Raw genomic sequence first — 86486 nt, 5'->3', positions numbered from 1 at the left:
ACACCACAGTTCTCGCCCGCACGGCCTTCGTCTAGAAGTTTACGGAACATTTCTACGCCAGTAACTGTAGTTACTTGAGTATCACGGATACCAACGATTTCAACTGATTCGCCTACTTTCACAATACCAGTTTCTACACGGCCAGTTACTACTGTACCACGACCAGAAATAGAGAATACGTCTTCGATTGGCATTAAGAATGCTTGGTCGATTGCACGTACTGGCTCTGGAATGTAAGTGTCAAGTGCGTCAACAAGAGCAACAACTGCTTCTTCGCCATACTGACCAGCGTCACCGTTAAGTGCAAGAAGAGCTGAACCACGGATAACTGGAGTGTCATCACCTGGGAAGTCATAAGTAGAAAGAAGTTCACGAACTTCCATTTCTACTAATTCAAGAAGTTCTTCATCATCAACAAGGTCACACTTGTTAAGGAATACAAGAATGTAAGGTACACCAACCTGACGAGAAAGAAGGATGTGTTCACGAGTCTGTGGCATTGGACCATCAGTCGCAGCACATACAAGGATCGCGCCGTCCATCTGAGCAGCACCAGTAATCATGTTTTTAACATAATCGGCGTGGCCCGGGCAGTCTACGTGTGCGTAGTGACGAGTTGGAGAATCGTATTCTACGTGTGAAGTATTAATTGTAATACCACGTGCTTTTTCTTCTGGTGCAGAGTCAATTGCAGCGTAGTCTTTCGCTTCGCCACCGAATTTCTTCGCACATACAGTTGCAATTGCAGCTGTTAAAGTTGTTTTACCATGGTCAACGTGACCGATTGTGCCCACGTTAACGTGTGGCTTATTACGTTCAAACTTAGCCTTAGCCATGTTCATCTTCCTCGTTTACGTCGAACACAGGTATAAACAACTCAGTATCGACACATCGCCTAAAAAATCAAACACCAAATACTTGAAAAGCAGACTAATAAGCCTGCTTCTTTAAAAATTTGTAGAAATTCTACTAAACTGTAATCTGGAGCTCTTATCGAGATTTGAACTCGAGACCTCTCCCTTACCAAGGGAGTGCTCTACCACTGAGCTATAAGAGCAAATATAAAACTTCAAATGGAGCGGGAGACGAGGGTCGAACTCGCGACATGTAGCTTGGAAGGCTACCGCTCTACCAACTGAGCTACTCCCGCACGATGTTGGTACAAAGACCACTTTCTTGAAGTCTTAAAATTGGTGGTGAGGGAAGGATTCGAACCTTCGAAACTTTCGTAGCGGAGTTACAGTCCGCCCCCTTTGACCGCTCGGGAACCTCACCATTTACACTTACTTCAGTGTCGTTCTTTACTTAACTTACTCAACTCTCTAAGATGGTGCCGGCACACGGATTCGAACTGTGGACCTACTGATTACAAGTCAGTTGCTCTACCAACTGAGCTATGCCGGCGTTTCTTAGTGTTTCGTACGTTTCGTATCGGAACGGTGTGCAGTTTAGCAAAACTCAAAATCCTTGCAAGTGTTTTTTTCAAAAAAAACGTCAAAAACTCACAAAATCAATCCGTTTGATGATAATTCAACCGCTTTGATCACTGCGCGAGCTTTTATTTGGGTTTCATTCCACTCAGATTCAGGATTTGAGTCGTAAACAAGCCCCGCTCCTGCCTGAACATAGACCTTATTTTCACGAATAACGCAGGTACGAATCGCAATCGACATGTCCATTTCGCCATGCCAGCCTAAATAACCAACAGCACCACCAAAAATCCCACGTTTTACGGGCTCAACTTGGTCAATAATTTCCATCGCACGAATTTTTGGTGCACCTGAAAGTGTGCCTGCGGGAAAAGTTGCTTTAAAAACATCCAATGCATCCACATCATCACGAACTTCGCCTTGCACATTGGAAACAATATGCATGACATGTGAATAACGTTCGATCACCATTTGATCAGTCACTTGCACTTTGCCAATTTTCGAGACGCGACTGACATCATTTCGACCCAAGTCAATCAGCATTAAATGTTCAGCAATCTCTTTTTCATCCGACAGCAAGTCTTGTTCAAGTGCTAAATCTTCTTCTTTGGTTTTACCACGTGGACGTGTTCCTGCCAGCGGACGTACGGTTGCAATCCCATTTTCAAGGCGAGATAAAATTTCAGGGGAAGAACCGACAATATGAAAAGGTTGATTATTTTCCAAAGTTTGCCCTTGCACCAAGAACAAATAAGGCGATGGGTTCAAATGACGTAACGCACGATAAACTTGTAAAGGCTCACCATCGAAGTCAGAGACCATACGATGCCCTGGTACCACCTGCATCACATCGCCTGCACGGATGTACTCTTTCACCGTTGCAATCGATTCTAAAAATTTTGCTTTGCCCGTGAGTGACTCAAAATGCGGTGCAGTATGCGGCGTGGCTTTTAGACTAATTGGCGTTGCAAGCAAATCTTCCAATGCATCCAGTTGCTGCTGGGCTTGGCTATACGCATCCGCGTCAACCACATCGGCATGCACGATCAGGAATAGTGTATCTTTTAAGTTATCAAACACAATCACTGTTTTAGACAACATCATCCAAATATCAGGCAAACCCACTGGATCTGCTTCTGGCGCGTTGTTTAAACGCGGTTCAATATAACGTACAGCATCATAACCAAAGTAGCCCACCAAACCACCGGTAAAACTTGGCAAAGCAGGCAAATCAGCTTGAGTAGGTACTTTATATTTCGATTGAAAATCTCGGATGAATTGAAACGGATCTGTACAGGGTTGCTTTTCTATGGTGCCGTTGGCTTGTTGAATGGTTAGCTCACCCGCGTTGCATGAGAAAACGGTAGATTCACCTAAACCAATAATGGAATAGCGTGCCCAGTTCTCTCCACCTTCCACAGATTCAAACAAATAGGCTTGCTTATGCTCTTTCAGGCGCGCAAAGACCGACAATGGTGTCTCGGTATCGGCTAAGCGCTGACGATAGACTGGAATCAGGTTATAACCTGCTATTTTGAGTTGATCGAATTGAGTTTGCGTTGTCATGAGTGTTCTCTATTTTTTCAATATGGCGTGATCAGTTTTTAAAATTAGTGGTTTGAGTTTCGCCATCGAAAAGTCATATGTTTACTCATGTTCATTCCTTCGTTTGCAAAGTTACCCGATCAGTTCACACAGATTATCCACCACTTGCTGTGGCTGACAGTCTAAAATATTTTCACCATGATTATAGCCATAGCTGACCACAACACAATCAATACCCGCACGACGTGCAGCCTCAACATCATTAGATGAGTCCCCAATCATTAAGACCTGATCTTTGCTTTGCGCATATTGCTCAACACAGTGTAACAATTGACGCGGATGTGGCTTACGCTCTTCGAAACGATCGCCGCCGATGACATCAGCAAAATAATGGGTCATGCCTAAATGATCGACAATAGCACGTGCAGGCGCTTCAGGTTTATTGGTCACGCAAATCATGGTTTTCTTTTGTGCCAAGCCCCATTCTAAAAACTCAAGAATGCCATCGAAAGGCTGAGTTTCCACACATGGGTCGGCATTATAAATTTTTAAAAACGTATCCAACAATTGTTGTTGCTGGGCAGGATCAACTTTACCTGTTAAATGTTGCAAGGTACTTTGACAAAACAGCGCTGTTCCCTTACCAACCCAGACCCGCACCTGTGCTTCAGTAACGGTAGGCAGTTGCAATGCATTCAGGCTCATATTCATGGCACGATGTAAATCTGTTGCTGAATCCACCAAGGTTCCATCTAGATCGAAAAGTAAAACCTCTCGCTGTGCCACATTTGCAATATTCATTCACCCTCACCCATTTTTATCATGTACTGCCCAAAAACAATCAAGGCATGCTTGTGCATGCCTTGATTGTAGTGTGATCTGCGTTTTATTTGAACATCAGCCAAGCAATAATCGCTAAAATAATCAAAACAATAATCGAGATTAACCCCAGCGAGGCATTTTTCTGAGTTTCAGCCTCTTGTTCAACCTGTACTTTTGGAGCCTCGTTGTTCTCAACCTGAGGCACGCTAGGCGCAGTCAAATCCACTCCTGCAGGAATAGGCGCGGGTTTCGGAATACCGACATTTTGCGGCATACCGTCACGCGTTAAACTCACATTACCATCGCGTTCTTTTAGCTCAGGCATGCCCTGATCGCTCATATGCTGTGCTGCCGTTTTCGGCTGTACTGGCTCAACAACAGGCGCATCAGCACTCACTTCCGCTTGGGCCGTTTCTGAAGCAGCTACTGCTTCAGATGGCTGGCTAATCGGCGCTTCAACCACAGCTGCACCCAAAGTTGCCGCCTCTACCGATTCCACCACGTCTTCTAACGCTTTAGCAGGCTCAAAGACCGAAAACTTTAAGCTTGCAAACTGGACGATATCACCCTGCTTCAACAGTGTTTCTACCGCAATTTGCACATCATTCACATATGTGCCATTTGAAGAACCCAAGTCTTGTAGCCACAAAGCCTGGTCTTTCAGTAAAAAGGCCGCATGTTTACGCGAAATTTCAGATTGTTGTAATAAAATATCCGCTGCTTGATGACGACCGACCAACATATCACGGTCAATGCTAATTTCCTGACCCGTTAATTCGCCAGTAATTGCTTGTATTTTCCAAGTCATGACTTATCTCTCTATGTGCTGATTTATGATAACACAGAGAATATTCTTTACCATTTCACCTTCCCTCACAGATGAATGGCAGGACAGCTAGGCTGAACCTATCGAGACATTCTCAGTATATCGCTCAGGGATGGAATAGCTTGTCGATACCACCTGTGCCACACGAGCACCTTGAACATTTTCCATCATCAGGTTCAAGCCAATCTGAGGATGAACCATTGGATATAGCTGACGCGAGGTGGTATTTTTAGGAACATTAGCAATCGGCTGTTTACGAATCGCAGGTTCAATAGCCACAGGCGTTGTTTCAACCATCGGTTGCGTTGTGGTTGGACTGCTTGGCACCTGTTGATACGATTGTGGCAAGGTCGGCTTGGTTGGTGTCACAGGCAAACGCTGTTGGAAGACATCATCGACATTTTCAGGCAACTTAGCAAAGCTACCATCTTTATCCATGGCCAACTGCAAGCTATAAAGCTGACTGTAGCGCTGCTGAGAAAGGCGACGTGCAGACTCACCATCCCCCACAATCGTCGGATGAATGAAAACCAGCAAATTGCGTTTCTGATCTGACTTACCATCTGAGCGGAACAAACGCCCTAGTCCCGGTATTGCACCAAGGCCTGGAATCGATTGGCGTGAATAAGATGTGTTATCTGAAATCAAGCCGCCTAAAACGATGGTATTGCCATGTTCCGCCAAGACCGAAGTTTTAATCGCACGCTTACTGGTGACCAAATCCTGTGCTTCACCTTTATTGGTTTTGACATCCGAGACTTCTTGTTCAATCTCTAAGCGGATGGTGCCACCTTCACCAATATGCGGCACCACTTTAAGCGTCACACCCACATCTTTACGCTCGATGGTGGTGTAAGGGTTGGCTGTACCTGAAGAGGTGGTAGAAACTGAGCCTGTTACAAAGGGCACATTTTCACCCACGACGATATAAGCCTCTTCATTGTCCATAGTGACAATCGATGGTGTAGACAGCAAATTCGACTTGGTATTACTTTTTAGTGCTTGGATCATCGCGCCATATAACTGACGCGAGCCATCACTGCCTTCTTTATAATCCCCAAGGATTAACGAACCACCCGCGCCAATTGCACTTGCAGCCCCCGCCCCGCCCCCCGGTAAATAGTTTGCAGCAATACTCTTGAGACTCGAACCAATATTGTCAAAATTGATAATCCCAACACCACTGCTTAAATCACCCATCGCCCATTGCACGCCCAACTGGTCGGCATCATTGCCTTCCACCTCGAGAATAGTCGCCTCAATCAGGACTTGCTGACGGCGGGTATCCAACTGTTGAATAGCGGACTCAATTTCACGCATCAACTGAGGGTCAGCCTTGACCACCAACGCATTTTGCGAACTATCGGCAATAATACTGACCCCATTACTGTTAAAGCTGGTGATGTTGTTCTGATTGCGATTGGACTGGCTATTTAAGTTAATACTTGGGGTAGAAATCTGTGAAGATGAACCTTCACTCGAGCTATTACTTTGGTTATAGCTCGAATTACTATTGTTATTGCTGTCGTTAGACTCGCTAGAATTAACAGCCTGCCCTGAGACCAAACCTTGTAAAATTTCGGATAAGCTTTTGGCGCTGGCATATTTTAAGCGGAACACTTTCAAGCCCCCCAAACGCTCCGCAGCAGGCACATCCAGCATCTCGATCATTTGGCGAATACGTTTACGCGTCGCGGTATCTCCTTTTAGAATAATCCGATTGGTTCGATTATCTGCAATGATCCGTATTCTGGAACCTTTTAAATCTTTGATCGAGCCCGTTCCGCTCATACTTTCTAGTAATCCAATCATTTCTTCAGCCTGACTCGACTGCAACGACACCGCTTCGATGTCATTTTGTCCCGTCCCATCCAAGTTACGAATAATCGTCTCAAGCTGATAAATATTGCTGGCGCGATCTGACACAATCAGTGCATTGGTGCCATTCACCGCAGATAAATGTGCAAACTGCGGCATCAATGGACGCAGTGCAGGAATCAGGTCATTGGCATTGGTGTTTTCCAGCCAAATCACCCGCGTCACAACCTGATCGCCTGTGGCGCGGTGACGAACATCATAGGGAATGCCAGAACTTTTGACATTACTGTCAGGCACAATTTTAATGGTCCGACCAGAAGGAATCGCGACCACACCGTTGACATTCAAGACCCCTAAGAACAAGTCGTAGACTTCTTGCTTATTCAATGCTTTGTTTGAAATCACCGTGACATTGCCGCGTACCCGTGGATCAACTGCAAAGTTTTTCCCAGTGATATCCGCAACTTCATTAATAAATGCAGTTAAGTCTGCATCGCGCAGATTAATTTTCCACGTTTGTGCATAGCTGGCTGTACTCACCATGGCAAGCAAAGGCGCTGCGATTGTCAGTGCCCAAACAGGGCGGTGATTCAATAAAGCCATAAATCCAAGTCATTCCTAACTAATATTGGTGATGTTCGATCACTGAAAATTCTGTTGTACCGTAATGATACGATCACCACGTTTCACTTCTATTTTTACTTGTCCTTCACGGCGCGCACGTTCTAACAACTGCGCGTCGTTTTGCCCTTGTCCGATCGTTTGACCATTTAAAGACATAATCTGATCCCCTGCCTGCAAGCCTAAACGGCTTCGCAGTGCAGCTGGTGTTTGCTCAGTGACTTGATAACCTTGCCCTGTATTATTGGTATTTACACCCAAATCTTTTAAATATTGCTCACGATCTTGTTGTAAGTTCTGTACTGCTTGGCCTAATGCTTGCTGCTCTTGACTCACAGCAGGCGCTGCAACGGGTGCTGTTGCTGGGGGCACAATTTGCTGATCTAAATTATCAATCCCCTGAAAAAACAATTCTCGGGTTTGTCCACTGTTATTTTTGAGAATCGCGCGATCCCAATACACCTCTGACAAATAATAAGCGCTGCCTTCGATGTTTTCCCCCACCCGATAGCGCTCTGCTACATTATTTGCCTTAATCACGGCAGATGAGAACTGACTGGGTTGCCCAACCACCACACCTTGTAGCTGTAAATTAAGCTGATCATCTGCGGGATTCTTACTTTGCTCTGCAAATAACGCAAAATTGGTAATATTCGGAACTTGAGGTTGCTGCGAACCCAATTCAACGCGTGGCATTTGCATGACTTGTGGTGGCGCCACCCAAAGCCAAAATAAGCCAGCCAACTTCCAGCATAATGCCAAGATCAAAAGCATTAAGCACAGTGGTGCTATACGTTCAAACTGTTTGAGATTCAGCTCTGGTAGTTTTTGCAGATCGAAACCCATTAAAAGCCCCCACTAAGTAAAGGCTGACGCGAGCTCACCACATAACTATCTAGGCCTGCTTTACCTTGATATGAAGGCACATTCAACATGAGACGCTGGGTTAATTGCACATCTAACATCAGACTTGAGTCGATGGTCAGGTTCATCAGTTTTTGTTGTCGTTGATCGCGCAAATCGATCATCAGCTTATTTTGCTCCTGCGACAAACGACCCGCTAACGATGGAATCTGCATTTGTTGTGGGCGCTGCGCAAAGATATACATGAGTTCGCCGCCTGCCCATTGTATTCCCCCATCTACTTGGTCAAATCCCTGCTCTTTTTTATAATTAAAATCAATTTCTTGTAACTGAATCGCATTACTCGGCCATTGCCAATTGGCCAACGACTTTAACGTTTCAGGTGCAATTTGTCCGTTTAAATCACGCACCATTATTTTTTTCCCAAACCCATAGGCCAAAACGCCTTCAAGCTTGGTATTGGCACTATAAATTTCGAGATTCGCACCTGCACGAAGGAGCAGTAAATCTAAAGGTCGGGTGGTCCAAAGCACAGTTCCACGCAATTTTCCAGTTTGCCAATCGGCCTGTCCATGCCAAATATTACCGCTGACGTTATGTAAAACTTGGTTGTTTTTATAAAATTTTGCAATGAGCCATGCCGCAGGAATTTGCAGCAAAACAAAATTTAAAAAGGCAACGACTGCAAACATCCACCACGTGATGTATTTAGGTTTTGTGATTCTCCCACCACGAACTTTCAATTATTCTTCCTTGCTTCATTTCTTGTCTTTCTTTGATAGACATTATGCATAATTTTACAACAACACCAAACTTTAACTATAAAAAAAACCAAGCAGATGATGCTTGGTTTTTTGAGCTTATGTCACATCTGTGACAAGGTGATGACTTAGATTAGAAAATCTTCAAGCTTCGCACCTTTTTCTAACTGAGCCACCAACCAACGTGGTTGCTTACCACGGCCAGTCCATGTCTCAGCAGCATTGCCTTTGTTACGGTAACGCGGTTCAACCGACTTACGTGTGCCTTTTTTACGCTTAGTCGCGCCAAACTCTAAAATTTGTTCAATGCTTAAGCCTACATTTTCCGCAATCGCGTTAATTTGGGTATAAGCATCTTCAATTGCTTGATCTTTTTTAGATGCAATTAAAGCTTCCGCTTCGATTTGTAGACGCTTTAACTCTTCTACGGATAAATTACTAATATCTGGCATTACATTAACTCCATTAACCAACATTTTATTTACTGAGTCTATTTAATAATATTTTGATTAGACCAAAGACTCAACTCATCCATGACTTAAACAACAATACTTAGACAGTATTTATATAGTCTAGCGACTTTTAAAATAAATAAAAAGATATTTATATTTGGTGACCGACCGTTAACTCAAATTCTTTGAGTTTTTGACGCACCAGTTCAGGAATTAATGTTTTCTGCATATTGGTTTTATCGACACAAACAATGACTGCTTCTGCTTCCGCAACTAATGATTGTTGCTGTTCACTCCATAATAAATAGTGCATACGAAATGCACTATTTCTGAGTTCTTCAATACGTGCACTAATTTTTAATTGGTCTGGATAAAATACTGGTTTTAAATATTTGCACTGATTTGATGCAACAACAGTTAACACATCCGCAGATAAAATACCCGTATGTTCAATATAAGCCAAACGCGCACTTTCAACATAACGATAATACATGACATTATTAACATGACCAAAGGCATCCATATCTCCCCAAGCCACGTGTTGAGTATAAACCAATGGGTAATCTAAAACGCTCTGCATTATGCACCTATATTTTCATTTCTACAAAATTTGCATTATTTTCAAAAATTAAATTTAACTGTTTAATTAAATCTTCATCACCATTTAAAGTCGATTTGATTCTTAAATAGTTCATTAATACATTATCTGGATATAAACTTAATAACGCATCTGCCTGCTCTTGCATGCCTAAAGCAGTATAAATATGCCACTTGGCAAAACTCAAAACCGGCACACTCGTATACTTCGCTTCCCATGCTTCAATGTGTTGCTGCAAGTCCACATAATCGGGTTGCTGTTTCAAAAGTTGCTGCTGGAACCACAAATAAAATACTTCCGAATTGAACTGCTGATTGAGCAAATAAATCGACAAGTGTTCGTGCTGTTCACTCATGTCTGGCATACGTGCTAATAACTTAAGCCATAGCAGTTGAACATCATAACCGCGGCTGAAAATCTGATCAGACAAGTCCAAATAACGTTGTTTTAAATCCTCTAAATTTTCATAATTGGCTTGATCAAATTTCATCAACAAACGCTTCAGCCATGCTTTTTTCACATCTTGATCTAAATGACCATATTGGGTTGAGCGTAAATACAGCCATGGAAACTGAATCGCAAAACGCCCCCATAGCTCTTTTAAACACGCTTCATAAGCGGTTTGCACATCTTTAAGCCAAGGTGAAAGTTCATGTTGATTGAGAAACTCTAGATGGGTTAAAGCCTGTTCTGCATCTTCTTGTGCTAAAAACAGTTCAATACGCTGCAGTTCAGCCAACTCAAAAGCCATGGCATTGCTTTGGCTCAAGGCGCTTAAGGCTTCAGGGAACTGCTCCTGCATCAAATATAAACGTGCATCGATAATACTTTTGAGCAAGCCCGACTGCGCGAAGGCATTTTGAATAAAAGCTTGTTGATCTCGACCTGCATCCAACAGCCAAATCACAGCCAGTTGTTCATAAGGATGCAAATTTTTAAAATCAAAAACGGTTTCCGCTTTACGTTTTTCTCGACTGAGATACCGTTTTAGCCCTAACCAAACCAAATGCAAGCTAAAACTGAGCAGCGCTAGCGCAATAAATACGATCCAGAGATTGGTTTGTAACTGCCAGTCATGCCAAAACACGTAGACATAACCAGTACCATGCCCATAACTCAAGACACTCAATGCAGCAATTGCAATTAAACTCACCAAACCATAAGCAATCAGTATTTGTTTCATTCCATTACCCCAACAACGCACGCGTACTTAAAATAGGCGTTGGGACAACCACCAATGTTTTCAGCCTATTCAGCTGTTTCAGCAGCTCTTTGGCTTTAGGGTCTGGAAGTTGCTGGATCAACAGCATTACTTCGGTTAAGTCTTTTTGATATTCGGTATATTGCCCTGCAGCTAAGGCTTGGCGTGCTAACAATAAGCGTAACTGGGCTTCTTTAAGCACGATTTGTCGTTGCATTAACGCTGTTGCAGGTGCTTGCGCAGGTTCGAGCCTTAACCATTGCTTCCAAAAGGATTCGGACGTATCGCGCGTGGTGTTTAACTGAGGTTGCTGTATTTCCCGACTTAAAGCCTGATCAATCTGTTGCAGCTGACGGTTAATCAGCGCTTGCTGCTCATTGCGCTCAGCCACAAATTTCTGAATGGTTTGCATATCTCGCGCTATCACCTGATGCAAACTTTGCTTCAACGCCACAGCCAAGTTATATTTTTCCAGCTGCATATCTAAATAGGCCAGCTTATCGGTGGCCACCACATACTGCTGTTGCTTTAAGGCAAACTCAACCAAGTCCAGCTGTTGCTTAATAAACAAAATTGGATCAATGCCCTCAACCACCAATTCGGCGGGTTCGCTACTCGTCACCTTCGCTGCTGTTGAGTCTTGTTTCAAAGTTTCTTTTTGACGCTGCATAGCCACGACTTGATCGTTCAAATTGGCGCTGCGCTGTTCGATTTGGTGCATTTCATTGAGCAAAGTGGCTTGCTGTGTACTCAGTCCCCATACGTCATAACTTAGCTTCGCAATCCACGCCAATGCAGCCATCAATACAATTATAAGAATCTTCTTCATGCGTTCCCTTGCTCACTTTGTAACAACTGTACAATCGTGGCTGTCTTTAAATCTTTCAGTACACTCATTTTAAACGGCACATGCATTTGCTGTTGATACTGCTTCAAGATCTGTGCCAAACGCTCACCCAACACCAAAAAGTGTCCCTTTTGCAGGAGCTGAATATTTGAGTCCAGCAGAGCTAACCAATTCAGCCAGCTGGCCTCACTACTGATCAGTGCGACGTAGTGATTATGTTCTGATAAACATTGAATTAGTTCAGCCTGTTGCTGCATCGTTTCATTTGGACAATGACGCTCATACAAAACAAAGTTCAGTATAAGACGCCCGTGTTGCATTAAGGTGTCCATCATAAACTGACGCCCACCTTCTCCTCGCCAAAATGCAATGCTCGCATCACTGGCCAAGTTCTGCAAAACAGGCAGTTTTAACATCCCTTCTGAGGTTTCCACCTCAGGTACCACACTTTCCAAACCATATTCAGCCAGAGCCTGCGCTGTTTTTTGCCCGACCGAAATCCATTGAATATGCTGTAAATCGGACACCGTTAAACCGCTTTGCAGCAAATGTGCCATACCAAACTGCACAGCACTTGGGCTGACCACTACGATCACTTGGGTGTACACTAGCTGCTGATACAAGCGCTCTAGGTCATGACTCCATGCTCTAGGCAACAACTCCAGTAACGGCAATGGATAGACTTCAACAGCCTGTTGCGCTAGTGCTTGAGTGAGGCTTACCGCGCGATCAATTGGGCGCGTATTAATAAACAGCATCGTTAAGAAATATTAGTGATAAAAGGCTTTGAGTAAGTCACCTGCACCTTGAGCCAATAACTCTTGTGCAAGGACAACACCCAAATGCTCGGCTTCAGCGGCATCACCCGCCACTTGTGCTTTGAGGAGCGTTTGCCCATCGACACTCCCCACACGCCCTTCGAGTTGGATGCGGTTGTCTGCTAAAGTGGCATAGCCTGCAATGGGTACCTGACATCCACCCTCAAGATAAGCATTGAAAGCACGTTCAGCGCGAACACAAGTATCAGTTTCTACATGTAATAAAGGATGAATTAAATCCAATACCGCTTGATCATCACTTCGGCACTCAAGCCCTAAAGCACCCTGACCCACAGCGGGTAAACTGAGCTCTGGGCGAATGGTATGACGAATGCGTTCGGCTAACCCTAAACGTTTTAATCCAGCACTGGCCAAAATAATGGCATCGTACTGACCTGCATCCAATTTAGATAAACGCGTTCCCACGTTGCCACGTAAATCGATAATCTCTAGGTCAGGTCGTTGTTTTAAAATTTTGCATTTACGGCGCAAACTGGAGGTGCCGACCTTCGCCCCTTGTGGCAATGCATCAAAACTCGCATAGCTATTCGACACAAAGGCATCTAAAGGATCTTCACGCTCACAAATGACGGCCAGCGATAACCCCTCAGGCAAAGCCATTGGAACATCTTTCATCGAATGCACTGCCAAATCGGCACGACCATCCAATAACGCTGCTTCAAGCTCTTTGACAAATAAACCTTTGCCACCAATTTTTGCCAATGGCGTATCTAAAATTTTGTCCCCTTGGGTAACAAAAGTCACCAACTCTACTGTGAGCCCCGCATGCAATGCTTCTAAACGAGCACGAATATGTTCAGCCTGCCAAAGGGCAAGTGGGCTTTGTCGAGTAGCGATCTTTAGGGTTTTCATAAATTTTAGTATGTGCCAATAAGAGTGAAACTATCTTAAACTGAATTTCCCCCATTGGAAATGTATTCAGCCCAAAGCGCCCCGTCTCATCAGCAGCAGAGCCATTAAATTGGCGTGCTAAAGCCTATGTAAGCGCTCGCGCAAGCCCGGCAAATGCCGTCGACTCACCGCCAAGCGCTCATCTAACTCACGGCAACGCACTTGATACTGCCCAGAGTTAACCACTTCAAGCCCTTCTAAAAAGTGAACTGAAACCAAGGCATTACGGTGAATACGAATAAAGGCATCCCCAAACTCATGTTCTAAGTCTTTTAAGGTCTCATCAATTAAGACACTGCCGTTTTTGTGGCGTACCGTGACATATTTTTGATCCGCCAAAAAATAATAAATATTTTCAATGGGAACCAATTCCACACCACGATAGGTTTTCGCTGCGATTTGATGTCGCTTTACGTTAAATTCATCCATATTTTCTTTTTGTTTTATCTCGCTCATTTGAGCTTGGGTTAATTTAGTGAGGTGACCAAGCACCTGTTGCAATTCCTGTTGCATCACTGGTTTTAATAAATAACCTTCAGCATGTGACTTAAATGCATCAAGCGCATGTTCATCATAAGCCGTACAAAACACCAAAGCAGGCATCGGCTCAAGCTGACGCAAATAATGCGCACAGGTCAACCCATCCATTTCTGGCATCTGAATATCTAAAAGTACCACATCTGGTTCATATTGTTGAGTTAATTCAATTGCTTGTTGACCATGTGAGGCTGTTGCCACCACTTGATGTCCGAGCTGACTCACCAATCTAGACAAACGTTCGATTGCTAAAGGCTCATCATCACAAATTAGGATGTCCATTTATCTCCTCCCCAACAGTCACCTTGTTTATTTTTATAGGTTCACTGCGGCTTATTTATATTGATACTGCACAACAGTGGTATACATTCCCTCCCCTGCATAGGTTTGAAAGCTCACAGTTCGCCCAAAATATGCCTCTAGACGCTGCTTTACATTTTCAATGGCAATACCATGTCCTTGTCGTTTATGAATTGTTTCCTTTGTAAATGGGTTGGTTATGACGATATTAACTTGATTTTGCAATATTTCAATCAGTACACTTATCGTACTCTTAGTTAAAAATTTTTCAACACCATGAAAAATACTATTTTCAAGTAAAGGTTGTAAAGTTAAGAGTGGAATTTGTACCTGCTTACATAATTCGGCATGCTCGATTTTCCATTCAACCTGTAAACGATCCCCCAAACGAATTTGCTCAATCGCCAAATAACGCTGACACAACTCAATTTCATCACTGAGCTTGACCAGTTTTAACTCTTGGAAACTGGCTCTAAACAGACGCGATAGATTGAGCAACATCTGTTCGGCTTTATCTGGATCAATCGCGATCAGGCAAATCACATTGTTTAAACTATTAAACAAAAAATGCGGGTGGATACGGGCTTGCATCGCCTGCACCCGTGCATTCAGCTCACTGTTTTGCTGCCTAAACCACTGTTCTCTTAAGTACAAATAGCGAAAACAAAAACTTCCCAACAGCAGACCATAACCCAAATGCAAAGCCACATCATTCCATAAGATGGCTGAAGTCAAACCATTGAAACTAAAATTAGCTCCAAAGAAGATCAGTATATTAAGGCTCAGCGTGGTCACCAACACAATGATCTGCAATAGAAAAAAGCCTGACAATAAAGTCATACCCAGACTCAAATCTTGCAACTTTTTTTGTCCATATTGCATTAGCGCAGCAAATGACAGTAAAACCCAATTAATGTAAAGCATATAGCCGAGTACATGCTCAAACACCAAGTTTGACCAAGACTGTGCCTCGGCTAAAGCCAACAGCATTGCCAACAAATTTCCACCAACAAATAATTCCAACAAATGCGGCCATTGCACGATTTTGCTAAATAAATAAGAGATATTTGGCTTAGCCATGCTGGAAGTTAAACTTTGCGCATCTTGAACTTCGGCAAGTTGTCTTGAATTTGTTATACTCATGCGAGTTCTACCGCTTTTTATCTTATTGAGCCGACATGACCACATCTTCTAATTCCTCAAATCCGTCACAAGCCCAAACTTCGGGTATGTGGGGCGGTCGTTTCTCTGAAGCTACTGATGCCTTTGTTGCTGAATTTACAGCATCTGTACAATTTGACCAACGCTTTTATAAACAAGATATTGCAGGTTCTATTGCTCACGCGACCATGCTTGCAAAAGTTGGCGTTCTGACAGAACAAGAACGTGATGACATCATCAATGGCTTAAACACCATTCAAGCTGAAATTGAAGCGGGTCAATTCGAATGGCGTATCGACCTAGAAGATGTGCACATGAACATTGAGTCGCGTTTGACTCAACGGATTGGCATCACAGGTAAAAAGCTCCACACCGGTCGTAGCCGTAATGACCAAGTGGCAACCGATATTCGCCTCTATGTCCGCGATGAGATCGATGCCATTCTAGAATTACTAAAAAAATTACAAAAAGGTATTTTGAGTATTGCTGCGCAAAACACGCACACCATTATGCCGGGCTTCACTCACTTACAAACGGCACAGCCTGTGACTTTTGGTCACCACCTACTAGCATGGTTTGAAATGTTAGTGCGTGACTCTGAGCGTCTCATTGACTGTCGTAAACGTACTAACCGTATGCCTTTAGGTTCAGCAGCACTTGCGGGTACCACTTACCCAATCGACCGCGCATTTACAGCAGAGTTACTGGGTTTTGAAGCTGTTTCTGAAAACTCACTCGATGCTGTATCTGACCGTGACTTCGGTATTGAATTCAATGCTGCGGCTTCGCTGATCATGATGCACTTATCACGCATGTCAGAAGAACTGATTCTTTGGACGTCTGCACAGTTTAAATTTGTAAACATTCCAGACCGTTTCTGCACTGGCTCTTCAATCATGCCACAAAAGAAAAATCCAGATGTTCCAGAGTTAGTACGCGGTAAAACAGGTCGTGTGTATGGCGACCTGATGAGCTTATTAACACTGATGAAAGGTCAACCGTTGGCGTATAACAAAGACAACCAAGAAGACAAAGAACCGTTGTTTGATGCGATTGATACCGTGCGTGGCTCGCTCATGGCTTTTGCAGACATGATTCCTGCGTTGGTTCCAAACATTGAAATCATGCGTGAAGCAGCGCTGCGTGGTTTCTCAACGGCAACTGACTTGGCTGATTACCTTGTAAAAAATGGCGTGGCTTTCCGTGATGCACATGAAATTGTGGGTAAAGCCGTTGCTTTAGGTGTACAAGAGTCAAAAGATCTTTCTGAATTAACTTTAGAACAACTTCAACAGTTCTCTGACTTAATTCAAGCTGATGTATTTGAAAAAGCACTGACCCTTGAAGCGTCAGTCAATGCGCGTAACCACATTGGTGGAACTGCACCTGCGCAAGTAGAAGCTGCCATTGAACGTGCCCATGCGCGTTTAGAAAAACTTTATGCTCAATAAGGACGTCTAGGTATGACTCGACAAGTTTTTTGCCGTAAATATCAAACAGAAATGGAAGGTTTAGACTTTGCACCTTTCCCTGGCGCAAAAGGCCAAGAACTTTTTGAAAGCATCTCCAAGCAGGCTTGGGGAGAATGGTTAAAGCACCAAACCACTTTAATCAATGAAAAACGCCTAAATGTGTTTGAACCTGATGCGAAAAAGTTTCTTGAAGAACAACGTGAGAAGTTCTTTAACAATGATGAATCATTAGAAAAAGCTGAAGGCCTAAAGCCTGAGGCGTGATAAAGCGGAGCACTGCTCCGCCACGCTGCAAGATGAAAAGCTATGCTTGGCGTGACCAATAGAGTATTGCTCTGAAAATTATCTAAAGTAAGCGAAGCACGTAGTTGCACATTTGAAAGCCCCAACATCGGGGCTTTTCTTTTTATTAGTACAATGTTCTATCCAAGCACAGGGATGACCAACCCCCAAATAGATGACATATTGATGACCCAGTTACGTTATAGAACAGCTATTTGTATCTAAATAATTAAGTGTAAACATAGTGCTACACAACCATTGCAAAACTCAACATTACACTACAAGAACCTACATGACGCAGAAAAACATCTTTCCTATAATGGCATTCAAGGATAGAGGGAAACCTCTTATCGATAACGATAAATATCCCCGATTTTAGTCTCAGATTTCCCCCCAAAGTCTGAGATTTTTTTTATCCAAAAACTAAGCAACCATTAAAAAGCACAACCGAAGTTGTGCTTGAAAAATAAGATACGCTATTTTTTATTTTTGGATGTGTTTTTCAACTTCTTCAAAACTGGTATGACGCACATCCAAGCCTTTCACCATGTAAATCACTTGCTCAGAGATATTCCGTGCATGATCGCCAATACGCTCTAATGAACGTAATACCCACATCACATTAATCACACGGGCAATATGACGCGGGTCTTCAATCATATAAGTCATCAAAGTACGTGTTGCAGATTGATATTCACGGTCAATATCAGCATCAGCCATCATCACACGTAGCGCTTGTTCTGCATCTAAACGTGCAAAAGCATCTAGGGCATCATGAATCATGACACGGACTTGGTTACCAATATGACGCGTTTCCATATAACCACGAGGAGATTCACCGTCTTCACATAAGCTTTGCGCAATACGAGCAATTTTCGCCGCTTCATCACCAATACGCTCTAGGTCGGTATTGGCTTTCGACATCGCAATCACCATACGCAAATCAATCGCAGCAGGATGACGACGCGCCAAAATCAAGGTCAAGGCTTCATCAATTTCACGTTCGAGCTGATTCACCGCATTGTCTTTAAACTGAACATCGACCGCTAAGTTGGCATCGGTGTCGAGTAGCGCATGAATTGCATTTGCCACTTGTTGCTCTACCAAACCACCCATGGTCATAAATTTGGTGTTCACATCCTGCAAATCTTCATTGAACTGCGAAGAAATGTGATGGTTTAAAACAGGACTATTTGGCAAAGGACGTACTCCACAGCAACATCATGAGGGACTAAAGATTGAGCGATATTAAAGCATAGCAATTGTGAAGATTTGATGACAAGACCCTTTTATAAGCGTGCTTTGTCCACCAACCATGCATTCATTTCTTGAATATCTTGTTCAGTCAACTTACCCACAGATGCCTTTAAATGCAAGACATTGATCAGATAGTCATACCTAGCATTGACATAGTCTTGCTTGGCTGAAAAGGCATTGCGCTGTGCCAGTAAAACATCGACCATGGTTTTTAAGCCCTCTTGATACTGCGCTTGTGAGGCACGAGAGACGAGGCTGGATGATTCCATGGCAGCTTTACGTGCTTGCAACTTGGCTTGGTCTGTTTCCACTTGCAAATAAGACTTTTTCACCTCGGTGTTAGCTTTACGGATAGCGGCATCCAATTCGGCTTCAGATTTTTTGACGTTAACAGCGGCTTTTTGAATCGACTTCTTGGTTCGCCCCCCCGTATAGACATTCCAATTCATCTCAATACCAATCTGATCAAAGTTGCCTTTGGTCGACATAATATTCTCAGGAGTCTGCTCACTATAACCATAGCTTCCCACAGCTTCAATTTGCGGATACAACGCAGCTTGTTCAACCCGTTTTTGATCTTCAGCATAGCGCTGTTGCAAGCGTGCCTGCTGAATGCCTAGGTTCTGTGCGAGAGCTAAATTAGTCCATGCTGAAAGTTCTGCAGGATAAGGTTTTTGAAACTGAAAGTCTTCACGTAGCACTGCCAAGTTTTCTTGATAAGGCCCAATAATTTGCGCCAGTTGTTCTTGCGCCAAGACCAGTTGTACATGCGTCGCAATGCGGTTAGCCTGTGCGCTTTGGTACTGTGCATTAGCTTCACTCACATCACTTTTTGCCACCAAACCCTCTTTGAGTTTGGCATTCATCATATTCAGTTGCTCAAGTAGAGCTTGTTCTTCTTGTAAATTAGCTGCAGTTAAACTTTGTTGGCGCAGTACATTAAAATAGGCTTCCGTTACCTCTAAAATATGCTGCTGACGCTGTAGCTGCAAATTGACGTCACTTAAACTGAGGGAGGTCTTAACTTGTTTCAACCCTTCCCACGCATCCCAACGAAAAAGGGGTTGGCGCGCCGTAATCGCCACTTGTTTGGTGGTGGTCGTATCGGGCATGGAAAGAATCGAACTCACCTGCCCAATGGGTTGATTTTTTCGAGTCACATTGCCAGACAGACTAATGGTAGGCAGTAAATTGCCTTGTGCAATGCCTAAATTGAGTTGATCGGCTTCATATTGGAGTAAATTGGCTTGCCAGTTGGGATCATTAACTTTGGCGCGTTGTAAAGCGTCGACCAAATCCAAGGCATGACTCCACGGCGCGAAAAACAACACACAGCTGGCTAGGACACATTTAATCTTCATTGTTTTTGGTCCACCTTTCCGCCTCACTGGCCTCGTTCTGAGCAACGCTATACTAAAACGAGTTGTCATTATTTTCGTATATTTTTTATTGCACTGGTTACAATAGCATGCACTAATCTGTTCATTATGAAGTAAATATTGAATAGTGTCATAGCCCGTTCAACAAACTCATTCACAATACTACACATTAAAAATTCCATTCCCCCTATAAAATGAGCCACGGAGAAAAGGAGTTTCTCTACTGTGTTGTCGCTGAACTGAGTTTTTTGATCGAGTCGCTGTGAATCATTCTTCTTTATTTTCGCTTAAACCTTACGCACTGATTTTCATGTGCGCGCTGTTGGCTGCCTGTCAAAAACCTGAATCTGTCAGCTTTCAAGAGCCCGCACAAATAGAAGCGTCTTCGACTCAAACCTTGGACTTAACCGACTTGTGCCAAAAAATTGACAAAAACATGTCGGAAATAGATGCACAACGTACGACTTTTGCTCTAGAGCAAATCAATCAAGATCTTAAGCTGTGTTTACCTTTACTCGGCTTTCAACAACAAAAGCATTTATTGGGTTTATCCAATAAAATGTACCATGACTTCTTATCAGTTGAACGTACGCCGCAACAGCAGCGCGCTTTTGAAAGCTATGCTCTAGAAATGGCTCAGCATCCGACCATTCAACAAAGTCTTTTTGAGCAACTTACCATTCGTGACCAATACCTTATCAAACACCAAGGGCAGTCTTATGTCGAGTTGTTTGATGCAGGCGAAGGACAAGTGCATTACCGCCGTAGCCCTGAATATTTAGCCAAAATTTTTGCGCCTTACCTACCTGTCGCTGAGCAAGAGTTTATTGAACATCTGGCAACACAGAATCAATACCCTGCCGTGATTGGAAGTCAGGTCAAAATTGATGCCAAAGAAATTGTAGATCGTGCGCTGTATTGGGAAAGCTATTTACAGCAATATCCGAAAAGTAGCTATCACCAAGATGCACGTCATCTGTTGAATCTATATAGCACCCTCTTGTTTATCGGACTGGATACTCAACGCGTTTACGACGGCTATACCGTGCAAAGCAACTATTTGGAAGAAATTGAGCGCCTAGCCGCATTAAAAAATTCAATAGTGACGGATCAAGCGCGCTTATTTTTAAAGTTCGTGGCGCTCAGCCCTGAACAAAGAGCGGCTCAAATCATCTTGCCTGCATCCGCTCATGTGCAGCGCCTCGGTGCAGATCAACTATTACAAAGACAATTGGCGCACTTTATTCAACTGCGTATGGTCCAACCCGATCAAGGCAAAGACTGCTTAAGCGATGCCATTTGCTTAGAACGTTGAACACATTTCCCTTTCACACTTTGAATAAAAAGGTCGCTGTTTTTAACAACAGTGCATGTTAAGATGATGTATCGCTTGACGGAGCGCGAGTAATTGCTCGCTGAGATCAGCTAAGACTTTTCAATAATAAAGTTTTGAAGCTGAGTACCGTTGAACCTGATCAGGTTAAGACCTGCGTAGGAATCAAGCCATCTAAAAACTGAACGCCTTTCATTGAACTATTTCCAGTAGAAATACATCCGTTGCATTTGTATCACCAAATCAACAACACAGAAATAGCTTCAATTGCCATCGTTTTTGGTCGTGCTTGATTCGTTGATGTCATTCATAAGGATCATTGCAATGAACCATTTAACGAATCTTTCCGCTGAAATTTCAGCACAACATGAACAAGATGCCAAAGATCTGACCCGTATCTTGCCTGCCTCTAAAAAAGTCTATATCCAAGGTTCGCGCCCAGACATTCAAGTCCCCATGCGTGAGATTGAACTGACCGAAACCCCAACAGGCTTAGGCGGTGAGTACAATCCACCAGTGATGGTGTATGACACCTCGGGCGTGTATACCGATACCAATGTCAGTATTGATCTGAACAAAGGTCTACCGAATGTCCGTGAAAGCTGGATTGAAGAGCGCAACGATACCGAAATGTTAGACAGCCTCAGTTCAAGATTTGGTCAAGAGCGTTTACGGGATATTCGTACCGCTGATATCCGCTTTGCGCATATTCAAAAACCACGTCGTGCCAAAGCAGGCCTCAATGTCACGCAGATGCATTATGCCAAACAAGGCATCATTACTCCTGAAATGGAATACATCGCTATACGTGAAAATCAGCGTCAACGTGAAGGAGTTGATGCACGTCAGCACGCAGGGCAAAACTTTGGTGCGCATAACTTGATGGAAATCACGCCTGAGTTTGTACGTAAAGAAGTGGCTGAAGGGCGTGCGATTATCCCTGCCAATATTAACCACCCTGAAATTGAACCAATGATCATTGGCCGAAACTTCTTGGTGAAAATCAATGCCAATATTGGTAACTCGGCTCTCGGCTCTTCAATCGATGAAGAAGTCGCAAAAATGACGTGGGCAACCCGTTGGGGTGCAGACACCATCATGGATCTCTCCACAGGGAAGAACATCCATGAAACCCGTGAATGGATTATCCGTAACTCACCTGTTCCGATTGGTACTGTACCGATCTATCAAGCTTTAGAAAAAGTTGATGGGGTGGCGGAAGACCTGACATGGGAAATCTTCAAAGACACGCTGATCGAACAAGCTGAGCAAGGCGTGGATTATTTCACCATCCATGCAGGCGTCTTATTGCGTTATGTTCCTATGACTGCGAATCGCCTCACTGGTATTGTGTCACGGGGTGGTTCGATCATGGCACAGTGGTGTTTGGCCCATCATCAAGAGAACTTCCTCTATACGCATTTCGATGAAATCTGCGAAATCATGAAAGCCTATGATGTGTCATTCAGCTTAGGTGATGGCCTACGTCCAGGGTGTATCCAAGATGCCAATGACGAAGCACAGTTCTCTGAATTGCGTACTTTAGGCGAACTCACCCATCGCGCATGGAAACATGATGTGCAAGTGATGATTGAAGGTCCGGGGCATGTGCCAATGCATATGATCAAAGAAAACATGGATCTGCAACTTGAAGTCTGCCAAGAAGCGCCCTTCTACACTTTAGGGCCATTGACCACCGATATTGCACCGGGTTATGACCATATTACTTCTGCGATTGGTGCGGCGATGATTGGTTGGTATGGGACTGCCATGTTGTGCTATGTCACTCCAAAAGAACACTTGGGCCTGCCGAACAAAAAAGACGTCAAAGATGGTATCATCACCTATAAAATTGCAGCACATGCAGCAGATTTAGCCAAAGGTCATCCGGGTGCGCAAGTCCGTGACAATGCCCTGTCTAAAGCACGTTTTGAATTCCGCTGGGAAGATCAGTTTAATCTCAGCCTTGACCCAGACACGGCGCGTAGCATGCATGATGAAACCATGCCGAAGGAAGCGCACAAATCTGCGCACTTCTGTTCAATGTGTGGTCCCAAGTTTTGCTCGATGAAAATCACCCAAAACGTGCGTGATTATGCACAAAACCAGCAAAACGCTACGCTGAATAAAATTCAGCAAGAAGAGGTCGAAAACGGTCTCGATAGCATGAAAAAACAATTCCATGCAAGCGGACAAAACTTGTACCAAAAAGTGTAAGTTGATAAAAAACCTTTTGTAATCATGCGATTCTCAGTTAGGATGAAATGATAAATTTCATCCTGATTGCGCTTTATGAACATAATTAAGCAAGCTACATATCACAGTGAAGATGTCCAAATTGTAGACAGAGCCTTTGTTTTTCAGGGTTTTGTTCAAGTAGAAAAAGTAAATTTACGTCATCGCCTGTTTAATCAAACTGAGTACACCTCTGTGATTTCACGTGAGCTCATTCAGCGCCCTGAAGCTGCAGGTGTCTTAATTTATGATGATGCACAACAAAAATTTGCCTTGATTGAACAATTTCGTATTGGTGCTATGGATGACCAAGATTCAGCTTGGCAGCTGGAGATTATTGCGGGAGTACTCGATGGTGATGAATCACCTGAAAGCTGTATTCGCCGTGAAGCATTAGAAGAATCAGGCTGTCAGATTGAACACTTACAACATCTGTTTAGCTTTTATCCTTCTGCAGGTGCCTGTGCGGAACTGTTTCATCTGTATAGTGCTTCGGCCGATTTACCCGAACAGGGTGGTGTATTTGGTATGCCCGATGAAGGTGAAAATATTTTATTACACCTGATTGATTATGCGCAGATCGAGACATTACTTTCCAATGGTCGGCTCAGAAATGCGCCTGTCATAATGGCCTTGCAATGGCTACAACAACAGATTAAAACGACAAGGAATGTCTAAGGGGTCAGGCATGACTTTAAATAATGAAAAAAATTGGACCATTATCCAAATTTCAGATACGCACTTGATGGATCAAGATCATCTGGAATTTGTACGTATGAATCCAGAGCAAAGCTTTCATCATGTGATGCAACATATTGTTGAGCGTCACCCACAGCTGAATGCCATCGTCCATACGGGTGACTTGGCGCAAGTACCTGTGCCTCGAACCTATCAACGCTATTTAGACTTTATGCAGAGTTTAAAGACGCCGTTTTATCAGGTTCCGGGCAATCATGACAATGCCGAGCACTTCCCTTTTCATCAGCAACAAAACAAAGTTCATGTGATTCACTTCGGCCCTTGGAGTGTGGTTTTACTCAATAGTGCCGTCAAAGGTAAAATCGATGGCTGGGTCGATGAAACACAGTTGAACCAACTGGAACAGATCCTACAAGAATTTGCCCAGCAACACATTGTGATTGCCTGTCATCATCATCCTTTTGAAATGCAGTCAAAATGGATTGATCAACATAAACTCAAGAACACCCAAGACCTCACTGCGGTTCTAGCGAAATACCACAATGTCAAAATTGTGCTGTCGGGACATGTCCATCAAGAATCATGGCGTGAATGGCATGGTATTCAGTTTTACTCGACGCCGTCTACCAGTGTCCAATTTAAGCCTTTAAGCGATCATTTTGCCTTAGATGAGCAAGCACCAGGTTATCGTATTTTACAATTAAACGCAGATGGCAGCCATGAAACCCACGTAGAACGTGTCTTACACGCACAGCAAAAAATAAATGTTGAAATTTCAGGTTATTAACTTTTCATTTTTATCGTTTTCAATTACCTTAGTTGCTCTTACGAAAAAGTGATCAATTTAATCCAAACATCAAAGACTATCAAAATACTTAAAAAGTCTATATGATGACGACCCCCGAGGCTTAATCTCCTCGAGGGTGGATAAAAACACTTGCATATCACCATATTTTTTGCGTATTAAAGATACGTATATGATGAGGATTGCCCTAAATGGCGAATGACAACCAAAATACTGTCTTAGACGAACAAACTGATGTTGTAGATGAAAAATCTACAAAACGTGTGCGCAAAACTAAGCCTAAAGCGACTGACGGTGGTTCTACTGCAAGCTTATTTGGTATTGAACCTTATCAGCCGAAAAAAAATGAAGAATACATGTCTGAAGGTCAGCTTGAGCACTTCCGCCAAATTTTGTTGGCATGGAAAGCAGAGTTGATGTCAGAAGTTGACCGCACACTCAACACCATGCAAGACGAAAACACCGCTTTGCCTGATGTGAATGACCGAGCGACACAAGAAGAAGAGTTTGCAATTGAACTACGTACACGTGACCGTGAACGTAAACTCATCCGCAAAATCGAGCAATCAATTGAAGCGATTAAAAACGATGACTATGGTTTCTGTGAAACCTGTGGCATCGAAATTGGTCTGCGCCGTTTAGAGGCTCGTCCAACTGCAACTTTATGTATTGACTGCAAAACACTGGCAGAAATCAAAGAGAAGCAAAATAACGGTTAATCATGTTATTCAATAATCCTCCCCCAACCCCTCCTTTACATAAGGAGGGGGACAACAGGATGGCTTATGTGGGTCGGTTTGCGCCATCGCCAACCGGCCCTTTGCATTTTGGTTCACTCATCACCGCCGTTGCCAGTTATTGCGAAGCTAAAGCACATCAAGGCACATGGTTGGTTCGTATCGAAGATACCGATATCCCGCGTATTTACCCTGGCAGTGAAAGCCATATCTTGCGTTGTATTGAGGCTTTCGGCTTTCAGCCCGATGCGGGGATTATTTTCCAAAAAGATCGTCTCGACCTATATGAAGACGTGATTCAACAACTGCATCAACTCAAACTGGTCTATGCCTGTCAGTGCACCCGAAAAATGCTCGGTTCTAACCACATTTATGCAGGCACCTGCCGTGACCTTGCTCTGCCTTTTGAGCAACACGCCATTCGCGTCAAAGTAGAAGATGTCGAGATTTGTTTTGATGATGCTCTGCAAGGCAGACACTGCTCACAACTGGCACATGAGCTCGGTGACTTTGTACTGAAACGCCGCGATGGCATTATCAACTATCAATTAGCGGTCGTGGTGGATGACTACCTACAAGGCATCACACATGTGGTTCGTGGTGCAGATCTATTGGATAATACCGAGCGTCAAATTTATTTAGGTCAGCTGCTAGATTACCCGCGCCTTAGCTATATGCATCTGCCTTTAGCCATGAATGATCAAGGGCAAAAGTTGTCTAAACAAAACATGGCACAGGCACTGGATCTTAACCAAGCACCAGCACTACTCGCTCAAGCGATACATGCTCTAAATCAGCCATCTGTCGCGTTAGACCACCCTGAACGAATGTTGCAACAAGCCATTGCGCAATGGGATATTTCACTGATTCCTCACCGTACTACCCTGCACGGTACCTATTTATAGCAAACGATTGCGGCAGAAACTCAACGCGAGGTCTAGTGCGCAACGTTTGTAATTGAAGGAAATTCAAAAAATTTATAAAGGGCTCAAACGCTATCCGCATAAAACGAAAAGTACGTTTATTCTGCGGAAAGCGTGATGAAAGAAGAACCCGCTTAGAAGCTGGATTCTTCTTTGGTTGGATTAGCACTTTGTGTTGTTGCATCAATTTTCAAAATCAAACTGATCATCACTGCGCACATAATCAGTGATGAACCGCCATAACTAATAAAAGGTAGCGTCAAACCTTTGGTTGGCAGCATCCCCATATTCATACCTGCGTTTACCAAAATTTGCAGTAAGAAAATAATCGATACCCCATAAGCCAAATAACCCGCACGCAGGTACTGATTTTTCAGCGCACGATGACCCACTTTGATACAGCACAGCAACATGGTAAAGGACAGAATTAAGACCGTAGTGATGCCGAAAAAGCCAAACTCTTCACCTAAAATGGCCAACATGAAGTCGGTATGGGCTTCAGGCAAGTAGGCCATTTTCTGTACACTGTGGCCAAGTCCTACACCAAACCATTCACCACGCCCAAAAGCCATCAAGGCATTGGAAAGCTGGTAACCAGTGCCTAGCGGATCTTCCCAAGGGTTTGAGAAAGACATTAGACGTTCAAAACGGTAAGGCTCAAATACAATCAGAAAGACAAATGCCGCAAAAATTGCACCAAAAGCCATACCAAACTGAATCAACGGCGCGCCAGCAAGGAAAAAGATACCGAGCATCATCAAACTAATCACCACGGTTGCACCCAAGTCGGGCTCCGCGATAATCAAACCCACCGTCAACAGCATAATAATACCGAGACGGATCAAACCTTTGATATTGTTTCGTACTTCTTCAGCACGGCGTACCACATAGTCCGCTGTGAAAATCGCCATCATCACTTTGGCGACCTCAGAAGCCTGTAACGTAAAGCCTGCAACACGAATCCAGCGGGTCGAACCATTGACCTCGGTACCGACAACCAATACGGCGGCCAGCAGTAAGATAGTCAAAATCCACAGTGGGAAGGTGTTATTGAACCAAACATTGAGCGGAACTCGGTATACCGCATAGGCCAAAACGCCAGCCACCGCGATTGAAATCCCGTGACGAAGGACATAGTGAAATGAATTCTCATGAAGGCGTTCAGCATAAGGCATCGACGCAGATGCGACCATGATCGAACCTAAACACAACAACGCAACGACGCAGAAGATCAACACATTACGTGGTGTCACTTCGCTGGGTACACGCGGCGCCCAACGGCTATAAAACTGGTTAATTTTATTGATCGTTGTCTGAGCAAACTCAGCCATCTCAATTTCCTTATTATTTTTTAGTGGAGTTCTTGCACACAAGCGACAAACTGATGTCCGCGCTGTGGGTAACCACTGAACATATCAAAACTTGCACATGCAGGTGACAATAACACGACATCATGGGCTTGGGTATGAGCTTGGCAAAGTGCAACTGCCTGCTCTAAAGTCTCAGCATGCAGTAAGGTGGTTGTTCCTGCCACGGCTTTTTCAATCAACGCCGCATCTTCACCAATCAACACAGCTACCTTCACGTATTTGCTCAAAGCCTCACGTAAAGCGCTAAAGTCTTGCCCTTTGCCTTGACCACCTAAAATGATCGCGACTTTGCCGCCTTGGGTTTCAATCGCAGCACCTAGACCATCAATTGCAGCTAGTGTTGCACCTACGTTGGTGCCCTTAGAGTCATTATAGTAACGAACACCCTCAACTTCTTTCACAAACTCACAGCGATGCTCTAAGCCTTTAAAGCTTTTCAGCGTTTCCAACATCGACTCAAGTGGAAGATTAATCGCCTCACCTAAAGCCAAACAGGCCAACGCATTGGCCACATTGTGTGTGCCTTGAATATACATCTCTGCACTGTTCAATAAACGTGTGCGACCACGGGCCAACCAAATCGTACCATCGTCATCTCTTAATACACCATATTGATTCATATCAGGTGCATTTAAACCAAAACTTTGCATCGGCGTAGCATCAGGTACCAAAGGACGAGTAAGTGAGTCATCACGGTTATGAACGACTTTTTTCACGCCTTGGAAAATGCGATGCTTCGCGGTGTGATAGCCCATCATATCGCCATGACGGTCAAGATGGTCTTCACTCATATTCAGCACCACCGCAACCTCAGCTTGTAAATTTGAGGTGGTTTCTAACTGAAAGCTAGATAGTTCTAAAATGTATAAATCTGGCTCATCTTTGGTTAAATCCAACGCTGGACGGCCTAGATTACCCCCTACCGCGACTTTTACACCTGCATGTTCAGCCATCAGACCAATTAAGGTCGTCACGGTGCTTTTTGCATTAGATCCCGTAATCGCCATGATCGGCTTATCCGTTGCACGGCGTAAAATCTGAATCTCACTCACCACAGGAATGCCTTTGGCAATCGCAGCTTGAATTTCAGGTAGTTTCGGATCGAGCCCAGGGCTAATAATGATTTCTTCAGCAGACAACAACAGTTCTGCGTCAAACTGACCAAAACTGGTTTGTACCTCTGCTGGAATTTGGTCATGACCGGGCGGGGTCGATCGAGAGTCCGTTACTGCAACGCGGTAGCCTTGGTTATGTAAAAAATTGACCGCTGCAACACCAGAAATGCCGAGCCCTGCAACGACCTTAAGTCCACCACGTTGTATTAACATTTTCGCCCCATGCTTGGTCTGAGATTTATCTGCGGAAATGTTAGCACTTTGCTGTTTTGAATGCTTTTTCTGTTTTGACTTTCCTGCACTTTTTTTGTGTCAGTGCGTAAAAAAGCCGCCCCTCTTGGACGGCTTTTTTATTTGTGAGCAAAAATCGTTTTATTTCCACTTCACCGCTTGAACTTCAGGCTTTTTCGCATTGCTGTCTTCTGTTGCTGGGCAGGCACAGTTTCCGCCACACCCGCCAGCCATTGACGGCTTTAACCACATCGCTAAACGTGTCCAACCACGAGCCTCACACAGCATGGACAAGGACATGAAAACTGAACCCGATGTCTTAGGAAATACTTTCTTAAATACCACCACTGCACTCCAGATCACTAGAGCAGCAACAATTAGAATTTCAATCATCTCAATCTCCTCGCCTATTTACGCCGATTAGCCCAAATAGTGCGTTGCAATTTGATAGGTCAGGAATGACATTAAATAAGCCAAACCAAACAAGTAAATAGTCATAAAACTCACGGTTTTCCATGAACCTGTTTCACGTTTGACCGTCGCTAAAGTCGCCAAACAGTGCGGCGCATAAATAAACCACACCAATAAAGACAGACCAGTCGCCACCGACCAGCCGAGCTCACCGCCACTACTGATCAGTGAAGCCAAACCTTGTGACATGGCATCTTCATCAACAGCGGATAAGGCATATACCGTACCTAAAGCTGCCACCACCACTTCACGAGCGGCCATGGCTGGAATCAAGGCAATACAAATCTGCCAGTTGAAGCCCAGCGGTGCAAAAATTGGTTGCAGTAAATGACCGAGCATACCGGCAAATGAATAATCAATTTCAGGTAAAGTCGCGCCTTCAGGGGCTTGCGGGAAGGTACATAAGAACCACAGCAAAATAGACAACGCGAAAATGATGCCACCCACGCGACGCAAGAAGATCTTGGCACGATCAAGTAAACCAATCCAAATATTCTTTAAGTCAGGGAAACGATAGCTTGGCAACTCCATCATCAACATATGTTGTGACTTGTCTTTATGGAAGAATTTCAGAACGAAAGATACACACAGTGCACTCACAATCCCGGCCATATATAAAGCAAACAACACCAAACCTTGCAGATTGAAGATCCCCCAAACAGTTTGTTCAGGAATAAAAGCAGCAATTAACAAGGCATATACAGGTAAACGTGCAGAACACGTCATTAACGGTGCCACAAAAATCGTGGTCAAACGGTCACGCGGATCACTAATGGTACGCGATGCCATGATGCCCGGAATTGCGCAGGCAAAGCTAGACAACAATGTAATAAAGGCACGCCCAGAAAGACCTGCTTTAAACATCAGCTTATCTAGCAAAAATGCGGCACGTGGTAAATAACCCGACTCTTCCAATACCAAGATAAAGAAGAACAAAATTAAAATCTGCGGCAAGAACACCACCACACCGCCCGCACCCGCAATAATCCCGTCCACCACCAAACTGTTAAGTAAAGGGTGGCTAATGGACCCACCAATGGTTTCACCTAGCCAGCCAAAGAAGGTTTCAATCCCATCCATAAACGGCGCTGCCCAAGCAAAAACGGCTTGGAAGACAATAAACATCATCACTGCAAGGCTAACTAGACCCAAAACTGGATGTAGGAAAATCTTATCCAGAAAATCAGTTCGCTTGTCTTCTTCATCGACGTACTGCACGGCATCATGTAATAAATTTTCTACTTTCTCATGTGCAGTGTCGCCTTTTAAGCCCGTCAACTCGGTATAAGGCACGGCATATTTGCCCTGCTCTAAAGCGCCAAGCAGGCTTTCAATACCCGAATTACGCACCGCAACGGTTTCAACGATCGGCACACCCAAGCGCTCAGAAAGCTTTTGGGTATTGATTTGCATGCCACGGCGACGTGCTTCATCCATCATGTTTAAAACGATTAACATTGGACGGCCCAATGCAATCAGTTCAATCACTAAACCGAGGTGAAGTTTGAGGTTAGTTGCATCAACGATACATAAGAAAGCATCTTGCTGACCTTCTTCTGCAATTTTCCCCAACACCACGTCACGGGTAATCATTTCATCAGGACTGGTCGCATCTAAGCTATACGTCCCTGGCAAATCCAACACGCGAACCGCTTGACCAGAAGGAAGAGTAAATTGACCAACTTTACGCTCAACCGTAACACCCGCATAGTTACCTACTTTTTGGCGCGTTCCAGTGAGATGGTTAAATAACGAAGTTTTACCGCAGTTTGGATTACCTACAAGGGCAACACGCAAGGCATCACTCATCTAGGTGCTCCTTCGACTTGAATTTCAATTTTTTCAGCTTCAACTTTTCTTAAGGCGAAACGTGTAAAACCCACTTGGATTAAAATTGGATCGCCACCAAAAACACCTTTGGTAATCACCTGTACTTTTGTACCTGCGACAAAGCCTAATGTTTCAAGACGACTAGCCACCAAATCAGTCTGAGCTTCGCCATCCAAAGTATGATTCACTTTGTTAATGATGGCAGTTTGTTTGACTTTTAAATCAGATAAACGCACCGCATCCAACCCTTTAATATTTTGAACAGTATACAAACAAATGAGAATAATTACCAAATCAGATTCGATAATGATTCGCATCTGTTATAACACATCGACAAGCGAGAGTGATTACACTACATTGAATAAAACCCCTATTCCTTGTTTTTGTCTTTCCGTGATGATGTGCTTGAGAGCTTTATGTTAAATAAAAAACCGCGTGTGCCTGCGCCTGTTCAAATTCCAACTCAGCTCAGTTTTTTACACGGCTTTAAAGATTATCTCATTGCACAAACCGTCAGCCCACACACCCGAAATGCTTATCTCTCTGATTTATTACAGTGCAGCGAGTGTAGTCAGATGAGCATGCCCGAATGGAGCAGTGATGATGTCGCCGATGTTCTCCTGACCCTCACCAAACAAGGCAAAAGCCCGCGCTCCATTGCGCGCTGTCTGTCTGCTCTGCGTTCTTTTTTTAAATTTCTACGGGAACAAAAACTGCGTTCAGACAACCCTGTCGCGCTACATAAAACACCCAAAATTGGCCGCGCACTGCCTAAAGATTTGTCTGAGCAAGACGTGGATGCCTTAATCCAAACCCCCGATATTGAAACCGCTCTTGGACTCCGTGATCGCGCCATGTTTGAAGTGTTATATGCCTGTGGACTACGCGTATCTGAGCTACTGAATCTACGCCTAGACTTAATCAATCTAAAACAAGGCTATTTAAGAATTACGGGTAAGGGCAATAAAGAGCGGCTGGTGCCTTTGGGTCAAATTGCAGTGGAGTGGGTCGAAAAATACTTAATTGAATCACGTCCGCAATTATATAAATCTGCAACTGACTATCTATTTCTCACCCAACATGGTGGCATCATGAGTCGACAAAACTTTTGGTATGCCATTAAGCGTTATGCCTTACAAGCAGGAATTCAGGCAGAACTTTCTCCACATACCTTACGCCATGCTTTTGCAACGCATTTACTCAATCACGGCGCCGACTTGCGTGTGGTACAAATGTTATTGGGACATAGTGATCTGTCCACGACACAAATTTATACCCATGTCGCACAAGTGCGTATGCAACAACTGCATGCCAGCCATCACCCTAGGGCTTAAGGTCTTGATCATCCATAACTTAAGGCTGTTTTTAGCACGAAGACTACGAAGTATTACCGAGTCCTGTACTTTTTTTGCTATGCTTGGCGCTCTGTTTTTATAAAGTCAAAAGAAAAAGGGTTATCTATGTTATTTACCCGTAAACCATTGTTCATTGCCTGTGCCATTGCTTCAAGTGTTCTATTTACAGCATGTTAAAATAACACTGAAGAAAAAAAACAAGACTCTTTAACGGCAAGTGCACCAGCCACAGGTGAAGCGTCAACTTTGACGGAACGTAATGCAAAGCAACGTTTAATTGACACTCTTCAAAAGCATTTCAAAACAGCCAATATCAATGCCAAAATCATCGATATCAAAACCACTGAAGTGCCAAACTTATTTTGGGTCAATCTTGAAGGGATGAGCTCGGTTTATACCACGGCAGATGGTAAATATATTATCCAAGGTGATGTGATTCGCTTGGGCGATAAAACCCTCCACAACGTCAGTGACAACCTGCAAGCTGAAGCCAACAAAAAACTTCTAGCTGGACTCAAAACTGAAGATCTTCTGGTTTATAAAGCCAAAGGCAAGACTAAGCATGTGGTTTATGTCTTTACCGATGCCAGCTGCCCTTACTGCCATAAACTGCACGAGCATATCCCTGAAATCACAGCTCAAGGCATTGAAGTACGTTACATTGCATGGCCGCGTGGTGAACAGTTCATGCCAGCCATGGAAAGTGTGTGGTGTAGTGCAGACCGTCAAGCTGCCTTTGATCAAGCGATTTCAGGTGCTCAACTTCCACTGGCAACCTGTAAAAACCCAGTGCGAGATCAATACCAGTTGGGTCTGAACATGGGCGTAAATGGGACACCTGCCATCTACAATGAAGATGGTGAATATCTCGGTGGTTATTTGGCCCCAAGTGAATTATTAAATCGCCTTAAATAACTAATTTTTATTTGTTATTTAACTAATATTTATAGTTGAACATAAAATGATTTCTTTCCTAGAGTCTCACAGTTTTTTTAGCTATGATCTAGGCTTGGTTCAATATATATAAGTAAATTGGAGTGTGACGTGAAACCAGTTCGTCTGGCAATCCTCGGTCTTGGTACTGTGGGTGGTGGTGCCCTTAAACTACTAAAAGAAAATGCTGCTGAGATTAAACGTCGCACCGGTCGTGAAATTAAAATTACCTATGTCGGCACACGCCGCCCTCGTCCAGACTTAGATTTAGGCGATGAGGTCAAGCAAAGTGCTGACTTACTCGACATTGTGCGTCAGCCTGATGTCGATGTTGTGGTTGAAGTAATGGGTGGCATCCACCCTGCATATGAAGTGATTAAAGAAGCCATTTTACATGGTAAACAAGTGGTCACCGCGAACAAAGCTTTACTTGCTGAACATGGTAATGAGCTGTTCAAACTTGCGGATGACAATGCCGTGCAAATCGCTTATGAAGCTGCGGTTGCAGGGGGAATTCCCATCATTAAAGTGATGCGTGAAGGCCTAGCAGCAAACAAGATTAATTGGTTAGCGGGTATCATCAATGGTACAGGAAACTTTATCTTGACTGAAATGCGTGAAAAAGGTCGTGCCTTTGCAGACGTATTAAAAGAAGCCCAAGAACTCGGTTATGCCGAAGCTGATCCAACTTTTGATGTCGAAGGCATTGATGCTGCACATAAACTCACGATTTTAGCATCGTGTGCTTTTGGTATTCCGCTACAGTTTGACAAAGTCTATACCGAAGGCATCAGTAAAATCACAGCGCAAGACGTGAAGTATGCTGAAGAGCTGGGTTTCCGTATTAAACACTTGGGGATTGCGCGACGCACAGCGAATGGTATCGAACTTCGTGTTCACCCAACCTTGATCCCTGCTGAAGAACTGATTGCCAATGTCAACGGCGTTAAAAATGCCGTCTTGGTACAAGCTCATGCTGTCGGCCCAACATTGTATTACGGTGCGGGTGCAGGCGCAGGTCCAACTGCTTCTGCGGTCGTTGCAGATGTCATTGATATCGTCCGTGATATATCTTATACCGAAGATGGTGCTGGAACGATTCCACAATTGGCCTTCGAAGCACTGACCAATGTGCCAATTTTAAGCCGTGAAGAAATGACCACAGGTTATTACATCCGGATTAATGCAGAAGATCAAACTGGCGTCTTGGCGGATGTGACTACGATTCTCAGTCGTGCAGGCATCAGTATCGATGCCATCATGCAGCAACCACGCTTAAAAGACCTTATTCCAATCGTGATTTTGACTGATCCAGTCGTTGAATCAAAAATGGACGAGGCACTTGCTCAAATTCAAGCCTTACCCGTCATTCATGGCGAAATCGTGCGAATTCGTTTAGAATCGCTTGATAATTAATCGGGTTGAGGAAAAGAACGCTCTTCTCTTCCTCACCAAGCTCTACACACAATTGGAACATCATCATGTCGAATGCCAATCGTTATACTGGTTTAGTTGACCGTTATCGCGACCGTTTACCAGTGTCTGCAACTACTCGCGCTATTTCTTTAGGTGAAGGTAATACGCCACTGATTAAACTCGAGAACATTCCACGTTTAATTGGCAAAAATGTTGAAATTTATGTGAAGTACGAGGGCTTAAACCCGACTGGTTCATTTAAAGACCGTGGTATGACCATGGCAGTCACTAAAGCCGTTGAAGAAGGCTCAAAAGCGATTATCTGTGCCTCTACAGGTAATACCTCAGCTGCAGCTGCGGCTTATGCAGCACGTGCAGGCATCAAAGCGTTTGTGTTAATCCCAGAGGGCAAAATTGCCATGGGTAAAATGGCGCAAGCAATGATGTATGGTGCCATCACCATGCAAATCCGTGGTAACTTCGATGACGGTATGCGTCTGGTTAAAGAAATTGCCGATAAAGCCCCTGTAACGATCGTCAACTCAATCAATCCTTACCGTTTGCAAGGTCAAAAAACCATTGCTTACGAAATCGTAGATGAGTTAGGCCGTGCACCAGATTACCACTGCTTACCCGTGGGTAACGCAGGGAACATTACTGCACACTGGATGGGTTATACCGAAGCAGTTGCCAACCAACCTGCGGATCAGTTTGAGCAAGTGATTTACGACGCTGAAACAGATCAATTCACAGGTCCAAAGCCTGAAGGTTTACCAACCATGGTCGGTTACCAAGCAGCAGGTGCTGCGCCATTCTTACGTGGTGCACCTGTTGAGAACCCTGAAACAGTTGCAACGGCTATCCGTATTGGTAATCCACAAAGCTGGAACCATGCTAAAGCAGTGGTTCGTGACTCTCAAGGTTGGTTCGACGAACTGACTGATGCTGAAATCTTAGAAGCACAGCGTTTGCTTTCAATGTATGAAGGTGTCTTTGTAGAACCTGCTTCTGCAGCATCGATTGGCGGTGCAATCCGTGACATCAAAGCAGGTAAAATTGCGGAAGGTTCTGTGATTGTCTGTACGGTGACAGGTAATGGTCTAAAAGACCCTGATACTGCGATCAAGCAATGTTCTGATGCGGTCATGCTGTCAATCGATGCAACTTTAGAACAAGTACGCGATTCCATTCTTTCAAACATGTAATTCAAAGAAGACAAAAAAGCCCTGCATATGCAGGGCTTTTTTATGACTCAATTTTTGTTGTTGAGTGAACAAAAACAAAGTCGGGTTAAATACGTTTTGGTAATTGGCTTGCCCAGTTCATTAGACGCGTTGCATCATTGGTACGTGCTGCAGATGAGTCCGCGCCCAATAACACCACCACTGCTGGACGGTTATTTAAAGTGGTATGCATCACCACACAGCGACCGGCTTCATTAATGAAACCTGTTTTTGAAATATTAATATTCCAACCACCATTACGAACCAAGGCATTGGTATTGTTTGATTTCAATACACGATAGCCCAAGTTAAAGTCATAGCTTGCTGTGGTTGAGAACTGACGAATCAAACCATACTGAGACGCAGCATTGACCAAAATACCCAAGTCACGTGCTGAAGCGATATTACCCGGATGTAGACCTGTCGATTCCATATAATGGGTTGAGTTCATACCCAAAGATTTTGCTTTGGAATTCATCGCCGAAACAAAGGCTGAGCGACCACCCGGATACGTCCGTGCAAGCGCTGATGCTGCTGGGTTTTCTGACTTCATTAATGCAAATAACAATGCCTCTGCACGGTTCATACTGTCCCCTGCACGCAGGGACGAACTTGAACTTTTACAACCCGAACACGAAAAGTCCGCTTGCTGTAAAGTAATGTTTTCAGACATATTTAAACGCGCATCTGAAATCACCACTGCCGTCATCAGCTTAGTAATCGAAGCAATCGGCAGCGCGGTATTACTGTTTTTACTGTACAGCACTTCACCTGTATTGCCATCCATCACCAATGCTGCACGAGCATTGACACTGGGTTGGTTTGAATATTTCGAGGTGTCGAAAATTTGTACCGTTTTTGAGGTACTGTTGTTCGTCACCACACCATTGGAACTGCGAATACTGGTGGTGACTTTTGTTGAACCCTGAGGAGCGTACTCTTCAGGATCTTCCATGAGATCATCATTCAGAAGCTGTTCTGCATCTGCTGCAGACCAGCTCATGCTTGCTTGGCTAGGGCCCGAGCCCGGGTTCATCACCAAGTCTGCAAAGCTATGGGTACTGACCGTCGTTGCAATCGACCATCCCAATAGGTGCATTAAAAATTTATTTGATTTTTTCACTTTTCTTCACTCAACTTCATAACCCATAAGATACATTTGCGTATTCACGCCAATATGCCTTACATTTGTACACAATGCGAACGGCATTGCCGTCGACAGCGTGCATATCTTTTCAAATAAGCCTAAGAATAGGATTGCTAATTTTGTCGTTTCATTGCAAGCTTATTTTGCTTTATGTAACAAAAAATATGGTTTTTATAGTGAGGAAGAGCTAGGTGATCACAGTTTTAGTGGTAGATGACCATGAGTTAGTACGTACAGGGATTTGTCGAATGCTCGAGGACCATGCTGATGTTCAAGTCATTGGCCAAGCTGAATCTGGTGAAGAAGCAATTAACCTCGTCCGTCAACATCACCCAAATGTGGTTCTGTTAGATGTCAACATGCCAGGCATTGGTGGAGTTGAAACCACACGCCGCTTACTGCAAACCGCACCCGAGACCAAAGTACTGGCAGTCAGTGGCCTAGCTGAAGAGCCTTATCCTTCCCTGTTACTCAAAGCTGGCGCCAAAGGCTACATTACAAAGGGTGCACCTGTGACCGAAATGGTACGTGCGATTAATAAAGTGATGCAAGGCGGCAAATATTTCAGTGCTGATATTGCTGAACAACTGGCCAGTTCTTATCTATCGGATACACAAACCTCGCCTTTTGATGCTCTTTCTGAACGTGAAATGCAGGTGGCGATGATGGTCGTGAATTGCATTAGTGCACAAGAAATTTCTGACAAACTTTTTGTGAGCGTAAAAACGGTCAATACTTACCGTTACCGAATTTTTGAAAAGCTCAACATCGACAGTGATGTGAAGCTGACTCACCTTGCTATTCGTTATGGCTTAATCAAACCCTGATGCAAGCTGACTAACACCCGCATGCTGCAATACTCAACCAATATTCAGTTAAATCAATACCGTTTAGGTGTTTGGTATGCGTCTTATCGACTGTTTATTGGCTGCTGTTTGTTGTTGGTTTATCTACTGACCTATGAGCAGTTGTTTTCAAATTATCAATATCCAGTATTGTATCGTTCTGTCCTGATTGGCTTTATTTTTATCAGTGCCTTTCAGCTATTGAGCCTCAAGCATGTGCGCAAGCGCATACCACTTCAGCTCACCTTGTTGTTTATCATCGATGTCATTAGCCTCAGTTTACTCACTTTTGCCACCGATGGTCCGAACTTACAGTTAAGCTTATTGTTTGTGATCACGATCTTTGCCGCTTGTGTATTGGTCGATAAACAAAAAGCGCTCATCATCACCTTGATTGCTGTAATTACACTGGTTTATCAACACTTTATTGGAACTCTGTTTTCAATTAGTTCACTGAATACCATTGGCAACAGTGCCGTGCTCGCCTTTTTGTTCTTTGTGGTTTATGGGTCTGGACAAATTGCGGTACGACGTTTTCAAGTCCTTGAAAATTTAAACTTCTATCAATCCCAAGAACTGGACCAGCTACAAAACATTAACCGTTATATTTTAGAGCAAACCGAGCTCGGCTATTTGGTGCTCGATGAAAACTGCCACATGGTGCTGAGTAATCCTGCCGCATGTACATTATTGGGCATCTCCCCGATTTATGCCTATGACAAATATCCTTTATATAAGGCACAGCCTGATTTATTTGAACTACTCAAATTCGACCAACTGAAAAATGGGGAAAAATTCCAATTTACATCCCAGCTGAGTCGCTTTCAAATTCAGATCGAAATTCAAAAACTTCAAGTCCCGAATCAAACACTCACCTTATTAGTGCTGCAAGATGCACAAAAAATTAATCAACGTGTACAACAACTCAAACTGGCTGCACTAGGTCAGCTTTCTGCCAGCATTGCACATGAAATTCGCAACCCACTGGCAGCCATCACTCAAGCCAATGAGTTGATGCAAGCCAGTGATCCACAACAAGAGCTGTTGCAGAACATGATTACCAAACAAGCCTCACGGATTGATAAAATTATTGGCGATACACTGAGCATGGCACGTAGTAAAGAAACCTATCCAACCTTGATTGATGTCGCCGCTTTTTTAGAACGTTTTATCGTTGAAGATTTGCCCGATGTCAAAGATCAAATTGATTACCGCATTTCCGATCCAGCTCAGATTCAGTTTGATGAACAACAACTGAGACAAGTGCTGATCAACCTGATTCGAAATGCCATTCGGCATAATGCAGCTGAAGCCGAGCATATTCACATTCGAGTCTATAGCTATAAAAACCTCGTCCATATTGAGGTCTGCGATTTTGGTGAAGGGGTCGCCACTCAGGATCAAAGCACCCTGTTTCAACCGTTTTTTAGTACCTCAATCAATGGAACTGGGTTAGGATTATATTTATCCCATAGTTTCTGCGAAGCCAACCAAGCTAAGCTATACTATGTAGAACAAAAAATAGGGGCATGCTTTCGGATTGAATGCCCCCGTATAAACAATGACGTGTAATTTTTGGGGTTAAACGTGGAAAAAAAACCACTTGTTTTATTGGTGGATGACGAACAAGACTTATGTACACTAATGCAAATGTCTTTAAGTCGGATGGGGATTGACACACATATTGCCTATCGCTTACAAGAGGCGGTTCAAGCCCTGAAAACGCATCAATATGATGCCTGTCTAACCGATCTTAATTTACCCGATGGTAATGGCCTGAGCTTGGTCGATTTTATTGCTCAAAATTATCCTAATTTACCCGTTGCAGTGTTGACTGCTTACGGCAATATGGATATTGCGATTACAGCACTTAAAGCTGGTGCGTTTGATTTTGTCAGCAAACCGATCAACCAAAAACATTTAGAGCAACTTTTACAAAAAGCCTTTAATCAGCCCATCAGCCAGCTGCATATCCAAGAAGATACGCTTGAACATCGTCTGCTGATTGGTCAGTCCCTTCCTATTCAACAGCTACGCATCACCTTAAAGAAAATTGCACGCTCGCAAGCCCCTGTCTTTATTACGGGTGAATCGGGGACCGGCAAAGAAGTCGTGGCTAATCTGGTACATCGCCTGAGCAATCGCAATGAAGGGCCATTTATTGCCATCAACTGCGGTGCCATACCGACTGAACTGATGGAAAGTGAATTGTTTGGACACCGTAAGGGTAGCTTTACAGGGGCGACTCAAGACAAACAAGGGCTGATTCTCTCTGCGCATGGCGGCAGTTTATTTTTAGATGAAATTGCTGAGTTACCGCTCACTATGCAGGTGAAACTATTGCGCGCGGTACAAGAAAAACGCATTCGCCCAATTGGGAGTGACACCGAAATTGATGTCGATTTCCGTGTGATTAGTGCCAGCCATCAAGACTTAGAAGCACTGGTGCAACAAGGTAAGTTCCGTCAGGATTTGTACTTCCGCATCCATGTCATGGACATTGTACTGCCTGCCCTACGTGAGCGTGGCAATGACATTATTCTCTTGGCACAACATTTCATTCAGAAAATCTGCCAAGAATGGGACATCCCAGTCAAACCACTGAGTGAACGTGCGCGTGAGTTTTTATTGGCCCAATATTATCCGGGTAATGTGCGTGAATTACGCAATATGATGGAACGTGCCATCACCTTAAGTGATGAAAGCAGTATCGACTTACCGCACTTGCAAACAGCCCCACTTCGACCCATTGCTCAGACCAACTATGCCAATGCCACGCAACAAGGTACTGTTGGCAATGATCAACTCAGTCATGTGCCTTCGCGTAAATTACCCGAAGAGGGTTTAGAGCTGTATTTAGAAAAAATTGAAAAAGAAATTTTGATGAATGCGCTCAATCTCACCCATTGGAACCGAACACTGGCGGCTAAAAAGCTCGGCATGTCTTTCCGTTCTTTACGTTATCGCTTGAAGAAATTCGGACTAGATGGCGAAGACGATTCCGTTTAGAGACTTAACGACGGTTAATTAGAATCTCTGCCACATGTTCAACATAGCTTTCGTCTTTGAGTTCATGTGGCATTGGATACACCTGATTTGGCGCAATCCCCACCCCTTCAATCATCCGACCACTTGGGGTGTAATAGTGAGATACCGTCATTTGCAAAGCTGCACCATTCGATAGTGGAAATAGTTTTTGTACCACGCCCTTACCATAACTTTTTTCACCAATCACCCACGCCCGTCCATGCTCCTTCAGCGCAGCGGTAAATACCTCTGCAGCCGACGCAGAGCGGTCATTAATCAGAATCCCCACTTTTAAGTTTTGAAATTCTAAACTTGGTAAAGCTTGGAACTGTTGATCCCCTTCGGAACGGCTTTGAGTTGAAACAATCACCCCTTGATTTAAGAATAAATCGGCAGATTCAACTGCGGCAGACAACAACCCCCCGGGATTATTTCTGAGGTCAATCAAGACCGCTTTTAAACGCGAAGACTGATGCTCTTCAATCAGTTGCTGAATTTCATTGGCCGTATCCTGTTGGAACACCCGCACCTTGAGTACCAAAACTTGGTTATTCAACAGTTGCGCCTGGATATCGGTTTCAACTTTTTTGGTTCGGACTAAATTGATCGGCGTTGAGTTGGCTTTCAACTGCAAGCTGACGGTACTACCAATCGCCCCACTGAGTAATTCATTGACTTGAGCATGGTTGAGCTTGCGTAGCTCTTGATCATCCACTTTAAAAACGGAGATCCCTTTTTTTAAGCCCAATTTACTGGAATCTGAGTCAGGTTTTAATCCACGAATCAACCATTGTTGTAAGCGAGAATCAAACTCTAAACTGAAGTCAACTGAAGCCAAATCCCCTTCGGTATATTGCACCAGTTGTTTATATTCTTGAGGAGATAAATAGCGAGAATAACGGTCTAAGCCACTGACTAAACCTTTAATCGCTTGTTGAAACAGTGCTTCATCACTACGTTCAGCCACATAATTGTCTTTGACTAAACCGTAGATTTGCACAAATTGTTGAATTGATTCTATCGGAACCTCAACATAACCTTGTTCTAATTCATCATCAAAAGCGGGTGCTGCCGCAGTTTTTGCAACAGCCCCCATCGGGTGGATCAGACTCAGACCTAAAGCAATCACTACACCTATTGAAGTCCACGATGCCTTTGCCATTTATCCACCCAAATTGATTTATACGTCTAATGTAATTAAATTACGACCTTGCATGTCTGCTGGAACAGGAAGATGCATCAAGCTTAACAAGGTTGGTGCGACATCGGCCAATACACCACCCTCAGCAATGGTTGCTTGAGTTGGGCCGACATAGATAAAAGGCACCAATTCTGTCGTATGCTGGGTATGCACCTGACCACTGTGATAATCCTGCATTTGTTCAACATTACCATGGTCAGCCGTAATTAACATATGGCCTTTTTGTGCCATCACCGCCTCATAGACACGGCCTAAGCATAAATCAACAGCTTCCACTGCTTTCACTGCAGCATTAACCACGCCCGTATGACCAACCATATCGCCATTGGCATAGTTCACCACCAATAGATCAAACTCACCAGAGTTAATCGCAGCCACCAATTCATCGGTTACTTCATAGGCGCTCATTTCTGGCTTGAGATCATAAGTAGCCACATTCGGTGATGGAATCAAAATACGTTTTTCACCCGGATATTCATCTTCACGACCACCACTGAAGAAGAATGTCACATGTGCATATTTTTCTGTTTCAGCAATACGTAATTGGGTTTTACCAAGGTCTGAAAGATATTCACCAATCGAGTTTTTTAATGCTTCAGTCATATACGCCACAGGTGCATCAATACTGGCTTGGTAGCGTGTCAACATCACAAACTTAGATAGGTTTGGTACAACTTTACGCGCAAAGCCTGCAAAATCTTTTTCAACAAACGCTTTGGTAATTTCACGCGCACGATCCGCACGGAAATTCATAAAGACAATGCTGTCACCATCTTGAACTTTTACGGCATCGCCAATGCGTGTTGCTTTGACAAATTCATCAGATTCGTCTGCGGCATAAGCCAATGCTAAACCTTCAACTGCTGTAGCTGCAGTACGTGTTGCTTCAGACTCTGTGAGTAAACGATAGGCTTGTTCCACACGGTCCCAACGGTTATCTCGATCCATCGCAAAATAACGACCAATCAGACTCACAATACGACCTTGATTTGGATATTGAGCAAACAATGCATCTAATTTTTCTAAAGAAGGCTGTGCACTGCGTGGCGGGGTATCACGACCATCTAAGAAGGCATGGAGATACACGGTTGCACCGCGTTTTAACGCAAGTTCAGCCATGGCAACAATGTGGTCTTCGTGTGAATGCACCCCACCTTCAGACAATAGCCCCATGATGTGCAACGCACCACCCGCTGCTTTGGCTTTCTCAACAGCATCAACCAAAACTTCATGCTCGAAAAAAGCACCCGTACGAATGTCTTTGGTGATTCGGGTAAAGTCTTGATAGAGCACACGCCCTGCACCCAAGTTCATGTGGCCCACTTCAGAGTTGCCCATTTGGCCATCTGGCAGACCCACGTCTTCACCAGAACCTGAAATTAAGCTATGCGGATGCTTTGCTTCAATCGCTGTTAAATTCGGTCGATTCGCTGCTAAAAATGCATTGTCTTCGATCGCTTCACGGTGTCCCACACCATCCATAATGACCAGTACGTGAGGGATTTTGCCAGCAGTTGCATCCGCCATAATAAGCACTCTTTTTTTGTCTACAAATTCATCGCTCTATCTTACCGAATTTTCGGTCAAGACTCTATGCAGGCATGATGGTTTAACACCATCATCCGCATTGTTTTCTTCAATATCGTACAGTTATCGCGCACGTTGTAATAAATAACCACCTGCGACAAACATCAGTAAAATCGGCACAAAAACAAACCATGCGGGTGAAGGCGAATAAACCAAACTTGCATAACCCAAGAAGTCTTGTAGGTAAAAGAAACCTAGGCCTGTAAACAGTGCAATGACCAAACGAAAGCCCATCGATTGCTGGCGCAGTGGGCAAAAAATAAAGGAACAAGCAATCAACACCAAAGCAATCAAGGCAAATGGAGACGCCACTTTCTGCCAAAAAGCCAACTGATAAGTTTTAGGCACTTGGCTGTATTCATGCATATAGCTCATGAAACTGACCAATTGACTCGGTGAAAGGTCTTCAGGATCAATCGTCACCATGTGCACATATTTCGGCTGCAGTGCCAGTGCCAAAGGCGTTTCAGCGGCCTTTTGTGCCGTAGCATTGCCTGTCGGCAGCAAATCAACTTGGGCAGTATTTTCTAAAATCCAACGACCATCTTGCACAAACTGACCTTGCTCAGCATTTAAAACGCCTTTCAAACGAGCATTATTGTCAAAGTCGACCACTTGCACATTTTTCAGCTGACCTTGAGAATTGGCATAATCGACATAAATAAAACGCTGCCCTTCTCGTGTCCAGTAACCACGTACTTCACCAAGTTCAGCCGCAGTTCGATGGCTTTTCACACCTTTGGCTTGCTCATTGGTATAAGGAATCACCCATTCACTTAATGCGAATGACAGCACCACCAAAATTAAAGCCGAACGAATCACCCAACCAACAATCCGCCAAAGACTCACCCCCACCGAGCGCATCACAATCAGTTCGCTGTTTGAAGCCAAAGTGCCGAGGCCCAGTACCGAGCCAATTAACGCGGCAATCGGTAGAATCTCATAGAGATATTGCGGGGCTCCCCACAGTACATAACGTAAAGCATCCCAAGCACCATAACCTTCTTTAAGGGAGCCTAACTCACCCAAATAGGTAAACAGAATTTGCAAGACCGATAAAATAGCGGTAGCACCCAGCATCGCCATCGCGGTGGTTTTGGTCACATGTTTTGCGACTATACGACGTGCGAACATGATTAAGACCCCGCTCGTTGTAATGTTTTCTTAATTTTCGGGGCCAGCTTTTGTTTACGCGAAAACAAAGCCGCTGCTATCGCATAGATCACCAAGATCATTGGATATGCCCAAATCCCCATTTCTTCTTTACTGACTCGGGTTTTAATGGCCATCAGCGCCACGATTAAACTGGCAAAAATAAGCAATGCAGGAAACAGCTTTAAGTAACGTCCTTGGCGTGGACTCACTTCAGATAAAGCCACAGCGAGAAGCAACGCCACTACAATGGCAAACGGTACAAAAATACGCCAGCCCAACTCACTCGCCACAACAGGATCATGACGATTATCCCAAAGTTTCATGGTGGACAATGCTTCAACATCGGCGCTTTCAAACTTTGCTTCTTTATCATTTTCTAAGCGTAGGCGATAAGACTGGAACTCGGCTTGGCTATACCGTGGCTGTCCCGGATAGATTTCATAACGGCGACCTTGCACCAAATCCACCACATTGGCTGGATCATTTTCAATTTCAACCCGCGTGGCTTCTTTGGCCAAAATCATCACATCAGGCTTACCTTCTGCTTCAGCGCGTTGATAGAAGAAGATGTCTTTGAGGTTTTTACGGTCTTCGGATAAATCACCCGCATAAATGGTATAAGGACCCGATGAAATAAACTCTTTGGGTCGAACCAAATCAAAACCGGTACGCACCGCCTGACTGGTGGTGAGCTGCTCAAACTGACGAACACCCCACGGCGCCATCCAAAGCATCAGCACTGCCTGAACGGCAAGAAACACCACGGTCATAGGAATCAGCAGTCGCCCCAATTGGTTACGACTGACGCCACTGCCATTGAGTACCGCCATTTCATGATCGACATACAGACGACCAAAAACCAGCATCAGTCCAATAAAAAAGCCTAGAGGAAGAATCAGCGTTAAAAATTCAGGCAAACGATAGCCAATAATGCTAAATAAAATACCTGCATCTAAGCGACCCTGCGCGGCTACGCCAAAATACTTGATCAAACGACCGCCCATCATGATCAAGGTCAATAAGGCGATCACAACCAAGGATGTCGACACCACTTGTTTGACCAGATAACGCCGAATAATCAAATTAATTCTTCCAAAAATAGGTGAATAAAAACTAGCGCTAGTTTACCCGAATAGTGAAAATATAAAACCTGTACTCTTGTTGCACTTTGCAACTCTATTCATGTTAATGTTTCAGTGGTTTAATCATTTTCAAACTTTATAAGGCTTAAATAAAACTTATGAAACTCTCTATTAATACGTCATTCACAGAGAATACGTCTAGCCAATTTTTGTTGATATTAGTAGATTCTGAAAACACGCAACACCTTGCAAATGCTTATCAAATTAATGATTTAAACAACTTAATTGAAGCGACTCAATTTAAAGCCGCGTTCAATGAAACCTTGAGCCTCATTGGTCAAATTCCTGCAAGCCCCAATGCGGCCTTGGTGGGTGTCGGTAAAGCAGCTGAATTACAAGCGGCAAAGCTGGTGAAAATTGCTCAAACCATTATCAAAGCTTCACAAAAAAAATTCAAACACATCAGCCTTGACCTTTCTGCTCTTCCAGCTGAACTCCATTATTTATTTGCCCTCAGTTTGACGCAAGCGGCATATGCTTTTGATGAATTCAAATCGAAAAAAGCCGACAACGTGCTTGAACAGATCAGCCTGATTGCCGCTGAGTCGCCGCTGAATGCTGTACAACTTAAATTGATTGAAGCCGTGCAATCTGGTCAAAGCTTTGCTCGTGACTTAGGCAACCGTCCGGGTAATATCTGTTTCCCTGAATATTTGGCAGAGCAAGCCTTAGAACTGGCAGCTCAATATCCTGACCTACTCCGTGTTAATGTCCTTGATGAGCAGCAAATGGCTGATCTGGGCATGCATTCCTTCCTTGCGGTGAGCAAAGGTTCAGACCGCCCAGGCCGTATCATTACCCTTGAGTATCAAGCTGAACGTACTGAAGCCCCAGTGGTCTTGGTCGGTAAAGGAATCACCTTTGATACAGGTGGCATTTCATTGAAACCGGGCGCTGGTATGGATGAAATGAAATATGACATGTGTGGTGCAGCATCGGTTCTAGGGACACTCCGTGCTCTGTGTTAATCACGTTTAGCCATTCATGTCGTAGGTACGATTGCTGCAGCTTAAAATATGCCGTCAGGAAAAGCTACACGTCCGGGTGACATCGTGAGCACCATGAGCGGTCAAACCGTTGAAATTTTAAATACCGATGCAGAAGGTCGTTTGGTGCTGTGCGACACATTGACCTATGTAAAACGCTTTAACCCTGAATTGGTCATTGATATTGCAACCTTAACAGGTGCCTGTGTCGTGGCACTCGGTTCAGTCTTAACGGGTATGTTTACCCCAGATGACAAACTGGCGGCCGAACTATCTGAAGCAGGTCAAAATAGCTTTGACCGCGTCTGGCGCATGCCTGTGATTGATGACTATCAAGAACAGTTAGACTCCCCATTTGCCGATATTGCCAACATTGGCGGGCCTAAAGCTGGTGCTGTGACTGCGGCTTGCTTCTTACAACGCTTCACCCGTGATTACCGTTGGGCGCACTTAGACATTGCAGGTACAGCATGGAATTCGGGTGCCAATAAAGGAGCAACAGGGCGTCCAGTGCCTTTACTGATGCAATTCTTAGCTCATCGTGCGCAGTCTAATGGCTAATATTAGCTTTTATCTGTTTGAACAAAGTCCTGAACGACAAGTCGAAAGTGCTTGTCGTTTATGTCGAAAAATCTTGCGTCAGTCAGAGCGAATCTGGCTGTATGCAAGCGACCCTGAACTACAACAGCAATTGGATGAACGTTTGTGGAGTTTTGATGACACGAGCTTTATTCCGCATGGCATTGATCAAATCGATGCGCGCATTTGTATCTCAGCTCAACTGCCTGAGCAATCTGACTGGATTGTGTTCAATTTTAACGATCAAGCTCTTGAACAGTTCGAAAAATTTAGCCACATTATAGAAATTATTGAAAATAACGAATCGGCCAAACAACAAGGTCGTGAAAAATTTAAACAATATAGACGTCTCGGAGTTGAAGCTCGAACCTTCAAGCTTTAAATGATTCCCCGTCTAAATAAGGAGATGCGTAGTGGCATTGAATGTTGGTCCAGATTTTAAACAGCGTTGGTTAAATGTACCTGATGCTGTTCGTCAGGCCTTTATTGATGACCTGAGTCGCGTCTGCGATGTACTCAAACCTGAAACAGGTTTGCACAGTTGGATTGAACAAGACCAACGCGCTCAAGCCGTCTCTACCCAACGAATTGAACAAGCATATGCCGATCTGAAAGCACAGCTGATTGAAGAAGCGCGAATTCGTAAACAACAAGCGTTGGAAAAATCACTGGCAGACAAACGCGCAGCGCAGGAAGCTTATGCGGAAAGCCTCAAAAAAGATGAAATCCGTCAGTTCAATGAGCAAACCCAAGCTTTAAATGTGATGCGTCAAAGTGTCGATCAAGAAATTTCGAGCTATACCGCACGCTATGAGAAAACGCCTGAACAAGCTCTGGACTATGCCAAAGGTAAATTTGGCATTGATGACTCACAAATTTTGTCTGAGTTAGAAAGTGTGCGTTTACGTTTAGAGCTTGAAGCGGAAACCTTAATTGAAGAGTCCGTAGCCAGCTATCGCAGTAAGCTACAAGCCGCGGCTCAAGAGGAAATTGACTATATTTTAAAAAATTCAAACTTTTCTGATGAAGTGGTGTCCAATTCTACTTAACAGACCTTGGCTTCCACTCAAACTCACTTCGGTGAGTTTTTTTATGCACCCTTGTTTTGCTCGGCTGATGTAGTCTGTCTCGATCTCAAACCAACACATCAACCATAAACGATAAAGTATTGCCCACACCATAACCAATCGCCAACAAACTACCAATCCAAATCAGGCCACCGGTCACGTTGTACCACATAAAAGTCGCCAAGCTCATATGCCCTGCGCCCGCAGCAAAAGGCGCGAAAGAACGCACAAAAGGAATAAAACGTGCCACTAAAATGGTTTTACCGCCATGCTTTAAGAAATATTGATTGGTCTTCATCATATATTCGGGTTTCAGCCAACGCGAATGCTGATGGGCAAATTTAAAGCCCAGCTTCTGACCGGTATAATAATTGACGATATAACCCAATACCGCAGCAATCATCATCAAAATACCCATGGTGTGGATATGGATTAAATCCGAGCTGGAACATAAGGCACCAATGGCAATCAGTAAACTGTCACCTGGCAAAAAGAACATAAAAACGAAGCCCGTTTCTGCAAAAATAATCAGAAAAAGAATCGCATAAATCCAAAGGCCGTATTCTGCAAGCAGTACGGGCAATAATTGTTCTAGATGGAGAAAAAAATCAATCATTGTCACCTATCCGTGCAATGAACTGCGTACTATCTTTCATCATACTCAATTGCTTACCTATTCATTTCAAAAGAAAAACTCCCTCATTTTGGGCAAATAGGGAGCTCATCTTTTGTCTATTCTTGCTGCAATCTAAACGATTTTTCTATTTCAAGAAACCATTTTGTGCCAAAAAGTCTAAACTAATTTTAGATTGTGGGGGAGTTTCCGCAGCTTTATCGCCCATCATCAGACGTTCAATGTAGCGTGCTAACACATCCACTTCAAGGTTCACTTGACTCCCTGCCTTCCACGTTCCAATGTTGGTTCGTTCAGCCGTATGTGGAATTAAATTGAGGCTTAAAATACGGCCACGCAAATGATTAATGGTTAAACTGATCCCATCGACCGTGATCGAGCCTTTTTCTGCCAAGTAACGTGCAATCTCAGCTGGCGCAGTTACTTCAAAATAAAGCGAACGTGCATCTTCACGCACAACCGTGATTTCACCCACAGCATCGACATGACCTGACACAATGTGTCCACCAAAACGTGTTGTGGGCAACATCGCCTTTTCCACATTGACACGTTGTCCAACTTTCCAGTGGGCCAGTGTGGTTCGGTTCAAACTTTCACGTGAAACATCGGCAGCATACCAATGCTCACCCCAGTCAATCACTGTGAGGCAAATGCCATTGGTGGCAATCGAGTCACCCAAATGTACATCTGACATATCAAGATCTGTACCAATGCGCAACCGCACATCGCCACCGACATTTTGTACGCTTTCAACTGTGCCTAGACTTTCGATGATCCCTGTAAACATTTCTTATTTCTACCTCTATATTTTTACCACAGCGCCAACTGTGTCGTGACCCCAGATGTATCCACCCCGCCCAATTCGGCATAATGGTATAACTGTCCAAGCAGCTGACGAATTGGCGGACCTGACTTGGCATGGGTATCAGTGATCACAATAAACTCTAACACACGCGCACGCTCAGACTGACGCTGCTTACTCACGCGATAACGCGGTACATCCTGCGTTAATAAAGTCACACGACCTCGCTCCAAATTGGCTTTGAGCAAGTCCCCTGCTTCAATATTACCATCGGTTGAATAACTGGTCAGAATGTAACGTGCATTGATGGTAGAAAGTAATTTTTCATATGCCTCTTTGGCATACTTTGACGAGTTATAAGGACTCGGACGCTCTTTGCGCCACGCACGGTCAATTCCGCTTTTAAAACCTTTGGTGTCTGGTGTCGGCAAATCCACCTGATCCCATAGCGTTAAAGCATTTAAGACATGATAATTACTGCTGTAGGCATGTTGGTTATAGGGTGGATCTAGATAAGCTACATCGACCTCAAAACTGCTCATTTGGTTTGCCAAATGCTGTGCATCGACACACCACATTTCAGCCATCGGGTTCTTTTGCTTATTATCACCCACTTCACTAAAGCGACTTGGGGTCAACCACAGCAAGGATTCAATCCGTTCTAACGCTGTTTGGGTTTTACCCCCCCAGCCGTGGTGGAAGCTCTTAAAGACGCCGGAAGTATTGCTGACAAAACTGGCTGAATACAGCAGCGGTGCCAATAAAGCAGACATCTCCACATCATCGATTGCACCTTGTGCCTGCCATGTGGCAATTTGCTGACGAATCGCATCGATACGCATGCCGTTGCGACGTTTGAAGAACAAACGATCTCGGCTTGGATCATAGATCTCATCATTTCGCGGACACAGATTATGCGTTACCCAGCCCTTAACTTCAGGCAAGCGGTTTAAATAATCAATGGCTTTTTGATAACCACCCAACTCTTTAAATGCAGGAGCTTCGGTACAAGCCAAAATGGCATGGTTCAGCGCATGGCTATACGGTTCCCAGTCGTTGGCAATCACACGATAACCATTTTGACGTGCCAAACGCGAGACCACGCCCGAACCCGCAAAGAAGTCAGCAAAAATAGGCGCACGACCATCTGCACGGTTTAAAGTCCCTGTACTCTCGAGTGCCTCTAAAATCAGATGCAACAGACGGCGCTTATTCCCTAAATAAGGAACAAGTTGATGAAATAGATATTCATCGGTGGTACGTGCCGCGTGACGACGTTTATGATAAACCGTAGACTCTGAACTCATAATGACTCTTGAGAAGGGATAAGAGTTAAGCGCACATCATCACCCAATTGTGTGACATCCATGAGCTTAAAGCGGAGTTGCTCTGCCATCTGAGAAAACTCAGCATTGAACATTGCACGTGCAGACTGACCCAATAAGGTCGGTGCCACATAACTAATCATTTCATCGACCAACTTCTCTTGTAAAAAAGCTGTCGATAACGTTGCACCTGCTTCAACCATGACATCGTAAATTTGATGCGATTGAACCAACTGCGTTAATAACTGATCTAAAGGCTGTACAGCAAACTGTATCACGCCTAAATCAGCCAATGCTTGACGATAAGGCCCCATCACCATCACGGTATCCGGCTGCTGTAAAATTTGGGCCGTCAGCGGCAAGCGGCCTTGACGGTCTAACACCAGACGTTTTGGTTGTACAACTGTTGTCAGATCCGCAACACTCTGAAGCTGTCTGACATTGAGCTGCGGATCATCAGCCAGTACCGTTTCAATCCCAGTGATCACGACGCCAGAAATGGCACGAAAATGCTGAACATCTAAACGTGCAGCTGGGCCTGTAATCCATTTTGACTCACCCGAAGCCATCGCCGTTCGACCATCTAAACTAGAGGCAACTTTTAAACGCACATAAGGCATGCCAGTAGCCATGGCTTTTAAAAAGCCGGCATTCAACTGATGTGCTTCGGCTTGACAAATACCGACATCAACCTCAATGCCTGCTTCTTTTAAAATTTGTACCCCTTTACCGGCCACCAAGGGGTTGGGATCTGGACAGGCAATCACAACACGCGCTACACCTGCCTCGACCAAACCTTTGGCACACGGCGGTGTACGCCCATAATGCGCACAAGGTTCTAAAGTGACATAAGCCGTTGCGCCTTGGATCTGCTCACCCGCTTCGCGCATCGCAAAAACTTCTGCATGTGGCTGACCCGCTTTAGGGTGATAACCCGTCCCCAACAACTGCCCATCCTTGACAATGACACAGCCTACATTTGGATTTGGCTTGGTGCTGTATTGACCTTGCAGTGCTAAAACAATCGCTTGTTTCATCCAAGCTTGGTCAGCTTGTAAAGCATTAGACTGTAATTCAGACATGGATGCCAACTCGCTTAATGTTCACGTTGTTGCATTTGTTCAATTTGGTGGCGAAAGGCGTCGACATCTTGAAAGTCTTGATAGACCGATGCAAAACGCACATATGCAACATGATCTAACGAAAATAAAGATTGCATGACAATTTCACCAATGGTGCGTGATTTCACATCACGCTCACCTAAACGGCGGATTTGTAGCTGAATATCGCTCAAGACGGTTTCAATTTGCTCTTGCGTCACGGGACGTTTTTGTAAAGCATGCATCAAGGAGCGACGCAATTTTGCTTCATCAAAAGGTTCACTTTTGCCATCCGACTTGATCACACGAGGCATGACCACTTCATAACTTTCAAAGGTTGTGAATCGTTCACCACAACTAATACATTCACGACGACGACGAATTTGACAACCTTCAGCGGCCAAACGTGAGTCGATCACCTTACTGTCTTCAGCGTTGCAAAATGGACAATGCATAGTGGTTAAATTGAACAAATTTGAATGGTTTTAGAGTGTAGCAAAAATTCGGTGTTTTGTAGAGTTTTACGCTAGATATAGAAAAAAAACAGCCCTTTCGGGCTGTTTCACACAATATATTGATTATACTGTTTATTTATTATTCTATTGATTAGTCCACGCGTTCGCCATGTTGGCTCAAGTCTAGGCCCATACGTTCATCATCAGATTCAACGCGAATTCCAATCACCAGATCAATCACTTTTAAGATAATGAAGGTTAATACTGCTGAGTATGCAATCGTTGCCAATACCCCTTCAACTTGAACCCAAAGTTGATGCATCACATCACTTGGTGCTTTGTCGCCCATGATGAAGTCGCTGGCAAAGAATGCTGTTAAGATTGCACCCACGATACCACCCACACCGTGTAAACCAAACGCATCTAAAGAGTCATCGGCTTTTAAAGCACGTTTCAATGCACTGATACCCCAGAAGCACACCACACCACCGATTAAACCCATCGCCAGTGCGCCGCCGACAGTCACAAAGCCTGCTGCTGGTGTAATCACGACCAGACCAGCAACCGCACCAGATGCAGCACCGAGTACTGAACCTTTACCACGTGCAACTTTTTCAGTAATTAACCAAGAGATTGCCGCTGCTGCTGCTGCTACTTGAGTCACGAGCAATGCATAACCTGCTGAGCCGTTTGCGCCCAATGCAGAACCACCATTGAAACCAAACCAACCGACCCACAGTAGGCTTGCACCCACAACGGTTAATGCCAAGTTGTGTGGAGCCATTGATTCACGGCCTAAGCCCATACGTTTACCGAGCATGTATGCAGCAACCAAACCTGCCACACCTGAGTTGATGTGTACAACGGTACCGCCAGCAAAGTCGAGTGCACCATCATTTGCTAACCAGCCACCGCCCCATACCCAGTGAGTAATTGGTGCATAAACCACGACTACCCAAATCGAGATAAAAGCGATAAATGCGCCGAATTTCATCCGTTCTGCAATTGAACCACTAATAATGGCAACCGTAATGATGGCAAAGGTCATTTGGAAAATAACGAATAGAACTTCAGGAATCGTCCCTGTGAGTGCATCTGTGGTGATCCCAGTCAGCATGAACTTATCTAAGCCACCGATAAAGGCATTGCCCTCACCAAAGGCCAATGTATAACCAATGATGACCCATGCAATACTCACCACTGCCGCAGCAACAAAGCTATGTGCCATAGTGCTTAAGACGTTTTTCTTACGAACCATACCGCCGTAGAATAACGCTAAACCTGGAATGGTCATTAATAAAACCAGTGCTGTGGAGACTAAAATCCACGCCGTATCACCTGTATCTAATGTTGGTTCTTCTTCTGCAGGTGCTTCTACTGGAGCAGCAACGGCTTCAACCGCTTGTACTGCTGGAGCAGCCACATCCGTTGTTTCAACCACTGTGACTTGTTCTGATGGAGTTGGTTCTGTTGCTGCTTCTTCAGCCCAAGCAACAGAACCACCTAAAAGTGCGCCAGATAAGCTCAGCGCGAATAGCATCTTTTTCATTCGTATCCCCCAACCTAATTTGTGCGAGTTATGTGTTACTCAGCAAACTTCATGCCAAATTAAACGGCATCGGCACCTGTTTCACCTGTACGGATACGGATGACTTGCTCTAAATTTGTGACGAAAATTTTACCGTCGCCAATTTTTCCTGTACTAGCCACACGTGTGATTGACTCAATCACCGCGTCGACCATTTCATCACTGATCGCGATTTCGATTTTTACTTTTGGTAAGAAATCAACAACATATTCAGCGCCACGATAAAGTTCAGTATGACCTTTTTGACGACCAAAGCCTTTGACTTCAGTTACCGTGATCCCTTGAACACCAATTTCAGACAGTGCTTCACGCACATCATCCAATTTAAACGGTTTTACAATTGCAGTTACGAGCTTCATGTTTGTTTTCCTTCGGCTTATTTCACCAGTAAGGTTTTATGTTCAAATTTCATGCCAAAAATTCTTAGGTTGGGGGGAAAAGAAAGTCTGACATGAGTTTTCTTTATACCCTATTCTATACATTTAAATGCGTTTTGAGCTTCAAAATTCAGGTTTTTTAGTCGAAGATTTATGATTTTTTTACAATCGATGAAATCATATTTCATCTGAAAGGCTATAGAGTCAGAAGCAGCAATGGTACACTGCTGTCACTTCTCCAACTGTTGGATATAGAAATGATTGAAACTTTATTACAAGCCATACTGGAACAAGTCGAACAACCTAAACAAGACTTAGAACATAATTTACGCGCACTGCTGAATGAAGCAGTCACCAAGATGGATTTGGTTTCCAAAGATGAAATTGAACGTCAACGTACTGCACTGAATAATGCCAATTTGCGTTTAAATGATTTATTGAAACAAGTGGAAGCTTTAGAGTTACGCATTCAGAACAAAAAATGAGCACCTGTTTGGTGCAACAAAAGACGCATAACGAATTAAAATAATGCACTATAATGGAACAAAAGATGTCTTTTGCCAAAATTTACACTCGAGCTTTGCTCGGTTTACACGCACCTTCGGTTGAAGTTGAAGTTCATCTGAGCCAAGGACTACCCTCTTTAACCATTGTGGGGCTTCCTGAAGCAGCCGTTCGGGAAAGCAAAGATCGGGTGCGCTCCGCCATTATCAATAGTGGCTTTCAGTTTCCGACCAAACGCCTCACCATTAACCTTGCACCTGCAGATCTGCCCAAAGACAGCTCACGACTGGATTTGCCTATTGCACTGGGTATTTTAATTGCCTCTGGTCAGCTCCCTGAGCAAGGAACTGAAAATTTTGAATTTATAGGTGAGTTGGCACTTGATGGGCAACTGCGACCAATTTCAGGTACTTTAAGTATTGCAATTGCCTGCCAGCAAGCTGGACATCAACTGATTTTACCTGAGGCCAATGCGCAAGAAGCCTCTCAACTGCCCAACTTCCAAGTGTTTGCAGCGCAACATTTAAAACAAGTCTGTGAGCATCTGTCGCAAAACCATCTCATCCAACAGTTTCAACCCACGGCGCTAAAAGCCTCCCAACATTACAAATTTGATTTGGCCGATGTTAAAGGTCAACTACGTCCGAGACGTGCCTTAGAGATTGCGGCAGCAGGTGGTCATTCTTTACTGTTTAAAGGACCGCCAGGGACAGGGAAAACCCTATTGGCTTCACGTTTAGCCAGTATTCTACCGCCCTTGAACACGCAAGAGAATTTGGAAGTGGCGAGTATTTACTCGGTGGCCAATCATCAACATCCTTTTGGACAGCGGCCATTTCGTGCACCGCACCATACAGCTTCTGCAGTTGCCTTAGTCGGTGGCGGGTCACAACCCAAACCTGGTGAAATTACTTTGGCACATAAAGGCGTGCTGTTTTTAGATGAACTACCAGAGTTTGACCGCAAGGTTTTAGAGGTTTTAAGACAGCCGATTGAAGCCAAAGAGATTGTGATTTCGCGTGCTTCACGGCAGATCACCTTTCCAGCCAATTTCCAACTGATTGCCGCAATGAATCCGTGTCCCTGTGGTTATGCTTTTAATCAAGATAGCCGTTGCCAGTGCTCAGCCGAGGCGATTAAGCGCTACCAAAACCGTATTTCCGGGCCTTTGCTGGATCGAATTGATTTACATATTGATGTACCACCCTTGCATGCTTCTGAATTGCAGGACACACAAGCCGTAGAAGACTCGGCAACTGTACGTGAACGCGTGATTCAAGCTTATGAATGGCAAATGCAACGCCAAGCTTGTCTCAATATGGCTTTATCACCCAAACAACTCGAACAATTCGCACCGCTAGATGGACAAGCGGCTTTAATCTTTGAAAAAGCACAGCAGCGTTTAAATTTGTCTGCTCGGGGTTATCATCGGATTTTAAGAGTGGCCAGAACCATTGCGGATTTGGCCCAGTCAGAGCACATCCAAACAGGACATTTGACCGAAGCTCTCTCCTACCGACAGCAAAATGCCTAAAATTGCTAAATTCCACATAGAAAAACCCCTCCAGTCCTATGACTAGAGGGGTTTTGAAGATGCTAAAACTTAGAAAGTTTTAGTTAAGGTAAACACGGCACCTGTTTCTACACCACGTGCTGTCACATGATCCAGATTATCAGTATCAATATTGGTTCCTACCGCTGCCAATTCTGCTGTTGCGCCAGGAATAGACTGGAATGCATAGGTCACACCTACTTTCCAATCGACATAATTGTCATCATCACCAAATGAATATTTATCTTCATCACTGACCACGGTATAACCCACATTCGCAACGCCACCAAAGCCCGTTGAACCAAATGGAATTGCATAACCTGCATTGATGTTCCAGCTGTCTGTATCTGCTGCAACATAATCATTGGTATAGTTCACATTGGTCAGTAGACTGTCCCCTTCAGTGAAGACACTCGCAAAGGTTAATTTGCCATAAAACTCTAACCAGTTCAGATCATCTGCACTTGGATAGTTGTAGTACACCATACCCACATCAAGCACTGGTTTGCTGGCAAAGCTTTCTAATGTTGTTGCAAAACCAATCGATGGATCGAGTTCTAAACTCGGTGAACCTTCGCCAAAATCAACATTTGAACCCCAAAGACCCAAATACAAGCCTGAGTCATGTGCCAAAGTAAAGCCCGCTTGTACCGCTGGATCATTTTGGGTTTGAGTTAAACCACGGAAACGATAGTCAGTTGTTACAGCAGCACTTCCACTAAAAGAGAAACCAAACGGTAATGCTGGCTCGTCATCTGCGAAAGTGAATGTAGAAGCTGAAGCCACCACAGCTAAAGATAATGCTTTAAGTGCAAATTTCATTGTTTGATTCCCCCACATCGTATCCGACGTTTTTTTGGTTATTTCGATAAACTCATGTAGGTAGAAGCAATAGCTATGCCACATTCAATCCAACATCAGATACGCCCTTTACAAAAATATTATAAATAATTGTTTTTGTTTAAATTATACAAAATACAAAAAATTGAACTCGCACTTAGCTTGATCGTTAAACATCTTCGCGGTGAATTGAAGCCAAGCTCATCAACCAAACATAATTGTTTACAATATGCGCTATTTTGAGACTCATCTTTGGAACGTACGTTTTTAAGTGCATAAAAAAAGTGCATCCCCAACCGATCTGGATGCACTTTTCATATCTACAGAATTTAGAAGTTGTAAGTTAAACCCAGTACCAGATGGTCTTCTAAATCCTCTCCCATACGATTATGTACACCATAAATATAATCCGCAGACATCTCGATACCTGTCTCTGCAAAGGGTCTACTCAGCCCTAAGCGAACTTCATTAACAGTAAAGTTCTTCTCTGTAGTGAGTATGGCATCATCATGCTGACGATAAATCGATGCACCAATTGAACTATTGAGTTGAAAGTTTTGTGGAAGGGCATAATGATGTGCAAGGCTTAAATAGGTATCGCCCGCATTGGCATAGCTCACATCCACTAAAGCCACCGTGACGCCTACATCAAAGTCTTTATAGCTCAGACTATTTACAAATTCCGCTCCAGTCGTACTTCGGCGTTCTGTGCGATCTTCACTATAGACCGAGCCGCCATCATTATATAAATAAGTCACAATATGTGAGCGGTAGCTTAAATCTGGACTGAGTGTGCCTGCATAACCCATATAAAAATCATGCTCAACACCGTGATCTTTACTGACATCCGCTGCATCATAATTCAATGTCGAAGCCCAATAACCTGCATATAGACCAGATGTATGTTCATATTCAAGCCCTGCTTGCAGGGTAGGCTGGTCATTTTCAATACCCCCACGATAGATATACTGACTGAGCACAGCAAGGCTTCCACTAAGCCTGCCATCTGAGCTTTGTTGCTGGGGCTCGCTTGCATTGACCGACACACTGCCAGTGAAAAAAATTAAAAATAGTGCAATTTTATGTGAATTCTTATGCATTTAAGCTCTCAAAATCTCTTTAGACATGAATCACTTACTGATTCCATACCTATAAATTCTAAAGCTATTTTTTAACAATGGGTCAATTTTATCTAGGCAACTGCTGTGTAATTCATCATTTGTCAATCTGGGTATGGGTTATTCTGAACCGATTCCAGACGACTAGAAATGACTGAACACTTTGATTCATAAGCTAAAATGACCTCACAGTCTATATATTATATTCTGCGATACATAGCAAAAAACAGAATTAAGAAGAGAAAAATAATTCGATGTTTTATAAAGATTTATTTTAGCAAACCGAATATTTTAACCAAAATTAAAATATTTCAAACATATCACTTACAAAAAAATGCATTACTTTAGTTGAATATGTTAAATAAAAATGACAATTTTTCAGCGATTACTTATACAATTGCTGTTCTCTTTCCATCCAATTTGTATAAGGTTCGCTCCCCAATGCAAAACACAAAAAAATTAGCATTAGCAGTTTTAGTACAAACTGCACTTATATCAACAGCTTTTGCGAGTGAGCAAAGTGAATCTAAAGGTTTCGTTGAGGACGCTGAAGGATCAGTGTTATTCCGTACTGGTTATTTAAGTCGCGACAAGAAAAATGGCGTAGCTGATACAAGTTCAGCAGCTCAAACCGCGATGGTTAAAATTGAGTCTGGTTATACTCAAGGTATCGTTGGCTTTGGTGTTGGTGTCATTGGCGATGCTTCATTCAAGCTAGGTGATAACAACCACGCTGGTAATGGCATGATTCCATTACATAATGATGGTGCCAAAGATGCAAATGGCCATGTTGATGCATATGACCATTGGGCACGTGGTGGTGGTATCGTAAAAGCACGTATTTCAAATACTGAAGTGCGTTATGGTACACAAGTTCTAGACTTACCTGTACTGGCAAGTAACACTGCTCGTTTAGTGCCTGAATACTTTGAAGGTGTTTTGGCAACAAGTCGTGAAATTAACGGTCTTGAGTTGACTGCAGGTAAATTTACTAAGAACCAATATTCAGACCAAATCAAAAGTGACGGTAATAGATTAGATCGTGCTGTAGTTTGGGGTGCGAAGTATAAATTTAATGACGCATTCAATGCATCTTATTTTGGTACTGACATCAAAGACCGTTTAGATCGTCATTATATCAATGCCAACTATAAGCAAGCTCTGGCAAATGACAGTGCATTAACTTACGATTTCAGTGGTTATTACACTGAATGGGATAAGGAAGCGAATACTAAACTTTATTCTCAAATCGGCTCACCAAACGACTCTTTTGACAACTCGATTTTTGCATTCTCTACAACCTATAACACTGGCCCACACAATGTGATGGTTGCTTACCAACAGAACTTTGGTAACACGGGTTATGACTACGGCTTAGGTCAAAATGTAGGCGATGGTCATCAAACCATTTACTTACCAAACTCTTACCTATCAGACTTCATTGGTAATGATGAAAAATCAGTTCAATTGCAATATACCTTTGACTTCGGTGCAGTGAATGTTCCTGGTTTAAGTTGGACTTCTGCATTTGTTTATGGCTGGGACATCAAGGCGACAGACAATGCTGGCACAATGATCAGTGATGACGAGCAAGAGCGTGAATTCTTTAACCAAGTGAAATATACAGTTCAATCTGGTTTCGCGAAAGATGCAAGTTTACGTTTACGCCACTCGTACTACCGTGCAAGTGACAACTACCAAAGCAACTACATTGGTGACACCAACGAATGGCGTGTTTGGTTAGACATTCCTGTGAAATTCTTCTAATTTCTACGGAAAAGCTAATCTAATAAAAAAAACCTGCACAATGTGCAGGTTTTTTATTGAAGCCTACAATCAAACACAGTTCAATCGAGGCTTCATAGACAGGATTATTTTGCTGCTTCGATTGCTTTAAGCACTTCTTGCTTAGCAACTTCTGAACCTTCCCAACCTGTTAATTTAACCCACTTCCCTGGCTCTAAGTCTTTATAGTGAGCGAAGAAGTGTTCAACTTGTTGAATCAGTAAAGGTGGAAGATCCGTGTACTCTTTAATATCTTTATAAATTGGCGTTAACTTGTCGTGTGGAACTGCGATTAATTTCGCATCGATACCACCGTCATCTTCCATGTTCAATTTACCCACAGGGCGGCAACGAATCACTGAACCTGGTTCAACTGGATGTGGCGTTACAACAAGTACATCTAATGGGTCACCATCTTCAGACAAGGTGTTTGGTACATAACCATAGTTCGCTGGGTAGAACATTGCTGTACCCATGAAACGATCTACAAAAAGTGCATCCGAATCTTTATCAATTTCATATTTGATTGGTGCTGCATTTGCAGGAATTTCGATGATCACGTAGATATCGTTCGGTGCATCTTTACCCGCAGGGATATTGCTGTAGCTCATAACATCACTCTTTAACAAGTTAAATCTTTTAAAAAACCGCATCGATTATAACGGTTTTTGAGAAAAAAATATTTCTGCGATTATACATCCACTGGGTGAAAATATGTATGTTTCGCACTTAGCCCATCGTCAGTCGAATGACCAACAATAATAAACAAATAGGACAAAGCAGTGACAACAGCCAAACAATCGATCGAAGCGTCGACCAGTTGGCCAAATAGCAAATCCCATACACCACACGAAAGACAAGATAGGCAATACCAAACGTCATGGTGACCACTTGCGGAATCACCATATATTCCGCCATTAAGATAGCGGCAATAAATAACGGTAGACTCTCAAAGCTATTTTGCTGTGCCGCATTGGCACGTGCTGCCAGACCAGTCGTCTTGGCGAGAAATTCACGCGGATGTTGATTATCTTTGGCGCGAAATCCTGCTGTTTTTTTAGCAATGATTGTAAATACGTAAGGCAGTAAACAAGCAATTAAAATGAGATAAATAATCCCGCTAATGCTTTGCATTGGTTTTTTCTCATCAAGATCATTTCGACGGCTATCATAGCATGGCATTCCGAGGATAAATTTGGTTAAATTATAGTGTTTTTATAATTTCCCGATGAGACTCCTGCATGGCTAGCCCTGATCAAAAAGAAATGTTCGACGTGCTCGAAATTCAGCGCCAACATCAACGCCAAGTGGATCGTGTTTTAAAGATTGTGCTTCCTGTTACTGCATTTTTATTGGCGGTCATTTGTGCCAATATGAATATTGGTTCGACTCTTGGCACACTTGTCATGCTGATCATTGCATTTTGGATGGTGGGGATTAAACGTCAAAACCTATGGTCTTGGTTACTTGCAGTAGCGGTCTATTGTCTGATCGATAATCTCCTGAGTTTTGGTAGTTTTGCTTTCCCAGCCTTTAGTCGTCAGTGCGGGACGATGCTGACTTTCGTTGGCATCTTAGGCATTGGCCGTCCCTATATTGATCGCTGGTTAATGAAAAATTAAATCCAAACAAAAAAAGCGCCTGACGGCGCTTTTTTTTGTTTGCACTTAAGCTGTTTTACGTAAATCTTTACGTAGGATTTTACCTACGTTTGATTTCGGTAACTCATCCAAGAATTCAACATAACGCGGACGCTTATAACCCGTTAAGTTCTCTTTCGCAAATGCCAATACTTCTTCAGTCGTTAACGATGGATCTTTCTTCACCACAAACAGTTTTGGTACTTCCCCTGATTTTTCATCAGGTACACCAATGGCAGCTACTTCCAGCACTTTAGGATGCTTTGAAACCACTTCTTCAATTTCTGAAGGATAAACGTTAAAGCCTGACACCAAAATCATGTCTTTCTTACGGTCTACAATTTTCACATAGCCGCGAGCGTCCATGACACCAATGTCACCCGTACGGAAGAAACCATCTTCAGTCATCACTTTAGCCGTTTCATCTGCACGGTTCCAATAGCCACGCATCACTTGTGGACCACGGATTGAAATCTCACCTTGTTCACCCAGTGCAACTTCCTTACCATCATCATCCAAAATTGCAACTTCGGTTAATGGCAATGGAATACCAATTGTGCCGCTAAATTCTTCTGACGCTGGCGGATTTGCCGTTGCCACAGGTGAAGTTTCAGATAGACCATAACCTTCAATGATGTTGGTTCCAGTAATTCGCTTCCACGCTTCTGCGGTAGAAGGAAGAACAGCCATACCACCACCCATCGCCATTTTCAATTTGCTGTGGTCGAGTTGCTTAAACTCTTCATTGTTCACTAAAGCATTGAATAGTGTATTCACTGCTGGGAAGAATGACGGTTGGTATTTACGTAACTCTTTCATCACCGCAGGTAAGTCACGCGGGTTTGGAATCAAAACGTTGGCTTGGCCTTTGTACATGCCGTACATCGCACAAACCATGAACGCAAAAATATGATATAGCGGTAATGCACAGAAAATGCGGTCATCAGGCTGACCATCTTGTGCACCAAATTTACTTTGGAAAATACCGTCACACTGCAACATGTTCGCCACAAGGTTGCGATGCGTCAGTTCTGCACCTTTAGATACCCCTGTAGTGCCGCCAGTATACTGAAGCACGGCTGTGTCACTTAACGTTAAGTTCGGACGCTTATAATTGCTCGCGCTGACTTTCGACATCGCTGCGTTAAAGCGAATATGGCCAGGAATATTCCATGCTGGAATTTGCTTACGCACTGAACGTAATACAAAGTTCACCAATGTGCCTTTTAATGCACCCAACATGTCACCTACAGAGGCAATCACAACATGTTTAACTGGGGTTTTACCATTAATCGCTTGATAAACAGAGGCAAAGTTTTCGATGATCACCAAAACTTCTGAACCCGAGTCATTTAACTGATGTTCAAGTTCGCGCGCGGTATACAGTGGATTGACGTTAACCAGTACTAAACCTGCACGGAATACACCCAAAGCAACGATAGGATACTGAAGAACGTTCGGCATCATCACAGCGACACGTGAGCCTTTTGCTAGGCCCAGACTTTGTAAATATGTTGCAAATTTACGGCTTGCTTCCTCTAACTCACTAAAAGTGAGCACTTTATCCATAAAGATAAAAGCATCACGAGAGCCAAATTTTTGGAAATTTCGTTCAAAAACATCTACTAATGACGTGTTTTCTGGTGGCAATTCTACAGTCTCTGGAATCCCCGTTTTTTGGTATTCTGCGAACCAAATTTTTTCCATATCGCCCGATTCTCCTATCAGTAATCCTTAAATTTCAACTATTGTTCTCAATATTAAGCGCTCTTTATTTAACTTGTGTTGCTTAATACTGCATCCATTTCCCGCATACATACCATATATAACGTATTTTGATCAATGGATGCTAGTTTTATCTCTGAACTAACAGTTTATTTGCTTTTTGATATCCACGTGGTAATAACTGCCCTTTTGATGCTCTTTTGCCTATGTATTTTTGCAAGTCATCACCCTTCAATTTTAATTGCTGCTGTCCTGCAACGACTTGCAGTATTTCATCTAGCGTTAATCTTGTCATGAATACAATTTGATCTTTCTCTTCAAGTTGTATCAATTTATTACCTTTACCTTTATTAAAAACCGGCAACTCTGACAACTCTAAAATCAACAAACGACCCGTTGAGGTCAGTAACGCCAAATGGGTAGCTTGATCAACACTGGTTAAGGGCATAACTGTGGCTTTTTCAGGTAAAGTCAGGAAGGCTTTACCTGCTTTTGCATTGGTATCTAACTGTTTTGCTTGAGTTTTAAAACCATATCCTTTGCTGCTCAGCGCCACGACTTCGGCTTCATCATCAGCAATAAAGACTTGTTTAAAACCAATACCACTGGCTGGGGACAATTTTGAACTCAACGGTTCTCCCAGACCACGCGCGGATGGTAGGCTATTAATGGCTAGGGCATAACTACGTCCTGACTCATCCAATACATACACGCGCTGATTCGATTTACCTTGTGCATGACTGAGGTATTGATCGCCCGCACGGAAGTTCAGGTTTTCGGCATCAACTTCATGGCCTTTGGCTGAGCGAATCCACCCTGCTTCAGACAAGACCACGGTCACAGGATCAGCAGGCATGAAGTCTTGCTCACTCATCGCTGTCGCTTCTGCACGATGCACGATTGGTGAACGACGGTCATCGCCGTATTTTTTCGCATCATCTTTGAGTTCATTGATGATCAAAGCTTTTAAAGACTCAGGATTGGCCAACTGTTCACGAATTAGTGCAGCTTTGGCTTCTAACTCTTCTTGCTCACGGCGCATTTCCATTTCTTCAAGTCGGGCCAAATGACGTAACTTGAGTTCTAAAATGGCTTCGGCCTGAATATCATCAATATTAAAACGTGACATCAACTCCGCTTTGGGCTGTTCTTCTTCACGAATAATACGAATCACTTCATCAATATTTAAATAGGCAATAATCAAACCGCCCAAAATATGTAAGCGTTTTTCAATTTTATTCAGGTGATATTGCAGACGACGGGTGACGGTTTCCTTTCGAATTTCAATCCACTCCAGCAAAATACGACGAATCGATTTCACTTGTGGACGGCCATCCGCACCAATCATGTTCATATTGACCCGATAGCTCGACTCAAGGTCAGTGGTGGCAAAAAGGTGACTCATCACTGCTTCAGCATCAATCCGATTTGAACGCAGTACAATTACCAAACGGGTTGGGTTTTGATGATCCGATTCATCTCGTACATCGCTCACCAAAGGCAGTTTTTTCGCCTGCATTTGATCTGCAATTTGCGAAATAACTTTCGAGCCTGACACTTGATAAGGCAAGTCCGTGATCACAATTTCATTTTTTTCGATGCGATACACCGAACGCATACGGTAACTGCCCCGACCTGTGCTTTGTATTTTTAACAGCTCTTCAGGTGGCGTAATAATTTCTGCTTTGGTCGGCAAATCGGGTGCAGGAATATATTCTGCAACTTTTTCATCGCCTAGATTTGGATTACGAATTAAGGCAATGGTGCCTTTTACGACTTCACGCAGGTTGTGCGGTGGAATGTCCGTAGCCATACCAACCGCAATGCCCGTAGTGCCATTTAACAAAATATTCGGAATACGTGCAGGTAAAGTCACAGGCTCTTTCATCGAACCATCAAAGTTATCCTGCCAGTCACAAGTCCCCTGTCCCAGTTCAGACAAAAGCACTTCACTATACTGAGATAATTTGGCTTCGGTATAACGCATCGCAGCGAATGATTTCGGATCGTCGGGAGAACCCCAGTTACCTTGACCTTCAATAAACGGATAACGATAACTAAAAGGCTGCGCCATTAGCACCATCGCTTCATAGCAGGCCGAATCACCATGCGGGTGATACTTACCGAGCACATCGCCAACGGTACGTGCAGATTTTTTGGGTTTACCGCTATGTTTCAGCCCCAATTCACTCATGGCATACACAATACGGCGTTGTACAGGTTTTAAACCATCGCTGATATGCGGTAAGGCACGATCCATGATCACGTACATGGCGTAGTTGAGATATGCTTGTTCAGTAAATTCTGCTACGGAACGGTTTTCTGTCGCTTGATGCGCAAGGTTCGTCATAACAACCTGTCATCCTAATTAATCGTTTTTTGTTTAAGTTCTTATGCTATGTCGCAGGCTCTGCCTATACAAGTGAAAGCGTACACCACTACGACAAATTGCGTCTTTAGATGTTCCTAGTGTCGTAAAATTATCCATTTTTTTTAAAATGAGCAACTAATTATTTTGAAGTTCAGTTCTTGTGTTCATCTCGGCTCGTCAATGATAACAGTGAAGTAACTTCAGCCCTCTCAACTAGATCGATACGATCGACAAAAAATCAGGTCATCCTCGCCCAAAATACGACACAACCAATTGGATAGATTGCATCAATCAAGTCGCAGCTATTTAAATAGACTGATCATGCACGGGGCTAACTTTTATCAAAATGCAGCTTTGAGAAGCCACATTTCAGCCGAGCAGATTGAATTTTTTATTGCTGAGTTGGATCTTGTTATCGGCTATTTTCAGATCGATCATCTAGATTTTATGTTGAAGTGTATTGAAGACTGAGAGTCTCAGCACATCTGACTCTCAATCTTCAGCGCGGACTAAATTACAGTCCAATTTCTTCCAATGTTTTGCCTTTGGTCTCTTCACCCAAAATCAAAATTACCGCTGCAACCGCAAGCAATACCGCGGTAAACATCATAAAGATCGCACTAAATCCATTGCTCTGTACCATCATATGTGTCACCACCATCGGTGCAACAATACCGCCCATACGACCAATGGCCGATGCCCAGCCCGAACCAAAAGCCCGGATATTGGTTGGATATTGCTCTGGGGTATAGGTATACAACACCCCCCATGCGCCAAGGTTAAAGAATGACATCAGACAACCCCAGAACATGATCATGCTCACAGTGTCAGCTTGACCAAAGAAATACGCTGAGACTGCACACATGCCAATAAAACCTGCCAAGGTTGCTTTGCGTCCCAGCTTTTCGACCAGCCATGCTGCGGCCACATAACCCGGAAGCTGTGCCAAAATCATCACCAAGACATATTCAAAAGACTGAACAATGCTATACCCCTGCTTCACCAGCAAACTTGGTAACCATGTAAAAATGCCATAATACGAATAAACAATGCCAAACCAAATCAACCACAACATCAAGGTTCTACGTGCAAATGCCCCCGACCAGAGCTGGGTAAAAGACACATTCTTTTTTTCTGCCACTGGTTTAACGATGATATGTTCAACGACTTCCACACCGCATTGACGTTCAATCTGCTGCACTAAAGCATGCGCTTCCACAATGCGGCCACGGTTGATGAGATAAGGAATTGACTCAGGCACTTTGAACCAAATCACAATGGCATATAGTGCAGGAATCCCACCGATTAAGAAGGCCATATGCCAGTCAAATTTTGGAATCACAAAATACGCCACCAATGCAGCGCAAAGCCAACCTAGGCCCCAAAAACTTTCTAGCAGCACGATAAAACGCCCACGCACCTGCGCAGGAATGTATTCACTGACCAAGGTCACCGCTACTGGCAACTGTCCACCTAAGCCTAAACCCACAATAAAACGAAACACCAACAACCACGTTAAGTTCGGGGCAAAGGCACAGGCTGCCGTCGCTAAACTGTAAATCACTAGGGTCGCGGCAAAAACTGTTTTACGCCCAATACGATCGGCCAGACCACCTGAGCACACCGCACCAATCGCCATTCCGACAAAGCCAATGGAGACCACCCAACCCTTCTCGGTTGGGCTCATGTGCCAGTCTTCGGCCATTTTTGCCAAAATAAAAGAAATCAACCCCGTGTCCATAGCATCGAACATCCAGCCCAAGCCAATGACCCACAACAGGGTGTAGTGAAATTTACCGATCGGTAAGCGTTGTATGCGAGAAACTAAATCCATAGCTCGGCCTCTAAAGCGGGAAAAGATAGCGGGCTGCTTTCTCAATAGGCTTTATCATTATGTGCTTTTTATACAAACAAGGCGGTCAAATCGCCGTTATTTTAGCTCGCATCTTTCGAGGAAGCCGATTGCTCATCATCATCTTGATAAATGAATTTCGGCATTTCTAAGCCGAAGTAAATCGCGATTAAACGTAAACTAAAGCCAAAGATCAAAGTCGAAATCACAGTCAGCTCAAGTGATAAACCGAGCTGAATGCAGCCCCAATAGAAAATCACCGCGACAAAAGAAATACTGGCATACAGCTCACGGCGAAACACCAAAGGGACATCGTTACACAAAATATCACGCAAGATACCGCCCGATACTCCTGTCAGAACTCCAGCAACCGCAGACACCACAAAGCCATGACCCATTTCTAAGGCAATTTGACAGCCGATGATGGTAAAACCGATCAGGCCCAGAGCATCGAGCACCAAGAAGATATTACGTAAATGGCGCATCCACTTGGCAATCAAAATCGTCATAAAAGCGGCAAAACAGGTCAGCATCAAATATTCAGGATGCTTGACCCAAGTCAGCGGATAATGTCCCAACAACACATCGCGGACAGAACCACCACCCAGTGCTGTGACACAGGCAATAATCACCACACCAAACCAATCCATACTACGCCGACCCGCCGACAGTGCACCTGTCATTGCCTCTGCTGTGATCGCTATAATATAAATAATAGTGAGTAACATCGCCTGGATTCCATATAGGCTAATTGATGCGCGCTATTCTAAGCCAAATTTGCTTAAAATTATAAAAATTGTGCACAACATTGTTTAAATTTTTTCCCTGAACCGCAGATGCACGCTTGTTTCATGGTGATTTTCATTTCAGTGGTTGGATCTAAAAAATACCACGCCTCGGCATGTTTCACAAAATGTGAAATTTCATGATGTATCTGTGGCGATGTGCCATCATGATAATGGGCCTTGAACTCGACCATGGCATGGTTTTTATCGAGTTTTTCATTGGCCTGCACGACGTCTAACTTCAACCATTGGTTGCTTCGACTCCACTCAGCAATTGCTGCAACATCTAGAGCCTGTTGCTGCCCCAACGCTGTGGTTTGTACAATGTAATCAATTTGCTGTTTGGCAAAAGCACTATAACGTGAGCGCATAAGTTGAGCAGCACTCTGCGCACGGCTTTGTCCCAAGTGCAAAGGCTGACAGCACTGCTTATATTCACCCTGTCCACACGGACACTCAACATTACTCATGATTTTTCCATAAAAAATAGCTCGACATTGCGAGCTATTTTAACCTGTTCAAACCAGATTACGGTTTGTTTTAAGATGATTCCTTGTGCAGATCTGACTTGGGAATCACATGCACTTTTTCAATTTTGTGCCCATCCATCGTCACCACTTCAAAAATACAACCATCTGCTTCAAGGCTAGAGCCATTCTCGGGTAAACGGCCTAAATGAAAGAGGATATAGCCTGACAAGGTTGAGTACTGATCAGACTCGTCAACCAAATCACGATCCAACAATAACGACACATGGCGAATATCGGTTGAGCCATCGAGCATCAAGCTACCATCTTCTAAACTTTCAGCCACATTGTCTTCGGCATCTTCATCAGGGAACTCTCCTGCAATCGCCTCTAATACGTCAATCGGCGTGGCAATCCCTTCAATCGAGCCGTATTCATTCAAGACCAAAGCCATTTGTAACGGTGCTTGACGCAGTTGTTCCATTACCATCAGGACTTGTGCATTTTCATGCACAATCACAGGCTCACGTAAATGTTTATCAAAATCGAGTACACCGGTTTCAATATATTCATTCAAAACTTTATGGGTCAGCACCACACCTGCGATGTTGTCTAACTCGCCCCGTGCCACGATTAAACGTGAATGCGTAATACTGAGTAGTTGTGATTTGATTGAGGCTTCTTCATCCTCTAAATCAATCCACTCCAACTCTGGACGTGGGGTCATCACGGACTTCACTGGGCGTTCAGACAAACCCAGCACCCCTTGTACCAAGACACTATGATAGACCCCATTTTCAGGATCAAACACTTCATCCGCATAGGCGCGAGTTGCCAGTACATCTTCAGGCTCAGAGGCATGATCACTACTTTTACCGCCCAACATTCGCAGCACTGCAGATGCAGTTTTATAGCGAAGGTCTGTAGTGGTGACCATTTTTTCTTGATTACGGCGCATGGTTTGGTTGATGAATTCAACAATCACCGAGAAACCAATCGCGGCATATAAGTAGCCTTTTGGAATATGGAAACCAAAGCCTTCTACAATCAAAGAGAAACCGATCATCATCAAGAAACCGAGACACAAAATCACCACGGTTGGATGTTTGTTGACGAATTCCATCAAGGCTTTCGATGCCCACAGCATAATGCCCACGGCGATAATCACCGCAATCATCATCACAGACAGGTGTTTAACCATACCGACTGCGGTAATCACCGAGTCTAAGGAAAACACAGCATCCAAAACCACAATCTGAACGATCACCATCCAAAACACAGCATTGGCTGGACTTTCTTCTTTCTGAACCACTTTGGCGTCAATACGTTCATGCAGTTCCATGGTGCCTTTAAACAGTAAGAACACCCCACCAAACAGAAGAATCAAATCTCGTCCTGAGAAAGGATGATCGAAGATATGGAACAGCGGCTCGGTCAGTGTCACCACCCAAGCAATTGAGGCCAACAGCACCAAACGCATTAAGAGCGCAAGGATCAAACCAACAACACGGGCCGTATTACGTTGTTCTGGTGGAAGTTTCTCCGCCAAAATCGCAATAAAAACCAAGTTATCAATCCCCAGCACAATTTCCAGCACCACTAAGGTGAGTAACCCCACCCACGCAGAAGGATCAGACATCCATTCAAATATCATGTGATCTGCTCCTGTCGAGGGGAAATATATAGTGCATAACGCAACTTAAGCGGATGAAAAGGAAGATTCAGCACCAATGGCTGTATTTTTTTTTCGGAAAACTGAAGATGTCTTGAGCGACAACTACCACTACCCATGTTCGTTCTTGTGTTGTAAAACAGGAAATAAGTATAGGCAAGATCTACATGAAATTCATCTTTTTTTCAAAAGCGCACTGTTTTAAAAGATTTAACAAATTATTACCCGATTGTTAGATTAAATACAGCTTGCCGTCACATTTCTTGCTTAAACTAAGAGAGAAAAAGTAGATAAAGCAAAAGGTAAAAACATACGCCATGAATAGTGAATTAAAAATATCCTCTCTCAACACTGAAGTAAATGTTCAAACCACTCAACCTCTGATCGCACTTTACTGCGGTTCTCGTTCAGGCAATAAACCGATTTATCAAGAAAAAGCGATTGCACTGGCACAAGGTTTAGCTAAACAGGGTTTTGGTCTGGTTTATGGGGGGGCCAGCATTGGCCTCATGGGACAAGTGGCCGATGCCATGATTAGCCACGGCGGTGAAGCAGTCGGCGTCATTCCAGAATTTATGCTGGATTATGAAATTGCGCATCACCAACTGACCGAATTACATATTGTACAAACCATGCATGAGCGCAAAGCCTTAATGGCCGAACGCGCAAGCGCCTTTGTCGCACTACCCGGCGGTTTAGGCACTTTTGAAGAAATTTTAGAAGTAGCAACCTGGGGGCAACTGAACCAACACCAAAAGCCGATGATGATTTATAACGTCAATGGTTTCTATGACGCACTGATTACACAGTTGGATCATGCAGTAGAAGAAGGTTTTCTACCGCCACAGCACCGCGCAAAAGTAATTGTATGCAACCATGCTGAACAGATTTATTCAGCTATTGCCAACCTCGGCAGCCCAGCGCACTTTGCCATTTAAATCCTGTTCTTAATGCCATAAAAAAAGCGAGCCTAGAGCTCGCTTTTTTAACATGTGCGGTTATTGCCCATAATGGGTGACAAAGTTATAGAACCACGGCAGTGTGGTCGCCAAAATCACCGACATAGCTAAACCAAACATCAATTTCATCGCATCTTTACTGACGTTACGTGAAGTGCGGTGTTTGTTCACTTCATCAAAAATCATCGACATTGCAAACTCACGACCTGCAAGTAAACCTAAGAATACCCATGTGGTACTCATTGGAATATTGCTCCACTCTTTGAAGACCAACAAAATCAGGGCATACATAAAGTCAATAATGGTTGCTGCACGAATATCAGTAACACCTGTTTTGGTATCGACAATCTTCTGAATCGCACCACCGCGTTGGTACAAAATCACCGCCAACAACACCACAAAGACCGTGATGGCAAACAGTAAAAATGAAAACGGCACTTGACGGGGTACATAGACGAAAATATTGGCCAAATCTTGAATCAGCCACTGACTCCACAGAAAAGCCGTAGAGACCCACTGTAGCCCGATCCAAATATGCGACGGTTCTTGATTACGGGTTTTCGCAAAATACTTTGCGACTTGGCGCATCACAAAACGATAGACAATAATCGCAACCACAAAGGCCACCGCATAGCCCATCATCGATTTCACCATCATTGAGCCTAAACTTGCAGGCGAGAAAATGGTTAAAACCAAGAAAGTGGTACTGACGGGAATTCCGTATTTGGTTAAAAATAACAGTAAAATCGGTGGCACAATATAGAGCCACGTGACCCCACCCTCAGGAAAAGGGATCGTTTCTAAACGACCATATGATGCATCCCCCACACCGGATGCATACCAACCATAAATCAACACCACCACCAAAATGGTGCTGATAAAGAGCCAAAGCACCCACCACGGACGATGTGCATTGGATGAAATAAACGTACCTAATGTCTGTGGCACATCATTTCCGACGATAGAATAAGCGGCTAAACAGAAGCCTATCACCATCAAAATTTCGATTGTCATAAAACCAACCTTTTGAATAATTTATTCCAAGACAGTGCCTTTGGACGTTTGCCAAAGATTATGACGGTTTTATTTCATTTTCATGACATCCTTGTCATATATTTTTTGTAGCGCCATAAAAAAGAGCACCGTAGTGCTCTTTTTTCAAATTCAAAACTCAGTTTTTTAATTGAGTTTGACTTCATAAACCGCTGTACTACCACTGACTTCATTTCCCACCACCAACAGCGGGCGACCATTGGGTGAATTCTTCGCCGCGATGAAAATCAAACCTTCTGGGCCTAAGTCCCCTTGCTTCGTGACTTCTGTTTCCGTGGTGTTGCGATGGTTCAGATACTGAACAAATTTAGCCTGATTCGGGTTGCTAATGTCATACACCATGATACCACTGGCACGCTCAAGTCCAATAAAGGCAAAGGTCTTTGCACCAATTTTACCCAAAGTCACGCCTTCAGGTTCAGGGCCTTTATTGTCACTACGGTCATCAAATTTAAATGCTTCATGATTGCTATTAAATTGATTTGGAAACAACTCCGCAATTTTTCGCTCAAACTCACTCCCCGAGTCCCACACAATCTGCTTGGTTTCAGGGTCGACAATACTCACCGAACGGCCACCATAGGCGTATAATTTGTCATAAGTCAGACGACCATTTTCATCTAACTTCGGTAGACCTGTTAGTGGATCTTTTTGATAACCTTGCGTCCAACTAATGGTCAAACGTCCAATTTGTGAATCTTTAATTAAATTATCCGCGCAGACTTCTGTTGCGTCAGCCGTTTGACAAGATTTAAACACCTCTGGGTTTAATTTCGCCCCTTTTACGCCCGGTGCAAGCTGACGTAAATGCGCTGCATAATCACCTTTAGCGTCAAAACCTGCTTTTTTAAACAAATGTTTGATGCGTATCTCTTCAGCATAACCAGCATTTAAGTCCCCGCCTTCAAAGTATTTGGCTTCATCCCTTAACCATTCACGGGCATCCCCTTCATTGGCCGTGACCAAATAGGTTTTACCGCTGGCTTGATATTGTGCAATGGCATCGGGCATATACATGCCATATAACCCCAGCCAAGAGCGGATATTAATCATGCCTGCATCTTTTGCACATTCTGTAATACTACGCCCCAAAGAGTCTTGACCAATAGCACAGTCACGGTCACTTCCATCCAAGGCATTTTCAGGCAAGCTATGGTCCTTGTAGCCCATCGGGAAAAGATCAACAAATTGATTTTTTTCTAAGTCTAAAACCCCAATGGCATTGTTTTCCTGCAAACTGACCCATGCTTTTTTACCATCAGCACTAACTGCGATGTACTCAGGCTCTAGGTCTTGTGCAACTGTGGTCGTTTGAATACCTGCGGTCGCTACATGTGGGTATTGACTGATGTCTGGGCCAAAAATTCGAACGCCTGCATCTAATAAGTCTTGTTTACGGTCATTCCATGCTTGGAAGCCCGCAATAGTTGCTGTTGGTTTTTGAATATCTGAAATATCAATAATGCTGACGGAACCTTCGGGATCGACTTGATACCCTTCATTCGGTTCCGCTTCATTCGCTACCAGTACTTTTCGACCATCAGACGTGAAGGTCAACATATCTGGCAAAGCCCCCACGTTGACTTGACTGATAAAAGAGAGATCCTGTGCTTTAAAAAAAGCCACAATACCGGTTTGGGTTTTATCCTCAGCCTGAACCGCCAGTGCCACGATGCCATTATGCACCGCGACACTATTCACTTCGGAATTGGCTAAATAAGTTTTGGCATCCAAAGATTGGATATATGTCGGTTGCGCTGGTTGGGAGAAATCTAAAACATCGACCATGCCCTTTTGTGCATTCACCACGAACAGACGCTTACTCGCAGCATCATAGGCGGGGATTTCAGCTGCACTCTGTCCAAATATCCCCGACTCATAACTTGCAAGATGAACCAGTTCAATACTATTCGGCGTGGCTTCCTCTACCACTGGTGGTGTGATGGTTTGCGCATCATCACTGTCATTACACCCCGCTAAGCCCAACCCCATGCATGCTAAAAAGACAACACTATATGTTTTATTCATCATGATCTAAATATCGGTTCAAATTTGACCAATGTATGACGTACGCGTTGCAAACACATGACGTAGAGATGTCAATTTGATGGCATGTGATAAATGCACATTCGCAACAACAGTCCAACTTAAATTAAGCTAAACTGTTTAAAAATTTCACTTTGTTGTATCTATGAACCAAACGCCGACCCATCAAGCACTCGCTCCTGAGTACCGTCTTTTGGTACTTCTGGTTTCGATTGGCTTTTTTATGCAAGGCTTAGATACCACCATTGTGAATACCGCTCTACCGGCTATGGCAGCCAGTCTGAATGAAGACCCGCTGCAAATGCATAGCGTGGTGGTGGCCTATGTGCTTGCCGTTGCTGCCTGTATTCCCTTGAGTGGCTGGCTCGCCGACCGTTTTGGAGTGCGCAATACCTATTTCAGTGCCATTATCATTTTTACCCTTGCCTCGCTGGGCTGTGGCTTTTCTGAAAGTTTAAATGAATTATTGTTCTATCGCGTGCTACAAGGCATCGGTGGTGCATTATTGCTCCCTGTTGGCCGTTTAGCCATGCTCAAAGTCATTCCGCGGACGCAGTTCTTATCGGCCATGAGTTTAATGAGTCTCGCGGGACTGATTGGCCCTCTGATTGGTCCAACACTCGGGGGCTGGTTGGTCGAAGTCAGTACATGGCATTGGATTTTCCTGATTAACCTCCCCATGGGGCTGTTAGGTGTCCTGATTAGCTTTAAAGCCATGCCGAATGTCACCGAGCAGAATGTACCGCGTTTTGACTTTTGGGGTTTTATCCTGTTGGTGATCACCATGGCAGGGCTATCTCTAGGGATTGAAAATTTTGCCAGTCCGCACCTGACTTTATGGTGGAGTATGGGGCTAATTGTACTGAGCTTGGTAACTTCGCTTTGGTATGCCTATCATGCACATACCCATCAAAATGCGCTATTTCGCAGTAAACTGTTTCGTAACCGCATTTATGCCGTGGGTATTTTAGGTAACTTCTTTGCTCGCCTCGGTGGCAATGCCATGCCTTTTTTGATGCCACTCATGTTACAAGTGGCTTTCGGTTTTGAACCCTTTGTGACGGGGCTTTTGATGATTCCGACAGTGTTGGGTTCACTGGCATCTAAACCCATCATTCGTCACTTGATTCAGCGCTTTGGTTATCGCCATGTGCTTTTGGTTAACACCTTGTTGGTCGGCGCATGTATCGCAAGTTTTGCCCTCAATACCGCAGACACCCCAACCTGGCTGCGCGCACTGCATTTCTTTGTTTTTGGCATGCTAAACTCCCTGCAATTTGTGTCTATGAATACCCTCACGCTGAAAGATTTACCGCAACAAGATGCCAGCAGTGGCAACAGTTTCTTGTCGATGATCATGATGGTGTCGATGAGTATTGGTGTGGCTCTAGCAGGTACTTTGGTCAATGTCTTTACGGCATATTTGGGCACAGATCACATCGTCATGGCATTCCATAACACCTTAATTGTATTGGGCTGTATTAACCTGATTACCGCAGCTATTTTCTGGCACATCCCCAAAGATACCGTGGATGAATAACAGATACAAAGTGCTGCCATTTACTGAACATAATCATCATGGTCAGTTCCGCAAATTCGAGCTATGATGATGAGCTAAAAACCAATACCTGCAAAAGCATGTCTGCAAGAAAAAAAGTTTCCACGCCGTCAAAAACCTCATACCCCTATTACATACTTGCCTGTGTAGTGATGCTATGTGTCGGACTGGGGATCACCTATTTTTTCTTGCAGAACAATGTCGCATCTGCCCAAGAGTATCCGGTAAAAGGCTTTGATGTGTCTCATCATCAGGGCGACATCCAATGGCAATCCATTTCTCCCCAAGAGTTTAAATTCGTCTATTTAAAAGCCACTGAAGGGGGCGATTTCAAAGACCGTAAATTTCAGGACAATTGGCTCAAAGCTCGTGAACAAGGCTTTTTGGTCGGGGCTTATCATTTTTATCGTTTATGCCGTGATGGCCAGATTCAGGCGCAGAACTTTATCGAAACTGTGCCGAAGAAAACCGATAGCTTGCCGCCTGTGATTGATTTGGAATATGACAGTAACTGTATCAACACCTATACCAGAGAACAGCTGCTCAAAGAAATTCAGGTCATGCACGACCAACTCTATCAACACTATGGCCTGCAACCCATTTTTTATACCTCTAAAGCATTTTATAATATTGTTTTGGTCAATGAATTTAAACAAACTCCCCTTTGGATTCGCGAATATCAAGGCCAGCCTGAGCTCAAGGGCAATCCGAAATGGACCTTTTGGCAACACACTAGCCAAGGTCAAATTAAAGGCATACCAACCTTGGTGGATCTCAATGTATTTCAGGGTTCAGAACAAGATTGGATCAGCTTTTTAGAGCGCCAAGGACTTTATCAACTGCCACAAAACTTACCGATCAAGTAGAGCAGTTTCAAGCTCATCTTTGAAGTTCAAATACAAAAACACCAAGTCAAACTATGTCGCTTATGCCGCATACAGGACTACGCAATCGATCTGAATAGTGCAATACTGACTTAGGTTTCAATATTAAAATTCAGCATGCGAAAAATCATTCACATCGACATGGATGCCTTCTATGCCTCGGTGGAGTTACTTGATCGTCCCGACTTAAAACATTTACCTGTGGTGATTTCTTCACACCATCCTCGTGCCGTCATTGCTGCCGCATCCTACCCTGCACGTAGCTACGGACTCCGCTCGGCCATGTCGATGACTCAAGCCAAAAAACGCTGTCCTCAAGTGGTAGTGATTGAACCTAATTTCTCTAAATATCGTGCGGTCTCAGAGCAAATTCATACAATTTTTCAGCGTTATACCACACTCATTGAACCGCTTTCCTTAGATGAAGCTTATTTAGATGTAACGGAAAATTTACAACAACTGGCCAGTGCCACAGAAGTCGCTGAACGCATCCGCGCTGATATTTTTCAGAGCACAGGACTGACCGCCTCTGCGGGTGTAGCACCGAATAAGTTTCTAGCCAAAGTTGCTTCGGACTGGAATAAACCCAATGGTATCTGCGTGATTAAACCTTCACAAGTTCAGCAGTTTATTCAGCACTTGCCGCTTAAAAAAATCCCCGGAGTGGGTAAAGTCATGCAAGAAAAATTATATGCGCTCAAACTTGAAACTTTAGGTGATTTACAGCATGTGGATGAAAATATCCTGATTCATCATTTTGGCAAATATGGCAAACAGCTCTATCTCTATGCACAAGGGATTGATGAGCGTCCTGTACAAGCGGAACGAGAACGTCAGCAAATTTCAAAAGAAACCACTTTTGATGATGACTTAACCCTTGAACAGTGTCTCCCATTTTGGCCCAAGTTGATTGCACAAGTCTGGCAAAGTTTAGAGAAAAAGCATCTGTATGCCCGCGGTGTCACCGTCAAACTGAAACTGAAAAACTTTCAAACCCTACAGCACAGTAAAAGCTTCAAAATGCCATTAAAGCATCAAACTGAACTGCAAATGACCTTAGATATCTTACTCAAAGAAATGCAAATCACACAGGATCAACAATTTCGTCTTATCGGTGTTGGGGTCTATGCACTTTCGACTCAAGAGCCTTTACCCCAGCTCTCTTTATGGTCGGACTAATTGCTCAATCAGTCATTTTTTAACCAAAAGAACAAAAATAATGCAATTTAGCATTCACAAACTGTGTTTTTAGAGTAATCTAATGACGCGCTGCATTTATCCATGTAACCGCTGAGATGCTAAAACTTACCTTTACTTTTAGCATACGTCCTGTGATTGGCGTGACGATCAAATCCGAAGATTACAGGACATCTCTGATATTTATCATGGTATTCCCCATATTACAGAGCAGCGCTCTAACATCAGAATAATCCAATATTTAAAAATATACTGTTATAAAGTCCGCATAAGATTGACCTATTAATCGCGTTCCTTCATCTTTTGTAACTCCCACGTCGAGATATTGAATCCATCGTCTGTTCACATGCGCTTATAACAATAGATAGGATCCTTCACGCTGTAAAATTCTGCACCTGATTGAAAGCCAACATCATAGCCATCTGTCATACATGAGTTTGTGGTAGGCTATTGAACTACATTTTTATGTTCTATTTTTATACTCATAATACAGGATGCATACATCATGACGGTTCAACGTTTGCATGTCTCAAATCGTTTTTCTGAAGTTGCGATTGCTGGCAACCTCGTTCATTTGGCAGGTCAATTGGCGTCTGACTTTGATCTCGATATTAAAGGTCAAACCCAACAAACATTCGACATGATTGACCAATTTTTAGCTGATGCAGGCACAGATAAAAGCCATATCTTATCGGTAACGATTTATTTGAAGAATATTGAAGAAGACTATGCAGCTTTCAATGAAGTATGGGATGCTTGGGTTGCAGACATTGATGCCTTACCCCGTACCTGTGTTGAAGCTAAACTTTATGATCCACGAGTATTGGTAGAGTTAACCGTTGTTGCAGTGAAACCTGCATAAAAAATACACTCATCATAAAAACATGAGTTTTCATGTTTTTATGATGCGCGCTGAGATTCAATTAGCCGATCAGACGTAATTTTCGAGTTTGTGCTGCATTATAGTAATCATATTTTTTGGCTACACGCGTATCTTTAGTCAAACGCGACGAAGCATAGAGATCGCCATAAAAATCTTCACGTAACTGATGATAGTCAGGCACTTCTTCATAACGAATCACTTTATAGCCAGCCATATCGAGGATCGCATCCTGAAACTGTGCCTTTTGTGGACGTTTCAGTGAAAGCGGATCTTCTAAAGCAACCACTGCCAAAACTTGTTGTGCACTATCCACAATGACAAAATCAGCCACCAAATTGCGGTATTTATTTCGTGTACGCGAAAATTTTGTAGTGAGTAAGGCATCATAAGATACATGTGCCAGCACAGTATGATGCGGTAAAATTTCTTTCAAACGAGTATAAGTCAGTTGTTCATGCATACTAAAAATAGCACGTTGTCTTAATGCACTATCTTGCTGCTTGGTCTTAGGGATCAACGCTTTACTCGCTAAAATCATGACCAGTATCAACAACACGCTACCAATTACCATATAAGTTGTCATATTTGTATCCTTTTCATCTTTATTATAATTTTCGGTATCACACCGATTTTTATCCGATCAGTATAACCTACTGACCATTTACCCAAACCACGCAATAAAAAAACTAAAGCTAAAATCAAACAAACGCTGATAAAACTAAACAATTTTTTGCAATGTCATTCGTTGTAACACGTTTTGTTTTAATCCGAATGAAATTTTGGCTCTTTAGCCTATCTACACTGTAATAGAGTGATTCATTCACGTGCAATATGATTCTTCGGATTGACCCAATTTTCCCGACGGATGACAGAAAAGCCAATCTCTGAGCTATTTTTCAATCACAATAAAAAGATCGATCCTAAAAAAGGATGCCGCAGCATCCTTTTTTATATTCAATTGCGATTAAGCACGCGACTTAGACTTCGGTTTTGATTTTGAATGTCCAAATGGCTTCTTCGCATCACCTGTTTCACGCGGTGGTAAACCTGTATGTTGCGTTAAAATCTGACCACGCTCAGGACGCTTTTTGGTATTCGATGGACGCGATTGATTTTTCGCTTGTTGGTTACGGCTATCACCGTTACGTTTTTGCGAATCGCCATCCACGGTTGAGTTTTTCTTCCGAGCAGACTGATACTGACCTTCTGTCCCTTGCGGTTGATAGGTTGGAATCAAATGCTGTTTCGAGTTACCAATCAAGTCTTGGCGGCCCATCTCTTTTAAAGCATCGCGGAGCAAAGGCCAGTTGTTTGGATCATGATAACGTAAGAAAGCTTTATGCAGACGACGACGCTTCTCACCTTTCACAATATCCACATCTTCAGTATATCGCGCCACTTTGGCTAATGGGTTTTTACCCGTGTGATACATGGTGGTCGCTGTGGCCATTGGCGATGGATAGAAAGTCTGTACCTGATCGGCACGGAAACCATTTTTCTTCAGCCAAATCGCCAAATTCATCATGTCATATTCGGTCGTACCTGGATGTGCTGCAATAAAGTACGGGATAAGATACTGTTCTTTACCTGCTTCCTTACTGAAACGATCAAACATTTGCTTGAAACGATCATAAGTCCCGATGCCCGGTTTCATCATCTTAGACAATGGACCTTTTTCGGTATGTTCAGGCGCAATTTTTAAATAACCACCGACATGATGCTGTACCAATTCTTTGACATATTCAGGGTTTAACACCGCTAAGTCATAGCGTAAACCTGAGCCAATTAGGATCTTTTTGATGCCTTTAATAGCGCGTGCTTTACGATATAACTGCGTTAACGGAGCATGATCGGTATGCAAGTTTTGACATACGCCCGGATACACACACGATGGTTTACGACAGTTCTTTTCAATTTCAGGGTCTTTACAGTGCAAACGGTACATATTTGCAGTTGGGCCGCCTAAGTCAGAAATAATGCCGGTAAAACCCGGTGCAGTATCACGAATCTTTTCAACTTCACGTAAAATTGATTCTTCTGAACGGTTTTGAATGATGCGTCCTTCATGTTCTGTAATCGAACAGAAGGTACAACCGCCAAAACAGCCACGCATGATGTTGACCGAAAATTTGATCATGTCAAATGCAGGGAAACGCGCATCAGCATAGACAGGATGCGGTAGACGTGCATAAGGTAAATCAAATACATAGTCCATTTCTTCCGTCGTTAACGGAATCGGTGGAGCATTTAACCAGACATCACGCTCGCCATGCTTTTGTACCAAAGCACGTGCATTTCCTGGATTGGTTTCAAGGTGCAAAATACGGTTGGCATGTGCATATAAAACGGGATCATCTGCCACTGCTTCAAATGCAGGCAAACGAATCACAGCCAGTTCACGCGGCGGTAATTTATGTTTAATTGCCTTTGAAGATGGCTGTAATTGCACAATTTGTGTATCAGGATCGAGTTTATCCCCTTCACGAACAATTTGATTCGTCACAATTTCTTTTTGGAAATTTTGGTATTGGGTTAAAGAATTACCCTTATCTTTTTCAATTTCACAGCCATCTAAATCTTCAGTCATCACATAAGGATTGATGATCGGATCAACACGGCCAATGGCATCCACATCATTCGATGCGATTTCCACAAACTTGGCTTTAGATGGACGGTTTAATTTATTCACGATAAATGCCGTGCCACGAACATCTGTAATTTCGTGAATTTTTTCGCCTTTGGCTAAGCGATGCATCACTTCAGTAATTGAACGCTCACCATTACCATACATCAAAAGATCGGCTTTTGAGTCCATCAACACTGAACGACGAACTTTATCTGACCAATAGTCATAATGTGCAATACGACGTAAAGACGCTTCAATTCCACCTAACAATACAGGTACATCTGGAAATGCTTCACGCACACGTTGGCAATACACTGTTGCTGCACGGTCTGGACGTTTATTGGGTAAATTATCTGGCGAATAGGCATCATCAGAACGGATTTTACGATCAGCCGTATAACGGTTGATCATCGAATCCATGTTCCCAGCAGTCACACCCCAAGCGATATTTGGCTTACCCAAAACTCGAAATGCTTCAACATTCGTCCAATCAGGTTGTGCAATAATCCCGACACGGAAACCTTGTGCTTCTAAAGTACGGCCAATAATGCCCGAACAAAATGATGGATGATCGATATACGCATCACCACAGACCAAAATAAAGTCACAACTATCCCAACCGAGTTGGTCCATTTCCTCGCGCGACATCGGCAAAAATGGCGCAGGTTCAAAACATGACGCCCAATATTTGTCGTAATCAAACAACGCTTTAGGCGCGGTCTGCATAGTATAAGCAGTAGACATGGCTAGCAATTCTCGGCTGGCAGATGAAAGATCTCAAATAAAGATCAAAGATGAAAGCCGATCATTTTACCATGAATTACATTCAGCTTGCTTGGTTAAAAAAGCATCATTTACAGCACGTTATCATTTATTTTTTTATACAAAAATATTTTTGAGATATTTATTTAAAAAGAAACAATTCGACAGTGAAGACCCAAAAAGCTGGCCCTTCATTTCTTAAAGAATAAAGACTAAGGTCCAGTCACTTGGGACAGTAGAGACAATGCACCGAAACCCAACAGACTCAGCTGAATTATCCAGCAAAGAATGAAAAATTAACATCAGCTATAGCTATGCCAATCTCTCAGAATATCCCTCACTTTATGGCGCTTTTATTTAAGATCTCACCCATTTCCTTTTAAGATTCTAATATTTAGATTAATGAAAGATACTGCTAATAATAAACACCATCTTTCATCATGTAAAAACTCAAATCAGTTGAGTTCTTTCACACCAACTTTATTATTTTTGAGCGGTCGATAAGTCCATAATCAACTTTGTCGCTAAATATAAACGCGGCACAATACTTTCGACCAGAATATATTCAGCATTATTCGAATGTGCACCATCACCAGATAAGCCCATGCCTTCTAAAATCGCTGCTTTCGAATTTAAGCCAGCAAATGCGGCATCTGTACCACCACCTGTTGCTTCAGCTAAGACCTTCATTGGTAAGTTAAAATCATTTTTGTAAATAAGCTGTGCTTGTTCAGCCAATTTTTTTGCCTGTGGATTTGCCATTAAAGGTGGGCGACGCATTTCAAACTTTAACTTAACTTCACTATCAGCTAACTTTTTATGTTTAATCCTTTCCTGTAATACACGTTCCACTTGCTGAAAATCTTTAACTTGCAAAGCACGAACATCTGCTTGTGCAGTCGCAAGGTCTGGAATCACGTTACGCACTTTACCTGCACTCGCTACAGTCCAGTTTAATTTCAACCCTGTTTTAGGATTCGATAAATCTTGTAACTGTAAGATTTGATGTGATAATTCTGTTAGTGCATTTATGCCTGCTTCAGGCTTAACCCCTGCATGTGCAGATTTCCCGTGAACCTCTAAATATGCTGCACCAATCCCACTGGTAGCTAATCGTAAACTACCATCTTTACCACCACCTTCAAATGACAAAACTACATCTTGGTCTTGTGCAGTTTCAGTAATCAGTTTGCGTGAACCTGGCGAACTGATCTCCTCATCGGAGTTAAGTAAGACTGTGATCGTGCCATAATCTTGATAATTCAACTTTTTCAAAAGATCAAGCGTATGAATAATCGCAGCAACTCCCTGTTTATCATCTAAAATTCCAAGACCAAAAACTTTATCTCCTTCCATTTTAAAAGGTTGGTCTTTCAACATTCCAGTTAAATACACCGTATCCATATGAGCAATTAGCATAATTTTACTGCTGCCTTTACCCTTCAAAACAGCTTTTACCATTGGACCAGTCTGTTGGGGCGTATCATCCATACGATATATATCTTTAGCTTCTATAATACTGACCTCAGCACCTGTCGTTTTTAATTTTTAGGCGACATATTTATCGATCTTATTAACGCCGACAAGATCTTTACTCCCCGACTCAATATTGACTAAAGCCTCTAGAGTATTTAAATAATTCTTTTTTTCTGACTCAACCAGATGTTTGACCTGATCATTAGATACAGAATGTACTTGCCCAAAGGCTAAACAGCTCAACAACGCACATGAGATTAAAGGAAGTTTTTTCAGTTGATATTGAATTTTATTAGACATACTCATTATTCCATTTAAAGATATTGCTAACAAACTATGAACATTTGATCGACTATTCAATATTTTTAAAAATCTAAAAATAAAAATGTTAGATAGATTAAATGTCATGATCGATAAATAAGTAAATCAGTATGTAGAAACCTATCCTAAACCTCAATTAGACGATTGATTCGTTTATTATTTAATATTTTCAGCATAAAAAAAAATCCCCCTCAGCGATTAGCGGAGGGGGATTTTGAATTAATGAGCTGGCGATGACTTACTCTCACATGGATAACTCCACACTACCATCAGCGCTAAGAGGTTTCACTTCTGAGTTCGGGAAGGGATCAGGTGGTTCACTCTTGCTATTGTCGCCAGCACAACTGTTTATGACTATTCGTTGGGTCTTATTTACACATTGTGTATGCCTAACTTTCATCAAATGAGTTATTAACAGAACATCTGAGTTAATTTAATTTGCACATTGTACTTAGCTTTATAACTAAATCAAGTTGTTTGCAGTGATTTGAACCACAACACCAACTGTTTGGGTGTTGTATAGTCAAGCCTCACGAGCAATTAGTATTGGTCAGCTTCACATATCACTATGCTTCCACATCCAACCTATCAACGTCGTAGTCTTCAACGGCTCTTTAGAGGACATAAAGTCCTAGGGAAATCTTATCTTGAGGTAGGCTTCCCGCTTAGATGCTTTCAGCGGTTATCCCTTCCGAACATAGCTACCCGGCGATGCGACTGGCGTCACAACCGGTACACCAGAGGTTCGTCCACTCTGGTCCTCTCGTACTAGGAGCAGATCCTCTCAAATTTCCAACGCCCACGGTAGATAGGG

Annotated in this window: 73 protein-coding genes, 4 tRNA genes, 2 rRNA genes, 3 pseudogenes and 1 riboswitch; of the genes and pseudogenes, 27 read left to right on the top strand and 55 right to left on the bottom strand. The window is 43.4% G+C overall.

From position 1 onward, the window contains the following. The 19 genes from WH214_RS12715 to WH214_RS12625 form a co-directional block, all read right to left on the bottom strand. On the bottom strand, window positions 1-836 hold an 836-nt coding region (locus WH214_RS12715; protein ID WP_339993488.1), incomplete at its 3' end, for an elongation factor Tu. Between the two features lie 146 nt (window positions 837-982). Next, window positions 983-1057, bottom strand: a tRNA-Thr gene (locus WH214_RS12710). A gap of 17 nt (window positions 1058-1074) precedes the next feature. Next, window positions 1075-1150, bottom strand: a tRNA-Gly gene (locus WH214_RS12705). Window positions 1151-1191: 41 nt separating this feature from the next. Beyond that, a tRNA-Tyr gene (locus tag WH214_RS12700) sits at window positions 1192-1275 on the bottom strand. Window positions 1276-1328: 53 nt separating this feature from the next. Next, window positions 1329-1404 (bottom strand) — tRNA-Thr (locus WH214_RS12695). A gap of 98 nt (window positions 1405-1502) precedes the next feature. Further along, entirely contained in the window at window positions 1503-2996 is a 1494-nt protein-coding gene (trpE, locus tag WH214_RS12690) for an anthranilate synthase component I (protein WP_339421825.1), read from the bottom strand. Between the two features lie 111 nt (window positions 2997-3107). Beyond that, window positions 3108-3776: a phosphoglycolate phosphatase gene (gene gph, locus WH214_RS12685; RefSeq protein WP_339421826.1), complete on the bottom strand. Its 669-nt coding sequence runs from the start codon at window positions 3774-3776 to the stop codon at window positions 3108-3110. A gap of 85 nt (window positions 3777-3861) precedes the next feature. Next, window positions 3862-4605, bottom strand: a complete 744-nt coding sequence (locus tag WH214_RS12680; protein ID WP_339421827.1) for an FHA domain-containing protein — start codon at window positions 4603-4605, stop codon at window positions 3862-3864. Between the two features lie 87 nt (window positions 4606-4692). Next, a complete protein-coding gene (gspD, locus tag WH214_RS12675) occupies window positions 4693-7044 on the bottom strand; it encodes a type II secretion system secretin GspD (RefSeq protein ID WP_339993485.1) in 2352 nt (783 codons plus the stop codon). 39 nt (window positions 7045-7083) lie between these two features. Further along, complete coding sequence (locus tag WH214_RS12670) at window positions 7084-7908, bottom strand: type II secretion system protein N (protein WP_339421829.1); 825 nt, start codon at window positions 7906-7908, stop codon at window positions 7084-7086. Beyond that, window positions 7908-8618 carry a type II secretion system protein N gene (gspN, locus tag WH214_RS12665; RefSeq protein ID WP_339422957.1) on the bottom strand — a complete coding sequence of 237 codons (711 nt, stop codon included), beginning with the start codon at window positions 8616-8618 and terminating at the stop codon, window positions 7908-7910. Before gspN ends, WH214_RS12670 begins: the two co-directional genes overlap by 1 nt. Window positions 8619-8815: 197 nt before the next feature. Continuing rightward, window positions 8816-9139 carry an H-NS histone family protein gene (locus tag WH214_RS12660; protein WP_004692786.1) on the bottom strand — a complete coding sequence of 108 codons (324 nt, stop codon included), beginning with the start codon at window positions 9137-9139 and terminating at the stop codon, window positions 8816-8818. Between the two features lie 151 nt (window positions 9140-9290). Beyond that, window positions 9291-9719, bottom strand: coding sequence for an acyl-CoA thioesterase (locus tag WH214_RS12655; RefSeq protein WP_339421830.1), 429 nt, complete (start codon window positions 9717-9719; stop codon window positions 9291-9293). Between the two features lie 7 nt (window positions 9720-9726). Next, window positions 9727-10920: a heme biosynthesis protein HemY gene (locus WH214_RS12650; RefSeq protein WP_339421831.1), complete on the bottom strand. Its 1194-nt coding sequence runs from the start codon at window positions 10918-10920 to the stop codon at window positions 9727-9729. A 4-nt stretch (window positions 10921-10924) separates the two neighbouring features. Further along, complete coding sequence (locus tag WH214_RS12645) at window positions 10925-11767, bottom strand: hypothetical protein (RefSeq protein WP_339421832.1); 843 nt, start codon at window positions 11765-11767, stop codon at window positions 10925-10927. After that, window positions 11764-12543: a uroporphyrinogen-III synthase gene (locus WH214_RS12640; RefSeq protein ID WP_339421833.1), complete on the bottom strand. Its 780-nt coding sequence runs from the start codon at window positions 12541-12543 to the stop codon at window positions 11764-11766. The genes WH214_RS12645 and WH214_RS12640 overlap by 4 nt, the downstream gene beginning before the upstream one ends. Window positions 12544-12555: 12 nt before the next feature. Continuing rightward, entirely contained in the window at window positions 12556-13476 is a 921-nt protein-coding gene (hemC, locus tag WH214_RS12635) for a hydroxymethylbilane synthase (RefSeq protein WP_339993481.1), read from the bottom strand. Window positions 13477-13593: 117 nt separating this feature from the next. Continuing rightward, on the bottom strand, window positions 13594-14334 hold the full coding sequence (locus WH214_RS12630) for a LytR/AlgR family response regulator transcription factor (protein WP_114837602.1): 741 nt from the start codon (window positions 14332-14334) through the stop codon (window positions 13594-13596). Window positions 14335-14385: 51 nt separating this feature from the next. Beyond that, complete coding sequence (locus tag WH214_RS12625; RefSeq protein WP_171500536.1) at window positions 14386-15540, bottom strand: sensor histidine kinase; 1155 nt, start codon at window positions 15538-15540, stop codon at window positions 14386-14388. Here WH214_RS12625 and argH point away from each other — a divergent pair. Together argH and WH214_RS12615 are read left to right on the top strand one after the other, a co-directional pair. Continuing rightward, entirely contained in the window at window positions 15531-16964 is a 1434-nt protein-coding gene (gene argH / locus WH214_RS12620; RefSeq protein WP_058868743.1) for an argininosuccinate lyase, read from the top strand. The genes WH214_RS12625 and argH overlap by 10 nt on opposite strands. A gap of 12 nt (window positions 16965-16976) precedes the next feature. After that, window positions 16977-17249, top strand: a complete 273-nt coding sequence (locus WH214_RS12615) for an oxidative damage protection protein (protein ID WP_004978611.1) — start codon at window positions 16977-16979, stop codon at window positions 17247-17249. Between the two features lie 501 nt (window positions 17250-17750). Here WH214_RS12615 and phoU read toward each other — a convergent pair. Then, the gene (phoU, locus tag WH214_RS12610; protein ID WP_004692799.1) at window positions 17751-18467 is read right to left on the bottom strand and encodes a phosphate signaling complex protein PhoU; all 717 of its coding nucleotides are present in this window, start codon (window positions 18465-18467) and stop codon (window positions 17751-17753) included. A gap of 89 nt (window positions 18468-18556) precedes the next feature. Further along, on the bottom strand, window positions 18557-19885 hold the full coding sequence (locus WH214_RS12605; protein WP_339421835.1) for a TolC family outer membrane protein: 1329 nt from the start codon (window positions 19883-19885) through the stop codon (window positions 18557-18559). 280 nt (window positions 19886-20165) lie between these two features. Here WH214_RS12605 and WH214_RS12600 point away from each other — a divergent pair, with 280 nt between their 5' ends. From WH214_RS12600 to gluQRS, 6 genes are all read left to right on the top strand, one after another. Next, window positions 20166-21218, top strand: coding sequence for a hypothetical protein (locus tag WH214_RS12600; protein WP_339421836.1), 1053 nt, complete (start codon window positions 20166-20168; stop codon window positions 21216-21218). 69 nt (window positions 21219-21287) lie between these two features. Next, window positions 21288-21418, top strand: a riboswitch (TPP riboswitch). A gap of 142 nt (window positions 21419-21560) precedes the next feature. Then, window positions 21561-23453 carry a phosphomethylpyrimidine synthase ThiC gene (gene thiC / locus WH214_RS12595; RefSeq protein WP_339421837.1) on the top strand — a complete coding sequence of 631 codons (1893 nt, stop codon included), beginning with the start codon at window positions 21561-21563 and terminating at the stop codon, window positions 23451-23453. Window positions 23454-23528: 75 nt separating this feature from the next. Further along, window positions 23529-24149, top strand: a complete 621-nt coding sequence (locus WH214_RS12590) for an NUDIX domain-containing protein (protein WP_339421838.1) — start codon at window positions 23529-23531, stop codon at window positions 24147-24149. Between the two features lie 10 nt (window positions 24150-24159). Continuing rightward, window positions 24160-24957: a 3',5'-cyclic-AMP phosphodiesterase gene (gene cpdA, locus WH214_RS12585; protein ID WP_062033264.1), complete on the top strand. Its 798-nt coding sequence runs from the start codon at window positions 24160-24162 to the stop codon at window positions 24955-24957. 209 nt (window positions 24958-25166) lie between these two features. Continuing rightward, window positions 25167-25694: an RNA polymerase-binding protein DksA gene (gene dksA / locus WH214_RS12580; RefSeq protein ID WP_004692816.1), complete on the top strand. Its 528-nt coding sequence runs from the start codon at window positions 25167-25169 to the stop codon at window positions 25692-25694. A 2-nt stretch (window positions 25695-25696) separates the two neighbouring features. Continuing rightward, window positions 25697-26617 carry a tRNA glutamyl-Q(34) synthetase GluQRS gene (gluQRS, locus tag WH214_RS12575; RefSeq protein ID WP_339421839.1) on the top strand — a complete coding sequence of 307 codons (921 nt, stop codon included), beginning with the start codon at window positions 25697-25699 and terminating at the stop codon, window positions 26615-26617. Window positions 26618-26769: 152 nt separating this feature from the next. Here gluQRS and ftsW read toward each other — a convergent pair whose 3' ends face one another. The 5 genes from ftsW to WH214_RS12550 form a co-directional block, all read right to left on the bottom strand. Then, window positions 26770-27966, bottom strand: coding sequence for a putative lipid II flippase FtsW (gene ftsW, locus WH214_RS12570; protein WP_125280616.1), 1197 nt, complete (start codon window positions 27964-27966; stop codon window positions 26770-26772). A gap of 20 nt (window positions 27967-27986) precedes the next feature. Then, window positions 27987-29333, bottom strand: coding sequence for a UDP-N-acetylmuramoyl-L-alanine--D-glutamate ligase (murD, locus tag WH214_RS12565; protein WP_339421840.1), 1347 nt, complete (start codon window positions 29331-29333; stop codon window positions 27987-27989). Window positions 29334-29492: 159 nt separating this feature from the next. After that, window positions 29493-29744, bottom strand: a complete 252-nt coding sequence (locus WH214_RS12560) for a DUF6587 family protein (RefSeq protein ID WP_339421841.1) — start codon at window positions 29742-29744, stop codon at window positions 29493-29495. A 27-nt stretch (window positions 29745-29771) separates the two neighbouring features. After that, on the bottom strand, window positions 29772-31631 hold the full coding sequence (feoB, locus tag WH214_RS12555) for a ferrous iron transporter B (RefSeq protein WP_339993474.1): 1860 nt from the start codon (window positions 31629-31631) through the stop codon (window positions 29772-29774). Then, window positions 31628-31888, bottom strand: coding sequence for a FeoA family protein (locus WH214_RS12550; protein ID WP_010325703.1), 261 nt, complete (start codon window positions 31886-31888; stop codon window positions 31628-31630). Before WH214_RS12550 ends, feoB begins: the two co-directional genes overlap by 4 nt. Window positions 31889-32068: 180 nt before the next feature. Between WH214_RS12550 and xerD the strand changes: the two genes are divergently transcribed. From xerD to thrC, 4 genes and pseudogenes are all read left to right on the top strand, one after another. After that, the gene (xerD, locus tag WH214_RS12545; protein ID WP_339421842.1) at window positions 32069-32986 is read left to right on the top strand and encodes a site-specific tyrosine recombinase XerD; all 918 of its coding nucleotides are present in this window, start codon (window positions 32069-32071) and stop codon (window positions 32984-32986) included. A 126-nt stretch (window positions 32987-33112) separates the two neighbouring features. After that, window positions 33113-33922 (top strand): annotated as a pseudogene (locus WH214_RS12540) (DsbC family protein). A gap of 129 nt (window positions 33923-34051) precedes the next feature. Next, a complete protein-coding gene (locus tag WH214_RS12535) occupies window positions 34052-35356 on the top strand; it encodes a homoserine dehydrogenase (RefSeq protein ID WP_339993472.1) in 1305 nt (434 codons plus the stop codon). Window positions 35357-35421: 65 nt separating this feature from the next. Continuing rightward, entirely contained in the window at window positions 35422-36561 is a 1140-nt protein-coding gene (gene thrC / locus WH214_RS12530; RefSeq protein WP_004692833.1) for a threonine synthase, read from the top strand. A gap of 85 nt (window positions 36562-36646) precedes the next feature. Here thrC and WH214_RS12525 read toward each other — a convergent pair whose 3' ends face one another. Then, a complete protein-coding gene (locus tag WH214_RS12525; RefSeq protein WP_339421844.1) occupies window positions 36647-37702 on the bottom strand; it encodes a serine hydrolase in 1056 nt (351 codons plus the stop codon). A gap of 215 nt (window positions 37703-37917) precedes the next feature. Here WH214_RS12525 and gacA point away from each other — a divergent pair, with 215 nt between their 5' ends. The 3 genes from gacA (at window position 37918) to WH214_RS12510 (ending at window position 41580) form a co-directional block, all read left to right on the top strand. Further along, window positions 37918-38553: a response regulator transcription factor GacA gene (gene gacA, locus WH214_RS12520; protein ID WP_004692836.1), complete on the top strand. Its 636-nt coding sequence runs from the start codon at window positions 37918-37920 to the stop codon at window positions 38551-38553. A gap of 21 nt (window positions 38554-38574) precedes the next feature. Next, window positions 38575-40143 carry a two-component system sensor histidine kinase NtrB gene (locus WH214_RS12515; protein ID WP_339993469.1) on the top strand — a complete coding sequence of 523 codons (1569 nt, stop codon included), beginning with the start codon at window positions 38575-38577 and terminating at the stop codon, window positions 40141-40143. A 72-nt stretch (window positions 40144-40215) separates the two neighbouring features. Next, window positions 40216-41580, top strand: coding sequence for a sigma-54-dependent transcriptional regulator (locus WH214_RS12510; protein WP_445206368.1), 1365 nt, complete (start codon window positions 40216-40218; stop codon window positions 41578-41580). A 4-nt stretch (window positions 41581-41584) separates the two neighbouring features. On the opposite strand, the gene WH214_RS12505 is transcribed toward WH214_RS12510, so the two are convergent. The 4 genes from WH214_RS12505 to lptF all read right to left on the bottom strand — a co-directional run bounded on the left by WH214_RS12505 (window position 41585) and on the right by lptF (window position 46623). Beyond that, window positions 41585-42760 (bottom strand): S41 family peptidase, encoded by a 1176-nt coding sequence (locus WH214_RS12505; RefSeq protein WP_339421847.1) that lies wholly within the window; start codon window positions 42758-42760, stop codon window positions 41585-41587. A gap of 18 nt (window positions 42761-42778) precedes the next feature. Continuing rightward, window positions 42779-44326 (bottom strand): 2,3-bisphosphoglycerate-independent phosphoglycerate mutase, encoded by a 1548-nt coding sequence (gene gpmI / locus WH214_RS12500; RefSeq protein WP_339993466.1) that lies wholly within the window; start codon window positions 44324-44326, stop codon window positions 42779-42781. 123 nt (window positions 44327-44449) lie between these two features. Continuing rightward, window positions 44450-45520, bottom strand: a complete 1071-nt coding sequence (lptG, locus tag WH214_RS12495; protein WP_339993464.1) for an LPS export ABC transporter permease LptG — start codon at window positions 45518-45520, stop codon at window positions 44450-44452. Window positions 45521-45522: 2 nt separating this feature from the next. After that, window positions 45523-46623, bottom strand: a complete 1101-nt coding sequence (gene lptF / locus WH214_RS12490; protein ID WP_004978580.1) for an LPS export ABC transporter permease LptF — start codon at window positions 46621-46623, stop codon at window positions 45523-45525. 158 nt (window positions 46624-46781) lie between these two features. On the opposite strand from lptF, the pseudogene WH214_RS12485 reads away from it, so the two are divergent. From WH214_RS12485 to blhA, 3 genes and pseudogenes are all read left to right on the top strand, one after another. Then, a pseudogene (locus tag WH214_RS12485) lies at window positions 46782-48230 on the top strand (leucyl aminopeptidase). Further along, entirely contained in the window at window positions 48223-48630 is a 408-nt protein-coding gene (locus tag WH214_RS12480; RefSeq protein ID WP_339421850.1) for a DNA polymerase III subunit chi, read from the top strand. The pseudogene WH214_RS12485 and the gene WH214_RS12480 overlap by 8 nt, the downstream one beginning before the upstream one ends. Window positions 48631-48661: 31 nt before the next feature. Further along, window positions 48662-49297: a cell division protein BlhA gene (blhA, locus tag WH214_RS12475; protein ID WP_339421851.1), complete on the top strand. Its 636-nt coding sequence runs from the start codon at window positions 48662-48664 to the stop codon at window positions 49295-49297. Between the two features lie 85 nt (window positions 49298-49382). Here blhA and WH214_RS12470 read toward each other — a convergent pair whose 3' ends face one another. The 7 genes from WH214_RS12470 to glnK all read right to left on the bottom strand — a co-directional run bounded on the left by WH214_RS12470 (window position 49383) and on the right by glnK (window position 55578). Continuing rightward, window positions 49383-49931, bottom strand: a complete 549-nt coding sequence (locus WH214_RS12470; RefSeq protein ID WP_004692848.1) for a VTT domain-containing protein — start codon at window positions 49929-49931, stop codon at window positions 49383-49385. 145 nt (window positions 49932-50076) lie between these two features. Beyond that, window positions 50077-50736 carry a riboflavin synthase gene (locus WH214_RS12465; RefSeq protein WP_010325687.1) on the bottom strand — a complete coding sequence of 220 codons (660 nt, stop codon included), beginning with the start codon at window positions 50734-50736 and terminating at the stop codon, window positions 50077-50079. A gap of 23 nt (window positions 50737-50759) precedes the next feature. Then, window positions 50760-52058: a DNA adenine methylase gene (locus WH214_RS12460; RefSeq protein WP_004692850.1), complete on the bottom strand. Its 1299-nt coding sequence runs from the start codon at window positions 52056-52058 to the stop codon at window positions 50760-50762. Further along, on the bottom strand, window positions 52055-53158 hold the full coding sequence (gene ribD, locus WH214_RS12455; RefSeq protein ID WP_259234403.1) for a bifunctional diaminohydroxyphosphoribosylaminopyrimidine deaminase/5-amino-6-(5-phosphoribosylamino)uracil reductase RibD: 1104 nt from the start codon (window positions 53156-53158) through the stop codon (window positions 52055-52057). The genes WH214_RS12460 and ribD overlap by 4 nt, the downstream gene beginning before the upstream one ends. 14 nt (window positions 53159-53172) lie before the next feature. Then, complete coding sequence (gene nrdR / locus WH214_RS12450; protein WP_004692852.1) at window positions 53173-53631, bottom strand: transcriptional regulator NrdR; 459 nt, start codon at window positions 53629-53631, stop codon at window positions 53173-53175. 151 nt (window positions 53632-53782) lie between these two features. Then, on the bottom strand, window positions 53783-55180 hold the full coding sequence (locus WH214_RS12445) for an ammonium transporter (RefSeq protein ID WP_339421852.1): 1398 nt from the start codon (window positions 55178-55180) through the stop codon (window positions 53783-53785). A 59-nt stretch (window positions 55181-55239) separates the two neighbouring features. Beyond that, window positions 55240-55578: a P-II family nitrogen regulator gene (glnK, locus tag WH214_RS12440; RefSeq protein ID WP_004281042.1), complete on the bottom strand. Its 339-nt coding sequence runs from the start codon at window positions 55576-55578 to the stop codon at window positions 55240-55242. A gap of 275 nt (window positions 55579-55853) precedes the next feature. Here glnK and WH214_RS12435 point away from each other — a divergent pair, with 275 nt between their 5' ends. Together WH214_RS12435 and WH214_RS12430 are read left to right on the top strand one after the other, a co-directional pair. Further along, window positions 55854-56081, top strand: a complete 228-nt coding sequence (locus tag WH214_RS12435; RefSeq protein ID WP_004692854.1) for an accessory factor UbiK family protein — start codon at window positions 55854-55856, stop codon at window positions 56079-56081. A 65-nt stretch (window positions 56082-56146) separates the two neighbouring features. After that, window positions 56147-57634 carry a YifB family Mg chelatase-like AAA ATPase gene (locus WH214_RS12430; RefSeq protein WP_279744567.1) on the top strand — a complete coding sequence of 496 codons (1488 nt, stop codon included), beginning with the start codon at window positions 56147-56149 and terminating at the stop codon, window positions 57632-57634. A gap of 69 nt (window positions 57635-57703) precedes the next feature. Here the strand turns inward: WH214_RS12430 and WH214_RS12425 are convergent, their stop codons facing one another. Continuing rightward, complete coding sequence (locus WH214_RS12425) at window positions 57704-58474, bottom strand: TorF family putative porin (protein ID WP_058868716.1); 771 nt, start codon at window positions 58472-58474, stop codon at window positions 57704-57706. A 347-nt stretch (window positions 58475-58821) separates the two neighbouring features. Continuing rightward, window positions 58822-59592 carry a TorF family putative porin gene (locus WH214_RS12420; RefSeq protein WP_339421853.1) on the bottom strand — a complete coding sequence of 257 codons (771 nt, stop codon included), beginning with the start codon at window positions 59590-59592 and terminating at the stop codon, window positions 58822-58824. A gap of 459 nt (window positions 59593-60051) precedes the next feature. Here WH214_RS12420 and WH214_RS12415 point away from each other — a divergent pair, with 459 nt between their 5' ends. Then, window positions 60052-61377: an OprD family outer membrane porin gene (locus tag WH214_RS12415; protein WP_339421854.1), complete on the top strand. Its 1326-nt coding sequence runs from the start codon at window positions 60052-60054 to the stop codon at window positions 61375-61377. Window positions 61378-61481: 104 nt separating this feature from the next. Here WH214_RS12415 and ppa read toward each other — a convergent pair whose 3' ends face one another. Then, on the bottom strand, window positions 61482-62006 hold the full coding sequence (ppa, locus tag WH214_RS12410; RefSeq protein ID WP_114836634.1) for an inorganic diphosphatase: 525 nt from the start codon (window positions 62004-62006) through the stop codon (window positions 61482-61484). A gap of 118 nt (window positions 62007-62124) precedes the next feature. Next, window positions 62125-62529 carry an MAPEG family protein gene (locus WH214_RS12405; protein WP_005401007.1) on the bottom strand — a complete coding sequence of 135 codons (405 nt, stop codon included), beginning with the start codon at window positions 62527-62529 and terminating at the stop codon, window positions 62125-62127. A 107-nt stretch (window positions 62530-62636) separates the two neighbouring features. Between WH214_RS12405 and WH214_RS12400 the strand changes: the two genes are divergently transcribed. Continuing rightward, window positions 62637-63017 (top strand): hypothetical protein, encoded by a 381-nt coding sequence (locus WH214_RS12400; protein ID WP_339421855.1) that lies wholly within the window; start codon window positions 62637-62639, stop codon window positions 63015-63017. A gap of 45 nt (window positions 63018-63062) precedes the next feature. Here WH214_RS12400 and WH214_RS12395 read toward each other — a convergent pair whose 3' ends face one another. The 6 genes from WH214_RS12395 to WH214_RS12370 all read right to left on the bottom strand — a co-directional run bounded on the left by WH214_RS12395 (window position 63063) and on the right by WH214_RS12370 (window position 71889). Further along, window positions 63063-64742 (bottom strand): AMP-binding protein, encoded by a 1680-nt coding sequence (locus tag WH214_RS12395; protein WP_332669145.1) that lies wholly within the window; start codon window positions 64740-64742, stop codon window positions 63063-63065. A 148-nt stretch (window positions 64743-64890) separates the two neighbouring features. Beyond that, window positions 64891-67110: a DNA topoisomerase IV subunit A gene (parC, locus tag WH214_RS12390; protein ID WP_339993457.1), complete on the bottom strand. Its 2220-nt coding sequence runs from the start codon at window positions 67108-67110 to the stop codon at window positions 64891-64893. A 535-nt stretch (window positions 67111-67645) separates the two neighbouring features. Then, a complete protein-coding gene (niaP, locus tag WH214_RS12385; protein WP_183174241.1) occupies window positions 67646-68965 on the bottom strand; it encodes a niacin transporter NiaP in 1320 nt (439 codons plus the stop codon). A gap of 101 nt (window positions 68966-69066) precedes the next feature. Further along, complete coding sequence (locus WH214_RS12380) at window positions 69067-69711, bottom strand: trimeric intracellular cation channel family protein (protein ID WP_004692884.1); 645 nt, start codon at window positions 69709-69711, stop codon at window positions 69067-69069. Between the two features lie 59 nt (window positions 69712-69770). Further along, the gene (locus WH214_RS12375) at window positions 69771-70238 is read right to left on the bottom strand and encodes a YchJ family protein (protein WP_339401357.1); all 468 of its coding nucleotides are present in this window, start codon (window positions 70236-70238) and stop codon (window positions 69771-69773) included. 70 nt (window positions 70239-70308) lie between these two features. Further along, window positions 70309-71889, bottom strand: coding sequence for a TerC family protein (locus WH214_RS12370; RefSeq protein WP_004978531.1), 1581 nt, complete (start codon window positions 71887-71889; stop codon window positions 70309-70311). A gap of 335 nt (window positions 71890-72224) precedes the next feature. On the opposite strand from WH214_RS12370, the gene WH214_RS12365 reads away from it, so the two are divergent. Beyond that, entirely contained in the window at window positions 72225-72845 is a 621-nt protein-coding gene (locus tag WH214_RS12365; protein WP_078389576.1) for an LOG family protein, read from the top strand. 60 nt (window positions 72846-72905) lie between these two features. Here the strand turns inward: WH214_RS12365 and WH214_RS12360 are convergent, their stop codons facing one another. Together WH214_RS12360 and WH214_RS12355 are read right to left on the bottom strand one after the other, a co-directional pair. Continuing rightward, window positions 72906-73880, bottom strand: coding sequence for a hypothetical protein (locus WH214_RS12360; protein WP_004692891.1), 975 nt, complete (start codon window positions 73878-73880; stop codon window positions 72906-72908). A 165-nt stretch (window positions 73881-74045) separates the two neighbouring features. Next, window positions 74046-75950 (bottom strand): choice-of-anchor I family protein, encoded by a 1905-nt coding sequence (locus tag WH214_RS12355; protein WP_339421857.1) that lies wholly within the window; start codon window positions 75948-75950, stop codon window positions 74046-74048. Between the two features lie 160 nt (window positions 75951-76110). On the opposite strand from WH214_RS12355, the gene mdtD reads away from it, so the two are divergent. The 4 genes from mdtD to WH214_RS12335 all read left to right on the top strand — a co-directional run bounded on the left by mdtD (window position 76111) and on the right by WH214_RS12335 (window position 80466). Then, window positions 76111-77505 carry a multidrug transporter subunit MdtD gene (mdtD, locus tag WH214_RS12350; protein WP_339421858.1) on the top strand — a complete coding sequence of 465 codons (1395 nt, stop codon included), beginning with the start codon at window positions 76111-76113 and terminating at the stop codon, window positions 77503-77505. 98 nt (window positions 77506-77603) lie between these two features. Then, entirely contained in the window at window positions 77604-78389 is a 786-nt protein-coding gene (locus WH214_RS12345; protein ID WP_445206367.1) for a glycoside hydrolase family 25 protein, read from the top strand. A 135-nt stretch (window positions 78390-78524) separates the two neighbouring features. Further along, a complete protein-coding gene (gene dinB, locus WH214_RS12340; RefSeq protein ID WP_339421859.1) occupies window positions 78525-79586 on the top strand; it encodes a DNA polymerase IV in 1062 nt (353 codons plus the stop codon). Between the two features lie 523 nt (window positions 79587-80109). After that, window positions 80110-80466, top strand: coding sequence for a RidA family protein (locus WH214_RS12335; RefSeq protein WP_279740521.1), 357 nt, complete (start codon window positions 80110-80112; stop codon window positions 80464-80466). A gap of 61 nt (window positions 80467-80527) precedes the next feature. Here the strand turns inward: WH214_RS12335 and WH214_RS12330 are convergent, their stop codons facing one another. The 5 genes and pseudogenes from WH214_RS12330 to WH214_RS12310 form a co-directional block, all read right to left on the bottom strand. After that, window positions 80528-81070 carry a DUF2726 domain-containing protein gene (locus WH214_RS12330; protein WP_010325668.1) on the bottom strand — a complete coding sequence of 181 codons (543 nt, stop codon included), beginning with the start codon at window positions 81068-81070 and terminating at the stop codon, window positions 80528-80530. 381 nt (window positions 81071-81451) lie between these two features. Beyond that, window positions 81452-83857 carry a YgiQ family radical SAM protein gene (locus WH214_RS12325; RefSeq protein WP_114836653.1) on the bottom strand — a complete coding sequence of 802 codons (2406 nt, stop codon included), beginning with the start codon at window positions 83855-83857 and terminating at the stop codon, window positions 81452-81454. Between the two features lie 501 nt (window positions 83858-84358). Then, a pseudogene (locus tag WH214_RS12320) lies at window positions 84359-85651 on the bottom strand (M20/M25/M40 family metallo-hydrolase). A 246-nt stretch (window positions 85652-85897) separates the two neighbouring features. After that, a 5S ribosomal RNA gene (rrf, locus tag WH214_RS12315) occupies window positions 85898-86012 on the bottom strand. Window positions 86013-86191: 179 nt separating this feature from the next. Beyond that, a 23S ribosomal RNA gene (locus WH214_RS12310) occupies window positions 86192-86486 on the bottom strand; the annotation flags it as partial.

Source organism: Acinetobacter sp. MYb191 (assembly GCF_037572605.1).
Taxonomy (GTDB): Bacteria; Pseudomonadota; Gammaproteobacteria; order Pseudomonadales; family Moraxellaceae; genus Acinetobacter; species Acinetobacter johnsonii.
The sequence above is the reverse complement of the archived record's forward strand: the minus strand, read 5'-3'. Positions and strand labels throughout refer to the sequence as shown.

Bases quoted from the DNA above. Each gene is read 5' to 3' on its own strand.
- trpE (WP_339421825.1), bottom strand. From the start codon at position 2,996: ATGACAACGCAAACTCAATTCGATCAACTCAAAATAGCAGGTTATAAC.
- gph (WP_339421826.1), bottom strand. From the start codon at position 3,776: ATGAATATTGCAAATGTGGCACAGCGAGAGGTTTTACTTTTCGATCTA.
- WH214_RS12680 (WP_339421827.1), bottom strand. From the start codon at position 4,605: ATGACTTGGAAAATACAAGCAATTACTGGCGAATTAACGGGTCAGGAA.
- gspD (WP_339993485.1), bottom strand. From the start codon at position 7,044: ATGGCTTTATTGAATCACCGCCCTGTTTGGGCACTGACAATCGCAGCG.
- WH214_RS12670 (WP_339421829.1), bottom strand. From the start codon at position 7,908: ATGGGTTTCGATCTGCAAAAACTACCAGAGCTGAATCTCAAACAGTTT.
- gspN (WP_339422957.1), bottom strand. From the start codon at position 8,618: ATGTTTGCAGTCGTTGCCTTTTTAAATTTTGTTTTGCTGCAAATTCCT.
- WH214_RS12660 (WP_004692786.1), bottom strand. From the start codon at position 9,139: ATGCCAGATATTAGTAATTTATCCGTAGAAGAGTTAAAGCGTCTACAA.
- WH214_RS12655 (WP_339421830.1), bottom strand. From the start codon at position 9,719: ATGCAGAGCGTTTTAGATTACCCATTGGTTTATACTCAACACGTGGCT.
- WH214_RS12650 (WP_339421831.1), bottom strand. From the start codon at position 10,920: ATGAAACAAATACTGATTGCTTATGGTTTGGTGAGTTTAATTGCAATT.
- WH214_RS12645 (WP_339421832.1), bottom strand. From the start codon at position 11,767: ATGAAGAAGATTCTTATAATTGTATTGATGGCTGCATTGGCGTGGATT.
- WH214_RS12640 (WP_339421833.1), bottom strand. From the start codon at position 12,543: ATGCTGTTTATTAATACGCGCCCAATTGATCGCGCGGTAAGCCTCACT.
- hemC (WP_339993481.1), bottom strand. From the start codon at position 13,476: ATGAAAACCCTAAAGATCGCTACTCGACAAAGCCCACTTGCCCTTTGG.
- WH214_RS12630 (WP_114837602.1), bottom strand. From the start codon at position 14,334: ATGGACATCCTAATTTGTGATGATGAGCCTTTAGCAATCGAACGTTTG.
- argH (WP_058868743.1), top strand. From the start codon at position 15,531: ATGACCACATCTTCTAATTCCTCAAATCCGTCACAAGCCCAAACTTCG.
- WH214_RS12625 (WP_171500536.1), bottom strand. From the start codon at position 15,540: ATGTGGTCATGTCGGCTCAATAAGATAAAAAGCGGTAGAACTCGCATG.
- WH214_RS12615 (WP_004978611.1), top strand. From the start codon at position 16,977: ATGACTCGACAAGTTTTTTGCCGTAAATATCAAACAGAAATGGAAGGT.
- WH214_RS12605 (WP_339421835.1), bottom strand. From the start codon at position 19,885: ATGAAGATTAAATGTGTCCTAGCCAGCTGTGTGTTGTTTTTCGCGCCG.
- thiC (WP_339421837.1), top strand. From the start codon at position 21,561: ATGAACCATTTAACGAATCTTTCCGCTGAAATTTCAGCACAACATGAA.
- WH214_RS12590 (WP_339421838.1), top strand. From the start codon at position 23,529: ATGAACATAATTAAGCAAGCTACATATCACAGTGAAGATGTCCAAATT.
- cpdA (WP_062033264.1), top strand. From the start codon at position 24,160: ATGACTTTAAATAATGAAAAAAATTGGACCATTATCCAAATTTCAGAT.
- dksA (WP_004692816.1), top strand. From the start codon at position 25,167: ATGGCGAATGACAACCAAAATACTGTCTTAGACGAACAAACTGATGTT.
- gluQRS (WP_339421839.1), top strand. From the start codon at position 25,697: ATGTTATTCAATAATCCTCCCCCAACCCCTCCTTTACATAAGGAGGGG.
- ftsW (WP_125280616.1), bottom strand. From the start codon at position 27,966: ATGGCTGAGTTTGCTCAGACAACGATCAATAAAATTAACCAGTTTTAT.
- murD (WP_339421840.1), bottom strand. From the start codon at position 29,333: ATGTTAATACAACGTGGTGGACTTAAGGTCGTTGCAGGGCTCGGCATT.
- WH214_RS12560 (WP_339421841.1), bottom strand. From the start codon at position 29,744: ATGATTGAAATTCTAATTGTTGCTGCTCTAGTGATCTGGAGTGCAGTG.
- feoB (WP_339993474.1), bottom strand. From the start codon at position 31,631: ATGAGTGATGCCTTGCGTGTTGCCCTTGTAGGTAATCCAAACTGCGGT.
- xerD (WP_339421842.1), top strand. From the start codon at position 32,069: ATGTTAAATAAAAAACCGCGTGTGCCTGCGCCTGTTCAAATTCCAACT.
- thrC (WP_004692833.1), top strand. From the start codon at position 35,422: ATGTCGAATGCCAATCGTTATACTGGTTTAGTTGACCGTTATCGCGAC.
- WH214_RS12515 (WP_339993469.1), top strand. From the start codon at position 38,575: ATGCTGCAATACTCAACCAATATTCAGTTAAATCAATACCGTTTAGGT.
- WH214_RS12510 (WP_445206368.1), top strand. From the start codon at position 40,216: ATGCAAATGTCTTTAAGTCGGATGGGGATTGACACACATATTGCCTAT.
- WH214_RS12505 (WP_339421847.1), bottom strand. From the start codon at position 42,760: ATGGCAAAGGCATCGTGGACTTCAATAGGTGTAGTGATTGCTTTAGGT.
- gpmI (WP_339993466.1), bottom strand. From the start codon at position 44,326: ATGGCGGATGCAACTGCTGGCAAAATCCCTCACGTACTGGTCATTATG.
- lptG (WP_339993464.1), bottom strand. From the start codon at position 45,520: ATGTTCGCACGTCGTATAGTCGCAAAACATGTGACCAAAACCACCGCG.
- WH214_RS12480 (WP_339421850.1), top strand. From the start codon at position 48,223: ATGGCTAATATTAGCTTTTATCTGTTTGAACAAAGTCCTGAACGACAA.
- WH214_RS12470 (WP_004692848.1), bottom strand. From the start codon at position 49,931: ATGATTGATTTTTTTCTCCATCTAGAACAATTATTGCCCGTACTGCTT.
- WH214_RS12465 (WP_010325687.1), bottom strand. From the start codon at position 50,736: ATGTTTACAGGGATCATCGAAAGTCTAGGCACAGTTGAAAGCGTACAA.
- WH214_RS12460 (WP_004692850.1), bottom strand. From the start codon at position 52,058: ATGAGTTCAGAGTCTACGGTTTATCATAAACGTCGTCACGCGGCACGT.
- ribD (WP_259234403.1), bottom strand. From the start codon at position 53,158: ATGTCTGAATTACAGTCTAATGCTTTACAAGCTGACCAAGCTTGGATG.
- nrdR (WP_004692852.1), bottom strand. From the start codon at position 53,631: ATGCATTGTCCATTTTGCAACGCTGAAGACAGTAAGGTGATCGACTCA.
- WH214_RS12445 (WP_339421852.1), bottom strand. From the start codon at position 55,180: ATGAAAAAGATGCTATTCGCGCTGAGCTTATCTGGCGCACTTTTAGGT.
- glnK (WP_004281042.1), bottom strand. From the start codon at position 55,578: ATGAAGCTCGTAACTGCAATTGTAAAACCGTTTAAATTGGATGATGTG.
- WH214_RS12435 (WP_004692854.1), top strand. From the start codon at position 55,854: ATGATTGAAACTTTATTACAAGCCATACTGGAACAAGTCGAACAACCT.
- WH214_RS12430 (WP_279744567.1), top strand. From the start codon at position 56,147: ATGTCTTTTGCCAAAATTTACACTCGAGCTTTGCTCGGTTTACACGCA.
- WH214_RS12425 (WP_058868716.1), bottom strand. From the start codon at position 58,474: ATGAAATTTGCACTTAAAGCATTATCTTTAGCTGTGGTGGCTTCAGCT.
- WH214_RS12420 (WP_339421853.1), bottom strand. From the start codon at position 59,592: ATGCATAAGAATTCACATAAAATTGCACTATTTTTAATTTTTTTCACT.
- WH214_RS12415 (WP_339421854.1), top strand. From the start codon at position 60,052: ATGCAAAACACAAAAAAATTAGCATTAGCAGTTTTAGTACAAACTGCA.
- ppa (WP_114836634.1), bottom strand. From the start codon at position 62,006: ATGAGCTACAGCAATATCCCTGCGGGTAAAGATGCACCGAACGATATC.
- WH214_RS12405 (WP_005401007.1), bottom strand. From the start codon at position 62,529: ATGCAAAGCATTAGCGGGATTATTTATCTCATTTTAATTGCTTGTTTA.
- WH214_RS12400 (WP_339421855.1), top strand. From the start codon at position 62,637: ATGGCTAGCCCTGATCAAAAAGAAATGTTCGACGTGCTCGAAATTCAG.
- WH214_RS12395 (WP_332669145.1), bottom strand. From the start codon at position 64,742: ATGGAAAAAATTTGGTTCGCAGAATACCAAAAAACGGGGATTCCAGAG.
- parC (WP_339993457.1), bottom strand. From the start codon at position 67,110: ATGACGAACCTTGCGCATCAAGCGACAGAAAACCGTTCCGTAGCAGAA.
- niaP (WP_183174241.1), bottom strand. From the start codon at position 68,965: ATGGATTTAGTTTCTCGCATACAACGCTTACCGATCGGTAAATTTCAC.
- WH214_RS12380 (WP_004692884.1), bottom strand. From the start codon at position 69,711: ATGTTACTCACTATTATTTATATTATAGCGATCACAGCAGAGGCAATG.
- WH214_RS12375 (WP_339401357.1), bottom strand. From the start codon at position 70,238: ATGAGTAATGTTGAGTGTCCGTGTGGACAGGGTGAATATAAGCAGTGC.
- WH214_RS12370 (WP_004978531.1), bottom strand. From the start codon at position 71,889: ATGATATTTGAATGGATGTCTGATCCTTCTGCGTGGGTGGGGTTACTC.
- WH214_RS12365 (WP_078389576.1), top strand. From the start codon at position 72,225: ATGAATAGTGAATTAAAAATATCCTCTCTCAACACTGAAGTAAATGTT.
- WH214_RS12360 (WP_004692891.1), bottom strand. From the start codon at position 73,880: ATGACAATCGAAATTTTGATGGTGATAGGCTTCTGTTTAGCCGCTTAT.
- WH214_RS12355 (WP_339421857.1), bottom strand. From the start codon at position 75,950: ATGATGAATAAAACATATAGTGTTGTCTTTTTAGCATGCATGGGGTTG.
- mdtD (WP_339421858.1), top strand. From the start codon at position 76,111: ATGAACCAAACGCCGACCCATCAAGCACTCGCTCCTGAGTACCGTCTT.
- WH214_RS12345 (WP_445206367.1), top strand. From the start codon at position 77,604: ATGTCTGCAAGAAAAAAAGTTTCCACGCCGTCAAAAACCTCATACCCC.
- dinB (WP_339421859.1), top strand. From the start codon at position 78,525: ATGCGAAAAATCATTCACATCGACATGGATGCCTTCTATGCCTCGGTG.
- WH214_RS12335 (WP_279740521.1), top strand. From the start codon at position 80,110: ATGACGGTTCAACGTTTGCATGTCTCAAATCGTTTTTCTGAAGTTGCG.
- WH214_RS12330 (WP_010325668.1), bottom strand. From the start codon at position 81,070: ATGACAACTTATATGGTAATTGGTAGCGTGTTGTTGATACTGGTCATG.
- WH214_RS12325 (WP_114836653.1), bottom strand. From the start codon at position 83,857: ATGTCTACTGCTTATACTATGCAGACCGCGCCTAAAGCGTTGTTTGAT.